Annotated in this window: 107 protein-coding genes (1 of these 107 cut by a window edge); 54 read left to right on the plus strand and 53 right to left on the minus strand. The window is 69.3% G+C overall.

What is annotated here, in order from left to right; all coding sequences use genetic code 11:
* Nucleotides 1-110: 110 nt before the first annotated feature.
* Nucleotides 111-677 carry an NnrU family protein gene (locus D7006_RS06030; protein ID WP_169122636.1) on the minus strand — a complete coding sequence of 189 codons (567 nt, stop codon included), beginning with the start codon at nucleotides 675-677 and terminating at the stop codon, nucleotides 111-113.
* A 187-nt stretch (nucleotides 678-864) separates the two neighbouring features.
* Here D7006_RS06030 and D7006_RS25375 point away from each other — a divergent pair, with 187 nt between their 5' ends.
* Both D7006_RS25375 and guaB read left to right on the plus strand, forming a co-directional pair.
* A complete protein-coding gene (locus D7006_RS25375; RefSeq protein WP_371745045.1) occupies nucleotides 865-1389 on the plus strand; it encodes a L,D-transpeptidase in 525 nt (174 codons plus the stop codon).
* A 215-nt stretch (nucleotides 1390-1604) separates the two neighbouring features.
* Nucleotides 1605-3131: an IMP dehydrogenase gene (gene guaB / locus D7006_RS06040; RefSeq protein WP_169122634.1), complete on the plus strand. Its 1527-nt coding sequence runs from the start codon at nucleotides 1605-1607 to the stop codon at nucleotides 3129-3131.
* 34 nt (nucleotides 3132-3165) lie between these two features.
* On the opposite strand, the gene D7006_RS06045 is transcribed toward guaB, so the two are convergent.
* The gene (locus D7006_RS06045; RefSeq protein WP_237355927.1) at nucleotides 3166-3624 is read right to left on the minus strand and encodes an ion channel; all 459 of its coding nucleotides are present in this window, start codon (nucleotides 3622-3624) and stop codon (nucleotides 3166-3168) included.
* Between the two features lie 282 nt (nucleotides 3625-3906).
* On the opposite strand from D7006_RS06045, the gene D7006_RS06050 reads away from it, so the two are divergent.
* Complete coding sequence (locus D7006_RS06050) at nucleotides 3907-4761, plus strand: sulfotransferase (RefSeq protein ID WP_237355928.1); 855 nt, start codon at nucleotides 3907-3909, stop codon at nucleotides 4759-4761.
* Here the strand turns inward: D7006_RS06050 and D7006_RS06055 are convergent.
* The 8 genes from D7006_RS06055 to D7006_RS06090 all read right to left on the minus strand — a co-directional run bounded on the left by D7006_RS06055 (nucleotide 4692) and on the right by D7006_RS06090 (nucleotide 13081).
* A complete protein-coding gene (locus tag D7006_RS06055) occupies nucleotides 4692-4991 on the minus strand; it encodes a hypothetical protein (protein ID WP_229645750.1) in 300 nt (99 codons plus the stop codon). The two genes, D7006_RS06050 and D7006_RS06055, sit on opposite strands and share 70 nt — an antisense overlap.
* 96 nt (nucleotides 4992-5087) lie before the next feature.
* A complete protein-coding gene (gene ppx / locus D7006_RS06060) occupies nucleotides 5088-6614 on the minus strand; it encodes an exopolyphosphatase (RefSeq protein ID WP_237355929.1) in 1527 nt (508 codons plus the stop codon).
* Nucleotide 6615: 1 nt separating this feature from the next.
* Nucleotides 6616-8802, minus strand: coding sequence for an RNA degradosome polyphosphate kinase (locus D7006_RS06065; protein WP_229645752.1), 2187 nt, complete (start codon nucleotides 8800-8802; stop codon nucleotides 6616-6618).
* A 105-nt stretch (nucleotides 8803-8907) separates the two neighbouring features.
* A complete protein-coding gene (locus D7006_RS06070) occupies nucleotides 8908-9639 on the minus strand; it encodes a chromosomal replication initiator DnaA (protein WP_237355930.1) in 732 nt (243 codons plus the stop codon).
* A 4-nt stretch (nucleotides 9640-9643) separates the two neighbouring features.
* Complete coding sequence (locus D7006_RS06075) at nucleotides 9644-10726, minus strand: AI-2E family transporter (RefSeq protein ID WP_229645753.1); 1083 nt, start codon at nucleotides 10724-10726, stop codon at nucleotides 9644-9646.
* Nucleotides 10727-10912: 186 nt separating this feature from the next.
* Nucleotides 10913-11443: a CDP-alcohol phosphatidyltransferase family protein gene (locus tag D7006_RS06080; RefSeq protein ID WP_169122628.1), complete on the minus strand. Its 531-nt coding sequence runs from the start codon at nucleotides 11441-11443 to the stop codon at nucleotides 10913-10915.
* Between the two features lie 72 nt (nucleotides 11444-11515).
* A complete protein-coding gene (gene murA / locus D7006_RS06085; RefSeq protein WP_237355931.1) occupies nucleotides 11516-12805 on the minus strand; it encodes a UDP-N-acetylglucosamine 1-carboxyvinyltransferase in 1290 nt (429 codons plus the stop codon).
* Nucleotides 12806-12874: 69 nt separating this feature from the next.
* The gene (locus D7006_RS06090) at nucleotides 12875-13081 is read right to left on the minus strand and encodes a hypothetical protein (RefSeq protein WP_237355932.1); all 207 of its coding nucleotides are present in this window, start codon (nucleotides 13079-13081) and stop codon (nucleotides 12875-12877) included.
* 300 nt (nucleotides 13082-13381) lie between these two features.
* On the opposite strand from D7006_RS06090, the gene D7006_RS06095 reads away from it, so the two are divergent.
* From D7006_RS06095 to gmk, 5 genes are all read left to right on the plus strand, one after another.
* Nucleotides 13382-13618: an acyl carrier protein gene (locus D7006_RS06095; RefSeq protein ID WP_012115109.1), complete on the plus strand. Its 237-nt coding sequence runs from the start codon at nucleotides 13382-13384 to the stop codon at nucleotides 13616-13618.
* A 109-nt stretch (nucleotides 13619-13727) separates the two neighbouring features.
* Complete coding sequence (fabF, locus tag D7006_RS06100) at nucleotides 13728-14990, plus strand: beta-ketoacyl-ACP synthase II (RefSeq protein ID WP_169122625.1); 1263 nt, start codon at nucleotides 13728-13730, stop codon at nucleotides 14988-14990.
* Nucleotides 14991-15457: 467 nt separating this feature from the next.
* Nucleotides 15458-16510, plus strand: a complete 1053-nt coding sequence (gene mltG / locus D7006_RS06105) for an endolytic transglycosylase MltG (protein ID WP_237355933.1) — start codon at nucleotides 15458-15460, stop codon at nucleotides 16508-16510.
* Nucleotides 16511-16602: 92 nt separating this feature from the next.
* Nucleotides 16603-17472, plus strand: a complete 870-nt coding sequence (locus D7006_RS06110) for a YicC/YloC family endoribonuclease (RefSeq protein WP_237356862.1) — start codon at nucleotides 16603-16605, stop codon at nucleotides 17470-17472.
* Nucleotides 17473-17483: 11 nt separating this feature from the next.
* On the plus strand, nucleotides 17484-18179 hold the full coding sequence (gene gmk, locus D7006_RS06115; RefSeq protein ID WP_237355934.1) for a guanylate kinase: 696 nt from the start codon (nucleotides 17484-17486) through the stop codon (nucleotides 18177-18179).
* A gap of 21 nt (nucleotides 18180-18200) precedes the next feature.
* Here the strand turns inward: gmk and rnd are convergent, their stop codons facing one another.
* Together rnd and D7006_RS06125 are read right to left on the minus strand one after the other, a co-directional pair.
* A complete protein-coding gene (gene rnd / locus D7006_RS06120; RefSeq protein ID WP_169122623.1) occupies nucleotides 18201-19349 on the minus strand; it encodes a ribonuclease D in 1149 nt (382 codons plus the stop codon).
* Nucleotides 19350-19415: 66 nt separating this feature from the next.
* The gene (locus D7006_RS06125; protein WP_237355935.1) at nucleotides 19416-21719 is read right to left on the minus strand and encodes an EAL domain-containing protein; all 2304 of its coding nucleotides are present in this window, start codon (nucleotides 21717-21719) and stop codon (nucleotides 19416-19418) included.
* Between the two features lie 303 nt (nucleotides 21720-22022).
* Between D7006_RS06125 and aspS the strand changes: the two genes are divergently transcribed.
* Together aspS and D7006_RS06135 are read left to right on the plus strand one after the other, a co-directional pair.
* Nucleotides 22023-23891: an aspartate--tRNA ligase gene (aspS, locus tag D7006_RS06130; RefSeq protein WP_237355936.1), complete on the plus strand. Its 1869-nt coding sequence runs from the start codon at nucleotides 22023-22025 to the stop codon at nucleotides 23889-23891.
* A 104-nt stretch (nucleotides 23892-23995) separates the two neighbouring features.
* Nucleotides 23996-24439 (plus strand): DUF2059 domain-containing protein, encoded by a 444-nt coding sequence (locus D7006_RS06135; RefSeq protein WP_237355937.1) that lies wholly within the window; start codon nucleotides 23996-23998, stop codon nucleotides 24437-24439.
* Nucleotides 24440-24486: 47 nt separating this feature from the next.
* On the opposite strand, the gene D7006_RS06140 is transcribed toward D7006_RS06135, so the two are convergent.
* Entirely contained in the window at nucleotides 24487-26526 is a 2040-nt protein-coding gene (locus D7006_RS06140; RefSeq protein WP_237355938.1) for a hypothetical protein, read from the minus strand.
* Nucleotides 26527-26773: 247 nt separating this feature from the next.
* On the opposite strand from D7006_RS06140, the gene D7006_RS06145 reads away from it, so the two are divergent.
* Entirely contained in the window at nucleotides 26774-29053 is a 2280-nt protein-coding gene (locus D7006_RS06145; RefSeq protein WP_229643216.1) for an NADP-dependent malic enzyme, read from the plus strand.
* A 69-nt stretch (nucleotides 29054-29122) separates the two neighbouring features.
* On the opposite strand, the gene D7006_RS06150 is transcribed toward D7006_RS06145, so the two are convergent.
* Nucleotides 29123-29794, minus strand: coding sequence for a hypothetical protein (locus tag D7006_RS06150; RefSeq protein ID WP_237355939.1), 672 nt, complete (start codon nucleotides 29792-29794; stop codon nucleotides 29123-29125).
* Between the two features lie 172 nt (nucleotides 29795-29966).
* Here D7006_RS06150 and D7006_RS06155 point away from each other — a divergent pair, with 172 nt between their 5' ends.
* The 4 genes from D7006_RS06155 to D7006_RS06170 all read left to right on the plus strand — a co-directional run bounded on the left by D7006_RS06155 (nucleotide 29967) and on the right by D7006_RS06170 (nucleotide 34116).
* Entirely contained in the window at nucleotides 29967-30893 is a 927-nt protein-coding gene (locus D7006_RS06155; RefSeq protein ID WP_237355940.1) for a GGDEF domain-containing protein, read from the plus strand.
* A 124-nt stretch (nucleotides 30894-31017) separates the two neighbouring features.
* Nucleotides 31018-31953, plus strand: a complete 936-nt coding sequence (locus D7006_RS06160; protein ID WP_237355941.1) for a sensor domain-containing diguanylate cyclase — start codon at nucleotides 31018-31020, stop codon at nucleotides 31951-31953.
* A gap of 293 nt (nucleotides 31954-32246) precedes the next feature.
* Nucleotides 32247-32840, plus strand: coding sequence for a hypothetical protein (locus D7006_RS06165; RefSeq protein WP_237355942.1), 594 nt, complete (start codon nucleotides 32247-32249; stop codon nucleotides 32838-32840).
* Nucleotides 32746-34116, plus strand: a complete 1371-nt coding sequence (locus tag D7006_RS06170) for a DNA-packaging protein (RefSeq protein WP_371745046.1) — start codon at nucleotides 32746-32748, stop codon at nucleotides 34114-34116. Before D7006_RS06165 ends, D7006_RS06170 begins: the two co-directional genes overlap by 95 nt.
* Before the next feature lie 3 nt (nucleotides 34117-34119).
* Here D7006_RS06170 and D7006_RS06175 read toward each other — a convergent pair whose 3' ends face one another.
* Nucleotides 34120-34395, minus strand: coding sequence for a hypothetical protein (locus D7006_RS06175; protein ID WP_229643222.1), 276 nt, complete (start codon nucleotides 34393-34395; stop codon nucleotides 34120-34122).
* 297 nt (nucleotides 34396-34692) lie between these two features.
* Here D7006_RS06175 and D7006_RS06180 point away from each other — a divergent pair, with 297 nt between their 5' ends.
* From D7006_RS06180 to D7006_RS06200, 5 genes are all read left to right on the plus strand, one after another.
* Nucleotides 34693-35115: an HPP family protein gene (locus tag D7006_RS06180; protein WP_371745047.1), complete on the plus strand. Its 423-nt coding sequence runs from the start codon at nucleotides 34693-34695 to the stop codon at nucleotides 35113-35115.
* Nucleotides 35116-35349: 234 nt separating this feature from the next.
* A complete protein-coding gene (locus tag D7006_RS06185; protein WP_237355943.1) occupies nucleotides 35350-36513 on the plus strand; it encodes a phage portal protein in 1164 nt (387 codons plus the stop codon).
* A gap of 375 nt (nucleotides 36514-36888) precedes the next feature.
* The gene (locus tag D7006_RS06190) at nucleotides 36889-37077 is read left to right on the plus strand and encodes a hypothetical protein (protein WP_237355944.1); all 189 of its coding nucleotides are present in this window, start codon (nucleotides 36889-36891) and stop codon (nucleotides 37075-37077) included.
* Between the two features lie 236 nt (nucleotides 37078-37313).
* Nucleotides 37314-37811, plus strand: coding sequence for an HK97 family phage prohead protease (locus tag D7006_RS06195; RefSeq protein WP_237355945.1), 498 nt, complete (start codon nucleotides 37314-37316; stop codon nucleotides 37809-37811).
* A 25-nt stretch (nucleotides 37812-37836) separates the two neighbouring features.
* Nucleotides 37837-39123 (plus strand): phage major capsid protein, encoded by a 1287-nt coding sequence (locus D7006_RS06200; protein ID WP_237355946.1) that lies wholly within the window; start codon nucleotides 37837-37839, stop codon nucleotides 39121-39123.
* A 73-nt stretch (nucleotides 39124-39196) separates the two neighbouring features.
* On the opposite strand, the gene D7006_RS06205 is transcribed toward D7006_RS06200, so the two are convergent.
* The 3 genes from D7006_RS06205 to D7006_RS06215 all read right to left on the minus strand — a co-directional run bounded on the left by D7006_RS06205 (nucleotide 39197) and on the right by D7006_RS06215 (nucleotide 41804).
* Nucleotides 39197-40093, minus strand: a complete 897-nt coding sequence (locus tag D7006_RS06205; RefSeq protein ID WP_237355947.1) for a GyrI-like domain-containing protein — start codon at nucleotides 40091-40093, stop codon at nucleotides 39197-39199.
* 78 nt (nucleotides 40094-40171) lie between these two features.
* The gene (locus D7006_RS06210) at nucleotides 40172-41038 is read right to left on the minus strand and encodes a lytic transglycosylase domain-containing protein (protein WP_237355948.1); all 867 of its coding nucleotides are present in this window, start codon (nucleotides 41036-41038) and stop codon (nucleotides 40172-40174) included.
* 1 nt (nucleotide 41039) lies between these two features.
* On the minus strand, nucleotides 41040-41804 hold the full coding sequence (locus D7006_RS06215; RefSeq protein ID WP_237355949.1) for a trypsin-like serine protease: 765 nt from the start codon (nucleotides 41802-41804) through the stop codon (nucleotides 41040-41042).
* Between the two features lie 656 nt (nucleotides 41805-42460).
* Here D7006_RS06215 and D7006_RS06220 point away from each other — a divergent pair.
* The 7 genes from D7006_RS06220 to D7006_RS06255 are packed head-to-tail and all read left to right on the plus strand — an operon-like array spanning nucleotide 42461 to nucleotide 45638.
* Nucleotides 42461-43024, plus strand: coding sequence for a head-tail connector protein (locus tag D7006_RS06220; RefSeq protein WP_237355950.1), 564 nt, complete (start codon nucleotides 42461-42463; stop codon nucleotides 43022-43024).
* A complete protein-coding gene (locus D7006_RS06225) occupies nucleotides 43021-43344 on the plus strand; it encodes a head-tail adaptor protein (protein ID WP_237355951.1) in 324 nt (107 codons plus the stop codon). Before D7006_RS06220 ends, D7006_RS06225 begins: the two co-directional genes overlap by 4 nt.
* Nucleotides 43341-43637: a hypothetical protein gene (locus tag D7006_RS06230; protein WP_237355952.1), complete on the plus strand. Its 297-nt coding sequence runs from the start codon at nucleotides 43341-43343 to the stop codon at nucleotides 43635-43637. Before D7006_RS06225 ends, D7006_RS06230 begins: the two co-directional genes overlap by 4 nt.
* On the plus strand, nucleotides 43634-44053 hold the full coding sequence (locus D7006_RS06235) for a DUF3168 domain-containing protein (protein ID WP_237355953.1): 420 nt from the start codon (nucleotides 43634-43636) through the stop codon (nucleotides 44051-44053). Before D7006_RS06230 ends, D7006_RS06235 begins: the two co-directional genes overlap by 4 nt.
* A gap of 12 nt (nucleotides 44054-44065) precedes the next feature.
* On the plus strand, nucleotides 44066-44473 hold the full coding sequence (locus D7006_RS06240; protein ID WP_024277874.1) for a phage major tail protein, TP901-1 family: 408 nt from the start codon (nucleotides 44066-44068) through the stop codon (nucleotides 44471-44473).
* Between the two features lie 14 nt (nucleotides 44474-44487).
* A complete protein-coding gene (locus D7006_RS06245; RefSeq protein ID WP_237355954.1) occupies nucleotides 44488-44835 on the plus strand; it encodes a gene transfer agent family protein in 348 nt (115 codons plus the stop codon).
* A 23-nt stretch (nucleotides 44836-44858) separates the two neighbouring features.
* On the plus strand, nucleotides 44859-45638 hold the full coding sequence (locus tag D7006_RS06255; protein ID WP_371745049.1) for a phage tail assembly chaperone: 780 nt from the start codon (nucleotides 44859-44861) through the stop codon (nucleotides 45636-45638).
* A 4-nt stretch (nucleotides 45639-45642) separates the two neighbouring features.
* Here the strand turns inward: D7006_RS06255 and D7006_RS06260 are convergent, their stop codons facing one another.
* The gene (locus tag D7006_RS06260) at nucleotides 45643-45957 is read right to left on the minus strand and encodes a porin (RefSeq protein ID WP_237355955.1); all 315 of its coding nucleotides are present in this window, start codon (nucleotides 45955-45957) and stop codon (nucleotides 45643-45645) included.
* A 663-nt stretch (nucleotides 45958-46620) separates the two neighbouring features.
* Complete coding sequence (locus tag D7006_RS06265; protein WP_237355956.1) at nucleotides 46621-47262, minus strand: hypothetical protein; 642 nt, start codon at nucleotides 47260-47262, stop codon at nucleotides 46621-46623.
* 109 nt (nucleotides 47263-47371) lie between these two features.
* On the opposite strand from D7006_RS06265, the gene D7006_RS06270 reads away from it, so the two are divergent.
* The 13 genes from D7006_RS06270 (at nucleotide 47372) to D7006_RS06330 (ending at nucleotide 60550) form a co-directional block, all read left to right on the plus strand.
* Complete coding sequence (locus tag D7006_RS06270) at nucleotides 47372-48013, plus strand: DUF2460 domain-containing protein (RefSeq protein ID WP_237355957.1); 642 nt, start codon at nucleotides 47372-47374, stop codon at nucleotides 48011-48013.
* Between the two features lie 8 nt (nucleotides 48014-48021).
* The gene (locus D7006_RS06275) at nucleotides 48022-48912 is read left to right on the plus strand and encodes a DUF2163 domain-containing protein (protein ID WP_237355958.1); all 891 of its coding nucleotides are present in this window, start codon (nucleotides 48022-48024) and stop codon (nucleotides 48910-48912) included.
* Entirely contained in the window at nucleotides 48909-49349 is a 441-nt protein-coding gene (locus D7006_RS06280) for an NlpC/P60 family protein (RefSeq protein ID WP_237355959.1), read from the plus strand. The genes D7006_RS06275 and D7006_RS06280 overlap by 4 nt, the downstream gene beginning before the upstream one ends.
* A 226-nt stretch (nucleotides 49350-49575) precedes the next feature.
* Nucleotides 49576-53475, plus strand: coding sequence for a glycoside hydrolase/phage tail family protein (locus D7006_RS06285; RefSeq protein WP_237355960.1), 3900 nt, complete (start codon nucleotides 49576-49578; stop codon nucleotides 53473-53475).
* 29 nt (nucleotides 53476-53504) lie between these two features.
* Entirely contained in the window at nucleotides 53505-54206 is a 702-nt protein-coding gene (locus tag D7006_RS06290; protein ID WP_237355961.1) for a DUF2793 domain-containing protein, read from the plus strand.
* 22 nt (nucleotides 54207-54228) lie between these two features.
* Nucleotides 54229-54549 carry a hypothetical protein gene (locus tag D7006_RS06295; protein ID WP_229643241.1) on the plus strand — a complete coding sequence of 107 codons (321 nt, stop codon included), beginning with the start codon at nucleotides 54229-54231 and terminating at the stop codon, nucleotides 54547-54549.
* 14 nt (nucleotides 54550-54563) lie between these two features.
* Nucleotides 54564-54707 carry a hypothetical protein gene (locus D7006_RS06300; RefSeq protein ID WP_169122591.1) on the plus strand — a complete coding sequence of 48 codons (144 nt, stop codon included), beginning with the start codon at nucleotides 54564-54566 and terminating at the stop codon, nucleotides 54705-54707.
* A gap of 116 nt (nucleotides 54708-54823) precedes the next feature.
* Nucleotides 54824-56200 carry an SGNH/GDSL hydrolase family protein gene (locus D7006_RS06305; RefSeq protein WP_237355962.1) on the plus strand — a complete coding sequence of 459 codons (1377 nt, stop codon included), beginning with the start codon at nucleotides 54824-54826 and terminating at the stop codon, nucleotides 56198-56200.
* An 86-nt stretch (nucleotides 56201-56286) separates the two neighbouring features.
* A complete protein-coding gene (locus D7006_RS06310; protein ID WP_237355963.1) occupies nucleotides 56287-57135 on the plus strand; it encodes a glycoside hydrolase family 108 protein in 849 nt (282 codons plus the stop codon).
* Nucleotides 57132-57452, plus strand: coding sequence for a hypothetical protein (locus D7006_RS06315; RefSeq protein ID WP_237355964.1), 321 nt, complete (start codon nucleotides 57132-57134; stop codon nucleotides 57450-57452). The genes D7006_RS06310 and D7006_RS06315 overlap by 4 nt, the downstream gene beginning before the upstream one ends.
* 320 nt (nucleotides 57453-57772) lie before the next feature.
* On the plus strand, nucleotides 57773-58444 hold the full coding sequence (locus tag D7006_RS06320; protein WP_024277889.1) for a response regulator transcription factor: 672 nt from the start codon (nucleotides 57773-57775) through the stop codon (nucleotides 58442-58444).
* A gap of 39 nt (nucleotides 58445-58483) precedes the next feature.
* Nucleotides 58484-59902, plus strand: coding sequence for a sensor histidine kinase (locus tag D7006_RS06325; protein WP_237355965.1), 1419 nt, complete (start codon nucleotides 58484-58486; stop codon nucleotides 59900-59902).
* Between the two features lie 210 nt (nucleotides 59903-60112).
* A complete protein-coding gene (locus D7006_RS06330) occupies nucleotides 60113-60550 on the plus strand; it encodes a hypothetical protein (RefSeq protein WP_169122586.1) in 438 nt (145 codons plus the stop codon).
* 129 nt (nucleotides 60551-60679) lie between these two features.
* Here D7006_RS06330 and D7006_RS06335 read toward each other — a convergent pair whose 3' ends face one another.
* A complete protein-coding gene (locus tag D7006_RS06335; protein ID WP_169122585.1) occupies nucleotides 60680-61519 on the minus strand; it encodes a universal stress protein in 840 nt (279 codons plus the stop codon).
* A gap of 137 nt (nucleotides 61520-61656) precedes the next feature.
* Here D7006_RS06335 and D7006_RS06340 point away from each other — a divergent pair, with 137 nt between their 5' ends.
* On the plus strand, nucleotides 61657-62292 hold the full coding sequence (locus tag D7006_RS06340; RefSeq protein WP_169122584.1) for a MarC family protein: 636 nt from the start codon (nucleotides 61657-61659) through the stop codon (nucleotides 62290-62292).
* Nucleotides 62293-62326: 34 nt separating this feature from the next.
* Here D7006_RS06340 and D7006_RS06345 read toward each other — a convergent pair whose 3' ends face one another.
* The 7 genes from D7006_RS06345 to D7006_RS06375 all read right to left on the minus strand — a co-directional run bounded on the left by D7006_RS06345 (nucleotide 62327) and on the right by D7006_RS06375 (nucleotide 71204).
* The gene (locus tag D7006_RS06345) at nucleotides 62327-63388 is read right to left on the minus strand and encodes a DUF3445 domain-containing protein (RefSeq protein ID WP_237355966.1); all 1062 of its coding nucleotides are present in this window, start codon (nucleotides 63386-63388) and stop codon (nucleotides 62327-62329) included.
* A 16-nt stretch (nucleotides 63389-63404) separates the two neighbouring features.
* A complete protein-coding gene (locus D7006_RS06350) occupies nucleotides 63405-64361 on the minus strand; it encodes a PDR/VanB family oxidoreductase (protein WP_237355967.1) in 957 nt (318 codons plus the stop codon).
* Nucleotides 64358-64945 (minus strand): dimethylamine monooxygenase subunit DmmA family protein, encoded by a 588-nt coding sequence (locus D7006_RS06355; RefSeq protein ID WP_237355968.1) that lies wholly within the window; start codon nucleotides 64943-64945, stop codon nucleotides 64358-64360. The genes D7006_RS06350 and D7006_RS06355 overlap by 4 nt, the downstream gene beginning before the upstream one ends.
* A gap of 11 nt (nucleotides 64946-64956) precedes the next feature.
* Entirely contained in the window at nucleotides 64957-66639 is a 1683-nt protein-coding gene (locus D7006_RS06360) for an APC family permease (RefSeq protein WP_237355969.1), read from the minus strand.
* Nucleotides 66640-66866: 227 nt separating this feature from the next.
* Nucleotides 66867-69161, minus strand: a complete 2295-nt coding sequence (locus tag D7006_RS06365; protein WP_237355970.1) for a DUF1989 domain-containing protein — start codon at nucleotides 69159-69161, stop codon at nucleotides 66867-66869.
* Nucleotides 69162-69674: a flavin reductase family protein gene (locus D7006_RS06370; RefSeq protein ID WP_229643252.1), complete on the minus strand. Its 513-nt coding sequence runs from the start codon at nucleotides 69672-69674 to the stop codon at nucleotides 69162-69164.
* A 126-nt stretch (nucleotides 69675-69800) separates the two neighbouring features.
* The gene (locus D7006_RS06375; RefSeq protein ID WP_237355971.1) at nucleotides 69801-71204 is read right to left on the minus strand and encodes an acyl-CoA dehydrogenase family protein; all 1404 of its coding nucleotides are present in this window, start codon (nucleotides 71202-71204) and stop codon (nucleotides 69801-69803) included.
* 402 nt (nucleotides 71205-71606) lie between these two features.
* On the opposite strand from D7006_RS06375, the gene D7006_RS06380 reads away from it, so the two are divergent.
* Nucleotides 71607-72737 (plus strand): aminomethyltransferase family protein, encoded by a 1131-nt coding sequence (locus tag D7006_RS06380; RefSeq protein ID WP_237355972.1) that lies wholly within the window; start codon nucleotides 71607-71609, stop codon nucleotides 72735-72737.
* Nucleotides 72738-72856: 119 nt separating this feature from the next.
* Here D7006_RS06380 and D7006_RS06385 read toward each other — a convergent pair whose 3' ends face one another.
* The gene (locus tag D7006_RS06385) at nucleotides 72857-73822 is read right to left on the minus strand and encodes a ring-cleaving dioxygenase (RefSeq protein WP_237355973.1); all 966 of its coding nucleotides are present in this window, start codon (nucleotides 73820-73822) and stop codon (nucleotides 72857-72859) included.
* 270 nt (nucleotides 73823-74092) lie between these two features.
* On the opposite strand from D7006_RS06385, the gene D7006_RS06390 reads away from it, so the two are divergent.
* From D7006_RS06390 to queD, 3 genes are all read left to right on the plus strand, one after another.
* Nucleotides 74093-75307, plus strand: a complete 1215-nt coding sequence (locus D7006_RS06390) for an alpha/beta hydrolase (RefSeq protein ID WP_237355974.1) — start codon at nucleotides 74093-74095, stop codon at nucleotides 75305-75307.
* Nucleotides 75308-75383: 76 nt separating this feature from the next.
* Complete coding sequence (gene queE, locus D7006_RS06395; protein WP_237355975.1) at nucleotides 75384-76019, plus strand: 7-carboxy-7-deazaguanine synthase; 636 nt, start codon at nucleotides 75384-75386, stop codon at nucleotides 76017-76019.
* 35 nt (nucleotides 76020-76054) lie between these two features.
* Nucleotides 76055-76411, plus strand: a complete 357-nt coding sequence (gene queD / locus D7006_RS06400; RefSeq protein ID WP_169122752.1) for a 6-carboxytetrahydropterin synthase QueD — start codon at nucleotides 76055-76057, stop codon at nucleotides 76409-76411.
* A gap of 7 nt (nucleotides 76412-76418) precedes the next feature.
* Here the strand turns inward: queD and D7006_RS06405 are convergent, their stop codons facing one another.
* The 6 genes from D7006_RS06405 to D7006_RS06430 all read right to left on the minus strand — a co-directional run bounded on the left by D7006_RS06405 (nucleotide 76419) and on the right by D7006_RS06430 (nucleotide 83392).
* Entirely contained in the window at nucleotides 76419-76979 is a 561-nt protein-coding gene (locus D7006_RS06405) for an NADPH-dependent FMN reductase (RefSeq protein WP_237355976.1), read from the minus strand.
* An 86-nt stretch (nucleotides 76980-77065) separates the two neighbouring features.
* On the minus strand, nucleotides 77066-78211 hold the full coding sequence (locus D7006_RS06410) for a DUF1513 domain-containing protein (RefSeq protein ID WP_237355977.1): 1146 nt from the start codon (nucleotides 78209-78211) through the stop codon (nucleotides 77066-77068).
* A 4-nt stretch (nucleotides 78212-78215) separates the two neighbouring features.
* A complete protein-coding gene (locus D7006_RS06415) occupies nucleotides 78216-79307 on the minus strand; it encodes an imelysin family protein (RefSeq protein ID WP_237355978.1) in 1092 nt (363 codons plus the stop codon).
* 48 nt (nucleotides 79308-79355) lie between these two features.
* A complete protein-coding gene (locus D7006_RS06420) occupies nucleotides 79356-80597 on the minus strand; it encodes a di-heme oxidoredictase family protein (RefSeq protein WP_237355979.1) in 1242 nt (413 codons plus the stop codon).
* 8 nt (nucleotides 80598-80605) lie between these two features.
* Nucleotides 80606-82093 (minus strand): multicopper oxidase family protein, encoded by a 1488-nt coding sequence (locus D7006_RS06425; protein WP_237355980.1) that lies wholly within the window; start codon nucleotides 82091-82093, stop codon nucleotides 80606-80608.
* A gap of 24 nt (nucleotides 82094-82117) precedes the next feature.
* On the minus strand, nucleotides 82118-83392 hold the full coding sequence (locus D7006_RS06430; protein ID WP_237355981.1) for an imelysin family protein: 1275 nt from the start codon (nucleotides 83390-83392) through the stop codon (nucleotides 82118-82120).
* Between the two features lie 549 nt (nucleotides 83393-83941).
* Here D7006_RS06430 and D7006_RS06435 point away from each other — a divergent pair.
* Entirely contained in the window at nucleotides 83942-84808 is an 867-nt protein-coding gene (locus tag D7006_RS06435; RefSeq protein ID WP_237355982.1) for an FTR1 family protein, read from the plus strand.
* A 131-nt stretch (nucleotides 84809-84939) separates the two neighbouring features.
* Nucleotides 84940-85428, plus strand: coding sequence for a winged helix-turn-helix domain-containing protein (locus D7006_RS06440; protein WP_237355983.1), 489 nt, complete (start codon nucleotides 84940-84942; stop codon nucleotides 85426-85428).
* Here the strand turns inward: D7006_RS06440 and modC are convergent.
* From modC to D7006_RS06460, 4 genes are all read right to left on the minus strand, one after another.
* Nucleotides 85322-86536, minus strand: coding sequence for a molybdenum ABC transporter ATP-binding protein (gene modC, locus D7006_RS06445; RefSeq protein WP_237355984.1), 1215 nt, complete (start codon nucleotides 86534-86536; stop codon nucleotides 85322-85324). The genes D7006_RS06440 and modC overlap by 107 nt on opposite strands.
* Nucleotides 86533-87222, minus strand: coding sequence for a molybdate ABC transporter permease subunit (gene modB, locus D7006_RS06450; protein ID WP_169122750.1), 690 nt, complete (start codon nucleotides 87220-87222; stop codon nucleotides 86533-86535). Before modB ends, modC begins: the two co-directional genes overlap by 4 nt.
* A gap of 114 nt (nucleotides 87223-87336) precedes the next feature.
* Nucleotides 87337-88122 (minus strand): molybdate ABC transporter substrate-binding protein, encoded by a 786-nt coding sequence (gene modA, locus D7006_RS06455; protein ID WP_237355985.1) that lies wholly within the window; start codon nucleotides 88120-88122, stop codon nucleotides 87337-87339.
* A 191-nt stretch (nucleotides 88123-88313) separates the two neighbouring features.
* Entirely contained in the window at nucleotides 88314-88838 is a 525-nt protein-coding gene (locus D7006_RS06460; RefSeq protein ID WP_169122563.1) for a DedA family protein, read from the minus strand.
* 452 nt (nucleotides 88839-89290) lie between these two features.
* Between D7006_RS06460 and D7006_RS06465 the strand changes: the two genes are divergently transcribed.
* Complete coding sequence (locus tag D7006_RS06465; protein WP_237355986.1) at nucleotides 89291-90931, plus strand: DEAD/DEAH box helicase; 1641 nt, start codon at nucleotides 89291-89293, stop codon at nucleotides 90929-90931.
* A 148-nt stretch (nucleotides 90932-91079) separates the two neighbouring features.
* Entirely contained in the window at nucleotides 91080-91355 is a 276-nt protein-coding gene (gene infA / locus D7006_RS06470) for a translation initiation factor IF-1 (protein ID WP_012115181.1), read from the plus strand.
* Nucleotides 91356-91608: 253 nt separating this feature from the next.
* Here the strand turns inward: infA and D7006_RS06475 are convergent, their stop codons facing one another.
* From D7006_RS06475 to D7006_RS06510, 8 genes are all read right to left on the minus strand, one after another.
* The gene (locus D7006_RS06475) at nucleotides 91609-93213 is read right to left on the minus strand and encodes a GMC family oxidoreductase (RefSeq protein ID WP_237355987.1); all 1605 of its coding nucleotides are present in this window, start codon (nucleotides 93211-93213) and stop codon (nucleotides 91609-91611) included.
* 19 nt (nucleotides 93214-93232) lie between these two features.
* Nucleotides 93233-95434, minus strand: a complete 2202-nt coding sequence (locus tag D7006_RS06480) for a thiamine pyrophosphate-dependent enzyme (protein ID WP_237355988.1) — start codon at nucleotides 95432-95434, stop codon at nucleotides 93233-93235.
* A gap of 139 nt (nucleotides 95435-95573) precedes the next feature.
* On the minus strand, nucleotides 95574-96326 hold the full coding sequence (locus tag D7006_RS06485; RefSeq protein WP_229645818.1) for an SDR family NAD(P)-dependent oxidoreductase: 753 nt from the start codon (nucleotides 96324-96326) through the stop codon (nucleotides 95574-95576).
* The gene (locus D7006_RS06490) at nucleotides 96323-97162 is read right to left on the minus strand and encodes a shikimate dehydrogenase (RefSeq protein ID WP_237355989.1); all 840 of its coding nucleotides are present in this window, start codon (nucleotides 97160-97162) and stop codon (nucleotides 96323-96325) included. Before D7006_RS06490 ends, D7006_RS06485 begins: the two co-directional genes overlap by 4 nt.
* A gap of 16 nt (nucleotides 97163-97178) precedes the next feature.
* Nucleotides 97179-97883 (minus strand): ABC transporter ATP-binding protein, encoded by a 705-nt coding sequence (locus D7006_RS06495; protein ID WP_169122557.1) that lies wholly within the window; start codon nucleotides 97881-97883, stop codon nucleotides 97179-97181.
* Nucleotides 97867-99711, minus strand: a complete 1845-nt coding sequence (locus D7006_RS06500) for an ATP-binding cassette domain-containing protein (protein WP_237355990.1) — start codon at nucleotides 99709-99711, stop codon at nucleotides 97867-97869. The genes D7006_RS06495 and D7006_RS06500 overlap by 17 nt, the downstream gene beginning before the upstream one ends.
* A gap of 4 nt (nucleotides 99712-99715) precedes the next feature.
* Nucleotides 99716-100588 carry a branched-chain amino acid ABC transporter permease gene (locus tag D7006_RS06505; protein ID WP_169122555.1) on the minus strand — a complete coding sequence of 291 codons (873 nt, stop codon included), beginning with the start codon at nucleotides 100586-100588 and terminating at the stop codon, nucleotides 99716-99718.
* Nucleotides 100589-100782: 194 nt separating this feature from the next.
* Nucleotides 100783-102012, minus strand: a complete 1230-nt coding sequence (locus D7006_RS06510) for an ABC transporter substrate-binding protein (RefSeq protein ID WP_169122554.1) — start codon at nucleotides 102010-102012, stop codon at nucleotides 100783-100785.
* 315 nt (nucleotides 102013-102327) lie between these two features.
* Here D7006_RS06510 and D7006_RS06515 point away from each other — a divergent pair, with 315 nt between their 5' ends.
* From D7006_RS06515 to D7006_RS06530, 4 genes are all read left to right on the plus strand, one after another.
* Entirely contained in the window at nucleotides 102328-103311 is a 984-nt protein-coding gene (locus tag D7006_RS06515; RefSeq protein ID WP_237356865.1) for an NAD(P)H-quinone oxidoreductase, read from the plus strand.
* Complete coding sequence (locus D7006_RS06520; protein WP_169122552.1) at nucleotides 103308-104069, plus strand: SDR family NAD(P)-dependent oxidoreductase; 762 nt, start codon at nucleotides 103308-103310, stop codon at nucleotides 104067-104069. The genes D7006_RS06515 and D7006_RS06520 overlap by 4 nt, the downstream gene beginning before the upstream one ends.
* 8 nt (nucleotides 104070-104077) lie before the next feature.
* Nucleotides 104078-104818: an SDR family NAD(P)-dependent oxidoreductase gene (locus D7006_RS06525; RefSeq protein ID WP_237355991.1), complete on the plus strand. Its 741-nt coding sequence runs from the start codon at nucleotides 104078-104080 to the stop codon at nucleotides 104816-104818.
* Nucleotides 104819-104882: 64 nt separating this feature from the next.
* Entirely contained in the window at nucleotides 104883-105623 is a 741-nt protein-coding gene (locus D7006_RS06530; protein ID WP_237355992.1) for a FadR/GntR family transcriptional regulator, read from the plus strand.
* A gap of 408 nt (nucleotides 105624-106031) precedes the next feature.
* Here D7006_RS06530 and D7006_RS06535 read toward each other — a convergent pair whose 3' ends face one another.
* Nucleotides 106032-107078 (minus strand): hypothetical protein, encoded by a 1047-nt coding sequence (locus tag D7006_RS06535; protein WP_237355993.1) that lies wholly within the window; start codon nucleotides 107076-107078, stop codon nucleotides 106032-106034.
* Nucleotides 107079-107176: 98 nt separating this feature from the next.
* Between D7006_RS06535 and D7006_RS06540 the strand changes: the two genes are divergently transcribed.
* The gene (locus D7006_RS06540; RefSeq protein ID WP_169122549.1) at nucleotides 107177-107875 is read left to right on the plus strand and encodes a TIGR00266 family protein; all 699 of its coding nucleotides are present in this window, start codon (nucleotides 107177-107179) and stop codon (nucleotides 107873-107875) included.
* A gap of 15 nt (nucleotides 107876-107890) precedes the next feature.
* Here the strand turns inward: D7006_RS06540 and phnN are convergent, their stop codons facing one another.
* The 5 genes from phnN to D7006_RS06565 form a co-directional block, all read right to left on the minus strand.
* On the minus strand, nucleotides 107891-108484 hold the full coding sequence (phnN, locus tag D7006_RS06545; protein ID WP_169122548.1) for a phosphonate metabolism protein/1,5-bisphosphokinase (PRPP-forming) PhnN: 594 nt from the start codon (nucleotides 108482-108484) through the stop codon (nucleotides 107891-107893).
* Nucleotides 108481-109617, minus strand: a complete 1137-nt coding sequence (locus D7006_RS06550) for an alpha-D-ribose 1-methylphosphonate 5-triphosphate diphosphatase (protein WP_237355994.1) — start codon at nucleotides 109615-109617, stop codon at nucleotides 108481-108483. The genes phnN and D7006_RS06550 overlap by 4 nt, the downstream gene beginning before the upstream one ends.
* A gap of 90 nt (nucleotides 109618-109707) precedes the next feature.
* Complete coding sequence (gene phnL / locus D7006_RS06555; RefSeq protein WP_237355995.1) at nucleotides 109708-110496, minus strand: phosphonate C-P lyase system protein PhnL; 789 nt, start codon at nucleotides 110494-110496, stop codon at nucleotides 109708-109710.
* Between the two features lie 95 nt (nucleotides 110497-110591).
* Nucleotides 110592-111371, minus strand: coding sequence for a phosphonate C-P lyase system protein PhnK (phnK, locus tag D7006_RS06560; RefSeq protein ID WP_237355996.1), 780 nt, complete (start codon nucleotides 111369-111371; stop codon nucleotides 110592-110594).
* Nucleotides 111368-111917 carry the 3' portion of an alpha-D-ribose 1-methylphosphonate 5-phosphate C-P-lyase PhnJ gene (locus D7006_RS06565; RefSeq protein WP_237356866.1) on the minus strand. The gene runs 473 nt beyond the window's last position, so 550 of the gene's 1023 nt are visible here — the last part of the coding sequence; its start codon lies off the right edge, out of view; its stop codon occupies nucleotides 111368-111370. Before D7006_RS06565 ends, phnK begins: the two co-directional genes overlap by 4 nt.

The following is a 111917-nucleotide window of genomic DNA, read 5'->3' on the forward strand; positions in this document are numbered from 1 at the left end:
TTCCTCTTGGCTTGGCCGCCGTCTGGGCTGCGGCCGGGGTCGTTCGCGGCTCCCGGGGGAGCCGTCCTCACCTGTGCGTTATTCTTGTTCCCCTGCGGCTATGGCCGCTTCTACATCACCGGCACGCCGACGACGTAGGGATGGAATAGGTAGGCGAGGGCGAGATAGAGCACCAGCCCCCCGCCCACCACCAGCGCGTCACCCGCCCAGTTCTTCGGCGCCACCGGGGCCGGCAGGTTGCGCCGCTTCAGCGAGATGCGGTCGAACACCGCCCACGCCAGCACCGCGCCGAACAGCACGATGGAGGCGATGTCGCCGTTGGCGAGGAGGTGTGCCACCGCCCACGTCTTCACACCCACCAGCATGGGGTGCTTGAGCCAGGCCTTCACATGGCTCGGCACATAGGCGGCGACGATGGCGATGGCGGCGAACAGCATGAGGAGCAGCGTGAGGTGCCGCATCCCGACCGGCGGATTCCACACCTGCAGCGGACCGGAGGCGCGCCAAAGCGCATAGCCATAGGCCGTGAGCAGGAGGCCGGACGCCGCCAGCAGGGAATAGAAGCCCTTGTAGGGACCTTCCCCCAATTGGGCGATGAGGCCGGCGCGCAGGCCCCTGACAGTCGTCACCAGATGGATGCCGAGGAAGACCACGAGGCCGAGCAGCATCATCACCATGGGGCAGGTCTCCTAAAGGCGCGGACCCGAAACGTCCGCCGCCGTCGGGCGGACCTTAGTTGGGCTGGAGCCGGATGGAAACGGGCAGCGAGTCCCAGCAGTTGGCGAAGAGCCAATGTCGCTTGGGCGGCATTACCTTGCGTGCAGTCGCAAGCGTGGCACTATGGCTGACGGGAGGGCAACGGGCATGAGTCTACCGTTGGTTGTGCAGCCCTGTGCCGGCCGGGCCGAGGCAAGGCATCTGCCCGCGATGCGCCCGTTGCCGGCTTCCGGCAGATGGCTGGCGGCGCTCCTCCTCGCGGCCTCTCTCGTCTGGGCGCTGGCCTTTGCCACACCGTCCTCCGCCGGCACCGCTACCGTGGTGGCGCGGATCGACCTGTCGCGGCAGACCATGACCGTGAGCGTGAACGGCATGCCGCAATATTCCTGGCCGGTCTCCACTGCCCGCCGCGGCTATGTCACGCCCACCGGCGCCTACCGGCCCCAGCGCATGTACCGCAGCTATTTCTCGCGCAAGTACTACAACTCGCCCATGCCCTACTCGATCTTCTTCAACGGGGGCTATGCCATCCACGGCAGCTACGAGGTGAGCCGCCTCGGTGCGCCGGCCTCGCACGGCTGTGTGCGGCTGCACCCGTCCAATGCCGCGACGCTCTATTCCCTGGTGCAGACCTACGGAGCGGGAAACACGCTGATTCTCGTCACGCGCTGAACGGGCGCCCCGCCGACCCTCGTCCGGCGCATGCGTGCCCTGCGGCGAATCCCTCGCAACAGGTCTTCTATTCGTCGCGCACCCATGGTATCGGCCACTGCCAACTCGTAGCGAGGTTCCAGAGCCCTTCGGCCAGCCCAAGGCTGGTTCGGCTCAGTCCCTCGTTCCGGCCCCGATCCAGCGGTCGCGTTCCGCGCCGCCACCAGGAGTTGGCCATGACGACCCCCAATGGGACTGCGCATTCGTCCGCGATCGACAGCCGCTCGCGCTTCCGCGAGGCGCTGACGTTCGACGACGTGCTGCTGACGCCCGGCGCCTCCGAGGTGATGCCCGGCCAGGTGGAGATCACCACCCAGCTCACCAAGACCATCAGCCTCAACATGCCGATCATTTCCGCGGCCATGGATACGGTGACCGAATCGCGGCTCGCCATCGCCATGGCGCAGGCCGGCGGTATCGGCGTCATCCACCGCAATCTCTCGCCCGAGATGCAGGCCGAGCATGTGCGGCAGGTGAAGAAGTATGAGTCGGGCATGGTGGTGAACCCCGTCACCATTCACCCCGACCAGACGCTCTCCGACGCGCTCGACCTGATGAAGCGCTATTCCATCTCCGGCATTCCGGTGGTGGAGCGGGGCACCGGCGGCATCGCCGGCCGCCTTGTCGGCATCCTGACGAACCGCGACGTGCGTTTCGCCCGTGACCCCGCCCAGCGTGTCGCCGAGCTGATGACCAAGGACCGGCTCGTCACCGTCCGCGAGGGGCAGGTGAACCAGGACGAGGCCAAGCGCCTCCTGCACCAGTACCGCATCGAAAAGCTATTGGTGGTGGATGCGGACGATCGCTGCGTCGGCCTCATCACGGTGAAGGACATCGAAAAGGCGGTAGCCTATCCCAGCGCCGCCAAGGACGAGCAGGGCCGCCTGCGCGTCGCCGCCGCCACCACGGTGGGCGAGGACGGCTTCGAGCGCACCGAGCGTCTGATCGACGCCGGCGTGGACCTTGTGGTGGTGGATACCGCCCACGGCCATTCCCGCAAGGTGCTGGACCAGGTGGAGCGCATCAAGAAGCTCTCCAACCGCACCCAGATCCTCGCCGGCAACATCGCCACCTCGGACGGCGCCAAGGCGCTGATCGATGCCGGCGCGGACGCTGTGAAGGTGGGCATCGGCCCCGGCTCCATCTGCACCACCCGCATCGTCGCGGGCGTTGGCGTGCCCCAGCTCACCGCCGTGATGGATGCGGTGGAGGCGGCGCTTGCTACCGGAACGCCGGTGGTGGCGGACGGAGGCATCAAGTTCTCCGGCGATCTCGCCAAGGCGCTGGCGGCCGGCGCGTCCGCCGCCATGGTGGGCTCGCTGCTCGCCGGCACTGATGAGAGCCCGGGCGAGGTGTTCCTGTTCCAGGGGCGCTCCTACAAGTCGTATCGCGGCATGGGCTCGGTGGGCGCCATGGCCCGCGGCTCGGCCGACCGCTACTTCCAGGCCGAGGTGCGCGATACCCTGAAGCTCGTGCCGGAAGGCATCGAGGGTCAGGTGGCCTACAAGGGCCCGGTGGGTGCCGTGCTCCACCAGCTTGCCGGCGGCCTGCGGGCGGCCATGGGCTATGTGGGCGGCAGCAACCTGAAGGAGTTCCGCGAGCGCGCCCGCTTCGTGCGCATCTCCTCGGCCGGCCTGCGGGAGAGCCACGTTCACGACGTGACCATCACCCGCGAGAGCCCGAACTACCCGACCAGCGTCTGAGGGCGAAAGTCCCCTGCATGAACACCGGCACGGCTCAGCCCGTGCCGGTGTTGCCACCGCGCATCCGGACCACGAATTCCACCAGGAAGGCCGTGGACCAAGCCACCATCATCGGCCCGATCAGCGATTCGAATCCGGCCACCGCCCGGAAGGACTTGGCGATGGTCACACCGTCGGGGCCGAGCGTGGTGTAGGTGGAGAGGGAATAATAGATGGCGTCCCGCGGGTCGCCGATCGCGTCGAGCAGCACATAGGCGGCCGCCCAGATGCAGACTTCGGCGAGATGCACGAGGCTGAGGCTGAGCACCGTCGCGCTGATGATGACGGCTTCGACGAAGACGTGGTCGGCGTAGACCTTCCCGCTGATCCGGTGGGTGAGGCGCCGACGGATGACCGTCAGCGAGATCGCGTGGGTGACGACGGTCAGCATCGCCAGCACGATGCAGGTTGCGATCACCGCCAGAACCGCGCCCGAACCTATATTTCCATCCATGTCCCGAGCCCGATCTCCGTCGCCAAGGGCGTCGCGGCGATCATATCACCGGCGCAATGGCGGACGAGCCGACGCACCGCGAAACTTCGCTTGCGACGAAGCGTGAGCGAGGTGGCACGGCCCTGAAACCTGACGAAACGGAAGCTTACGATCGGTAACTTGTTCCCACTTCCGCAGCGGGATGCCTAAGGTTAACGTCGGGGTAGGGGCGGCAGTTGAGGGGACCGGACTGGCACCGCAAGGGGCGCTGGGCGGGCCCAACTCCCTTGGAGCTGCCGTCTCATGCCCGGACCCATTCCGCGCGTGGAGTTTGCTGTCGTCGGTGTGCAGAAGGCCGGGACGACGGCGCTTTTCCACTTCCTTTCGCAGCATTCGCGTATCTGTGTACCCTCCGCCAAGGAGCTGCATTTCTTCGACGACGACACCCGCTGCTGGAACGGTCCGGACTATCGCGACTATCTCAGCCGTTTTCCGCGACGCCGAGGACGCGTCGCCGGGGAGGCGACCCCCTCGTACATCTGGTGGCCCAATGCGCTGGAGCGTCTTCATGCGCACAATCGCGACGTTAAGGTCATTGCCCTGTTCCGCGATCCGGCCGACCGTGCCCATGCCCATTGGCGGATGAGCCGAGCGCGGGGGCTGGAGACGATGGATTTCTCCAATGCCATCCGCGCCGGTCGCAGCCGGCTCGACGGGCTTGCACCGAACGATGCGCGGCACAGGCATTTTTCGTATGTGGAGCGGGGCTTCTACGGTGCCCAGGCGGAGCGGCTGCTCTCCATCTTTCCGCGGGCGCAGGTTCTGATGCTGCGGCAGGACGACCTCGCCCTGCGCCATCGCAACACACTCGCGCGCGTGTTCGACTTCCTGGAGCTTGAGCAGGAGCCGGTCGAGGCGCGCAGTGTGTTCGTCGGCGACACTGCGGCGCCCATGGACGAGGCGGATGCGGCGTATCTCACTGACACCTATGCGGGTGATCTGCCACGCTTCGCCGGTCTCAGCGGGCTCGATGTCTCGGACTGGCCAACCGCGCGCCGGGCGCCCTGCAAGTCGTCAGGCTCAGGAGGTCACGCGCCGCGGCGGGGGTCCTTGGGCGGGGTCACATCGATCATGCCGCTGTCGTCCGGCGTCCCGTAGGTGCGCGTCTCGCGCAGGTCGATGACGCGGAAGGAAAAGCCGCCGTCGCGCTTCATGCCGGGCGCGCGCCCGGTGACGAGGGCATAGACGCCGCCGCCAATGACCAGGGCGGTGATGACGATGCCCGCCACCAGGATGAGTCCGCCCACGAGCGTGAAGAGGGCGAGGCCGACGAGACCCGCCACCACAAGACCGGCGATGCCGCCGAAGATGTTCACGAGCTGTTTCATGATTGAAAGACTGCCGGCCAATTCAGGCGGAAATCCGAGCGGCGCCGCTGCCGTGCGCGCAACCGCTTCGTGACCGACCGGATGGGGGGCGGCGGATCAGTCCGCCGCGCCCTCCTCGTACTGCTCCAGTGCCGGCTCCCGGCCGATAAGGCGGGCGAGCTGGCGCAGGCGGTTCTGCACCCGCTCGTTGATGAGCGGTACCAGTTGCTTCGGCACGCTCAGGGCGAGCTGGTCGCCGCGCACCTTCAGCGGCATGCGGGGCAGGATGCCGGGCATGGCGGCGGACAGCACATAGGCCACCCGCATGGCCGCGCCGAGGATGCGGGCGCGATCCAGCATCCCGGTGGTGACGAGTTCCAGAATGCGAGTGTCGCTCTCGTCGGCACCCAGGCCCACGTGGCGGAAATAGACCGACAGCGCCACATAGGCGCGGCCGGGATGATCGATGCCGGCGAAGGCGGCATGGGCGATCATGTTGAGGCTCTGCTCGCCGCGATAGTCGGGATGGGCGCGCCAGCCCACGTCCGCCAGCAGGCAGGCGGCGCGGCGCAGGCGGCGCTCTTCCTCCGCTTCTTCCAGCACCGGCGCCGAAGCAAAGAAGCCGTCGGTCCAGGCCACCAGCTCCTCGCCATGCAAGGGCGAGCGGGAGCGCAGGACGTTCATCTCGGCGGCGGCGATGAGCAGCGGGTCACCGGCGCGCTCGGCTTCCGGCAGCAGCGAATAGAGCAGGCCCTCGCGCACGCCGAGCGCCGAGATGACCACCTCGGACGGGCGCCCCTGCCGCACGATGTTCTCCAGCACCAGCGCGCCATAGGCCAGAAGTGGGCGGCGCGCGTCGGAGATCACGTCGATATGGGCCAGCGCCTCGGTGTCGGCGCGATGGACGATGCGGGTGAAGTCCAGTGCCTCGCGGGCCGGTATCACGTAACCGTGCATCACATGCAGGGGATAGCCCTTGGTGAACATGTGCAGGCGCGCGAGCGCCCGCCATGTGCCGCCCACCGCATAGAAGGTGCGGCCGGCGAGGCCTTCCAGAACCTGCGCCTCGGGGATGGTATCGCGGACGATCTTCTCCGCCTTGCGGGTCGAGCGAGAGGACCGGTCCTGCAAGGCGAGGCCGCCCAAAGGCAGGGTCACCCCGGTGCCGACATAGCCCGCCTTCACGTCCACCAGCTCCAGCGAACCGCCGCCGAGATCGCCGACGATGCCGTCCGGCGCATGGACGCCGGCGACGATGCCGCAGGCGGCGAGCTCCGCCTCCCGCTTGCCGGTGAGCAGCTCGATGCGGGTGCCGCAGATGGCCTCGCACTCGGCGATGAAGGCGGGGCCGTTCTGGGCGTCACGCGCGGCGGCGGTGGCGAGGGCATGGACCTCGCCCACCTGCATCGCATCACAGAGCGCACGAAAGCGCTTCAGCGCGGCGAAGGCGCGATCGACCGCATCCTGCGGGAGCCGGCCGGTGGAGAGCACCTCCCGGCCGAGCCCGCACAGGGCCTTCTCGTTGAAGACCGGCGTCAGCGCACGGTTGAGCCCCTCGTACACCACGAGGCGCACCGAGTTTGAACCGATGTCGATGACGGCAACCGGCGCCCCGTGGGACAGCCGGCCGGGTGCATGCGTCAACTCAGCGCCCGCCTCCGCGGCGGACGAAGAGGCTGCGCGGCGAAGAATCCTTGAGAGACTTTCCACGTCCGGACAAGCTCGGATTGGTCATGAAATACTGATGGGCGTTGAACGGTTCCTCGCCCGGCGCCGGGACTATGCGTTCCGACGAGCCATCCGGCAAGACGCGCCAGCTCTGCTGGTTGTCGATCAGGTTGGCAACCATGATCTGGTCCAGCACCTGCTCGTGCACGGTGGGGTTGGTGATGGGGCACAGGGTCTCGACGCGGCGGTCGAGGTTGCGCGGCATCAGGTCGGCCGAGGAAATGTAGACGATGGCGTTCGGGCTCGGCAGGCCGTGGCCGCCGCCGAAGCAGTAGATGCGCGAGTGCTCCAGGAAGCGCCCGACGATGGATTTCACCCGGATGTTCTCGGACAGCCCGGGAATGCCGGGCCGGAGGCAGCAGATGCCGCGGATGACGCAATCCACCTGAACGCCGGCGGCGCTCGCGGCATAGAGCGCGTCGATGATCTCGGGATCCACCAGCGAGTTGCACTTCAGCCAGATGGCCGCCGGACGGCCGGCCCGGGCGAACTCGATCTCGTCCGCGATGTGCTTCATCAGCCGCGGCTTGAGGAAGGACGGAGACACGGCCATGGCGTCGAGCTCGCCGGGCGTCGCATAGCCGGTGATGAAATTGAAGATGCGGGCCACGTCCTGGGCGATCACCGGGTCGGCGGTGAAGAAGGAGAGGTCGGTGTAGATGCGCGCCGTGATGGGGTGGTAGTTGCCGGTGCCCACATGCACGTAGGTGGCAAGCTGGGAGCCTTCCCGGCGTACCGCCATGGAGAGCTTTCCGTGGGTCTTCAGCTCGATGAAGCCGAACACCACCTGCACGCCGGCCCGCTCCAGGTCGCGCGCCCAGCGGATATTGGCTTCCTCGTCGAAGCGCGCCTTCAGCTCCACCAGCGCCGTCACCGACTTGCCGGCTTCGGCCGCCTCGGCGAGCGCCTTCACGATGGGGCTGTCGGAGGAGGTTCGGTAGAGGGTCTGCTTGATGGCGACGACATTGGGGTCGCGGGCGGCCTGGCGCAGAAACTGAACCACCACGTCAAAGGATTCATAAGGGTGATGAACGAGAATGTCCTTCTCGCGAATAGCGAGAAAGCAGTCTCCGCCGTGGTCGCGGATGCGCTCGGGAAATCGGGCGTTGTAGGCTTGGAACTTGAGGTCCGGGCGGTCGACCGAGACGAGCTGGGAAAACTCGTTCAGCGCCAGCACGCCGTCGACCACGAAGATTTCGTCGTCGTTCACGCCGAGTTCGCGGGCGACGAAGGTGCGCAGCTCTTCCGGCATGGCGGCGTCGGCCTCCATGCGGATCACCTCGCCGTAGCGGCGCTGCTTGAGCGCGGTCTCGAACAGGCGGACGAGGTCTTCCGCCTCTTCCTCGATTTCAAGGTCGCTGTCGCGGATGACGCGGAACACACCCTGTCCCTTCACCGCATAGCCGGGGAAGAGCCGCGCGATGAACAGCCCGATCATCTGCTCCAGCGTCATGAAGCGCAGCGTGCCGGTGCCTTGGTCCGGCAGGCGGATGAAGCGGTCGACCTTGGCGGGGATGCGGATGAGCGCGTTCATGCCCCGCCCATCCGACTGGCGGACGAGCTGGAGGGCCAGCGAGAAGCCGAGATTGGGGATGAACGGGAAGGGGTGGGCCGGATCGATGGCCAGCGGGGTCAGGACCGGGAAGACATGATTGAGGAAGTGCCGCTCAAGCACCTCCATGTCCTCGGGCGTCCCGTCCGGCCCATCGATCAGCACGATGCCGGCTCCGGCGAGGTCGCGCCTGAGCTCGCGCCAGCGACCCTGCTGGTCCGAGATCAGCTGGGCGGCGGCGCTGAGGATGGTGGTCAGCTGCTCGGAGGGGGTGAGCCCGTCCGGGCTCGGGGTCTGCACGCCCTCGCGCACCTGCTCCTTCAGGCCGGCGACGCGGACCATGAAGAATTCATCGAGGTTGTTGGCAGAGATGGAGAGGAAGCGCAGCTGCTCCAGCAGGGGATGATTGCGGTTCTCCGCTTCCTCCAGCACGCGGCGGTTGAAGCCGAGCCAGGAAATCTCGCGGTTGATGAACCGCTGCGACGACTGCGCGAGCGGGCTTTCCACTTCGGAGACGACCTCGGTGTCGGAGAGAGCCACAGCCTCGTTCATTCCCATTCGCTCCCGTCGCTCCCTCATGCCGTATTGGCGGAAACCGGCCGGACCATGGCTGGCTTGGATGACCACTCTATGACATTGGCCGGCCGTGCGCGCTCCTCAATCGTCCGCGTCCGGATCGGCCCCGGCGTGGGCCGCGTCCGTCGGGCCGCCGGCCGCCAGCACCTGGGCGGCGAGGGCGCGGGTCACCGGCCGCCGGGCGGCCAGCGCAGCCTGATCGAGCGCCTCGACGATGCGCTGGGCGCCGGCCACCGAGCGCGGGATACGCAGCAGCAGATATTGCACGGTCGCCTCGTCCACTGCGAGCTGGCGGTCGGCGAACAGCTTCACCAGCACGGCCGCGAGCAGGGAATCGTCCGCCGGGGCGATCTCGAACACCGGGATGGCCCGCAGCCGGGAAGCGAGGTCGGCAGTGGCCAGGGTGAAGCCGGAGGGCGGCGTGCGCGCGGTCATCAGCAGGTAGGCCTGCTGCTCGCGGGCGAGATTGAGCAGGTGGAAGAGGGCCGGCTCGCTGAAGGTGGCCGGGTCGAGGTCCTCCAGCACCAGCGCGTCGCGGGCGAGGGCCGCCGGCACCGCCTCGCGCACGAGGTCCGAGGCGGCAAGCGTCAGGGCGCCCGAGCGCTCGGCGAAGATGGCGGCGAGATGGCTCTTGCCCGCGCCTTCCGGGCCGACGAGGCAGGCGACGCGCGACGGCCAGTCGGGGAAGGCGTCGATCAAGGCCAGCGCTGCAGCATTGCTCGGCGCTGCGAGGAAGTCCTCGCGGCGCAGGGCCGGCTGGTTGGGCAGATCGAGGGGAAGCTGTCGCGGCGGCTCGGCCGGGGTGCGGGGCATCGGGTCAGCGCGTCTCGGCCGGCGGATCATCTTCCGCCGCGCCCTGATAGAGCGAGGATTGCATGTAGCGGGCGATGGCGAAGCGTACCAGCACGCCGGCCACTGCCGTGAGCGGAACCGCCAGCAGCAGGCCCACGAAGCCGAAGAGATAGCCGAAGGCGAACAGGGCGAACATCAGCCACACCGGATGCACGCCGATGCTGTCGCCCACCAGTTTCGGCGCGAGCACATAGCCCTCGATGGTCTGGCCGGCCACGAAGATGGCGAGCACCGTGCCGATCATGCTCCAGTCCGGGAAGAACTGGACGATGGCCACGCCCATGGCCAGCACGAAGCCGGTGAGCGACCCCACATAGGGGATGAAGGTGATGACCCCCGACACGATTCCGATCAGCAGGCCGAAATTCAGCCCCACCATGGAGAGGGAGACGGCATAGAAGCCGCCGAGCAGCAGGCAGACCGTCGCCTGGCCGCGCACGAAGCCGGCCACCGCATTGTCCATGGCGCGGGCGAGGCCACGCACCACCGGGCGGTGGGGTACCGGCACCAGCCGGTCCACCAGCCCCACCATCTCGTTCCAGTCGCACAGGATGTAGAACACCACCACCGGTGTCACCACCAGCAGCGCGAACAGCGAGAGGAGCGCCTGCCCGCCGGACCAGACCGACGACAGCAGGCTCAGCACATGGCTCACCCCCTGGGTCATCAGGTCGGAGATGGAGCGCTGCATGTCGGGCAGGCGATCGCCGACGATGCCGCTCAGCCATTCCCGGTTCTCTTCGGTCAGAAGGCCTTGCAGGCGCGTCACATAGGACGGCAGGCGCTGGATGAACTCGAACAGCTGGGACGACAGGATGGGCAGCGCCAGCAGGAAGAACAGCATCACCAGCAGCAGCATGATCCCCACCACCACGAGGGCGGAGAGAGTGCGGGCCACGCCGATGCGCTCGAGGCGCGCGACCACCGGATTGAGGAAGTAGGCGAGCACGATGCCGGCCACGAACGGCAGGAGGATGCCGGAGAGCAGCCACAGGACGATGGCGGTGAGCAGCAGCGCGCCCACCCAGAAACGGGCCTGGATGCGCACGGAGGTTCCCTCCATCCCGGAATGGATCGGCACGGGCATGCGGGGGAGCCGGGCAAACGCGGCACCGCGACGCGCCGGCGACGTGGGGTCGCTGCGGAGTTCCGGCATGCGGGTGCGGTCGCCGTCCATCACCTTGCGCCTTTCAATCGGCCGCCCGAAGAGGCGCCGATCCTGAACCGTTGCCCCTCAGCTTGCCATATGGCGCGTCCATGCGGCGAGATAGGCAGCGGCGGAAAGGCCCGTCAAGAGGCCGACAAGCACCAGCCCCAGATCGTACAGGCCGGGCACGGTCACGCCGAAGCCGGCCGTGGCCAGCACGATCGCCGCGAAGCTGATCTGCGCCGCCGTGTTGACCTTGGAAATCAGCAGCGGACTGATCGTCACCGGCTTTGCCATCACCAGCGACAGCACCACCGCGCCGATGATCATGAAATCCCGCGACACCACGGCGATGGCGACCCACCGCGGGATGAGCCCGACCACCGCCAGCGTCACGTAGATGGAGACGAGGAGTGCCTTGTCGGCCACCGGGTCGAGGTAGGAGCCCAACTCCGTCTGCATATGGAAGCGCTTGGCGATGAAGCCGTCGAGCGCGTCCGAGATGCCGGCGGCCAGGAACAGCCAGAAGGCGAGCAGCGGCTCGCCGGAGGCGATGGCCCACACCACGGCCGGCACCAGGAAGATGCGCAGCAAGGTGATGATGTTGGGGATGCTCACGGCTCTTCCGCCACCCTGATAGCGTTGAAAGGCCAGACAACAAAAGCGGGCGCGGGCGGTTCCGCGCCCCGCTCAGGCGCTGATGCGCTCGATTTCGGCGCCGCAGCGAGACAGCTTCTCTTCCAGCTTCTCGAAGCCGCGGTCGAGGTGGTAGACGCGCTGGACCATGGTCTCGCCCTCGGCGGCGAGGCCGGCGATGACGAGGGAGACCGAGGCGCGCAGGTCGGTGGCCATCACCGGGGCACCGGTCAGGCGCTCGACCCCCTCCACCACGGCGGTGTCGCCGTCGAGGTGGATGCGGGCGCCGAGGCGGGCCAGCTCCTGCACGTGCATGAAGCGGTTCTCGAAGATGGTCTCGGTGATGCGCGAGCGCCCCTTGGCCTTGGTCATCAGGGCCATCAGCTGGGCTTGGAGGTCCGTCGGGAAGCCCGGATAGGGGGCGGTGGAGACCTCCACCGGCAGGATGCCGGCGCCGTTGCGGCGCACGCGGATGCCTTCGTTGGTGGCGTCGATCTCCGCGCCGGCGTGGCGCAGGGTCTCCAGCGCGTCCTCCAAGAGGTCCGGGCGGGCGCCGGCGAGCATCACGTCGCCGCCGGTCATGGCGGTTGCCATGGCATAGGTGCCGGTCTCGATCCGGTCGGGCAGCACCGCGTGGCGGGCGGCCTTGAGGCGTGGCACGCCCTCGATGCGGATGGTGGAGGTGCCGGCCCCCTCGATGCGCGCGCCCATCTTGATGAGGCAGTCGGCCACGTCGACGATCTCGGGTTCGCGCGCGGCGTTCTCGATCACGCTCTCGCCGCGGGCGAGGGCGGCGGCCATCAGCGCGGTATGGGTCGCGCCCACCGACACCTTCGGGAAGACGATGCGGGCGCCGGTGAGCCCGCGCGGCGCCTTGGCCAGCACGTAGCCGGCGTCGATCTCGATGTCCGCGCCGAGGGCGCGCAGGGCGTCGAGGTGGAAATCCACCGGCCGGGTGCCGATGGCGCAGCCGCCGGGCAGGGAGACCTTGGCGACGCCCATGCGGGCGAGCAGCGGTCCCACCACCCAGAAGGAGGCGCGCATCTTCGACACGAGTTCGTAGGGGGCGACGGTGTCCACGATGACGCGGGCGTCGATCTCCAGCGTCTGGCCGGCATAGGGGTCGTCCCCGTTGCGCTTGCCGTTGGTGGTGATATCCACGCCGTGATTGCCGAGGATGCGCTGCAGCAGCGCCACGTCCGCGAGACGCGGCACATTCTCGAGAATCAGCTTCTCCTCGGTCAGGAGGCTGGCAATCATCAGCGGCAGGGCTGCGTTCTTCGCGCCCGAGATCGGGATGGTGCCCTTCAGCTCGTTGCCGCCGACGATGCGAATCTTGTCCATGCCGTCCTGTCCTTGCCTTGCGGGCGGCGCCCCCCTGAGCCGGCCGTAAGCGGGTGTAAGAGAGAAGCTCTAGCCCGCCTCGCCGTCCGGCACAATCGCGGGCTTTCCCTCGGACGGGGCGCTGCTACCACCCGTTGCGGGATTTCCACCGGAAGCCTCGGGCGAGGGATTTTCCTCCTGCGGGGTGCGCCGCGCGCGGGCCTGCGCCTTGCGGCGCTGGAGATTGGCGCGCAATGCGGCGGCGAGGCGGTCCGATCGATCCGTGTCAGAAGCCATGATGTTCCCCTTTCGTGCCATTAAAGGCGCGGGTGAGCCGGCGCAAGGGCACCCTTTCTCCTTACCTTTGCGTGCATTGCTGGCCTTGCCGCAGGGAGTGTGCTAACGAGCCCAATTGCTGGGCCGGGGGCACGCGGGCGTTCACGCGCTCCACCATCCGCGCGCGGCGCGAGGACGGACCGACGGAATCTCGTCTCCTTCGCGACGGAGGGGGGCTGGGCACGGCGGAAAAAAGGCATTATGCCCTCCTCCAGCCGCCGAACGGCAACGGGATTATCCGAACAACCGAGGGTTCGATCTATGAGTGACATCGCCGAGCGGGTGAAGAAGATTGTCGCGGAGCATCTGGGGGTGGAACCCGAGAAGGTCACGGAGAGCGCCTCCTTCATCGACGATCTCGGCGCCGACAGCCTCGACACCGTGGAACTCGTGATGGCCTTCGAGGAGGCTTTCAACTGCGAGATCCCGGACGATGCCGCCGAGACCATCCTGACTGTGGGCGACGCGATCAAGTTCCTGGAAAAGAACGCGGCTTGATCCATTCGCGTGTCCATCTGGCGGTCGCGTGGCGCCTGGCGCCCGCGGCCGTTGTTGCACCGGGCCGCGCGCCAGGCGCGCTGATCGCCCGCCTCCCGGAGTTTTTCCCATGAGACGTGTTGTCGTCACCGGCCTCGGCATGGTGACGCCGCTCGCCTGCGGCGTCGAGCCGACCTGGCGGCGGCTTCTTGCCGGCGAAAGCGGTGTCAAGGCGATCAGCCATTTCGAGGTGTCCGACCTCGCGTGCAAGATCGCGGCGAACATCCCGCGCGGCGACGGGTCCGACGGCACCTACAATCCCGACCAGTGGATGGAGCCGAAGGAACAGCGCAAGGTCGATGAATTCATCGTCTTCGCCATGGCCGCGGCCACCCAGGCCCTGGACGACGCCGGCTGGCATCCCACGGAGTACGAGGACCAGATCGCCTCGGGCGTCCTGATCGGCTCCGGTATCGGCGGCATCGAGGGCATCGCGGATGCGTCTCTGCTGCTGAAGGATCGCGGCCCGCGCCGCATCTCGCCCTTCTTCATCCCCGGCCGGCTCATCAACCTCGCCGGCGGCTACGTCTCCATCCAGCACGGCCTCAAGGGACCGAACCACGCGGTGGTCACGGCCTGCTCCACCGGCGCCCATGCCATCGGCGACGCCGGCCGTCTGATCGCCCTCGGCGATGCCGACGTGATGGTCGCGGGCGGCACCGAATCGCCGGTCAACCGGCTCTCCATCGCCGGCTTCGCTGCGTGCAAGGCGCTCTGCACCGCCTTCAACGACGACCCCATCCACGCCTCGCGCCCCTACGACAAGGACCGCGACGGCTTCGTCATGGGCGAGGGCGCCGGTGTCGTGGTGCTTGAGGAGCTGGAGCACGCCAAGGCCCGCGGTGCCAAGATCTACGCCGAGCTGGTCGGCTACGGCCTTTCGGGCGATGCGTTCCACATCACCGCCCCGTCCATGGACGGCGACGGCGCCTATCGCTGCATGTCGGCGGCGCTGAAGCGCGCGGGGATGACGGCGGATGACATCGACTACATCAACGCCCACGGCACCTCCACCATGGCCGACGAGATCGAGCTGAAGGCGGTGGAGCGGCTGCTCGGCAATGCGGCGGCCAAGACCGCCATGTCGTCGACCAAGTCATCCATCGGCCACCTGCTCGGGGCCGCCGGCTCGGTGGAGGCGATCTTCTCCATCCTCGCCATCCGCGACCAGATCGCCCCGGCGACGCTGAATCTCGACAATCCGTCGGTGGAGACGCCGATCGATCTGGTGCCGCTGACGCCCAAGCCGCGCAAGATCGACGCCGTGCTCTCCAATTCCTTCGGCTTCGGCGGCACCAACGCGTCACTGGTCTTCCGCCGCTACGCCGCCTGATGCGGCCCGACGGCCGGGCTCGTGCCCGGCCGCACGACGCTGGGACAGCCTGCCCCCGTCACGCCCGAATGTCCCTTTAGCAAGCCGCCAAAAGGTGGCTGACTGCCCCGCCGACATGGCGGGAGCCTTCGCCGACGACAAGGGAGCCCGGGATGGCCCAGTCCAACGACGGATCATCGACGCGCGAGGAGCCGGGGGAGGCCGGGGGTGCGGCAGCCCCCACGTCGGCATCTTCCGAGCCTGCCGTGGCGCAATCTCACACCGGCGCTGGTGAGGAATCGCCGCTTCTGCCGAAGGGGCAGGTCCGTCCGCCCGCACCTCCAAGCGGTCCTGGTCCAGGCGATGCCAGCGCGTCCGCTCCTCCGATGCCCACCGGTCCCGCCCGCAGTTCGAAGCAGCGCAAGGCACCGCCGCGCCGTCCTCCGCCCAAGCCGCCGAAGCCCTCGCGCAGCGCGCGGCATCCGGCGGTGACCATCGGCAGCGGCATCTTCACCTTCCTGCTGTTCGTTTTCGTTGGGGTGGGGCTTGCCGGCTGGTACGGCCAGCGCGCCTTCACCGAGCCGGGCCCGCTGACCACCGAGAAGGTGGTGAACATTCCGCGCGGCGCCGGCGTGCGCGACATGGCCGAAATTCTGGAACGCGAGGGCGTGGTCCAGAGCTGGGTGCTGTTCGTTGCCGGGCAGAAGATCGCGCGGCCGGATGCCTCGCTGAAGGCCGGCGAATACGTGTTCAAGCCGGGCCAGTCGGTGGCGAGCGTCATCGACACCATCGCCTCCGGCAAGGTCGTGCTCCACCAGGTGACCATCCCCGAGGGGCTGACCAGCCAGCAGGTGGTCAAGCGGCTCATGGACAATGATCTGCTCACCGGCACGCCCGCCGTGCCACAGGAAGGCACGCTGCTGCCCGAGACCTACCGCATCCATCGCGGCATGACCCGTGACGCGGTGCTGCAGGAGATGGCGGACGCGCAGAAGAAGCTGCTCGCGACCATCTGGGCCAAGCGCGCGCCGGACGTGCCGCTCAAGAGCCCGCAGGAGCTCGTCACCCTCGCCTCCATCGTGGAGAAGGAGACCGGGCAGGCCGACGAGCGGCCCAAGGTCGCCGCCGTATTCGTCAACCGCCTGACGAAGAAGATGCGGCTTCAGTCCGATCCGACCATTATCTACGGCATCGTCGGCGGCAGGGGCTCGCTCGGCCGCCCGATTTCGCGCACCGACATCGCCACGGCGACCGCCTACAACACCTATGCCATCGACGGCCTGCCGCCCGGCCCCATTTGCAACCCGGGCAAGGACGCCCTGATGGCGGCGGCCAACCCGCCGAAGACGAAGGATCTGTTCTTCGTCGCCGACGGCACCGGCGGGCACGCCTTCGCCGAGACCTTGGCCGACCACAACAAGAACGTCGCCCGCTGGCGGGCGATCGAGCAGGGCGCAGCCCCGGCGCAAAGCGGGCAGCCGCTCGCGGCGCCGGCCGCCACACCTCCGGCCGCGACCCCTCCGGCCGCTTCTGGCCGCTGAACAACACGGAGACGGCAATGGCCGCGGGACCGATCATCAAGCGCGCAGCCGTCTCGGCCGGGAAGGTGGAGCCGAGGACGCCGCTCGCCAGCATGACCGGCTTCGCCCGCGTCTCCGGCTCGCACGGGCCGTGGCGCTTCGGCTGGGAAGTGCGGTCGGTGAACGGCAAGGGCCTCGACCTGCGCCTGCGCCTGCCGCCCGGCTTCGAGGCACTGGAATCGGACGTGCGCAGCCGCACCGGGCAGGTGCTCTCCCGTGGCTCCGTCGCCGCCAATCTCACCGCGACCCGCGAGGGCGAGGCCTCCACCGTCCGGGTCAACCAGGGGGCGCTCGAGGCACTCTACCGCGCCATGGCCGAGAGCGCGCGCCGCCTTGGCGCCGCCGCGCCGACCCTTGATTCGCTTGTTGCTGTGAAGGGGATGGTGGAAATCACCGAGGCCGAGGACAGCGAGGAGGAGCGCCGCGCCCTCATGGCCGCCGTGCTGGACGCCTTCGACCGGGCGCTGGCCGAGCTCGGCACCATGCGCGAGCGGGAGGGCAGTGCCCTCAACTCCGTCCTCACCGAGCGGCTCGATTCCATCACAGGCCTCGTCTCCCGCGCCGAGCGCCTGCCCGAGCGCTCGGCCGAGGCGGTGAAGGCGCGCATCGCCGATCAGGTGCGGGTGCTGATGGAGGCTGCCTCCCTCGATCCGGATCGTCTCCACCAGGAGGCGATTCTCGCAGTCACCAAGGCCGACGTGCGCGAGGAACTCGACCGCCTCGTCGCTCACATCGCCGCGGCGCGCGACCTGATGGCCGCGGGTGGCCCGGTCGGGCGGCGGCTGGATTTCCTCGCCCAGGAGTTCAACCGCGAGGCGAACACCCTGTGCTCAAAGTCCAATTCCGTGGCGCTTACGCAGATCGGGCTTGACCTCAAGCTGCTCGTGGATCAGTTCCGCGAGCAGATCCAGAACCTAGAGTGAAGTCCGCCGCGATGCCCAACTCCGCCTCATCTTCCGTGTCGTCGCACTTCGCGCTGCCGGGCTGGAAGCCGGGCTCCGGGGTTCTGGCGCGCCGCGGGTTGATGCTGGTGCTTTCCTCCCCTTCTGGCGCGGGCAAGACCACGCTGTCCCGCCTGCTGCTGAAGAGCGACGACCGCATCACCATGTCGGTCTCGGTGACGACCCGCGCGCCGCGGCCGGGCGAGGAGCACGGCAAGGACTATTTCTTCGTCGATCGCGACACCTTCCATCGGATGCGCGACGAAGGCGAGCTGCTGGAGCACGCCACGGTGTTCGAGAATCTCTACGGCACCCCGCGCGGGGCCGTGGAGCAGGCGCTCTCCGCCGGGCGGGACGTGCTGTTCGACATCGACTGGCAGGGCACCCAGCAATTGGGCGAGAGCGCGCAGCAGGATCTGGTCAAGGTCTTCATCCTGCCGCCGTCCGCCGCCGATCTCGAGCAGCGGCTGAGGTCGCGGGCTCAGGATTCGGAGGAGGTCGTGCACCAGCGCATGGCCAAGGCCTCGGACGAGATCAGCCACTACACCGAATACGACTACATCATCATCAACCACGACGTGGAAGACAGCCTCGCCAAGCTCACCGCCATCCTCCAGGCGGAGCGGCTGAAGCGGCGGCGGCTCACCGGGCTTTCCAGCTTCGTGAAGGGCCTGCGCGACCACCTCTGAGGTCCGCTGGTCCGGTGGCGGCTATTTCTGCACTGCCACCACCTTGCCCTTGTCCACGGCGAGGGCGAGCTGCCCGGCCTTGAGCGCGAGGGCGTGCACGCCGAACAATTCCCGCCGCCAGCCCTTCAGAGCCGGCACGTCGGCCTCGTCGCTCACCGCGATGCGCTCCAGATCCTCGGTTGTCGCGATCACCTTGGCGGCGACGGCGTTCTGCTCCGCCGTCATGCGCAGCAGCACCTTCAGAAGTTCGACGGTGGCGCTGGCGCCGTTGGGCAAAGGCTTGTCGCGCTCGATGCGGGGCAGGGTCTTCGGATCGCGGGCGACACCGCGCTTCACCGCCTCCAGCACCGCCTCGCCATAGCGCGAGCGCTCGAAGCCCTTGGGTAGGGAGCGCAGTTCCGCGAGGCGCTCCGGGGTCTGCGGCTGCTGCACGGCGATCTCGCCGATCACCTCGTCCTTGATGACCCGGCCGCGCGGCAGGTCGCGGGTCTGGGCCTCCCGCTCGCGCCAGGCGGCGACTTCCACCAGCACCGCGAGCTCGCGCGGCTTGCGGACGCGGGACTTGAGCCGTTCCCACGCTTGTTCGGGATGCTGCTCATAGGTGGCGGGGGAGGTGAGGACGTGCATCTCCTCGCCCACCCACTCGCCGCGGCCTCGGGCGTCGAGGTCCGCCGTGAGCTTGATGTAGATGTCCCGTAGGTGCGTGACATCGGCGATGGCGTAGGTGATCTGCGCCTGGCTCAGCGGCCGGCGCGACCAGTCCGTGAAGCGTGAGGACTTGTCGAGGCTGTGGCCGACAGTGCGCTGGACCAACTGGTCGTAGGAGATGCTGTCGCCGTACCCCAGAACCATCGCCGCCACCTGGGTGTCGAACACCGGGTGGGGAATCAGGCGCGCCTGATGCCAGATGATCTCGATGTCCTGCCGTCCGGCATGGAATACCTTCATCACCCGCTCATTGCCCATGAGCCGGTAGAACGGGGCAAGATCCAGCCCCTCCGAGAGCGCATCGATGAGGATGGCCTCTTCAGAAGATGCAACCTGCACCACGCACAACTTCGGCCAGAAGGTGCTTTCCCGCAGGAATTCGGTGTCGACGGTGACGAAGGGGTGTCGCGCAAGACGCTCGCAGGCAGCTGCCAGCGCCTCGGTCGAGGTGATGGGGTCCATCCGTCAAACATACCCACGCCGACGCGTTCGGCAAACGGAATGTGGCATGATGTTGTCGGAAAGGCGTCAGGCGGCCGAAGCGCAGGCGCGGCGGAGGGCTTCCTCCGCGGAGCCCGGACGGCCCAGCAGATAACCCTGAAGATGCGAGCAGCCCTCGGCCGTGAGCAGCCGGCGCTGGCCTTCGGTCTCGACGCCTTCGGCCGTGCAGCGTAGCCCGAGGGTACGGGCGAGGCCGATGATGGCGCGCACGATGGCGAGGCTCTGCGGCGAGGTCTCTACCTGCTCGATGAAGGAGCGATCCACCTTGATGCGGCCGATGCTGAGCGTCCTGAGGTATCCGAGGGAGGAGTAGCCGGTGCCAAAATCATCGAGCGCGACGGTGATTCCCTCCTCGCTGAACTGCTCCAGCGTCGCCCGCACCATCGGCCCCTCGTGCAGCAGGGTGCTTTCGGTGATCTCCACCTCCAGCCGGGAGGGGGCGAGGCCCGAGCTTTCCAGTGCGCTGCGCACCTGCCGGAAGGCCTCCGCCCCCCGGAACTGGATCGGCGAGAGATTGACCGAGACGAACAGGTCGTCGGGCCAGGCGGTTGCGGCCGCGCAGGCCTCGGTGAGAACCCAGGCGCCGAGCGGCAGGATGAGCCCGGTTTCCTCGGCGATGGGGATGAAGCTGGTCGGGTTGACCAGCCCGCGCTCGGGATGCCGCCAGCGCAACAGCGCCTCGAACCCGGCGATGCGGCCTGATTCGGCCTCCACGATGGGCTGGTAGAGCAGGAAGAACTGGCGCTCCCGCCACGCGGTCTGGAGATCCACCTCCATCTCGCGGCGCTCGCGCACCAGGCGTTCCATCTCCTCGACAAAGACTCGGGCGATGCCGCGGCCGTCGGTCTTGGCGCGGTAGAGGGCGAGGTCCGCGTTCTTGAGTAGTTCGGCAACCCCGGCCCCGTCGCGCGGCGACATCACGATGCCGATGCTGCAGCCGCTGATGATCCGGTGGAGCCCGATGTGGACCGGCGTGCCCAGCCCCTCGATCAGGCGCTGGGCGAATTCCGTCGCCTCGGCCTCGTGCGTCACTCCCGCCAGAACGACGGCGAACTCGTCTCCGCCGAGGCGGGCGGAGAAATCGTCCGGGCCGAGCATGGTGCGGATACGTTCGGCGAGCTCGGTCAGCATGGTGTCGCCGGCGTCGTGGCCGAGGGTGTCGTTGACGGCCTTGAAATAATCGAGGTCGAGATAGAGCAGGGCGAAGGGCGTCGCGCCGCCCCGCGCATTCAGCAGCGCGGACAGGCGCTCGGCGAAGGCAAGGCGGTTGGGTAGGCCGGTCAGCATGTCGATCCGCGCCATGGCGTGCTGGGTCACGGCGAAGGCTCGCTCGTCCCGCAGATGCCGGCCGAGGCCCCAGGCGACCAGAACGATGGTGAGGCAGAGCAGCCCGGCGGCGACGATCAACGGCGTCGCGCGCTGCCACATGAGGATATCCAGAGCGGCGACGCTGTCGCTCACCACCACCGCCACCGGCAGATCGCTCACGGGGTGGACGGCAGCGATGCGAGTCTTTTCATCCAGCGTTCCGGCGGGGAGCTGGGTCATCTGGCCGGTCCCGAACACCGCCGCCGCGGTCCGGGCACGAACGGCGGAATCGCGTGGGGGCACGCCGGCGGAGCCGGGATGGCGGGCGAGCAGCGCGCCGTCGGAACGGATCAGCGCGATCATGCCGTCGTGTCCAAGCCGGATGCCGCCGTAGAAGCGCTCGAAATACGATTGCTCCATGGCGCCGAGCACCAGGCCGAGGAAGCGGCCCGAACTGTTCGCGAAGCGCTTGGCGAGATAGATGGTGACGGTGCCGCTCCCCCGGTTCGGGACCGGCTCGCTCAGGAAGATATCCGGTCCCTTCATCCCTTCGAGGGCCAGGAAATAGTCGCGGTCGGACACGTTGACCTTGGGAATGGGCCAATAGCGCGAAAAATTGAGGAGCTGGCCTGTCTGATCGATGACGGTGATGGCATCGATGAAGGGCAGCCCGGAAATCTTCTCCCGCAATTGGGAGTGGACGTCTTCGGTCGACATGGCGTCCGTGAGCTGGGCCCGTGTCTCGATGTCCCTTTCCCGGACATGGGTGATGAGGTCGTCCTGGATGAGGCCGACGCTCTGGAACGCCCGGGCGGTCTGTTCCGACAGCGTCACGGCTAGGTTTTCGAGTTCACGGGCGCGATCGGCGGTCCCATCGTCCCACAGATTCGTCACGAGGAGACTGGTGGCGGCGATGACGCAGCCGATCAGGGCCGCAGCAATCAGGGCCAGCCACAAAGGCCCGTGTAGGGCTGGTCCAGCCACGTCCTGCGGCCCGGTCTCGCGCCCGTTCGGCGTCTCCATCCCGGCCTCGCTCTCCGTCACGCCCGCACCCGCACGACCCATCAATTGAGACACGGCAGCACCGAACGTACATCCTTCGCACATGGCTGAACAAGACTGCGCGCTTGACACGGGCGGGATCGCATGCACCTTCGCCCCGCCTTAGACGCGGACTTTCGAGCCGTGGCGCGCGGTGACGCGGCGCCCGGCGCGCAAGCGGCGCCTCGGGCGTCCGGTGCGCGCCAATGGCCTGCGCGCGGGCGTCCGGGCTGCAGGGCCTTTTCGCCCCGTGTCTTCCCCGTTCAGCCTTGAAAGGGCGACCCCATGCACCGTTACCGCTCACACACCTGCGGCGCGCTTTCGACCGCCGAGGTGGGCCAGATCGTCCGCCTGTCCGGCTGGTGCCACCGCATCCGCGACCATGGCGGCGTGCTGTTCATCGATCTACGCGACCATTACGGCCTCACCCAGGTGGTGGTGGACCCGGACAGCCCCGCCTTCAAGGGCGCCGAGAAGGCGCGTTCCGAGTGGGTGATCCGCATCGACGGCAAGGTGCGTCCGCGCCCCGAGGGTACCGAGAATCCGGACCTGACCACCGGCGCCATTGAGGTCTATGCCCTGGAGCTGGAAGTGCTCGGCCCGGCGGCAGAGCTGCCGCTGCCTGTGTTCGGCGACGTGGAATATCCGGAAGAGACGAGGCTCAAGTACCGCTTCCTCGACCTGCGCCGCGAGAAGCTCCACCGCAACATCATGACCCGCGGCGCGATCATCGACGCCATGCGCCGGCGCATGAAGGATCAGGGCTTCTTCGAATTCCAGACGCCCATCCTCACCGCCTCCTCGCCGGAGGGCGCGCGTGACTTCCTGGTGCCGAGCCGCCTGCACCCCGGCAAGTTCTATGCGCTGCCGCAGGCGCCGCAGCAGTACAAGCAGCTCATCATGATGAGCGGCTTCGACCGCTACTTCCAGATCGCCCCCTGCTTCCGCGACGAGGACCCGCGCGCCGACCGCCTGCCGGGCGAGTTCTACCAGCTCGACCTGGAGATGAGCTTCGTCGAGCAGGAAGACGTGTTCGCCGCCATGGAGCCGGTCATCACCGGCGTGTTCGAGGAGTTCGCCGGGGGCAAGCCGGTGACCAAGAACTGGCCGCGCATTCCCTATGCGGAAGCCCTGCGCAAGTACGGTACCGACAAGCCGGACCTGCGCAACCCGCTGGTCATGCAGAACGTGTCGGAGCATTTCCGCGGCTCGGGCTTCAAGGTGTTCGCCCGCATGCTGGAGGTGGAGAAGAACGAGGTGTGGGCCATCCCCGCCCCCGGCGGCGGCTCGCGCGCCTTTTGCGACCGAATGAATTCGTGGGCGCAGGGCGAGGGCCAGCCGGGGCTGGGCTACATCATGGTTGCCCTAGAGGAACACACCGAGCCTGGGTCTGTTCGGGAGGCCGTTGATAAGGCGTTCGAAAAGGTCGACATTCCTGATGATGGCAACCCTTCGTTTCCTAGGCTGATCGGTCGCGGCCCCATCGCCAACAACCTCGGGCAGGACCGCACGCGCGCTCTAATCGAACAGCTCGGCCTCAAGGCCGGCGACGCCGCCTTCTTCGTGGCGGGCGACCCGGACAAGTTCGTCAAGTTCGCCGGTCTTGCCCGCACCAAGGTGGGCGAGGAGCTGAACCTCGTCGACAAGGACCGCTTCGAGCTGGCCTGGATCGTCGACTTCCCCTTCTACGAATATTCGGAGGAGGAGAAGAAGGTGGACTTCTCCCACAACCCCTTCTCCATGCCGCAGGGCGGGCTTGAGGCGCTGAACACGCAGGACCCGCTGACCATCAAGGCGTTCCAGTACGATATCGCCTGCAATGGCTACGAGATCGCCTCCGGCGGCATCCGCAACCATCGCCCCGAGGCCATGGTGAAGGCGTTCGAGCTGGCCGGCTATGACGAGGCGACTGTGGTAGAGCGCTTCGGCGGCATGTACCGCGCGTTCCAGTATGGCGCCCCGCCCCATGGCGGCATGGCGGCGGGCGTGGACCGCATCGTGATGCTCCTGTGCGGCACCACCAATCTGCGCGAAATCTCCATCTTCCCCATGAACCAGCAGGCGCTCGACCTGCTCATGGGTGCGCCCAACGAGGCGAGCCCGAAGCAGCTGCGCGAGCTCCACATCCGCCCCGCGCCGCAGGCCAAGGGCTGAGGCACCGGGCCAAGGGGCTAGAGGGCGGGCGTCTTCGGTGGCATAGCTGCCCTGTGGGAGGCACCTGCGCGGAGAGCGCAGGGCCTTCCTCGGGAGGAAGCCCCATGAAGACCGTTCGCGCGGTGCTGCTCGTCGCGGCACTGCTGATTCCCGCCGCCGCTCACGCGGACGAGGCATCCGACAAGGCCGCGCTGGCGCGGCAGGTGGTCGATTTTGCCGTCGTTCCCGGCCTTGAGAAGCATTTCGGCCGCATGATCGGCCAGGCGGCGGAGAAGCTTCCCGCCGACAAGCGGGACGCTGCGCGTGCCGCGCTCACGACGGAGTCCGCGAGCATCCGGGAGGACCTCGTGGGGGTCTTCGCCGGCTATTACGCCGATTCCTACAGCCTGTCCGAGCTCAAGGAGCTGGCCGCCTTCTATGGCAGCCCCCTCGGCCGGAAGATGGTGCAGGTGCAGGAAAATCCGCCGGAAGCGGTCAACATGGCCGTTCAGCAGCAGATCCTGAAGCTGGTGGCTTTTCTCAGCGCGACGACCGGCGGCCCCCGCTGAGGGGCGCCGCCTGAAGCCGGTTCATCCCGTCGATCGCCTATGCGCGCTCATGGCGCCGTGGCGGTCGCCTCGAAGGTGAAAGTCTCCAGCAGCACCGTCGGGTCGCCCGAGGAGGCGAGGGCGATCAGGGGCACAAAGCCCTTGGGCTTCGCCGTCACCTTCAGCGTCCCCGGATTGCGCAGGAACGACACCATGGCGGCACCCACCGGCGCCATCTCGGGCATGCCTTCCTCCATCTCGGCGGCGAAGGCCTCCGCGAGGGAGAGGACCTGCTCGCGGTAGTCCGCCTCGCTCATCCCGGCGGCCTTGGCGAACTGGGCGTACATGAGCTTGGCGAGCCCGAGGTCCGTCAACGTCACCGTCACCGGGCCGGCACCGATGGCCGGCAGCTCGTTGACGAAGCTGCCGGCGTCGGAGAAGGCCGACTGCGGCACGTCGGACAGCTTGGTCTCGATGGTGACGCGGAAGGCGTCCTTCACCTCGGTGGTGATGGGGGCCAGCGTCAGGCTGCTCTCGTTGACGTCATAGAAAGCCTTGGCGCCGAGGGAGACCGTGGCCCGCTTCATGCCAGCGTTGATGAGATAGGTGAAGGGCTCGCCATCCTCCGGCCGGATCGGCCCGGAAACATCGGTCAGCGCGAAGTCCACATAGGACGGCAGCACCCCCAGCGACCCGCCCCAGGACAGAGAGAGATTGCCGATCTTCACCGGCTCGTCCTTGGCGTCCCCCTCGCCATAGGGGACCTCCAGATTCTTGATATCGAGCCCCGAAATCACCCGGAACAGCACCAGCGCCGTGGTGGGAGAGGGGCTCTGCGCCTCGGCGGCGAGCGCGGCCAGTTGGTTGAAATCGAGCTGGCGCACGGCGAGGCGGCCGATCTTGCCGGTGCCGCCTTCGGTCGTCTTGCCGTCCGCCCGTTCCAGCACGAACCCGTCGAGCACGCCGTTGGCGAGGCCGTCCATGCGGATCAGGCCCACATGCCCGGTCTCGCCCTTGTCGGTGGTGTAGGCCTCCGTGACCGCGATGGTGGAGAAGGAGAGACCGCCAATGGTGTCGCGCAGCAGCTCGGCGGCGCGGCGGCTGTCCTCGACGGACGGATTGGCCGGCGGCTTCGTCACCAGCGCCTGGAACTTCGCCAGCCGCCCGGCATCGAAGGCCGAGGGGCGGATGGCGAAATTCTCCATCAGCATGGAGGCGCCGCCCTGGGTGGCGCCGCCTTCCTGGGAGATCACGTAGGGGCCGGTGACGACCTTGCCGTAGATGCGCCCATAGGCGTCGGCGGCCTTGCCGGCGGGGCCGCCCGGCTGGGTCATCAGCAGCAGCGGCGCGGTGTCGATCTGCGCGGCGACCAGCCCTTCGATGCGCAGGTTGAACTTCGCCGGCGTGCCCTGGCCGTCGGCGGGCGCCGCGCCGGGCAGCACATAGGCGGCGGTCGAGCGGTCGATGATGAGGCTGCGGATCGCGCCGGCATTGATGCCTTCGGCGGCGAGATTGGTGTAGGTGGCCTCCATGGGCGGCGCGCCGGCCGGCGCCATGCGCACGCGCGCCTCGGGGATCGTCACTTTGGCGGCGGTGGTCGCCGCCAGCTGGCGCAGGGCGACACGCAAGGCGCCATAGGCGCCGCCGCCTTCGCCAGCGGCGATCAGCGTCATGGGACCGTTGTAGCGGTCGATCATCACCTGCGGCAGGCTGTAGCTGACCGTGCCGCCCTGTGCGGCGTCGCCGGTGAGCGTCACTTCCACGCCGTCGAGGTCGAGAGCCTCCAGCGTCACCCGTCGGTCGATGGGCTTCTCGCTGCCCCGCGCCACGAGGCGGGCGATCTTCACGGCGGCGGTGCCGTCCGCCGAGGCGATGGCGATGCCCGAGACCGTCACGGCGCGGTCAGTGGGGTCGAAGCCGGCATCCGTGAAGGAGGCCTTGCTGCCAGCCGCGCGGATGCCGGCAAACGCCTGGTCCACTTCCGCCCGCACCTTGGCCCGCGACCAGGCGGCGAAGCCGAACCAGCCGCCCGCCCCCAGCACGGCGACGATACCGATCGCAACGGCGACCTTCGTCCCGATTCCGCGCCCCGCCTTCCCCTCGGTCATGTCCATTCCTTTCGGGCCAATGCCCGCATTAAACCGCCTGCCGCGCGGCCAAACGGCCGGATTCCGGGCGCTCACGTCGCGGGCAGTCATCAGACCCGCCCAAGATCGCGGCACCTGCGCCCGTCAGACCCGTCATGCGTGCGCAACATAACCTAATTTGTGCGGTCCACCGTGACATAAGCATGCGTGGCAGTTAGGTTGCCGCCCGATTTTCCGCGACGTTCGTTATTCACGAAGGGGGAGGGGCATGGCGTCCAACATTTCCGATGATCTGCGTTCGGGCGCACTTTATTACCATCGCACGCCGCGGCCGGGAAAGCTTGAGATCCAGGCCACCAAGCCCCTCGGGAATCAGCGGGATTTGGCGCTCGCCTATTCGCCCGGCGTCGCCGCCGCGTGCGAGGCCATTGCCGCCGATCCTCTGCAGGCCGCCGAGCTGACCATCCGTTCGAATCTCGTGGGCGTCGTCTCCAACGGCACTGCCGTGCTCGGCCTCGGCAATATCGGCCCGCTCGCCGGCAAGCCGGTGATGGAGGGCAAGGCCGTCCTGTTCAAGAAGTTCGCCGGCATCGACGTGTTCGACATCGAGATCGATGCCCTGACCGTCGAGCGCATGGTGGACGTGGTGAGCGCGCTCGAGCCCACCTTCGGCGGCATCAATCTCGAGGACATCAAGGCGCCCGAGTGCTTCGAGGTGGAAGCCCAGCTGCGCCAGCGCATGAAGATCCCGGTCTTCCACGACGATCAGCACGGCACCGCCATCATCGTCGCGGCTGCGGTGCGCAACGCGCTGGAGATCGGCAATCGCAAGATCGAGGATCTGAAGATCGTCACCTCGGGCGCCGGCGCCGCCGCGCTCGCCTGCCTCGGCCTCCTCGTCACGCTCGGCGCGAAGAAGGAGAACATCTGGGTCACCGACATCGAGGGCGTGGTCTATGACGGCCGCAACACCCTCATGGATCCCTACAAGGAGATCTATGCCCAGAAGACCGACAAGCGCAGCCTCGACGAGGTGATCGAAGGCGCGCACATCTTCCTCGGCCTCTCCGCCGGCGGGGTGCTGAAGCCGGAGATGGTGAAGAAGATGGCGGACAAGCCGCTCATCCTCGCCCTCGCCAATCCCATGCCCGAGATCATGCCCGAGGCCGCCCGCGAGGCGCGCCCGGATGCCATGATCTGCACCGGCCGGTCGGATTTCCCGAACCAGGTCAACAACGTCCTGTGCTTCCCCTACATCTTCCGCGGCGCGCTGGATGTCGGCGCCACCGACATCAATGCCGAGATGAAGATGGCGGCGGTGGAAGCCCTCGCCGCGCTCGCCCGCGAGACTCCGTCGGACGTGGTGGCCCGCGCCTATGGCGGTGAAAGCCGCACCTTCGGCGCCGATTCGCTCATTCCCTCGCCGTTCGATCCGCGCCTCATCCTGCGCATCGCGCCGGCGGTGGCGAAGGCGGCCATGGACACCGGCGTCGCGACGCGTCCCATCGCCGACATGGACGCCTATATCGACCGGCTGGATACCTTCGTGTTCCGCTCCGGCTTCATCATGCGTCCGCTGTTCGCCAAGGCGAAGCAGTCCATCAAGCGCGTGATCTATGCCGAGGGCGAGGACGAGCGCGTGCTGCGCGCCGTGCAGGCGGTGGTCGAGGAAGGCATCGCCCGGCCCATCATCGTCGCCCGCCCGAGCGTGGTGGATACCCGCCTGAAGCGCTTCGGCCTCTCCATCCAGCCCGGCCGGGACTTCGACCTCATCAATCCCGAGGACGATCCGCGCTACCGCGACTACGTGCGCGACTACGTCGAGGTGGCCGGCCGCCGCGGCGTGACGCCGGATGCCGCCCGCACGCTGGTCCGTACCCATCCCACCGTGATCGCGGCGCTGGCTGTCCATCGCGGCGAGGCGGATGCGATGCTCTGCGGCATCGAGGGCCGCTTCGTGCGCCATCTCCGGCAGGTGCGCGACATCATCGGCCTCGCCCCCGGCGTCAAGGAACTGGCGGCGCTTTCGCTGCTCATCACCTCCAAGGGCAACTTCTTCATCTGCGATACGCAGATCCAGACCGAGCCTACCGCCGCCGACCTCGCCGAGATGACGGTGCTGGCCGCCGCCCACGTCCGCCGCTTCGGTCTGGAGCCGCGGGTGGCGCTGCTGTCGCACTCGAATTTCGGCAGCCACGAGACGCTCTCGGCCAAGCGCGTCCGCTCGGCCCTCTCCATCATCCGCGAGCGCGACCCGGACCTTCAGGTCGACGGAGAAATGCAGGCGGATGCAGCACTTGTGGAAGATATCCGCAAGAAGTCCTTCCCCCATTCCGGGCTGACCGGGGTGGCCAACGTGCTGGTGATGCCGGACCTCGACGCGGCCGACATTGCCTTCAACATGATCAAGGTGCTGGGCGATGCCCTGCCGGTCGGACCCATCCTGATGGGCACCGCGAAGCCGGCCCATATCCTTGGCCCGTCGGTGACGACCCGCGGTGTGGTCAACATGACCGCCGTGGCCGTCGCCGAGGCGCAGACGGACTGACAAGCATCTGAAAAGACGGAACTTTCCTCCTCCCCGCGCGGGAGGGGGAAAGGCCCCCGGCGAGGCGCTTCAGCGCGAGGGCGGGGGGCCGAGGATGCCCGCAGTGTAGCGCTCGATCAGGGCGCTGAAGGGGGTGCCGTCGGGCAGGGTCAGCACCGCCCGGTGGCTCAGCACGAAGGCCGGCAGGGGCAGCGCGGCGCCGGGGGCGGGCTTGAAGCCGGTTTCGTCAGCCGGCATCCACAGCACCGTGGAATCGAGGGTTTTGCGCCGGAAATCGAGGGGTCTCACCACCTTGCCGAACGGGGTATCGGTGGTGTCCAGCACTTGGTTCATGTCCGGTGTCAGTTTTTCCGGCAGATAAAAGTTATCCGCCTCCGACAAAACCGTGGGTCCGCACACCAGCCGCACCCGGCGATGCCGCACCGGCGTGTCGGGTCCGGCGCCGAGCAGCGCGCGCACCTCCGGGGGGGCGGCGCCCTCCCGCTCGTAGACCCGCTCGGCCACCACCTTGGACGGATCGGAGATGCCGCGGGTGGCGCACCAGCGCTCCAGGGTGGCGGTGGCGCTCGGATGGGAGAGGAGGTCGGCGTTCAGCGCCTCCACCAGCTCCTGCGCCTGCTGGCGGGCGGAGGCGGTGTCGGGCCACTGGGCCTCGAGCGCGTGGGCCGGCACCATCAGGCAGGCGGCCAGCATCAGCGGCACCAGGAACGGCAGGCCGGACGGAAAGCCGGGCGGAAACATGGGATCGCGCACCCTCCAGAGCGACGCGCCAGCGCGCCACCCCTCTCCATACCGCAGCGCGAAGCCGCTTTCCATGGCGCCGCCCCCGCCCTTTGGCTGAGACAGCAGCACGCAGCGCAACCGGGATCGTTGCGCCCCCAAACGGCCAAGCATCAGGTATAATGCTTGCAGTATGATCCTTGTCCCCGACCAGCTCGCTGCCCTCTACGACGCCACGCAAGTGCTGGTGGCGGCGTACGATTCCTTCGATCGCCTGCGCTATGCCAACGCCGCGTTCCGGGCCGCCTTCTTCCTGGCGCCGGGGGAGGAGGTCACCTGGGCGGAGATCATGCGCCGCAACCATGCCGAGCGGCGGGGCACCATCATCGCCGCACCCGACTTCGACGCCTGGCTGGTCTCCACCTCCTCGCGCCGGGGCAAGGTGCCCTACCGCTCCTTCGAGACCGACCTTTATGACGGCCGCTGGCTGCTGATGACGGAGAGCGTCTCCGCCTCCGGCTGGATGCTCTGCATCGCCAGCGACATCACCACCCTCAAGGCGGACGGGCGGGATGTGCGGCAGGCCCGCGACCGCGCCATCAAGGAGGCGCAGACCGACGACCTCACCGGCATCGCCAACCGCCGCTTCATCACCGCGCGGGTGGACGACATGCTCGCGCCGGGCGCCCTGGGCGGGGCGCTGTGCGTGCTGGATCTCGATAATTTCAAATATATCAATGATCTGGTCGGCCACCTCGCGGGCGATGCGGTGCTGCGCGACTTCGCCGCCCGCATCAACGGCCTCATCCGCCGCAAGGATTGCTTCGGCCGCATTGGCGGCGAGGAATTTGTGCTGGTGCTGCCGCAGACCTCGGCGGAGGAGGCGGTGCTCATCGTGGAGCGGATGCTCTCGCTGGTGCGCCAGTCGCGGCCGCTGCCGCAATGGCCTGATTTCGCCTACACCTTCTCCGCCGGCATCGCCACGGGCGGCCCGGGCACCACCTTCACCGATCTCTATGGCCGCGCCGACCGCGCGCTCTACATGGCCAAGATGGGCGGCCGCAACCGCATCCAGGTGGACGGCGAGGCGCCGCCCGCGGTGATGGCGGCACGGGGCTAGGGCAGGGGCTAAGGCAGGCGCGCGTCTTGGCGCGCTCAAGCTTCCGCTTAACCCGAAAGCAGGCAGCAGGTGTTACAAAACCACTGCCCGTCGCGCCAGCTCTTGCAGTATGCTCCGCCCGGCCATGTTTGACATCCGTGACTTCGGAGATGCGGGCGCCGAAGACGGCGTGCCCGACCTCCTGACCCGCATGCGCGGCCTCTACGAGGCCACGCCGCTGCTCGTCGCCCTTTACGACCCCACCGACCGGCTGCGCTACGCCAACCCGGCCCTGCGGGCCACCTTCGGGATTCCGGAGGGCGATTTCCCCACCTGGGAGGAACTGGTCCGGCGCAGCCATGCGGCGGGCACCGGCATCATCATCAAGGCCGACGATTTCGAGACCTGGCTCGCCTCCGCCAAGTCGCGTCGCGGCAAGATGCGCTTCCGCAGCTTCGAGACCGATCTCAGGGACGGCCGCTGGCTGCTGGTGAACGAGACCATGGATGCGGACGGCTGGATGCTCACCGTGGGGGTGGAGGTCACCTCCTTCCGTGTCGATACGCGCGACATCCGGCAGGCCCGCGACCATGCGCTCCGCGCCGCCCATACGGACGAGCTGACCGGCGTCGCCAACCGCCGCTTCGCCATCCATCGCGCCAACGAGATGATGGCGCCGCACGGCCCCGGCGGCGCGCTCTGCGTCATCGATCTCGACAATTTCAAGCATGTGAACGACCGCTTCGGCCACCAGACCGGCGACGATCTGCTGCGCGCCTACTGCGCCCTGATGGCCGCCGCCATCGGCCGCGCCGACTGCTTCGGCCGGGTGGGGGGCGAGGAATTCATGCTGGTGCTGCCGCAGACCGACCTCGCGGAGGCCGAGCGCCGCGTCTGCGACCTCCTCGCCCGCGTGCGCGCCTCCCGTCCGCTGCCGGCCTTGCCGGACTTCACCTACACCTTCTCCGCCGGCCTCACCTTCACACCCCCCGGCGACACCTTCTCCGAAGCCTACGGCCGCGCCGACCGCGCGCTCTATCTGGCAAAGCTGGCGGGGCGGGACCGGGTGATGCTGGGGTGAGGGGAAGGTTTTGGGATTTTAGTCCTTGACAGCGGTGCGCTGTCTGGGTATCTTTTCCCCATGTTCGAGACGTGTGCCTGACGGCCGAGGCCGGCGGCATGGCCCCAGACAGGCCGTCATGGCCGGGCTTGTCCCGGCCATCCACGTGGTGGGGCCGGGCGCCAGTTCTCGGCCATCTTCCCCATCGGATCGACGTGGATGCCCGGCACGAGGCCGGGCATGACGGCGGTGGGGGCGGACGTCCTGCCGAACAGGCGCACCGCTCATTTCCTCCTCATCTCGAGGGTCCAGCCATGGAGCAGCCTCACGGCAGCGCCGTGCCGTCCGCGCGTCCGGTGCGGGGGGCTCTGGCGCGGCGGCTTTATCTGGAGGGGGCCAGCATGGCGGAGATCCGCCGGCAGACCGGCCTCTCCAGCGCCGGCGTCTATTACTGGATCGACCGCGAGATGGGGCCGGACGGCTCCTTCCTCTTCAATCCCGTGCCGCGCCGCACCGCCCATCCCGTGGGCGGGCAGCCGGCGAAGGCGCGCGCCGCCCAGGCCTCCAACAACCGCTCCTCCAATCCCTCCGGCAAGCCGGACCGGCGCGGCCTGCTCAAGCGGCTGTGGCGGGCGGCGGAGCGGCAGATCAACGAGATCGAGGACCGCCTCGCCCGCGCCGCCGATCCCGGCGCCGCGCCGCGCCCCGAACCCGAGAAGGACGCCCGCGCGCTGGCGGTCCTCGCGCGCACCCTGCGCGAACTCACCGCCCTCGAGGCCGAGGCGAAGAAACGGCGCAAGGCGAAGGACCAAGATGGAACCGTCCGCGACCTCGACACCTTCCGCCGCGAGCTTGCGCGCCGCCTTGATCGCCTGCGCGAGGGCGGGGACGGCACGGGCGTTTCTTGAGGCCCTGCCGGAGGAAGACGCCGGCCGCCTCCTCGCCGACTGGGCCCTGTGGGCGCGGCCGGACCAGCTTCCGCCCCTGGAAGCGCAGGGTGGCGGGCCGTGGTCCACCTGGCTGGTGCTGGGCGGGCGCGGGGCCGGCAAGACGCGGGCCGGGGCCGAATGGGTGCGCGGCCTCGCCTCCGGCACCGCCCCCTTCGCCGCTGCGCCGGTGAGCCCTATCGCGCTCATCGCCGAGACCATGGCCGATGTGCGCGAGGTGATGGTGGAGGGCGTCTCCGGCGTCCTCGCCGTTCATCCGCGCGGCGAGCGTCCGCGCTGGGAGCCGACGCGCCGCCGCCTCGTCTGGCCCAATGGCGCGGTGGCGCAGGGCTTTTCGGCTGAGGATCCCGAGAGCCTGCGCGGCCCGCAATTCGCCGCCGCCTGGCTGGACGAGCTGGCGAAATGGAAGCGCGGCGAGGCCACCTTCGACATGCTGCAATTCGCGCTGCGCCTCGGCGCCCAGCCCCGCCAGATGGTGACCACCACGCCGCGCCCCACCGCGCTGCTGCGCCGCCTCCTCGCCGATCCCGCCACCGCGGTGAGCCGGGCGAAGACGGCGGACAATGCCTTCCACCTCGCCCCCACCTTCCTCGGGCAGGTGATGTCCCGCTATGGCGGCACCCGCCTCGGGCGGCAGGAGCTGGACGGCGAGATCATCGAGGACCGGCCGGACGCGCTGTTCTCCCGCCCCCAATTGGAGGCGCTGCGCGAGGCCGAGGCCCCGCCGCTCGCCCGCATCGTGGTCGCGGTGGACCCGCCCGCCTCCTCCCGCGCCGGCGCCGATTCCTGCGGGCTGGTGGCGGCGGGGGTCGATGGGGCGGGGGTGGTGCATGTGCTGGCCGACGCCACCGAGCAGGGCCTGCGCCCGGCGCAATGGGCGGCGAAGGCGGTGGCGCTGTTCCACCGCTTTTCCGCCGATCGCATCGTCGCCGAGGTGAACCAGGGCGGCGAGATGGTGCGCGCCGTGATCGCCGAGGTGGACCCCGCCGTGCCGGTGGAGCAGGTGCGCGCCACGCGCGGCAAATTCCTGCGCGCCGAGCCGGTGGCCGCGCTCTACGAACAGGCCCGCGTCCGCCACGCCGGCGCCTTTCCGGAGCTGGAGGACGAGATGTGCGACTTCGGCACCGATGGCCTCTCCTCCGGCCGCTCGCCCGACCGGCTGGACGCGCTGGTGTGGGCGGTGACGGCGCTGGCGCTCGGCCCCAGGGCCGGCGCGCCGCGCGTGCGGGGGCTTTAGGCCTCAGCTGCCGACCACGATGCCGCCGACGGGGATTTCCACCTGCACGCACAGGCCGGTGACGCTCTGTCCGGGCGCGAAGTCCGGCCATCGCTCGTTGCGTTTCAGGCTGGCGCCGAGGCAGCCGCGTTCGCTGCGGAAATAGCCGACGATCTGCTGCGAGGTTTCGGTGGTGACGAACCGGGCGCCGGCATAGGGGCCGCCCGCATAGCCCATGGCGGATGTTGCCGCGGGCTGGACCGTGGTGGTGGTGACGATGAGGACCAGGGCATAGAGCATGGCGCCCTCCCGATCTGCTCCCAACCCACGGCCCGCATTCATTCTACGCCTGTGCTGCCCCAGCGCGAACCGGTTTGTTGGCGCCTTTCCGGTGACGACGCTTGCGTGGCATCCAGAATACGTCCATCATGTGCCTACAAATGAGGCTGCATGACAGTGTTGTGTGCAGACATTTGCCTTCCCTTGGCCCTCTCTGCCCCGTCTGGAGCCATGAGACATCATTGGAAAGCATTTTTCGCACGTCATGAGCCCCATTGCGGCTCCGTCCAGGTCGGGCTGAAGTCCGGCGCGGGCGGCATGCTCGGCATGGGCCTTGTCGGTGGCGCCGCGGCCTTCACCAGCCTTCCGTTGCTCATCGCGCCGTTCGGCGCGAGCGCGGTGCTGCTGTTCGGCCATCCCTCTTCGCCGCTGGCGCAGCCGGCCAATGTCATCGGCGGCTATGCCCTGTCGGTCACGGTGGGCATCGTCTTCGCCTTGCTGTTTCCCGGTGCCTGGTGGGCGGCGGCTTTGGGGGTGGGCCTTGCCATCCTCGCCATGCTGCTGCTGCGTGTGTCGCATCCACCCGCCGGCGCCGTGCCGGTGCTGATGGCGGCTTCGCCCATCGATCCGTTCGAATTGTCCGGCATCGTCATTGCCGGCGCCATCTGCCTCGTGGCGGTGGCGAGCCTCTATCACCGGCTGCCGCCGCGCCACCACGATTATCCGCGCCGGGCGGGCTGACGCCCTGTTGCTCCGTCGCGCCGGCTGACCACCTGTTCGCTGCGCCGGCTGATGCCGGTCGCCGCCCCACGACACATCTGACGCCGGCCTTCGTGCCGGCCGATCCTGTGGCCTGCAGCCGGTTCGCCGGTTCGCACCCTCCGGCCGCTCCCTGATCCGCACGTCCCGCAGAAGCCCCGATCTGCGCGAATGAGCGGCCTCGGGGGGCGGCCGTTTCCATTTCGGAGCCCCCTCATGCTCGCAAGCCTCCTCGCCCCCTTCCGCCGCGCGCCCGAGGAGGCCAAGGCGAGCCGCACCGGGCGCCTCATCGCCCTGCTCTCCGCCGGCCGGCCGCGCTGGACGCCCCGCGACTACGCCTCGCTGGCCCGCGAGGGCTATGCCCGCAACGCCATCGCCTATCGCGCCGTGCGGCTCATCGGCGAGGCAGCGGCCACCGTGCCGCTGGTGCTCACGGTGAATGGGCGCGAGCACGACACCCACCCTTTCCTCGATCTCCTCGCCCGGCCCAATCCGCGCCTCACCCGCGCGGCGCTGTTCGAGGCCATCGGCTGCCACCTGCTGGTGGCCGGCAACGCCTATGTGGAGGCGGTGGCCCTCGAAGGCGCGGTGCGCGAGCTGCATCTGCTGCGCCCGGACCGGGTGCGGGTGGTGCCGGGGCCGGACGGCTGGCCCGAGGCGTTCGACTACACGCTGGGCGCCGAGACCGTGCGCATCGCGCAGGACACGCTTGTGCCCGGCGCCGACGTGCCGCCCATCCTGCATCTTTCCGCCTTCAACCCGCTGGACGACCATTACGGCTTCGCCCCGCTGGAGGCGGCGGCGCAGGCGCTCGATCTCCACAATGCGGCGAGCGCCTGGAACAAGGCGCTCATCGACAATGCCGCCCGCCCCTCCGGCGCCCTCGTCTATGGCGGCACGGGCGCGCTCACCGAGGAGCAGTTCGAGCGGCTGAAGGGCGAGCTGGAAGCCTCCTTCCAGGGCGCGGTGAATGCCGGCCGGCCGCTGCTGCTGGAGGGCGGGCTGGACTGGCGCCCGCTCTCCCTCTCGCCCAAGGACATGGACTTCGAGGCCGCCCGCAATTCCGCCGCGCGGGAGATCGCGCTGGCCGTTGGCGTGCCGCCCATGCTGCTCGGCATCCCCGGCGACAACACCTACGCCAATTACGCCGAAGCCAACCGCGCCCTGTGGCGCCAGAGCGTGGTGCCGCTGGTGCGCCGGGTGTGCGACGCCCTCGCTTTGTGGCTCGCCCCGGCCTTCGGCGGCGGCCTGACGCTGGTGCCCGACCTCGACCAGATCGAAGCCCTCGCCGCCGAACGCTCGGAGCTGTGGGCGCGGGTGGGCGCGGCGGACTTTTTGACGGATGCGGAGAAGCGGGCGGCGGTGGGGTATCAGGGGTAGGGTGCCGCTCGAAATTCTGCGCACCGCTTTTATCGCCCCGCTCCCCGCTGATCCGGGCGCGAGCGTGCCGTTCTCCTCTCTCCCCTCGCGGGAGAGGGCCGGGGGTGAGGGGGCTGGCGTCGTAATCCCAACCTTCGGGCAAACGGCGACACACCCCTCACCCCAACCCTCTCTCGCAAGGGGAGAGAGCGTTCAAGCAGCGCCTTCGGCGGTCTTTTGCGCTGGGCCCCGGCTCGCATTCCGCTGACGCTCCATGCGTCCGGGGCGCGAGGGCAGTTCTCTCCTCTTGTCATCGCCCGGCTTGTCCGGGCGATGACGGCTGTGACGACTTCACGCTCCGGCCTCCCTTCGCACTCCCCCTTCGCGAGTCCCCCCATGGACACCCTCATCCGCACCTTCGCCGAGCGGGGCGATCTCGCGCATCTGGCGCTGCTGTTGTGGGCGCTGGCGGCCACCGCCGGGCTGTGGCGGACCCTCAGTGAGCTCGCCCGCGCCAATGCGCGGATGGATGAGCTGGTGCGCGAGCTCGCCCGCTTCAACGCGCGTTTCGACGACCTCTCCTGACCCCCCAACACATCCTCGGAGACACCCATGCGATCGCCGTTCCAGAAGGCGTCCGCGCCGCGCATCCGCGCGCTCACCGGCGGCCCTGCAAACACGCCCACCAAGACCAAGGCCCGGCCGCCTGCGCCCGCCGCCCCGGCCGGCACCGTCTTCCGTGAGTTCGTGGCCACGCTGGAACGGCTGGAGAAGAGCCGCCGCCGCAAGAAGCCCGCCGCGCCCGGCGGGGTGCGTGAGCCATGGCGGCCTCTGATCTTCCGGCCGATGGCTACGCGATCGAGGGCTATGCCTGCCTGTTCGAGGTGCCGGACCTCGGCCGCGACCTGGTGGAGCGCGGCGCCTTCGCGGCGAGCCTCGCCCGCCAGGGCGCGGGCGGCGTGCGCATGCTCTACCAGCACGATCCGGCCGAGCCCATCGGCGTGTGGACCGACCTGATCGAGGACGGACGCGGCCTCTATGCGCGGGGCCGGCTCTCGCCCTTCGTCGCCCGCGCGCGGGAGGTGGCGGCGCTGGTCCGCGACGGCGCGCTCGACGGCCTCTCCATCGGCTTCAAGGCGGTGTCGGCGCGCACCGATCCGCGCACCCGCCTGCGCCGCATCGCCCGCATCGATCTGTGGGAGGTGTCCATCGTCACCTTCCCCATGCAGCCCGACGCCCGCGTCCGGCGCCCGGCTCCTTCGCCGGCCGCGCTGCTCACGGCGGCGGCCGCCCGCCTGCGCGCCACTGCCGGCGCCTGATGCCTCTCAACAGAAGGTTCTTCCCATGTCGCTGAACATTGGCGCCCACGAGGGCTTGCCCGAAACACGAAGCATCCACCCGGGTGCTCCCGAAACGAAGGTGGCGGGCGCGGAGCAGCGCATCGCCGTCGCCGATTTCCTCTCCGCCTTCGAGGCCTACAAGGAGACCAACGACGCGCGCCTCGCGCAGATGGAGCGCCGCGGCACCGACGTGCTCACCACCGAGCAGCTCGCCCGCATCGATGCGGCGCTGGACGCCCACCAGGCGCGGCTCGATGCCCTCGCCACCAAGGCCCGCCGCCCGGCGCTGGGCGCGGCGCCCGAGCGCACGGCCGATGCCTCCCAGCACGGCGCGGCCTTCGACACCTATGCCCGCCACGGCGAGGCCGGCGGCCTGAAGGCGCTGGAGGCGAAGGCGCTGTCCGCCGGCTCCGGTGCGGACGGCGGCTATCTCGTGCCCTACGAGGCGGAGCAGGAGATCGGCCGGCGCCTCTCCGCGCTCTCGCCCATCCGGGCGCTCGCCACGGTGCGGGTGATCGGCGCCGGCACCTATCGCAAGCCCTTCATGACGTCGGGCCCCGCCTCCGGCTGGGCGGCCGAGACCGCCGCGCGCCCGCAGACCGACAGCCCGGTGCTGGCCGAGCTGGCCTTCCCCGCCATGGAACTCTACGCCATGCCGGCGGCGACGCAGGCGCTGCTGGACGATGCGCAGGTGAACATCGAGGAGTGGCTGGCGCAGGAGGTGGACGCCGCCTTCGCCGAGCAGGAGGGCACCGCCTTCGTCACCGGCGATGGCGTCGCCAAGCCCAAGGGCTTCCTCGCCTACACCAAGGTCGCCGACAGCGCATGGGCCTGGGACAAGGTGGGCTATGTGGCGACCGGCGCCGCCGGCGCCTTCCCCTCCGCGACGCCGGCCGATCCGCTCATCGATCTCGTCTATGCGCTGAAGGGCGGCTATCGCCAGAACGCCACCTTCGTCATGAACCGCAAGACCCAAGGCGCCGTGCGCAAGCTGAAGGACGAGAACGGCAACTACCTCTGGGCCCCGCCCGCGGGGGTGGGCCAGCCGGCGAGCCTCCTCGGCTTCCCGGTGGCTGAGAGCGAGGCCATGCCGGACATGGCGGCCGATGCCTTCGCCATCGCCTTCGGCGACTTCCGCCGCTTCTATCTGGTGGTGGACCGCGCGGGCGTGCGGGTGCTGCGCGATCCCTATTCCGCCAAGCCCTATGTACTGTTCTACACCACCAAGCGCGTGGGCGGCGGCGTGCAGAACTTCGAGGCCGCCAAGCTCCTGAAGTTCGCCGCGAGCTGAGGCGAACGCCCGGGAGCTGCCGCCACGGCCGGGAACAAGCCCGGCCGTGGCTGCCCACAGGCAGCCGCGCGCCTCAGCCGGCCGGGTGCGACCTGAGCGGCAGGAACAGGTCGGTGACGGTCTCGTGCTCCGGAACGTCCGGGAAGAAGCTCAGCCTTTGGCAGAACAACGGGAAGTCCCCCGCCTCCTCGCCGCTGTCCGGCAGCCAGTCGCGAAAGAGAAACAGCGCCGCGGGCTCGAGATCCTCGCTGTGGCCGATGACGCGCAGGACCGCGCAGCGGCCGGCGGGGATGAGGCCGGCGGCGACGCCCTGCGCATTGTCCTGAATAGGGCGATCGGTGGCGGCGCACAGGTCGAGGCGGAAGTCCGCCGCCGGCGTCGTGCGCGGGTCGCTGTGGAACACCGTGAAGGTCGCGGCGATGCTGCGCCCGAGCCCCGCCGCACGCCGCCATTCGATGAAGCGCCGGACCGTCTCATAGACGGCGGCCGGATCGCCCCGGTGGCTCATGACGGCGACCGGGGTCGCGGGAAAGTCGTGGATGTCGATATCGCCGGTGCTCCAGGTGGTCATGCGCTTGGTCCTCGCATTGGTCAGCGGCGCGCAGGCCGCGCGCCAGGGTTGCCACTCGGGCGACGTCCGGAATGCCGAAGGAGACTGGTCGAACCGCTGCCGGAAGGCGCGGGCGAAGGCGTCGGGCGCATCGTAGCCGGCATCGAGGGCGACCTCGGTCACGCTGGCCCCGGCCCGGAAGGCCAGTTGATACGAGGCGCGTCTCAGCCGGGCGAGCTGGACGTAGCGGTGCACGGTGACGCCGAACGTCGCCGTGAACTGCCGGTGAAAGTGCGCCTGCGAGAAGGCCGCGACGGCGCTGAGCGCCTCAAGGCCGAGATCCTCATCGAGATGCCGGTCGATGTGGTCCAGCACCCGCTGCATCCTCGCCCGGTAGCGCTCGCGTGCGGCGTTGGTCATTGGCTCCTTCCCTGATGGCCCCGCCAGTGAACCGCGCCGCGGCGGCCCGCGCTCGACCGATCCTGCTGTTCTTCGCCCTCAGTTGGGCAGCACCAGGCAGGCGCCGCCGGCCTTGCGCAGGCGGTCGCACATCTTCATGCCCTCGGCCTTGGACTGGGCCGGCAGGCGCACGCGATAGAAGGTGCGCGGGCCGCGCCCGCCCACCCGCGTGGAAATGATGACCGGCGTGAGGTCCGCGAATACCTGCGGCGCGCGCGCCGCCTCGCGCCGGAAGGAGGCGAGGGCGATGTCGCGCGAGTAATTGCCGGAGATCTGCACGCCCCAGGGCGCGAACAGCGTATTTGCCGGCTGGCCGGCGGCGGGGGCCGGCGCGCCCTTGCGCAGGGACGCGACGGTGGCGAGGCAGGGCTCGGGCGGAAAATCCGCCGGGCCGAAGGCGGCGGTGCCCTGCTTCTTCAGGCCGGCCCAATCTTCCGCCGTGCGGCCGGTGATGATGCGCACATAAGCGCGCGTCTCATTGGGCAGGCCGCCGCCGGACAGGAAGCCGTTCACCCGCCCCGGCCCGGCATTGTAGGCGGCGGCCGCGAGGCCGAGGTTTCCGAACCGCCGGTTGAGATCGGCGATCAAGGCGGCGGACGCCGGGATGGCCGCCTCCGGGTCGAACGGATCGACGAGCCCGCGCTCCTTCGCCGTGCCCGGCATGAACTGCGCGATGCCCTGCGCCCCGGCGCGGCTCACCACATCCGGCCGGAACGAGCTTTCCTGCCAGATGAGGCGGGTGAGGAAGGAGGCGGGCAGCCCCTCCTTCCCCGCCGCCGTATCGATGAGGCGGCAGATGGCGTGATCGACGGTCTCGCCGCCGGGCGACTGGGCGAGGGCGGGCGCCGCGAGCACGAGAAGCATCAGGAGGCCGCGCCAGGCCATGTGCAGCGCGGCCGTGCGCATCTCAGAGCCCGGCAGCGGGGAGGGGACTCCCCAGGGCCTTGGCGGTGCTGGTGATCCAGTCGCGATGCAGCGACACCAAAGTGACGCCGGTGACGCCGCCGCAGCCACGCGTGCCGCCCGGCGCCGTCGCCCATCCCACCACGCCGGCCACCGCGCCGTCGAGGAAGGCCGGCCCGCCGGAATCCCCGGTGCAGGCCCCGGCCGCGCCCTCCGGCGCGGAGAGCCGCACCATGATGCCCCCGGTGGTGCCTATGGAGGGCAGGGCGACGCTGCGCAGCGTGCCCGCGCTCTTCATGGCGCCATCGGCGGTGACGCCATAGCCCGCGAGCAGGAAGGTGGCGCCTTTCTCCGGCAGCCCCGAGGCCGTGCTGAGGCGAGCGACGCGGAACCGCGCCGGCAATGGCTCGGCCAGCTTCACCAAAGCGAGGTCCGGCGTGGGACGACGGGTCTGGAACTGGTCGGCGTCGAAGCGCGGATGCACCATCACCCGCGCCGCCGGCACCAGCTTGGGCTGGCCATCGCCGACAATGGCCACCGCATAGTCGCCGGCCGGTCCCACGCAGTGCGCCGCCGTCAGCACCAGGTCGCGGGCCAGCACCGTGCCGGTGCAGGACGCGCCGCGGGTGGAGACGATGAGCACCGTCTGCGCCGCCACATCTGCCGCCGCCGGCGCGCCGCCGACAATGGCGTGGGCCGGGCCGGGGGAGATGAGCGCAAGCGCGAGCGCCAGAGACTTCGCGGTGGCGAGGAGGCGGAAAGGCTTCATCCCCCGTTTCTGCCGCTCGTGGCCGGAAGCGTCAATGGCGGGCGGCTCTGCGCGCTCCTCACCCTTTGTGGGAGAGGGACGGAAAACCAAACACCGCGTCATCGCCCGGCTTGTCCGGGCGATCCACCCATCCGCTGGGGCGCCGTCCAAGACTGCGTCCCGGCCCAACCATGGATCGCCCGGACAAGCCGGGCGATGACGGCGCGGGGGCGGTCGCAGGAGTGGGCCGAGGGCATTCGCCGTCGTGTGTACCGTTCCTGCCTCTCCCCGTCCCTCTCCCGCAAAGGGAGAGGGAGCGCGGCTACTAAGGCCGGGGAGACCGTCCGCGCAGAACCCGCTCAAGCCCATCCGCCGTCATGCCCGGGCTTGTCCCGGGTATCCACGTCGGGCCGAGGGAGCGACCTTCGAAAGCTGTTCCCAGCCGAGCCACGTGGATGGCCGGGACAAGCCCGGCCATGACGGCGGCGCGAGACGCCCCAAACTGTTCGCGCGTTCCCGCGTCTCCCCTCTCCCCTCGCGGGAGAGGAGCCGGGGGTGAGGGGGCGGCCGCTCCGCACGTCCCGACGCGTGTTCACGCGGCGCCACACCCCTCACCCCAGCCCTCTCTCGCAAGGGGAGAGGGAGCTTCATCTGCCCAGCCCCACCCGGAGCCCCCCATGGCCGAGCTTCTTACCGGCCCCGCCGCCGAGCCGCTGACGCGCGCCGAGGCGAAGGCCTTTCTGCGCGTCGACGGCGACACCGAGGACGCCCTCATCGATGCCCTGATCGCCGCCGCCCGCCGCCATGTGGAGGCGGAGACGGGGCGCATCCTGATGGACCAGACTTGGCGCTTCTCGCTGGATCGCTGGCCCCTGCGGGGCGTGATCCCGGCGCCCGTCGCTCCGGTGCGCACCATCGTCTCCGCCACCGTCGCGGCGGCGGACGGCACGCCGGTGCCTCTGCCCGAGGACGCGCTCACTTTGGTGGGGGACCGCGCCCCGGCGCTGATCCGGGTGGAGCCGGCGCGCGTCTCAGCACCGCTCGTCTCCCACGGCGGCATCGTCATCACGCTTCTCGCCGGCTATGGCGGGGATGCGGGCCATGTGCCGGCGGATCTCGTGCAGGCGGTGCGGCTTATGCTCGCCCATCTCTACGAGCATCGCGACGGGCCGGGGGAGGCCACCGCGCTGCCCGCCGCCGCCCGCGCGCTCATCGCGCCCTATCGCGTGGTGCGGCTGTGAGCGGCATCGGCGCCCTGCGCCATCGCCTCACCCACCAGACGCCGCTGGAGGTGCCCGACGGCGCCGGTGGCGTCGCGCGCAGCTTCATCTCGGTGGATGTGCTGTGGGGCGCGGTGGAGGAGGTCTCCACCGCCTACGGCCTCGGCGAGGATCGGCCCCGCGCCGCGCGCGTGCTGCGCGTGACCGTGCGCGCGCCCAACACCATCGCCGCCGGCGACCGGCTGATCCATGCCGGCCGCGTGCTGGCGGTGGAGTCCATCATCGATGCGGACGGGCGGGGCCGCTTCCATCGCATCCGCTGCAGCGAGGAACAGGCATGAGGACGGAATTCAGCGTCCGCACCCGCGGCCTCGACGGCCTCGCCCGCCGCATCGCCGCCCGCCATTTCCCCGATGCGGAAGCGGCGGCCGCCGCCCGCGCCGCCGCCGACCTCGCGGGGGAGATCGGGGCCGAAGCCGGCGCCGTCGCCACCGTGGCGGGCACGCTTGCGCGGCCGCTGGTGCAGGTCTCCGGCGCCACCTTCCTGGACCGCGTGCGCGGCGCCTTCGACCGGCCCGGAGATCCGGTGCTCGACCGCATCCGCCTGCTCTTTGCGCGACGGAGGCGCTCATGAGCGTGCCCCTCGACAGCCCCGCGCTGGCGCTGCGCGCGGCCATCCATGCGGCGCTTGTCACTGACGCGGCGCTGGTGGCGCTCATCGGTGCGCCGCGCATCCATGACGTGCCGCCGGGCGATGCGGATTTTCCCTTCGTCACCCTCGGCGAGGCGGTGGTGGCCGACTGGTCCACCGCCACCGAGGCGGGCACCGAGCAGGCGCTGACGCTGCACGTCTTCTCCCGCTCCGGCGGGCGGGCGGAAGCCTTCGCCATCGCCGCGCGATTGCAGGCGGTGCTGCACGATGCGGCCCTCGCGCTTGCGGGCCACCGGCTCGCCAATCTGCGCGCCACCACCGCCGAGGTCCGCCGCGAGAGCGACGGGCGCACCTTCCATGCTCTGGTGCGGTTCCGCGCCGTCACCGAGCCCGTTTGACCGGAGACGAAAATGGCCGCGCAGAAGGGCAAGGACCTGCTGCTGAAGGTGCATGACGGCACCTCCTTCATCACCGTGGCGGGGCTGCGCACGCGCACCCTCGCCTTCAACGCGCAGAGCGTGGACGTGACCCATTCCGAAAGCGCCGGCCGCTGGCGCGAGCTGCTGGACGGGGCGGGCGTGAAGCGCGCCTCCGTCTCCGGCTCCGGCGTGTTCAAGGATGCGGCGTCCGATGCCCTCGTCCGCCAGCTCTTCTTCTCCGGCGCGCTGGCGAGCTGCCAGTTGCTGATCCCGGATTTCGGCACGCTCACCGGTCCGTTCCAGGTGACGGCGCTGGAGATCGCGGCCGAGCATGACCGCGAGATCACCTTCGACCTCACCTTGGAGAGCGCGGGCGAGATCGCCTTCGCGGCGCTGTGATGGGCGGCGGCGGCATGCCCAACCGCCGGCGCGGCGAGATTTCGGCGGTGCTCGACGGCGCGCCGCGCGTGCTCGTCCTCACCCTCGGCGCGCTCGCGGAGCTGGAGGCGGCGTTCGGCGCGGACGATCTCATGGCGCTCGCCGAGCGCTTCGGCCGGGGCCGTCTCTCCGCGCGGGATGCGGCGCGCATCATCGCCGCCGGGCTCAATGGCGCGGGGGCGAGCGTCTCCGTGGAGGAGGTGGAGCGGATGCGCGCGGATGGCGGCGCGGCGGGGTTCGCGCGCATCGTCGCCGAACTGCTGGCCGCCACCTTCGGCAGCGCGGAGACGGCTCAATCCCCTCCGTCGCCGCAGCCGGCCTAAGCGCGACGCCTGCGGCGCGCGTCTTGCCTGAGGACAGCGTCGCGCCCCCGGCGCGCGCCTTTCCCTGGGCGCTCGCCATGGGCGCCGGCTTCGGCCTGCTGCGGCTCTCTCCCGACGCCTTCTGGCGGATGACGCCGCGCGAACTCGCGGCCGCGCTCTCCGCGCTTCTGCCCGCCGCGCCGGCCTTGCCGCGCTCATGGCGCGGTTTCCCGATGGCACGAGAGGATGATGCCGTGACCGAGACCGTCGATATCGCCCTCCAGGTGGACACACGCAGCGCCATGGCGGCGCTGGGCGCGGCGGAGGTTTCCGCGCGCGGCTTTTCCTCCGCCCTCGCTTCCGCCTTCACCGGCCTCGCCGTGCAGGGCAAGGATCTCGGCACGGTGCTGGAGCAGCTGGCGACGCGGCTCGCCAATCTCGCCCTCACGGCGGCTTTGAAGCCGCTGGAGAGCTCGCTCACCTCGCTTCTCTCCGGCGCCGGCGGCGGCCTCGGCTTCGCCAAGGGCGGGGTGATCGGGGAGGGGCAGGTCAAGCCCTTCGCGCGTGGCGGGGTGGTGGCGGCGCCGACCTATTTTCCCTTGGGCGCCTCCCTCGGCCTGATGGGGGAGAAGGGGGCGGAAGCCATCCTGCCGCTGGCGCGCGGGGCGGACGGGCGGCTCGGCGTGCGCACCTCCGAAGGCGCGGGGCGCGGGCCGGTGACGGTGAACATCGCCACGCCCGACCTCTCCGGCTTCCGCCGCTCGGACGCCTATGTCTCGGGCCTGGTGGCGCGGGCGGTGGCGCGCGGGCAGCGCGGCGGGTGAACCTTCAGCGCGAGGACTTCCACGGGTCCGTCGCCGGCGCGGCGGTCGAGGGCTGCGAGGACGAGATCGTGTTGTTGAACTGGTTCGGCGCGTTGCTCGGACCGCTGCCGCTATAGGCATCGCTGCGCACGGCGGCGCCGGTCTTCATGCAGGAATCCGTGCCGGGCATCCGCTGGAAGCCGGGGCCGTAGCTGGCGCAGAAGCTGTCGCTCTTACTGCCGGAATTACTGCTTTTACCACTCGCCTGCGCCAAAGCCGGGCCGCTGGCCCCCGCGACGAGAACCGCGCCGAACATCAGCGCACCGGACAGGCGCGCCACGCGACGGGTCGTGCCGGAGCGTGGTGCAGAAGATCTGGGGCGGAGGGCGCGAGCAGTCATGAGCAGAATTGCGGTTCGAACGGGCTCGCCCGATGCGAGCGGCCGAACCATAGCGCCGCCGCGTCCGCCGGGAAATCCCCTGACGGACCGGCAGCTTGACCGTGATGGCGAAAATTCCCGCGTGACCTGAGGTCAATCGGCATCTCGGCCGCTGGCGACGTCATCGTCGCTGAGAGGTAATCCTGCGGAGAGTGATCCTGCTGAGAGGTCATCTTGCGGCGAGGTCGTTCCGTTCGCGGCATTCCGGCCTTGCCCCTCTGGCCGATGTCCGAACGGATACGACGTCCACCTGAAACAGACATCCGCGCATGGATGTCCGAATACGCAAAGGCCCAGGCCTCGAAGTGCCCGGGCGCATGGGAATGCCACTCATGGGGAGCCCGGAGCTGAGTGCCGGGCACCGGTCCTGTCTGCCGCCCTTGGGCGGCATCCTTCGCTCTTTCGCGTTTCGGGCGGCGTTTGTGAATGGCTCGCCGGATCGCGAAATCCGCGCATCGTGCCGCCCGTGGGCGGCAGGTTTCCTCAGATGCCGCCGGGTGGCGGCGCCGCTCCGATGGCGGTGGCGCGGGCCCTGAGCCGCACGCCGCCATCGGGGAGCGAAGATCACTTCTTCGCGGGAGCCTTGGGAGCCTTCGGCGCGGCGGCCTTCTTGGCGGCGGGCTTGGCAGCAGCCTTGGGCGCAGCGGGCTTGGCTTCGGGGGCCGGAGCGGGCGCAGCAGCCGCGGCGGGCTTCGCAGCAGCCTTGGGGGCAGCGGCCTTCTTGGGGGCAGCGGCCTTGGGAGCGGCAGCCTTGGGAGCCGCAGCCTTGGCGGGCGGCTTCGCAGCCTTGGGAGCGGCGGCCTTCTTCTCGGGCGCCGGAGCCTCGGCGGGCTTGGCGGCAGCAGCCTTCTTGGCAGGAGCCTTGGCTTCGGCCTTCGGCGCGGCGGCCTTGGGTGCAGCAGCCTTCGGGGCAGCAGCCTTGGGCGCGGGGGCCTTCTTGGCAGGAGCCTTGGCCTCGGCCTTCGGCGCAGCAGCCTTGGGGGCAGCGGCCTTGGGCGCGGGGGCCTTCTTGGCAGGAGCCTTGGCTTCAGCCTTCGGCGCAGCAGCCTTGGGGGCGGCGGCCTTCGCAGCGGCCTTCGGTGCAGCGGTCTTCGGGGCGGCGGTCTTGGGTGCTGTGGTCTTGGCTGCGGCCTTGGGGGCTGCGGCCTTCTTTTCGGCAGGTTTCTCGGCGGCGGCGGCCGGCTTCTTCGCGGGCTTGGTAGCCATGCTTTCGCTCCATGCTCAACGGGGCATCGGAAAGTCAAGGCGTCACGTTCAACTATGTCAAGGCCATCTCTACTGTTTTCGGCCAAGAATTAGGGGATGGGGGCATCATATGGCCGCCTTTCATGAGATTTTGTTCCCTCTGGAGGTCGCGCTGGGCGCTTCGGGCGGTCCCGAGCGCGTCACGGAGGTGGTCACGACCGCTTCCGGACGCGAGGAGCGCAACACGCGGCAGGCTGATTCGCGACGTCGCTGGGATGCCGGTTACGGGGTGAAGACCTTCGTTGCCCTGGCCGAAATCGTGGCCTTCTTCGAGGAGCGTCGCGGGCGTCTCCACGGCTTCCGCTGGCGCGATCGTCTCGACCATTCCTCGGCCGCTCCGGACGGCGAGGTGAGCGCCCTCGACCAGCTCATCGGCGCGGGCGATGGAGCGCGCGCGACCTTTGCGCTGACGAAGCGCTACGGTGCCCTCCACGCGCCCTATCTGCGCGCCATCACCAAGCCCGTCGCGGGCAGTGTGAAGGTCGCGGTGAACGGCATCGAACACGTTGAGGGCGCTCACTTCTCGCTGGATGCCGCGCGCGGCGAGATCACCTTCGCGGAGGGTGCCATTCCGCCTCCGTCGGCGGTCGTCACGGCGGGCTTCCGCTTCGACGTTCCGGTGCGCTTCGACACCGATTTTCTCGAGGTGGATCTCTCCGCTTTCGCGGCCGGCGCGATCCCCCGCATCCCCATCATCGAAATCCGCGTGTGAGGCTCGCCATGCGCACCATCGATCCCGCCCTCGCCGACCATCTCGCGAGCGGCGTCACCACGCTGTGCCGCGCCTGGCGCGTGACCCGCCGCGACGGCACCGTGCTCGGCTTCACCGACCATGATCGCGACCTCCAAATCGAGGGCGTGACATTCCTCGCCGCCTCCGGCATCGCGGGCTCGGAGAGCACGCAGGCGCAGGGGCTTTCCGTCACCGGCGCGGAGCTCTCCGGCGCGCTCAGCGCCGACGCGCTCCATGCCGCCGACCTCGCCGCCGGCCTCTATGACGGGGCAAGCGTGGACGTCCTTCTCGTCAACTGGCAGACCCCCGCGCAGCATCTTCTGCTGCGGCGGGGAACCATCGGCGAGGTGCGCTGCGAGGACGGCGTGTTCACCGCCGAGATCCGCGCCCTGGCGGATGCCTTCAACCAGACGCGCGGGCGCCTCCTCACCGTCACCTGCGATGCCGATCTCGGCGATGCCCGCTGCGGCGTGGACCTCGGCGCGCCGGGCCACTCCGCAAGCGTTGCGGTGATCGCCGTGGAGGGGGCGCTGCGCCTGCGGGTGAGCGGCCTCGACGGCGTCGCGGCCGGTGTCTTCGCGCGCGGCAGGGCGGTGTTTTCGAGCGGCGCCAATGAGGGCTTCGCGAGCGAGGTGAAAGCGCATCTGGTGGATGCGGAAGGGGTGGTCCTGCGCCTGTGGCAACGCCCGCCGTTCGAGGTGGCGGAGGGCGATGGGATCACCCTCACCGCCGGCTGCGACAAGCGCTTTGCCACCTGCCGCGACCGCTTCTCAAACGCATTCAATTTCCGCGGCTTCCCCCACATGCCGGGCAACGATTTCGTCATCTCCGTCGCCATCCCCGGTGAGGGCGGATACGACGGGAGCCTGCGGGAATGAGCGCGCCACTGGACCGCGCCGCCATCCTCTCGGAAGCCCGCGCCTGGATCGGCACGCCCTATCTCCATCGCGCTTCGCTGAAGGGCCATGGCGCGGACTGTCTCGGCCTCGTGCGCGGCATCTGGCGCGCGGTGGTGGGACCGGAACCGGAGGTGCTTCCCGCCTACGCGCCCGACTGGGCCGAGGCCGGCCGGCGCGAGACCCTCGCCGACACCGCGCGGCGCCATCTCGTCGCCGTTCCGCTGGCCGAGGCGCAGCCCGGCGACGTGCTGCTGTTCCGCTTTCGCGACCATCTCCCTGCGAAGCACGCGGCGCTGCTCTCCGAGGCCGGCCGCATGATCCACGCCTATGACGGCGCGAGCGTGTGCGAGACCGCGCTGACGCCCTGGTGGCGCCGGCGGCTGGCCTATGTCTTCGCCTTTCCCGGGGTGGGGTAGGGGGCAGAAACGGCGGCACCGGCTTATGCCACCGCGACGTCTTCGCCGTCCTCCCCACCGTCATGCCCCGGCTTGTCCCGGGCATCCACCGGGCCGCTTGAGCGCTCGCCGCAAACCCGAACCCGCCCAACCGTGGATCGCCCGGAAACGCCGGGCGATGACGGCGCAATGTCGGGGGTGAGGGGGCAGCGTCTTCCCACATCCCTCCCATCCCGGAGCCTCACCCATGGCGACGCTGCTTCTCGGCGCGGCCGGCGGCCTTATCGGCGGCGCGCTGTTCGGACCCATCGGCGCGGTGGCGGGGCGGGCGCTGGGCGCGCTCGGCGGCTCGGTCATCGACGGCGCGCTGCTCGGCGGCAACCGCTCGCGCCATGCGGAGGGTCCGCGCCTCACCGATCTCGACGTGATGGCCTCCACCGCCGGCGCGCCGCTCCCGCGCATCTATGGCCGCGCGCGGCTCGCCGGGCAGGTCATCTGGGCGACCAAGCTCAAGGAGGTGAAGAAGGAGGAGACGCAGTCCGTCGGCGGCAAGGGCGGCAGCCTCTCCGCCAGCACCACCACCTACACCTATTACGCCAATTTCGCCGTGGCCCTGTGCGAAGGCCCGGTCTCGCGCATCGGCCGCATCTGGGCGGACGGCAAGCTGCTCGACACGCGGCGCCTTCACATCACCACCCATCTCGGCGGGGCGGACGAGGCGCCGGACAGCTGGATCGAGGCGAAGCAGGGTGAGGTGGGCACGCCGGCCTATCGCGGCGTTGCCTATCTGGTCTTCCGCAACCTCGATCTCACCGACTATGGCAATCGCCTGCCGCAGATCACCGTGGAGGTGGAGCGTTCCATCGGCGCGCTGGAGCATCAGGTGCGCGCGGTGACGCTGATCCCCGGTGCCACCGAGTTCGGCTACGACACGCGCAACATCCGTCAGGTCTATGGCGAGGCGAGCTACGGGCCGGAAAACCGACACGTCACCAGCTTCTTCAGCGATTTCGAGGCCTCCCTGGACCAACTCCTCGGCGCCTGCCCGAACCTTGAGCGCGTCTCGCTGGTGGTCTCCTGGTTCGGCGATGATCTGCGCGCCGGCCAATGCGCCGTGCGGCCGAAGTGCGAGCGCGTCAACAAGGCGACCGCCCCGGCGCTGTGGAGCGTGGGCGGGCAGACGCGGCTCACCACTCCCGCCGTCTCCCAGTATGAGGGCCGCGCGGCCTATGGCGGCACGCCCTCCGACGACAGCGTGGTGCGCGCCATCCAGCGCATGGCCGAGGCGGGGCTGAAGGTGACGCTCAACCCCTTCGTCATGATGGACATCCCCGCCGGCAACATGCGCCTCGACCCGTGGACCGGCGCCGCCTCCCAGCCGCCCCATCCCTGGCGCGGGCGCATCGTGTGCGATCCCGCGCCGGGGCGGGTGGGAACGGTCGATGGGACCGCCGCCTGCCGCGCCCAGGTGGCGGCGCTGTTCGGCACGGCTGTGGCGGGGGACTTCACCCGCATCGGCACGAGTGTGATCTATCACGGGCCGGAGGAATGGAGCGTCAGGCGCATGGTGCTGCACTACGCCCATCTCGCCGTCGCGGCGGGCGGGGTGGAGGCGATCCTCATCGGCTCGGAAATGGCCGCGCTCACCCGCCTCACCGACGACACCGGCGCGTTCCCCGCCGCCGCCGCGCTCGCGCAGCTCGCTGCCGAGGTGAAGGCCGTGGTGGGGCCTTCCACCCTCGTCTCCTACGCCGCCGACTGGACCGAATATGGCGCGCAGGTGCTCGCCTCCGGCGACGTGCGCTTTCCCCTCGATGCGGTGTGGGGCGCGGATGCCGTGGACTTCATCGGCATCGACTATTACCCCCCACTCGCCGACTGGCGGGACGGCTCCGCCCATCTCGATGCGGGGCTCGCGCAGTCCATCCACGACCGCTTCTATTTGAAGGCCAACCTGCGCCGCGGCGAGGCCTTCGACTGGTTCTATGCGGATGATGCCGCCCGCGCCGCGCAGGCGCGCAGCCCGATCACGGACGGCGCCTTCGGCGAGCCGTGGGTGTATCGGCAGAAGGACCTCTGGTCCTGGTGGGCGAATGCCCATCACGAGCGCGTCGCCGACGTGCGCAGCGCCGCGCCCACCGCCTTCGTGCCGGGTGCGAAGCCCATCCGCCTGATGGAGGCGGGGTGCCCGGCGGTGGACAAGGGCGCCAACCGGCCGAGCGCCTTCCCGGATGCGAAATCCGCCGAGAACCGCCTGCCGCCCTTCTCCTCCGGTGCGCGGGACGATCTCATCCAGCGCCGCACGCTGGAGGCCATCCTCTCTACCTTCGGTGCGGACTCGCAGGAGGCGGACAACCCCGCCGCGACCCTCTATCCCGGGCGCATGGTGGAGCCCGACGCGCTCTTCCTGTGGAGCTGGGATGCGCGGCCCTATCCCCAGTTCCCCTATGCCACCGATGTGTGGGCGGACGGCGCCAACTGGGCCACCGGCCACTGGCTCACCGGCCGCCTCGGCGCCGCGCCGCTGGATGCGCTGGTGGCGACGCTCGCCGCCGATTTCGGCATTGCCGACGTGGATAGCGCGCGCCTCTCCGGTGCCGTCGAGGGCTATGTGGTGGAGCAGCCCATGACCGCCCGCGCGGCGCTGGAGCCGCTCGCCCGCGCCTTCGCTTTCGAGGCGGGGGAGGAGGATGGCCGCATGGTGTTCCGCCCGCGCGGGCAGGGGGAGGTGGCGGAGATCGCCACCGACGATCTGGTGCAGGTGGAGGGGATGCCCCTCCTCGCCGTCACCCGTGCGCAGGAGACCGAGCTGCCTCTGGAGGTGACGGTGGGCTTCGTCGATGCCCTGCGTGACTACCGCCGCGCCACCGTCTCCTCCCGCCGTCTCGCGGGCCGGAGCCGGCACGTGACGCAGGCGGACCTCGCGGTGGTCGCCTCCGATGCCGTGATGGTGCGCGCTGCCGATGTCTGGCTTCAGGACCTGTGGGCGGGGCGCGAGACGCTCAGCTTCTCCCTGCCGCCCTCCCGCCTCGCGCTCGCTCCCGGCGACCTCGTGCGGCTGACCTTCGATGGCCGCACGCGCCTCGTGGAGATCGTCCGCGTGGAGGAGGCGGAGGCGCTGGCCGTTACTGCCCGCACCATCGAGCCGGAAGTGTTCGACGTGGCGCTGGCGGAGGAGGGGGCGGGCGCCATCGCGCTGCCCGGCGCCTCCGGCCCGCCCGCCGTGCGCGTCATTGATCTGCCGGCCTTGTCGGAGGCGGAACCCGTTCCGCTGCAATGGCTTGCTGCCGCGGCATCGCCCTGGCCGGGAACGCTGGCCATCTGGCGCTCCACCGATGGCGCGAGCTTCGAGACGCTGGCGCCGATCACCGCCTCCGCCACCTTCGGCACGCTCACCGCGCCGCTGGCGCCGGGGCCGCTCTGGCGGTTCGACCGGCACAACGGGATGGAGGTGACGTTGCAGACCTCCCTGCTCGTCTCGGCTGGTGAGGCGGAGGTGCTGGCGGGCGCCAACCTCCTCGTGCTCCTCGCCGAGGGTCGCGCGCCGGAGATCGTCGCCTTCACCGAGGCCGAACTGGTGGATGCGGGCAGCTATCGTCTCTCCGGCCTGCTGCGCGGCCTCGCCGGCACCGAGGTGGCAGGGGCGGAGGCGTGGCCGGCCGGCACCCGCCTCGTGCGCCTCGATGGCACGCTGGTGAGCGTCGCCAGCGGCGTCGCGGCGCTGGGGCGCAGCTTCATCTATCGCGTCGGCTCGGCGCGGGATGACCAGGGCGCGGAGGAGGTGACGGAAGTCGCTGCCACCGTCTCCGGCCGCGCGCTCGCGCCGCTCTCCCCGGTGCATGTGCGGGCGCGCCGCACGGCGGCGGGTGTCGCGCTCTCCTTCATCCGCCGCACGCGCATCGCCGGCGATGGCTGGGAGGCGGTGGAGGTGCCGCTGGGCGAGGCGAGCGAAGCCTACCGGCTCGACATCCTCGATGGCGAGACCGTGCGGCGCAGTCTCTCCCTCACGTCGCCTGAAGCCCTCTATGCGGCCGCCGACGAGATCGCCGATTTCGGCGCCCCGCAGGCGGAACTCACCGTCCGCATCGCCCAGCTCTCGGCCAGCGTCGGCGCAGGCGAGGCGGTGACGGCGAGCGTGCGGCCGTAAGGCTCTTCTCACCCCTTCGAGGTCCAGCCATGTCCGAGCAATCGGCGAACCTGGCGCTGCCGTATATCGCGGCGGCCCAGGCGCAGAAGCATGTCACCCACAACGAGGCCATTCGCCGCCTCGATGCCTTCGTGCAACTGGTGCTGGAGAGCGCCACCGCGCCCGCCCCGCCCACCTCGCCCGCCGAGGGCGCGCGCTGGTTCGTGCCGGCGGGCGCCACCGGCGCCTTTGCGGGCCGGGCGGGGATGATCGCGGCCTATGAGGCGGGGGCATTCGACTTCCTGCCCGTGGCGGCGGGCTTCCTCGCCTTCATCCGCGACGAGGGCCGGCTCGCTCTGTTCGACGGCGGTGCCTGGGTCTCGCCGCTCGCCGCGAGCCTCCATCGGGGCGCGATCTCGGCGCAGGTGCGGGAGGCGGATGTGGTCCTCTCCGGCGCCTTCGTGGACACCGCGCTGGTCATTCCCGACCGGGCCATCGTGTTCGGTGTCTCCACTCGCACGCTCACCGCCGTGACCGGCGCCTCCGCCTATGACTGTGGCATTGCCGGGGATCAGTCGAAGTTTGGCGGCAGCCTCGGCATCGCCGTGGGCGCGACCAACATGGGCGTCATCGGCCCCACCGCCTTCTACGCGCCGACACCCGTCCGCCTCACCGCCATCGGCGGCAGCTTCGGCGGCGGCACGGTGCGCCTCGGCCTGCACCTCCTCCTTCTCGCCATTCCCGGCGCCTGACGCGCGCCTTCGGAGACGTTCCATGGCCTACGATCCCGCCCGAGACCCCATGCGGGGGCTCGCCGCCTCGCTCTCCTCGCCGACGCGGCTGATGAGCCGCGTCACCCCCTCCGACAGCGACGAACTTCCCGCCTACGCCAAGGCCCTGTGGGTGTTCGTGCCCGAGGAGGTTTCCGGCGGTGTCGCCACCGTGCGCATCACCCCCGTGGGTGCGGACGATGCCATCCGCATTGATGTGCGCGCCTTGCCGGGCCTGCAGCCCTTACCGCCCTGCCAGGTGCGCCGGGTGTGGGCGACCGGCACCAGCGCCGGCATCGATATCTACGCTTTGTTCGACCGCTGAGCGGAGTGGCGGCGATGCTGTCCCTCTCGCTCTCCGCGATCGCCGTCCTGCGCGGCCGGCGCGGCCGCCGCCCACCCCGCGGCTTCATCTTCCTGGTGGATACGGATGGCACGCCGCTGACCGACGCGGCCGGCGCGCGCCTCATCGAGCCCATCTGACCGGCCCCCGCGGGGGCCACTCCAGCCCGCGCCCCATCCCCATTCCCCATCCCCGGATCGCCCGTGCCGCTCATCCCGGCGCGGGCGTGTTTTGCCCCTTACTTTGGGAGTCGTTCATGTCGTCTCGAAATTGGAACCAGAGCACCGCCGCTCTCAAGCTCCGCCTCCAGCAGGCGCTCGCCGCCGGCCGTCCCCTCTGGACGCGGCCGTGGATCGGCCCGTCCGCCTGGACCACCGGGGAGGCGGTCAAGCAAGGCGACGTGCGCTCGAATTCCGCGACCCCGACCCAGTGGTATGTCGCGGCGACCGGCGGCACCTGCGGCGCGACCGAGCCCACGCACACCAACGGCTCGGCGACCAGCGATGGTGCGGTGCTGTGGACCCACCTTGGCGGCCCCTCCTGGGATACGGCGGATGACCCGGCGAAGCCCGCCCTGACGTTGACCGGCTCGACCAGTGTCCCTGCCGGCCTGACGGCCCTCGATGTCTGGGCCAACCGCTCGCTTTTCGCCTTCAATGGCAACGCCCCCGGGCAGTATGCGACCAGCCGCGCCAACCTCAACGTGTTCCTCCCCAACGCCTCGGCCGCGGCTTCTCGCGGCGGTTTCGTGTCTTTCACGTCCGATGCGCCCAAGATCGGCTTTGAGGTGCCCAACAACACTTTCGGCATCCGCGTCTTCTGCGACGGGCGCCCGGTGACTGCCGGGCCGATCTATCCGTTCTCGGGCTCGAACTTCTGGGCGACCATCGACTGGGGCACCCGCAAGCCGCGCCTGTGGGAGATCCACTACGGCCAGGCCAACGCGGCCCTGTTCTTGCTCGCGATCACCTCGGCCGACCAGATCTGGCCGGCGCCCAGCCCGAACGGCCTGCGCGCCGGTTTCATCGGCGACAGCTACCTCGCCGGGTCGAGCTATGGTCCCTTCCTGCTCGGCAATACGCTGTCCGAGCATTTCGGCCGGCTGACCGGCATCGACGACATGTGGCGCCTGGGCACCGGGGGCACCGGGCTTCTCAATCCCGGCAGCGGCCCCTACTACACCTATCGCGAGCGGGTGCCGCAGCTTCTGGCCCTCAATCCCAACGCCATCTTCGTCCAGGGCTCCACCAACGACGTGAGCTACTCGCAGTCGGCCCTCACGGCCGAGGCGCTGGCCTTCCTCGACGCGATCCGGGTGGGCAGCACGGCGCCGATCTTCTGGTTCGGCCCCGCGCCCCTGTCGGGCAACTATGCCAGCATCCAGACCGTGGACACGGCGATCTCCGCTGCTGTCGCGGCGCGGCCGAACAGCAACATCATCTACAAGTCCATGCTCACCGCCGTTCCGCCGTGGCTGACCGGCTCGCACAACAACGCGAGCTACAGCTGGACCTCCAACATCAGCCAGTTCATCGGCGGCGACAACGTTCACCCCGTCGACAAGGGGACCATGTACCTCGCCGGTCGCATGGCCTCGGCCTACGCCAACGACATGCTGCCGCTGGTCGCCTGAGGCCGGTTATCGAAGAAGCGGGGGCGCTCCGGCGCCCCCGCTTTTTTCCGTTTTCTGTCGAGAGCTTCTTTCAGGAGAGCCTTGCCATGGCTGCCGAAAGCTTCGCGCCGGCGCTCGCCGCCGTGCTCCGCCACGAGGGCGGCTATTCCAACCATCCCGACGATCCCGGCGGCCCGACCATGAAGGGCATCATCCAGCGCGTGTACGACGCCTGGCGCCGCTCCAAGGGGCTTCCCGAGCGCCCGGTCCGCGAGATCGAGGACACCGAGCTGAAGGAGATCTACCGCCGCCAGTATTGGGACGCCGTGCGGGCCGACGAGCTGCCCGCCGGCATCGACTATGTGGTGTTCGACGGCGCGGTGAATTCCGGCCCCGCCCAATCCGCCAAATGGCTCCAGCGCGCGCTTTCCCTCTCTGCCGACGGGCAGGTGGGGGAGGTGACGCTCGCTGCCGCCCGCGCCGCCGCCGAGCATGCGCCGGGGCGCCTCGTGGACGACATCTGCGACCGTCGCCTCGCCATGCTCCAGGCGCTGCGCACCTGGCCGGTGTTCGGCAAGGGCTGGGGCCGGCGCGTCGCCGACGTGCGCAAGCTCGGCAAATCGTGGGCGACCGGGGGGCGCACCTCCTCCGTCGCCGTGCCCGCCAAGGACGGGGAGGGGGCCAAGGGCACCCTCGCCAGCGCCCGGCCGGCGCCGCGGCCCGAGGCGGGGGCGGGCGCCGTGGCGGGCGGCATCGTCGCCTCCACCGTGGCCGAGGCGGCGCGGCAGATCGAGCCCCATGCCACCGGCTCGCCTTTGCTGGCCAATGTGTTCGCCGCGCTCACCCTCCTCGGTCTCGCCGCCACCCTCGCCGGCCTCGCCTTCGTCTGGTGGAGCGCCCACGCCGGGGCGAAGCGGGCCGAGGTGCTGGACCTCGGAACCGGGGCGAAGCCGTGAGCGGCGCCCTCGACGCGGTGGCCGGCATCCTCGGCTATGGCGTGCCCTGGTGGGCCTGGGGCCTCCCCGGTGCCCTCGCCGTGGCGGTGCTGCTGCGCCTGTTCGGGGTGCGGGCGGCGGGGATCGCCGCCGCCGTCCTCGCTCTCGTGCTCGTCACGCGGCGCGCCGCCCAGCGCGGCTATCAGCGCGCCCTGAAGGAAGGAGAACGCGATGTCTCGGAAAGCCTTTCTGCCGCGCGGTCTGCGCGGGATGCTGCCGCTCGCCGCGACGGCGATGCTCGCAGGCTGCGCGACGACGACGGGTTCCGGCGCGACTAGGGTCTATTGCGGCGCCGCCGCGCCCATCCGCTGGTCGCTCTCCGACACCGACGAGACCATCCGCCAGGCCAAGGCCGCCAATGCGGTGGGGCGGCGGCTGTGCGGCTGGAGGTGAGGGGCGCGCCCGAGCGGCAAGGGTGAGCCTCCGTCAAAAAGTCCGCGCGGAGCTTGAGCGTGGCCCACTCGGCCCGGTCGAACAGACCGAGGCCGATGGCCCAAGTCCGGCCTGCGGCGCCCCGTCATCGCTGACAGGCGCGCAAGGCTCTGTCATTCTTTGTCTCTCTCGCTTAAGGAGGTTGTGGCGAAGGCGGAGGGGCACCGTGCGCTTGTTGGTGATCGAGGACGATCCCGAGCTGAACCGACAGCTCGTCGAGGCGCTCGGCGATGCCGGCTATGCCGTGGATCGCGCCTATGACGGCGTGGAGGGGCAGTTCCTCGGCGAGACCGAGCCCTACGACGCCATCGTGCTCGATATCGGCCTGCCCAAGCTCGACGGCATCTCCGTGCTGGAGAGCTGGCGGCGGGCGGGCAAGACCACCCCCGTCCTCATCCTCACCGCCCGCGACCGCTGGAGCGACAAGGTGCAGGGCTTCGATGCCGGCGCCGACGACTATGTGGCCAAGCCCTTCCACATGGAGGAGGTGCTGGCCCGCCTGCGCGCTTTGCTGCGCCGGGCCACTGGCCACGCCTCCAGCGAAATGTCCTGCGGTCCGGTACGGCTCGACACCCGCTCCGGCCGCGTCACGGTGGACGGCAATCCGGTCAAGCTTACGTCGCACGAATATCGCCTGCTCTCCTACCTCATGCACCATGCGGGGCGGGTGGTGTCGCGCGGGGAGCTGGTGGAGCACCTCTACGACCAGGATTTCGACCGCGATTCCAACACCATCGAGGTGTTCGTCGGCCGCCTGCGCAAGAAGCTCGACTGCGACGTGATCCAGACCGTGCGCGGTCTCGGCTATCTGCTCGCGGCCCCCGAGGAGCCGCGCTGAGATGGCGGCGTCCTGACATGCCGGCCGCCTGACATGGCCATGGATGCTGCGCGCCGCCCGCCGGAATACACGCCGGGCTCCCTCGCCTTCCGCCTCGTGCTCTCCGCCATGGCCATCACGGTGGTGGTGCTGCTGGTGGTGGGCTTCGTGCTCGCCTCCCTCTACCGCAGCTCCGCCGAGCGGGCGTTCGACCGGCAGCTCGACATCTATCTGAAGATCATCGTCGCGGATGTCGCCAATGCGTCCGAGCGGCTGCCCGAGCCGGCGGCGCTGGCCGACCCGCTGTTCGCCTTTCCCAATTCCGGCTGGTACTGGCAGATCGCGCTCAAGTCCGGTGGGCAGCTTGAGCGGCGCACGTCCCGCTCGCTGGTGGGCGCGAGCCTGCCGCTGCTCGCCGAGCAGGGCATCCGCGGCCGCCCCGGCCTCATGCGGCAGGGCTATGCCACCGGGCCGGGCGGTGTCGCCCTGCGCATCGTCGAGCGCGACGTGGATCTCGGGGCGGATGCCCGCTACGTGGTCTCGGTGGCGGCGGTGGCATCCGATCTTGAAGCGGAGATCTCCGCCTTCAACTTCTCGCTCGCTGCAACGCTCGTGGTGCTGGCCTGCGCCTTCCTGCTGGTGGTCATCGTGCAGGTGCGGTTCGGGCTGAAGCCGCTGACGCGCATTTCCGAGGCGCTGTCGGACGTGCGCTCCGGCAAGGCCGAGCGGCTGGAGGGCACCTATCCCATCGAGATCGTGCCGCTGGTGCGCGAGGTGAATGCCCTCATCGACGCCAACCACGAGATCGTGGAGCGCGCCCGCACCCACGTGGGCAACCTCGCCCACGCCCTCAAGACCCCCCTTTCCGTGCTGATGAACGAGGCCGGCACCCGCGACGACCCGCTCGCCGTGCGCGTGCGCGACCAGGCCGGCGTGATGCGGGACCAGGTGGCCCACCATCTGGAGCGCGCCCGCATGGCGGCACGCATCTCCGTGGTGGCGAGCGTGTGCGAGGTGACGCCGGTCATCACCTCCCTCGCCCGCACCATGGAGAAGATCCACCGCACCAAGGATCTCGCCATCGACGTGCGCATCCCGGAGGACGTGCATTTCCGCGGCGAGCAGCAGGATCTCGAGGAGATGTTCGGCAATCTCATCGACAATGCCTGCAAATGGGCCTCCTCCCGCGTGGAGGTGGAGGTGCTGGTGGAGCGGCCACGCTCCCCCGGCGACCGGGTCTATTTCCACGTCAGCATCGATGATGACGGCCCCGGCCTGGATCCCGCCCGGCGGGTGGATGTGGGCCGGCGCGGGCGGCGGCTGGACGAATCCAAGCCCGGCTCCGGCCTCGGCCTGTCCATCGTCCACGAGCTGGCCCTGCTCTATGGCGGGCGATTCGAGCTAAGCTCGGCTCCCATCGGCGGCCTTCGGACCGAACTCGTGCTGCCCGCCGCCGCCGCGCCGCCTCCGCCCACCTGACGTTTCCGGAGGATGCGGGTCGGGGGTGACACCGTGGCGCCACAGGCTGCGGCAAACCGTCTTCACAGTGAGGCTTGCGGCGCCTAAGAGAGGCCGTCAGCCTCTGTGTCGCCCCAATCGGTGATCCGATTTGCTGGCTCGATCGTTGATGACGTGCGCAGGCGCTCTGTCCGCGCCCGTCATGTCCGCCGTTCTGTCTGAGGCCTGTTCATGTTCGTCCGCGTGTTCCGCGTTGCTCCCGCGTCCGCAGCGGTCCTCGCCCTTGCGCTCGGCGGTTGCGCGACCGACACGACCGGCAACAAGGCCACGGCCGCGCTTGCGGCCCTGCCCACGGCGCCGGTGATGTCGGGCACGGTCTCCGGCGGTCTCATCAGCGGCGGCATCGGCAACGGGCTCGACGATGCCGACCGGCAGCGTGCCTATGACGCCGAGATTTCCGCGCTGGAGACGGGTGGCCCCGGCTATCCCATCGGCTGGAAGGGCGACGGCACTGCGCGCGGCACCGTCATCGCCGGACCGCCCTACAATCGCGCCGGCTACCAGAGCTGCCGCGACTATTCCCACACCATCTATATCGACAATCGCCCCCAGATCGCCCGCGGCGCCGCCTGCCGCACCGCCGAGGGCCGCTGGCAGCCGGTGAGCTGATCCTGGCGCCTGCGGGGCCCTCCGCCTGAGGCGGATGGGGCACGAAGCGGGGACGTGACTTCGAAACGTCGTGATCTGGGCAAGGCACGCGAGGCGGCCTGAGGCGCGTCGCGTTCGGTCCGGCGGACCTCAGTAGGACATGAACAGGGGGACCTTGCAGTCCTCCAGCAGCGACTCGGTGACCCCACCCAGCACCCATTCGCGGATGCGCGAGTGGTTGAAGGCGCCCATGACGATGAGATCGGCGCCGATCAGCCCCGCCTGCTCGCGCAGGGTCTCGGCGACGCCGTCCCGGCCCACCACCAGGTTCTTCACGTCCACATGGACGCCGTGGCGGGCGAGATGGGGCGCCAGCTCGGCGCCGGGCACTTCGTGCGCCAGTTCCTTCTCCGAGCCGATGGCGAGCACCTCCACCGCCGAAGCGGACTTCAGGATGCCCATGGCGTCGTTGACGGCCCGGGTCGCCCGTACGCTCGCGTCCCAGGCGATGAGAACGCGGTCGTGCTTGAAGGTGTCCACCCCCGGCGGCACCACGATCACCGGCCGGCCGCTCTCGAACAGCAGCGCCTCGATGAGCCCGCGGTCGGCATTGACGGTCGCGACCTCCGCGTCCAGCACCGAGATGTCGTGCACCCGCGCCTGGGCGACGAACAGCTCCACCAGCTGCCCATAGGCGAGCTGCGGCGTCTCCACCGAGGCGGCGACACCGGCGGCGGCGGCATCGCCCCGCGCCCGCTCCGCCACGTCCTGAGCGAGCTGCTTCAGACGGCGGTTGTGGGCGGCGACGAGGCCGGTGGCGATATTGCTGACGAAGGTGTTTCCCATCACCACCTTCAGCGAAGCCGCCTGGATGGTCGCGTGGGCGCCCGATTGCTGGGCCAGCGACAGGCCGTAGGCCAGCGCCGAGGACGGCTCGTCCACACCCTCTTCGGTCATGCCGATGAGTACGCTTTTTATGTTCTGCACCATTTGGCGTTTCCTCCTGACACAAGATCAAGGTACCTGAAGGCTTCAGCTTGTCGTTGCGTCATGTCAAGGCTCGTGGTTGCCGACTGCCGGTTGCCAGCCCTTTCCCTTGAGGTAATAAGGGGCGCAAGGGAGCGCCCATGATCGATGATCTGAACCTGTTCGCGAGCCAGCTGGTCACGCTCTGGGTCGTGCTGGAGCCGCTGAGCCATCTCAGCATGTTCCTCGCCACCACCTCCCACCTCGACCGGCAGGAGCGCCACAAGGTGGCGGCGATGGGCACCGCCTTCGCCTTCCTCATCCTGGTGGTGTTCACGCTCCTCGGCCGGATGCTGCTGGAGGCGATGGGCATCTCCATCCTCGCCTTCCAGATCTCCGGCGGCATCATCCTGTTCTATTTCTCGATGACCATGATCTTCGGGGCGATGACGCAGCATGCCGTGACGGCCGATCCCGAGCGGCGGCTGGTCCACATCGCGGTCTATCCCATCGCGACGCCCATCGTGGCTGGGCCGGGCGCCATCCTCGCCATGGTGCTGTTCTCCGACAACAACCGTGGCGCCCCGCTCTCCCAGCACCTCATCACGGTGAGCGTGCTGGTGCTGATGTCGGTGGTGCTGTTCGTCATCTTCTGGCTGGGCGACTACATCGCCAAGGTGCTGGGGGAAGGCGGAGCGAGCCTGCTGCGGCGGATCATGGGCATCCTGCTCGCCGCCTTCTCGGTCAATCTGGTGCTCAACGCCTTCCAGAAATGGCTCAACCTGCCGCCGATCTGAGCGGCGGCAGGCTGGCTGTCACGGGGCCTGAGGATCAGGCCTCGATCTTCTCGATGTCCGGGGCAATGCCGGGCGAGGTGGCCGAGCCGTCATCCAGCGGCGCCAGATAGTCCACCACCATCTGCTGATAGCGGGGGATGCCCTTGTAGGTGGCGATGTCCGGATGCAGGTCTCGCAGCACCCGGTGCAGCCGCCGGCGCCACTTCGGCACCTTGGCGATGTCGGCGACGCTGGTGAGATAGCAGCGGATGCCGAACAGGATGGCGTTGGAGCGGGGCAGGCGATAGAGCGTCTGCAGCTCCACGCGCAGGTGCACCTTCTCCGCCACGTTCTCGGGTGTGACCGACGCCTTGTCCGGCCCCCACACCGGGTAGTTCTCCGGCGAGGTGTCGAGGCGCGGGTTCACCGTCATGGTCCAGTTGAGGCGGCGCACCGGCTGGCCGTACTGGAGGCGCAGGAGATACTTCAGGGCGCGGTCGAACACGCCCTTCTCGTGCGCCAGCGGAACGGGGCCGTGCCACTCCTGGAAGCTCATGCCGATGTCGAACTCCAGCGACCAGTCGGCCTGGGTCGTCACCATGCCGCCGTCCACGAAGAGGTTGTCCTCGCGCTGGTCCTGAAGGGTGAAGTCGCCCTGCGCCTGCCGGGTGATGTACTCGAACGGCCCGCAGGGCAGCGTCTCGGCCTTGCCGAAGATGAAGCTCTGCTGGATGCCGAGCGGCCGGTTCACCCAGGTCCAGGCGTCTCCGTCCTTGGACAGGGTGAAGTGCTCGGGATAATCGGCCGCGAGATTCTCCATGATCATCTCGAGGCTGTCCCACTCCGCCGTCAGCATGTGCGGCAGGACCTGGCAGCGCTTGGGGTCCTCGGCGAGCACGCGGGCGCGCTCCTTGCACTCGGCGATGTAGTGCTCGTCGACGTCGAACTGCGCCTGGAAGGCGGCCGTGGGGCCACCGCGCACGTGCGGCTCGATGTTCACCGAATACATGTAGCTGTCTTCGGGGAACGGGAAGGGAAAGCGCAGGAGGTCCTCGGGCGACTTCTTGTAGGTGAAGGTGTCGCGGAAGGTCTCGGCGGGCTTGAACTGAACGGTCATGTGAGGCCTCCCGGGATCACAGGTCGATGACGATGCGTGGGCCGCGGGCGCGCGACACGCAGGTCATGATGAGGGTGCCGGCCGCCTTCTCCTCCGCGGAGAGGAAGTCGTCGCGGTGTTCCGCCTCGCCCTCGACGAGGGGCGTGGCGCACTGGCCGCAGGCCCCGCCGCGGCACAGGCACGGGGCGTCCACGCCGGCCGCCTCGATGGCTTCGAGCAGGCTCTGGCTCTCGCCCACCTCCACCTCGATGCCGGACTTGCGGAGCACGGCGCGGAAGGGCAGGCCGGTGACGTCGCCGCCGAAGCTCTCCTTGTGCACCTTGGTCTTGGGCCAGCCGAGCGCGGCGGCGGTGGAGGCCACCGCATCCATCAGGCTGTGCGGCCCGCAGACATAGACATGGGTGCCCAGCGGCTGGCGCGAAAGCAGGCCGGCGAGATCGAAGGCGGCGCGGCCGCCGCCATGCACGCGGATTTCCTCACCCGCCGCATAGGGCGCGAGCAGGCGCTCGAACACCGGCACTTCCTCCAGCGTGGCGAGCTGGTGCAGCTCGAAGCGGGCCCCGCGCGCCTTCAGCTCCGGCAGGAAGGAGAGCATGGGCGTGATGCCGATGCCGCCGCCAATGAGCAGGTGCTTCTTCGCGGTGGAGATGAGGGAGAACAGGCTCACCGGATTGGCCATCTCCAGCACGTCGCCCGGCGCGACCCGGCGGTGGAGATAGGAGGAGCCGCCGCGCGACTGGGCGACGAGGCGCACGATGATGTCGTAGCGCGCCCGCTCGGACGGCGGGGAGACGAGGGAATAGGCGTTCTTCATCACCCGGGCGCCGTCGCGTAGGGTGAGGAGGACGTGCCCTCCCGCCGGCGGGGTGGGGAACACGCCGCCATGGACGGGCTCGAAGGAGAAGCGCTTGAGGCTCGGCGCGAGCTCGACGATTTCGCGCACGCGCACGCTGAAGGGCTGGGCGGCGGTCATGCGTAGAGCTCCTCGGCGTCAGGCACCTCACCCGGCACCTCGGCGTCCACCTGGACGGCCATGAAGGCGGCGAGCCGCCGTGAGAAATGATCGCGTACGAACAAGGATGCGCCGCAGCCCGGGCAGGTGAAGATGGAGGTGGTGATACCTTCGCTCATCGTTCGGCAGTGGACGCAGTAGACGCGCCGGGCCTTCGGGCCGGCCTCGGCGAAGGCCGTCTCCTGGCGGCTGAGGCCGGCCTTCTGGGCACGCCCCCACACATCCCACAGGAACGGCTCGGCGCCCGCCGCATAGAGGCGGAGCCCCATGGTCTCGCGGGCGAGCCGCTCCTCCAGCGCGGAGAAGAGGTGCGTCACGGACCGGAAGGTGGCGACGCTGCCCGGCGCCTCCTCCATGGCCGGCACGGAGGGCACGGCGCTGCGCCGGGCCACCGTCCAGACCTCGAAGGCGGAGGGGGAAATCCCCTCCGCCAGCGCCTCAGCCGGAACCTCGGCCGCCTCGACCACCAGCAGGTGGTGCCGTCCGGATGGATCCGGGGCCAGCGGGGCGTACGTCGGGCGGCTCTTGATACCCTGGTCGCTCATTTCGTCTCCGTTCAATAGACCGCAATGCTGCGGGCCACGATGATGACAACGGCGCCAAGCACGAGGGCGAGGTAGGGCAGCATCCCCGCTCGCGTGCCGGCCCCGGGTTCGGCCTTGAGGTGCATGTCCTCCATCATCGCCGCCGGGAACTGGCCCTTGTCCGTCACATAGTGCCGGAAGAGGAACACCGGGATGATGGCGGCCGATACGATGAGCCCGGTGACCAGCGTGCCCGCGCCCCAGATGTCGGCACCCATGCCGAGCAGGAACAGGTTCACGTAGGCCAGCACCGTACCCATGCCGATGAGCCACACGGGGGCCTTGAAGGGGCGATCCCAGGCGGGACGGTCGATGCGGTGCATCCAGGCGGAATTCAGGTTCAGGAAGTTGAACAGGATGTAGCAGACGTTGGAGATGGCGAGAATGAACACGTAGTCCGACATCATCAGCAGGATGAGGTTGAAGCCGAGGTCGGTCCACATGGCGCGGGTGGGCGCGCCGTTCTCGTTCACGTGGCTGAGATACTTGGGCAGCCAGCCGTCCACCGACGCCTGATAGAGCGTGCGGGAGGAGCCGGCCATGGAGGTGATGATGGCCAGCATGAGCGCGAGGATCAGCATCACCACGATCACGGTGTGGACGATGGGTCCGCCCTTGATCATGTCCGCCATGGCGCTCGCGACACCCATGCCGGAATAGATGTCAGCAGAGAGGATGCCCGAATAGACCGCCGGCGTCGTCACGGTGCCGGAGGCATCCACCACCGCCGGGGTCACGAGCTGGCCGAGGCCGAGCACACCCTGGAAGGAGATGGGCACGATGGTGAACACGAAGATGCACAGCAGGCCCGAATAGAGGATGGCCTTGAAGGTATCCGTCTTCGGGTCGCGGAACTCACGCGTGTAGCAGACCGCGGTCTCGAAGCCGTAGGTGGACCAGGCGGCGATGAACAGGCCGCCGGCCATCAAGGTGAGGCCCGCCATGTTCCATTCGCCGGCGATTACCTTGCCGGCCTCGTCCTTGGCCAGCGGGGCGAACGGCCCGAGATTGGCGGCGAGCACGTCGCCGGTGAACAGCGGCACGAGGCCGATGAGGATCAGCGGCAGCAGGGCGACCACGCCGAGGATGACCTGCACCTTGGCGGTCTGGCTGATGCCGCGATGCTGGATGGCGAAGGCCACGAGCAGCAGCACCGCGCCGAGGACGAAGGTGGCGTTGATGCGCAGCGCGAGGCCCGCCTTCAGCCAGCCGAGATCCACCAGCGTGAGCTGCCAGGTGTTGATGGCCGCGTCCGGCGCGAACAGGATGGAGAGCACATAGCCCGCCGCGAGGCCCGAGCCGATGGACAGGACTGGCGACCAGGCCAGCCAGTTGCACCACACCGAGAACGGCGCGAGCAGCTTGCCGTAGCGCACCCAGGCAATGGCGCCGTAGACCGAGGCACCGCCCGACTTGTGCGGGAACAGGCCGGCGATCTCGGCATAGGAAAAGGCCTGGATGAAGCCGAAGACGATGGACAGGATCCATACGAACCAGGCCGGCGCGCCCACCGTGGCGCCGATGGCACCGATGGAGAAGAGCACGAGGGCGGGCACGCCGCTCGCGATCCAGAAGGCGCCGGTCCAGCTGATCTTGCGTTGAAGCGAGCCGGCCTCAGGCGCGGCGACCGCCTCGTTGGTTGCTGCGATACTCATGTTTTTCCCCTCGGATTATGAGGGGAGTTTCCGGAGAAGAAACTTTTTTGTCAACGTATAAATTGGCCGGTTGGACGGTGAAAGCGGCTCAATTTGCAATCATCGTCCGCTTAATGCATGGGCATACTGTCGTTAGGGAAACAAATGCCTGCGGCCCCGCGTGGGCAATGCGCGGGGCCGGGCGGGTTCTACAAGGACTCAGGCGTCACCGCGCGGGCGATGACAGGTCAGGATCTCACCCTCGTCTTCTGCGGATCGAAATGGGGGAAGGGCGCGATCTGCGCGCCGATGCGCTTCCTGTGCCCGTCCAGCTTGCCGATCTCGATGGCCGTGCCGGTCGCGGCATGGGCGACATCGATGCGGGCCAGGGCGATCTGGGCCTTGAGGATGGGCGAGCGCGTGGCGCTGGTGACGACGCCCACCTGCGCTCGGCCGATGAAGAGCGGGTCGCCATGGCCTACCGCGTCGTTGCCCTCGATCACGAGCCCCACGAGCTTCCTCGCCGGGTTCGCCTTGCGCCGCGCCAGCGCCGCCTTCCCCACGAAATCCTCGTCCTTTTCGGCGACTGCGAAGCCGATGCCGGCCTCATACGGGTCGGTCTGGTCGCAGAAGTCGTATCCGGCGAAGACCAGCCCCGCCTCGATGCGCAGCATGTCCAGCGCGGAGAGGCCGAGCGGCTTCATGCCCTTCGGCGCGCCGGCAGCCCACACCGCATCGAACAGCGCCTTCCCATCCTTGGGATGGCACCAGATTTCAAAGCCGAGTTCGCCCGTATAGCCCGTGCGCGAGACCACGAGCGCCGGCCCGGTCGGCCCGCCGAGACGGGCGACGGCGAAGCGGAACCACTTCAGCTCGGTGATGGCGGGCTGGGTCGGCCCGGTCCAGATGACCTCGGACAGGATGTCCCGCGACAGCGGCCCCTGCACGGCGATGTTGTGCAACTGGTCCGTGGACGAGCGCACATGGACGTTGAGGCCCCACTCCGCCGCCTTGGTGCGCAGCCAGGCGCCGGTAAATTCCTCGCCGCACACCACCCGGAAATTGGTCGGCGACAGGCGGAAGACGGTGGCGTCGTCGATCATGCCGCCGTGGTCGTAGCAGAGCGCCGTATAGACCACCTGGCCCACGGCCAGCTTGCGCATGTCGCGCGTCACCGTGCGCTGGAGCAGGATCTCGGCGTCCGGCCCCGTCACCTCGAACTTGCGCAGGGGTGAGAGGTCCATCACCGCGGCCTTCTCGCGGCAGGCCCAGTATTCGGCGATCGGCCCCTCGCCGGTGAAGCAGGTGGGCAGCCAGAAGCCGCGATACTCCACGAAGTTGCGCGTATGGGCGGCAAGGCTCTGGTGGAAGGCGCTCTCGCGCGTCAGGCGCGGCTCGGCGTCGGCACTCATGCGGAACGCGATCCCCTTGGAGAAGTTTTCGGCGCCGTCATAGACGCGCACATGGATGTCGGTGGGCTCCCAGCCATTGGCGGGGTCGATGTCGTCGGCGCAGGAGGAAGTGGCGCACACGAGGTCGGTGAGCGCTCGCAGCAGCACATAGTCGCCGGGCCGCGACCATGGCTCGTCCATGGTGATCGCGTTGGTGTGGTCCACGGCGGTATTGTAGAAGAAATTGATGGCTGGCCAGCCGGCCCGCTCGCGGATGCCCAGCGGCGCCAGCACGGCGTTGAAATTGTCCGTGCAGTTGGCGTGGCCGGGATAGCCCATGTCCTCGTAATACTTCGCCGAGCAGGCGAGGGCGAAGGTGTCGTGGCGGCCGACCGTGTCGCGGATCACCTCCACCAGCGGTAGCTGGCGCTCGTCGTAATATTTGGAATAGAGCCCCGGCCCCGGATAGGCGGCGCCCATGAGGGTGCGGGTGGTGGTGGCGTCGAGGCCGAACTCCTCTCCCTTTTCCAGTGCGGCGGCATCGAAGGCGAGGAAGTCGGCGCACTGGCGGCCGTCCACGTCGATGATCTGGATGTAGTCGCCGGCCTTCACCGTGTAGGCCCGGGCTTCGGCAGCCGGCACGCGCACATCGAGCTTCGCCGGCGCGAGCGGGGCGGGGAGGGGCCGGCCGCGGCCCCGGGTACGGGTCACGGTCACGATGAGGTCGGTGGGCGCATCCTGCGCGTCCGGCGACATGGGGCCGCCGGGGGCGGCGACCACTACGAGCACGTCGGCCCGCGCGGCGACGTCCGCCGTCGCGCCCGCGCCGCCATCTCGCGAAAGCAGCGCCCGTCCCGCCAGCGACGCCGGCGCGAAGCCGTTTTCCGCCAGCAGTCGGGCGACCTCCACGCTGCCCTCTCCCCCCTGGTCCGGAAGCGCCGGCAGCGTCTCGACGCCGGCGCCCTCCCAATCCTCCACCGCATCTGTATCGGTGACGAAGAGCAGCGCCGGCTGGAGCCCTTCGGGGTCCAGCACGGTCAGGCGGTCTCCTGCGCCGAGCGTGACGGCGGCCATGCCGCCACCGCGCACCACCACCCGCTCGCGCGGGGGGGCTGTCGGGGAAGGACCGGGCGGAAGCAGGGAGGCGTCCATTCACCCCTCTTGAGCGATGGCCGCGAGCAGCCGGTAGCTGCCGCGGTAATAAAGCAGCGGATCGCCCTCGCCCTCGGCGTGCAGATGCACCACGCGGCCGACGAAGATCACATGGTCGCCGCCGTCATAATGGGCGTAGGGCACGCATTCGAAGATGGCGTGGGCGGGCACGAGGCGCGGCGCGCCGGAAGGGCCGATCTCCCAGGGGGTGGCGGAGAACTTGTCCTCGCCGGCGCGGGCGAAACGGTTTGAAATCTCCTGCTGGTTCTCCAGAAGGATGTTCACCGAATAGGCCTTGGCCTTCTCCAGCCGCGCCAGCGAGTGCAGCGAGCGGGCCATGGAGAAGAGAATCAGCGGCGGGTCCAGCGAGACGGAGGAGAAGGAATTCACCGTCACCCCGATGGGGCCTTCCTCGTCCTGCGCCATCACCACGGCGATCCCGGTGGCGAAGCGGCCGAGGGCGTTGCGCAGTTCGCGCGGATCAAAACGGGCGTCGAGATCAATGGTCGTCATGGCAAGGTACTTCCTGAAATGCGACAGCCCGTCCATGATAATCCCCTTCGATGGCGGGCGCGCGGGCCTTCGCCCCTCTCCTGAGCGACGAAGAGGGACGAAGGCTCCGCGTGGTGGCGTCCCGCTTCACGCCACCTTGGCCGGCTGAAGCTCGGCCAGCAGCTTTTCGGCGAAGGCGCGCTTCTCCGCCTCGTCCATCTTCTTGATCTCGTTGTTGAGCACGCGCTCGTTGATCGACTTGTTCCAGTAGTCCAGCGAGCCGAAGCCGAGCAGCGCGGCCTTGCCGACGAACTGACGCAGCACCTCGTTGGTGGGGCCCATGACCCAGCCGGCCTTGCCGTCGCGCAGATAGCGCTCGATCTGCAGCGCCGGGCGGAAGCCGGTGCCGCCGGTGGCGTGGAGCATCTTGTCCACCACATGGGCGACGTTCTTGGCCGCCTCGAACTTCACCTGCCACAGCCAGTGGAGGAGGGAGGAGCGGGGCAAGGCGTCGATGTCCTTGTGGATCGACCAGTCGCAATTGTTGGTCACCGAATCCAGCGCCTGCGCCATCTGGTAGTCGAAGGCGCGGCAGGAATTGGTGTCCATGATCGCCTCGCCCACATAGTCCTGGATGGTGGGGTAATCGGCGACGCGCATGCCCACGTCATTGTGGGTCTTGCGGGTGGTGTGGCGCTTGGCGATGTCGATGACCGCGAGCGAGATGCCGTTCCAGCAGGCCGACGAGCAGGTGAGGAAGAAGGGGTCCACCACCTCGTCGTTGGACTTGGCGCCGTCGCCGATGGGGCCGACGAGGGCCTCCTTCGGCAGCACCGCATTCTCCACCACGATGGGGCCGGACTGGTTGCCGCGCAGGCCGAGGCCGTCCCACTCGGAAGGGTTGGCCTTCACCTCGTCCTTGGTGACGAGGAAGCAGGAGAGGTCGGAATAATCGCCGGAGAAGCCGGGGCTGGTGGTCTGGACGATGTACCAGTCGGCGAAGCCGCCGGAGGTGGTCCAGGAGGCCTTTTTCGTCACCTTCCAGCCGTCGCCATGGGCCTCGGCCTTGGAGGAGATCGGGTACCAGAAGTGCGAGCCGGTCTCGGGATCAGAATAGGAGAGCGTGCCGATGAGCACGTCCTTGTCCAGCCGCTTCAGGATGTCGGTGAGCAGCGGGTTTTCGTGGTGGCGCAGCAGCGCAGCGGCCACGGCGCCGAGGTGCATGGTGTAGCACATGGCGGTGGAGGGGCAGCCGTAGCGGGCGATGGTCTCAACCACCATGGCGGCGCAGACATGGTTCTGGCCGAGGCCGCCGAGCTCCTTCGGCACGTTCAGCGAGAGCAGGCCGAGGGTGGCCAGGGCCTCGAAATTCTTGCGGGGATAGATGTAGTTGGCGTCGCTCTCCACGGCGTTCGCGCGCAGCGTGGTCTCGCACAAAGCGATGAGCTTCGCCTGCAGGTCCTTCTGCTCGGCGCTCAGCAGCCACTGGGGGTCCCACTCGAAGCCGAGCCCCCAGAACTCTTCCTTGCCCCACATCTTTGTCTCGGACATATCTCAAGCTCCGCCCGGGCCGGCGCGCGGGCAGTCCCCGCGGCCGTCCCTGCCAATTGCGATCACGCTGTGGCGCGCCTGTTCCCCTCAGTGAACTTTTTTGACGCGGTAGAAACGAGAGTGCCACGGGCCATTTTTGGTGCAAGCCCATTAGTTGTGCGGTTTTGGCCCGCTGGGTGATCGCGATCTGGGCGACGCATGGGGTTTCCTCGGTTTTCTTTGCCGCCTTTTGCGCCATGCTACCAAAGAAATTTCTTCTGAGGAAAAGTAATTGACAAGAACGTTGGCCCGCCATCAGGATGCGGTCGTCGCGGCGCGCATGGCTGGCCTTGAGGCCGCCTGAGCCCGCCCGCCTTAACGACGGGCCCGGCATACGGGCCGGCATCCTTCAAGAGAGGGCACATGACCAGCGCGACCATCTGGCGCCAATCGATCCTCAACGACCGCCACCGGGAACTCGGCTCCAAGCTGGAGGAATCCTGGAACGACATGGCGATCCCCCAGCACTACGCGACCGATCCCTATGTGGAGACGGAGGCGGTGCGCACCCGGGCCGGCCTCTTCGATGTGTCGGCGCTGAAAATCATCGACCTCTCGGGGCCGGACTCCCTCGCCTTCCTCAACAAGCTGCTCACCGCCGACATCGCCAAGATCCCGGCCGGCCGCTCCATGATCTCGTCCATCGTCGATGACGAAGGCGGGCTGATCGATGACGTGCTCGTCTATGTGGACGGGGACGGCACGTTCCGCCTCTCCCACGGCGGCGGCGCGCTGGAAGACGCGCTTCCGGTGGTGGCGCAGGGCTTCGACGTCACCTTCTCCCGTGACAACGACGTCCACATCCTCTCGCTGCAGGGCCCGCTCGCCCTCGATATCCTCTCCCCCCACACCCCCATGGTGCTGAAGGACCTGCCCTATTTCGGGCACGGCAAGACCACCCTGTTCGGCATCCCCGTCTCGCTCGCCCGCGGCGGCTACTCGGCCGAGCGCGGCTACGAAGTATTCTGCGCGGCGAAGGATGCGGTCTTCCTCTGGGACAAGATCCTCGAGGTGGGCAAGCCGTTCGGCGCCATGCCTGTGTCGTGGGACTGCTTGGACATCGTGCGGGTGGAAGGCGCGCTGCTTTTCTTCCCCTTCGACATGCCGCACAAGGACACCACGCCCTTCGAAGTGCTGATGGACTGGTCCGTGGACCTCTCCAAGCCGGACTTCCGCGGCAAGGCCGCGCTCCTCGCCCGCAAGGGCACGGAACGGACCCATCAGGCCGGCCTCGAGGTGCTCGCCGGGAAGGCGATCACGCCCGGCGCGAAGATCTTCAAGGATGGCGCCGAGGTGGGCGTGGTGAATTCCACCACCTACAGCCGCCACCTCATGAAATCCCTGGCGCTGGTCTCGCTGCGACCCGACGTCACCGCGCTCGGTACCGCGCTCACCGTGGTGGACGGGGACGAGAGCTTCGAGGCCAACGTGGTGCGCACCCCCTTCTACGACCCCATGCGGCTGCGCACGCATCCGCTGGAAGAGCGGGCCTGACGCCTGCCTGAGGCGCAAACAAAAGGCCGGCCGGACGGGATTTCCCCGTCCGGCCGGCTTTTTTTGCGTTTGGAGCCGCCTTCGCTCAGGCGCCGCGCGGGCTGGCCAGCCCCTTCGCCTCAGAGGGGCTTCAGACCGGCCTCGATGGCGGCGCGGCGGCCTTCCAGGAAGGGCGGCAGGGCGAGGCGTTCGCCGAGGTGAGCTGCGTCTTCGTCGGCAGCAAATCCCGGCCCGTCGGTGGCCAGCTCGAACAGCACGCCGTTGGGCTCGCGGAAATAGAGCGAGCGGAAGTAGAAGCGATCCACCATTCCGCTATTGGGAATGCGCAGCTCCTTCAGCCGCCGCGCCCACTCCTCGTATTGGTCGAAGGTGGTGACGCGGAAGGCCACATGGTGCACCGCGCCGGCGCCCTGTCCGGCGGGCGAAAGGCCCGGCTCCACCTTCACATGCACTTCCGCGGCGGGGCCACCCGCGCCCATCTCGAACACGTGGATGGCGCGTCCATCCTCGGCGGCATAGGTGCGCACCTCCTTCATGCCCATCACGTGGATGAGCACGGCGGCCGTGGGCGCAAGGTCCGGCACCGAGATCAGGATCGGCCCGAGGCCGCGGATCTGGTGCGCTTCCGGCACCGGGCTCTTCGTCCAAGGCACGCCCGGCCCCTTGCCGTCATCGACGATCAAGGCGAGGCGCTGGCCCTCGCGGTCCTCGAACGGAAGCTGGTGGCGGTCGTCGCGGGTCTCGATGCCGGCATGGGAAACGCCGGCGTCCGTGAGGCGCGCGGCCCAGTATTCCAGCGCCGCCTCGTCGCGCACCCGCAGCGAGGTGCGCACGGCGGCATGGGTGCCCCGGTGCTCGCGCGGCACCGGCCAGTCGAAGAAGGTGAGGTCAGTGCCGGGGTTGGCTTCCCCATCGGCATAGAAGAGGTGGTAGGCGGAGACGTCATCCTGATTCACAGTCTTCTTCACGAGGCGCATGCCGAGCGTCTGCGTGTAGAAGCGATGGTTGTAGGGCGCATCCGCCGTGATGGCCGTGACGTGGTGAAGACCGGTCAGCGGCCCGGTGGTCTCAGTGGTGTTCTGCATGGCGTCCTCCTCCGGCGCGCGGAGCCTCGTGTCTGTCTGGTGCCAGAGATAGGCGCGAAGCCGCCGCGGGACGAGAACCACGGGCGCAATCCGGATTTGCCGATTTGCAATCGCGCCCCCCGGAATGCTTCCGCCTTTCGCCTCTTCTGCAATGTTGCCGAATCGTGAGCGTCACCGGATGGCATTCCGCAACCGGTGTTCAGCATTTCCGGCGAACGCCGTTCAAACGCCTCATTGTTTGTGCGATGAAGTCCGCTCTACGAGGGGGACGTGCAATTGCGAGCAGTGGACGAGCGGGGGACCGAGCGGGTCGATCAGCGCCGGGTGGGGTCGCGCTCCATGGCGCTGCGCATCATGGCGGCCGCGACGGCCGTTCTGCTGATGGCCGGCTGCTCCGACCGCCCCGGCATCGATGCACTCGTCCCGGTTTCCGCTCCGCTGGCGGAAGGCGCGCGCGAGCAGGTGATCCTCGTTGCCTCGACCCGCGAGCGCGATCCGCGCCCCGGCGTCTTCTTTAATGGCGAACGCTCCGCCCAGCTCAATTTCGCGAAGATCGACCTGTCCGTCCCGCCGTCCCACCGGCCGGGGGAGATCGAGTGGCCCAAGAACGGCCTCGGCAATCCCGCCACCGACATGGTGGTGCGCGAGGCCATCTACCGCGACACGCAAGGCGAGTTCCTGCGCGACCTGAAGAGCGAACTGGCCCGCCGGCCGGCCGGCAAGCGCAACGTTTTCATCTTCGTGCATGGCTACAACACCATGTTCTCCGAGGCGCTCTATCGCCTTGCGCAGATGGCGACGGATTCCGATGCGCCGGCCGTGCCGGTCCTCTTCACCTGGGCCTCGCGGGCGACCACCGAGGGCTATGTCTACGACAACAACAGTGCCACCGCCGCCCGCGACCAGCTGGAGGAGACCATCCGCCTCGCCTTCAGCAGCGGCGCGGATCAGGTGAGCATCCTCGCCCATTCCATGGGCAACTGGCTGACGGTGGAGGCCCTGCGGCAGATCCGAATCTCCGGCAAGACGCTGCCGGCGAACAAGATCGGCAACATCATCCTCGCCGCGCCCGACATCGACGTGGACGTGTTCAAGACCCAGCTGCGCCGCTTCGGCAAGCCGCCGAAGCCGTTCGTCGTGGTCATCTCGCGGGATGACAAGGCGCTCGGCTTCTCCGACTTCCTCGCCGGCAAGAAGCCGCGGCTTGGCGAATATGCCAATGACACCGAGCTGGTGGAGCTGGGCGCCGTCGTGGTGGACATGACCGACGTGAAGGCCCTCGACAGCTTCAACCACGGCAAGTTCGCGCAACTCGCGGAAATGGCGCCGCAGCTTCAGGGCACCATTGCCCGCGCCGGCGGAACGGCCACCTCCAACACCGTGCAGCTGCAGGGCGTGCGCATCACCGGCCTCGATCAGGCCCGTGCCGCCCAGCCGTCCGGCCCCGTCTTGCCGTCCGCCACCACCTCGGCCCCCGCGCAATAGGACTCGGCATTCGCAGGCGACCTATGCCCGGCCGGCGCTTCCCTCGCGGGCGCGTTCGGTCTAAAGGCGTCGCCCCATGGCCTATTCAGTCAAGGAAATGTTCCTCACCCTTCAGGGGGAGGGGGCGCAGGCGGGGCGTGCTGCCGTCTTCTGCCGGTTCGCGGGGTGCAACCTGTGGTCCGGACGGGAGGAGGATCGCGCCGCCGCCCAATGCCGTTTCTGCGACACCGATTTCGTCGGCATGGATGGCGAGGGCGGCGGCCGCTTCACCGATGCCACCGCCTTGGCCGAGGCCATCGCCGCCGTATGGGGAGAGGCCGGCACCGCGCGCCGCTTTGTCGTCTTCACCGGTGGCGAGCCCTTGCTTCAGCTTGATCCGGCGGCCATCGCGGCGGTGCATGCGCGCGGCTTCGAGATTGCGGTGGAGACCAACGGAACGGTTGCCGCTCCGGACGGGCTCGACTGGATCTGCGTCAGCCCCAAGGCCGGCACCGAGCTGAAGCAGCGCGCCGGCCAGGAGCTGAAGCTCGTCTTCCCGCAGGCCGGCCTCGACCCCGCCAGCGTCGCGGGCCTCGCCTTCACCCATTTCTTCCTGCAGCCCATGGACGGGCCGGATCGCCGCGCGAACACCGAGGCGGCGGTGGCCTATTGCCTCGCCAACCCGCGCTGGCGCCTGTCCGTCCAGACCCACAAGATGATCGGAATTCCATGACCACCCGTGACACCCCGGCGGCGCTGCCCGGCCGCGTGCGGATCACCCAGGGCTTCACGTTCGAGGCCGCGCATTTCCTGCCCAACGTGCCGGAAACCCACCGCTGCCGGCGCATGCACGGCCATTCCTATCGCGTGGACCTCGCGCTGGAGGGCCCGGTGGACCCCGTCACCGGCTTCGTGGTGGACTTCTTCGACGTCGAGAACGCCTTCGGCCCGCTGCTGAAGCAGCTGGACCATTATTGCCTCAACGACATCGCCGGGCTGGAAAACCCCACCGCCGAGATCATCGCGGCGTGGATCTGGACGCGCATGAAGCCGCTCCTGCCCACGCTCGCCTCGGTGCGGGTCTATGAGACGCCCATGTCCTATGCGGAATACAGCGAGGGCTGAGCGGGCCTCAGGCCGCTGCATCCCCTGCCTGCGCCTTCTTCACGAAGGTGGCGAAGGCGGCGAGCTGCTTCTTCACGAAGTCCAGCGTGCCCGGATCGGTGACGATGCCGTCGGCGATCTTGGTGTGGGCCTGGGCGACCATCACCTCCGGCACGTTCATGACGTGGGCGTTGAGCGCCACCAGCACCTGCCGCAGGTGATATTGGGAGCGCCCACCCCCCATGGTGCTGGGCGAGGCGGACATGATGAGGGTGGGCTTGCCGGAGAGCGGCTGCGGCTTCAGGCGCGAGAGCCAGTCGATCGCGTTCTTGAGGCCGCCCGGAACCGAGTAGTTGTATTCCGGTGTTACGATGACGAGCGCATCCGCCGCCGCGACCTTGGCGCCCATGGCCGTCACCGGGGCCGGGAAGCCTTCCGCCTCGATGTCCCCATCATAGATGGGGAATTCGGCGATGGAGGGCAGGATTTCCAGCGTCGTCCCCTCCGGTGCGATGCCCGCCAGCGCGCGGGCCAGCGCGGCATTGAGGGATCCCTTGCGAACGCTGCCGACCAGCACGACCCAGTTCATCGCCATTCTCCGTCAGGCTCCTTCTGCGCGAGCCTAACCGTATTAATGGCGCAGAACCGAAACGGTTGCGTGAGCTTGGCAGAAAATCAGCCGATGCGGACCATGTGGTTGTCGTATCGCGGCCCGCCGGTGCGCCGCGCGGTGATGGCGACGCCCTCGGGCGCGGCCTTGACCACGATCACTTCCCCATAACCCGAGGCGGCGACGAACGTGCCCGCCTCCGCTCCCGCCGCAAGGCCACAGCCATCGGTGAGGGGCACGGCGCCGATATAGCGTCCGTCCGCCTGCCAGACGGCGACCTGGTTGCCGCGCGGGGTGGCGCAGGCGACGAAGCGGCCGGAGGGATCATAGGCCACCGACCCCACATAACCGCGCAGCGCCCGCCAGGCGTCGTCCGGCGCATCGAAGGGGGTGAGCGCGCCATCGGCGGCGATGCGGAAGAGGAGGGGGCGGGCCTCGCCGTCCTTCAAGAGGTCCTGCGCTGCCACCACCGTGCCGCCATGGCCGTCGCGGGCGAGGTGGCGGAGCGACAGGCTGGCGAGGTCCGGAGAAAGCCGCCCCTCGCCGCGCACGGCGCCGGTGGCGGGGTCCACGAGGGTGATGCCGGAGCCCGTCACCTCGGCGTCGCGCGCCTCCGGCGTGTTGGGCTCAATGCCGCCATTGGCGATGACCAGGGCGGCGCCCGAGCGCATCAGATCGTGCGGGCCATCGCCGCCGCTCCCCCATTCGTCACGGATGGCGAAGCCGCCGTCCACCGCCCGCACGGCCACGACGCCCCGGCCCATGACGCGCACGCCATCGGCGGGGCGTTCGATCTCGTTGGTCAGGAACAGCCGGCCGTCCGCGGTGAAGCGGCCATGGCCGGAGAAGACGCGGCCCTCTCCCGGTCCAAAGCTTGCAACCACGCCGCCCTTACGCCGGTCGAACACCAAAGCGATCCGCCCCGGCCGCCGCCCCACCGCCACCGCGAGCGGCCCCACGGGGCTCGCCTCGATGCCGTGCAGGCGGGCCTCGGAGGGGGCCTCCGGTGTGGCCGCGAAGCTGGTGTCGATTCCGACGGCGGCAAACCCTTCGCCCACGCCCGCCGTCGCCAGCCAGCCCTCATCCAGCTCGGCGGCGCGCAGGCCGCCCGGCAAGGCGGCGGCGGCGAGGAGCGCGGCGCCGCCAAGGAGTAGGCCGCGCCGGCCGATGAGCGGAGCGTGGTCGAGGCGCGCGCGCATGTCAGTCGCCATCGCCTCAGTCGCCATCGAGGGCGTTGAAGCCCAGCGAGATGCCGAAATAGGAGGCGATGGGTTTGTAGACAGCGAGTTGTGCCGCCTTGAAGGTCTTGATGGTGGCCTGAATGCCCTGAGCGCCCGACGCGGTGGAGGCCGCCGCGCCGATGTCGGCGGGTAGCTTGTCGGCGGCGGCATCGGCGGCGGTGGCGGCCTTGGTGACCACATATTGCGGCCGGCTCGGCATCTGCGCCCCCACGGCGACGAGGAGCGCGTCGGCGCTGCGGATCATGTTGGCGGCGACGCGGCCGGAGCGGCCGGAGCGCCAGCTGTCGGCGACCATCGGCTTGGCATCGGCGGGGCTGGCGCCGAGCACGGGCAGCAGCTTGGTGTCGGTCACGCGCTGGTAAGCGCCGGAGAGGTCGGTGAGGATCATGCCGGGCAGGGCGCCCACATCCGGGAACAGGGCCGGATCGCCCTTGCCGGAGACGATGGCGCCGAGCACGCCGGAGGACTTGTCGCCCCAGGAGGTGCGGATTTCCCCCGTGATGGTGGCGAGGTTGTTGGCGATGGCGGTGCCGAGTGCGCAGCGCCGCGCGGCCTCGGGGCCGGCGACCAGCGCCTCGGCCGCGCCCTCCTCATAGAGCAGCCGCTCCAGCGCCGGCAGGCCCTGCACCGCCGCGCTCGACTGGGCAAAGCGCTCGGGCGCGAGGCGGGTAGGATCGCTGTCGGCGATGATCTCGGACAGCCCACGGCTGATGCCGTTGCGCCGGTCCGGGAAGAAGGAGATGCGGTCGGCCCGGAGCGATAGGGTGATGGGGCCGAAGGTGACGAACTCCACCGCGTTCCACGCATCCGCGGCCTTGCCGTAGGCCTCCTTGAGCGGCGCGACGCCGGCAGCCGAGGGGGCGGGGCAGAAGGTGGCCCAGGCCTTCGCTTGCGCGGTGGTGGCGGCGGCCAGCGCGTCGTAGCGCGGCAGCAGCCAGCCCTCGATGAGCGGCACGGGATCGAGCTTCGGATCAGCCGCGGCGGCGGGGCCTGTCCCAAAGGCGAGCGCGGCGGCGAGGGCCGCGCCGGCAAGGCGGAAGGAAGAACGGCGCGTGGCTTCGATCATGACGTCGATCCGCAATATCAGGTCCACACCGGCAGGAGCCGGCCAAAATCACAAGGAAGAAACGTACCGCACCAGCGCCGCCCTGTCCTTGGGCGGGAGCGCGCCGAAGCGCCGCTGCGCCGTCGCCGCCTCGCCGCCATGCCAGGCAATCGCCTCCTCCACCGTGCGTGCGCGGCCATCGTGCAGCAGGCCGGTGTTCGCCGCGAGCGCATCGGAGAGGCCGGCAAGCGGCGCGGTGCGCCATTGCGAGGCGCCGACGCCCGGCTCCGGCATGGTATCGCCGAGGTCCGGCCCCATCTCGTGCAGCAGCAAATCGGTATACATGCGCGCCGCTCCGCCGCCCGCGGTGGGCAGAGACGGCCGGTGGCATTGCGCGCAGCCGGTGGAGGTAAACAGCGCCGCTCCGCGCTTGGCCTCGGCCTTGGGCAGGTCTTCCGGCTCGGGCTGGGGCAGGGAGGCCACATAGGCGACCACCCGGTCGAGGACCGCCGAGCCGATTTCCAGTTCGTCGTCCGCATCCCCGGAGGTGGCGTTGGCATTGCCGTGGAGGGCCTGCCGGCAGGCGGTCTGGGTGGGGGTGCAATCGCCCCACGGCTCGGGATGGAAGCGGTTGGAGAGGCCGAGATCGAGGAAGAAGGCTTCCGCCGACTGCCGCGCCAGATCGGGCTGCGACGCCTTCCAGCCGAAGCGGCCGATGGCGGTGCTGCCATCGGCGAGGGTGATGCGCCGCGCCATGCCATTCACGCCGTCGGTGCCCTTCGCCTGCTCCCGCTCCACCGCGAGGATGGCGGCATCGGGCACGGCGGACAGCGCGCCGCGGCCCTTGAGGTCCGGCCCCACGCGCAGGGATAGGCCGCTCGCGGGATCGAGCGGGCCATAGCCCAGCGCCTCCGGGTGCGGCTTGCGGGCGATGCGCCCGTCCGGCAGCGGCGTGTCGGTGACGCCGATCATGCCCTCGCCCGGAATGCCGGGGACCGCATCGATCTGGAAGCGCCGGCCATAGACGGGATCGCCGGTGCCGTCCGGCCGTCCGATCATCAGCACGAAGCCGCGCTCCGCCGTGCCGTTCTCCAGACGCGCCGGGGCGCGGCGGTCGGCGGGATGGCAGGTGGCGCAGGATCTGGCATCGAACAGCGGGCCGAGGCCGTCATCGCCCCGGGTGGAGGCGGGGGCGGGCACCCAGGGGCGCTTGAACAGTGCCTTGCCGATGGCGAGGTCCAGCTTGTCCAGGGTTTCGGCGGCGGCGGGCGCCGCGGAGAGGGCGGCGAGCAGCGCGAGGAGAAGACGCACGCGCACGCTCACACCACCCTGATCCAGCCCATGAGGCCGGAATCCATGTGCTCCAGGATGTGGCAGTGGAACACCCAGTCGCCGCTGGCGGCGCGGAAGGCGATCTCCACCGTCTCGTTGGGCTCGGTCATGACCGTATCGGCGAGATAGGGCGGGATGTCCTTCTTCTTGGAGGAGGACAGCACGCGGAACACATGCCCGTGCAGGTGCATGGGGTGGACGTGCTTGGTGACGTTGGTGATGGAGACGACGTAGCTCGCCCCGTCCTTCAGCGTCGCCAGCGGCGGCGGCAGGCGCAGGTCCGCGCCGGCGCCCCAGGAATTGCGGTTGATGGCCCAGAAGGTCTTGCTGCCGACGCAGGCGGAGGCGATGAGGGCCTTGGCCAGCGGATCCTCAGGCGGCAGAGGGTCGCCGCTCACGATGGGGCCGGCGGCGGTCTGCACGAGATAGTCGATGCGGCTTGCGCGCTTCAGGTCCGGCAGCGGCACCCTGGCGGGGGGCAGCGCCTTGGGGCGGAAGGCGGTCTTCTTGCGGCCCGGCTTGTTCCCAGGAGCGTCGACGCCGACCAGCGTGGTAAGCAGATAGGGCTCTGCGGTGCGGTAATCGTAGACCTTCACCTCTTCGCCGGGGCCGGGCATGCGCACATGCACGTCGATCCGCATGGCCGGACCCATGCGCCAGATCTCGTTCGGCAGCTTGGAGAGCGGCAGCGGTGTCAGGGCCTGCCCGTCGATGGCGATGATAGCCGCGTCTTCCGTCTCGCAGCCGAAATCGATGGTGCGGGTGGAATCGGCGACGATCACCCGCAGCCGCACGTCGCCATAGGCCGGCGCCTCGACGCGGGGCGGCACGATGGAGCCGTTGGTGGCGCGCACCGTGCCGAAGGTGCCGGCGGTGGAGGCGCCCTCATCGGTGAACATCTCCAGCCAGCGGCCGTCCTTCTCGTCGAGCCGCCAGTCCTTCACCACGATGAAGTGCTCGGCGTCGAAGCCCAGCTTCGCCTCGGCGGGATCATCCACCACGAGCAGGCCGACGAGGCCACGGCCCACCTGGCCCGTCTCGTCGCAATGGGGATGGAAGAAATAGAAGCCCGGATCGGGCAAGGGCACGTTGTAGGTGAAGGTGCTGCCCGCCGGGATCGGCGCCTGGGTGAGGGGCGAGACGCCATCCGAGAGATAGGGCACGCGCACGCCGTGCCAGTGGACGGTGGTGAGATCCGGCAGGCGGTTCTCGAAATCCACCATCAGCCGCGTGCCCACCGGCGCGCGCAGGGTGAGGAAGGGCGTGCCATTATAGGCGCAGAAGCCCTTCGTCACCGGCTTGCCCGGCCCGAGCAGCGGCATTTCCATTTCCGCCGCCGAGAGGGCGAGCCGGCGCACCGGCGCGCTCTTGGGCAGGGTGTCCACGGAGGCCGGCACGCGGCCGAGGGCGGAGGGGGCGAACCCCACCGCCCCCGCAGCCGCTGCGCCGGCCAGCAGCGCCCGACGCGAGATCATCGCGTCCGTCCCATCGTCATGGTCTCACTTCTTCTTCACGGTCTTCGGGTCGTCGAGGCTCTTGGAGCCTTCCATCTTGATCTGGAGCTTGAGGGCCGCGACGCCGCGCTCGATGGCGTGGGCCTGGGCCACGAGGGCGTCCACGCCGTCCTGGATCAGCTTGGCGCCCTTGGTGTTCCCCTCTTCCAGCATCTTGTCGTAGGTGATCTCGCCGGAATCCGCCACGTCCTTCAGGGCCTTCAGGGCGGCCAGCGCGGCGTCGGACTTGGCGTCGATCTCGTCGGCGATCTTCGGGTCGACGGCGCGGATGAGGTCGGCGACCGAGGGGCCGGTGATCTTGGAGCCGTCCGGCTTCACGAAGGTGCCGTAATAGACGTCGCGGATGCCCACTTCGTCGTAATAGTGCGCGTTCTGGGTGTTGTTGGAGAAGCAGTCGTGCGCCTCCTCCGGATCATGGAGGATGAGGCCGAGCTTCATGCGCTCGCCGGCAAGCTCGCCGTAGGAGAGGGAGCCGAGGCCGGTGAAGATGGTGGCAAGGCCGGCCTTGTCGTTCTTCTTGATGAGCGCGGCGCGGGCCTTGCCCTTGGCGCCCCACAGGCCGGTCATCTCGTCGAGATCGGCCACCAGCGTCTGGGTAGCGACCTTGAGATATTCGCCGCGGCGGTCGCAATTGCCGTTGGTGCAGTTCTTCAGGTCATAGTCGGTGTAGGGGCGCTGGCCCTGGCTGGGCGTCGCATTGTGGAGGTTCTGGCCCCACAGCAGGAATTCGATGGCGTGCCAGCCGGAGCCCACGTTCGCCTCGACGCCGCCGGCCGAATTCAGCTCGTGCAGCAGCTTGGGGGTGATCTTGGTGACGTCCACCGTCTTCTTGCCGATGCGGATGGACTTCGAGGCGATCACGTTGGCGGTGTAGAGCGGGTTCTCGTCCGACTTCTCGCCGTAGCTCTTCTTGTCCACGTAATCGATGAGGCCTTCGTCGAGCGGCCAGGCGTTCACATTGCCTTCCCACTCGTCGACGATCTTGTTGCCGAAGCGGAAGGCCTCGGTCTGCTGGTAATAGACGCGGGCCGCCTTCCAGGCATCGCGCGCCTTGCCGAGGCTGTCGGCGCTGGGGGCGGCGAGGAAGGCGTCGATGGCCTTCTGCATGTCCTTGGCCGTGGCGGCGGACGTGCCGTACATCACCTCGGCGAGGTCGGCATAGTGGACGATCACATCACGCGGCTTCGGCGCGTCCGCGAGCACGGGGCTCGCGAAGGCTGCGACTGACGCGATGACTGCGCCGAGAAAATGCGCGCGCATCGACCTTCTCTCCTCGAAATTCGCAAATGGAAGCCGGCGCCCGACAGCCGGGGCCGGGACAACCGGAACCGGGGCCTTTGCCCCGTCGCCGCGGAGAGTATGAGGCGGGCTGGTGGCGGGCAAGCGCTTGGGAAAATAATGGAATTGTTCCATGTCCAGACTGCGGGGCCTCGACTTGTCGCCCCCAAGTCAAAGCGACGCACTCCTTAGTAGAAGACGTAACGTCACTTGTATCCGCGGCGCCCCGGGTCTTTTCGTCGCGCGTGGCTGCAAACGCTGAACGTGCGCCGTTTTCGGCCGAGCGCGGGCGCCCTTCAACTATAGTCTGATCGGCTTGGATACGGGCCCTCAGCTTTTCATTTGAACAATTCCAAACCTCTGCCGTTGCGGTGACAGGGCCGGCCCGCGGGTGATAGGGTTTCGTCATATTCAATTGGTTTTCGTCCCTTCGGCGATCATCACGCCACGGGGCGATGGCCCTGAGGGCAGTGTTTGTGCCCGCTCGTGCGTGCCGGCAGCGGCCGTCGGGGACAAGAAGGACAGGTCGCGATGATTGCCGCGCTTCTGATCGTGTTCCGTGAAGTCCTCGAGGCCGGCATCGTCACCGGCGTGGTGCTCGCCGCCTCCGAGGGCATCCGCCATCGCGGCCTGTGGATCAGCCTCGGCATTCTCGGCGGCATCGCCGGCTCGGCCGTCCTCGCGCTCTTCGCCGACACCATCGCCTCCACCTTCGACGGCTCCGGGCAGGACATCCTGAATGCCGCCATCCTTTCCGTGGCCGTGGTCATGCTGGTGTGGACGGTCGTCTGGATGGCGAGCCACGGCAAGCACATGGTCATGGAGATGCGGGAGGTCGGCCGCGACGTGAAGGAAGGCCGCAAGCCGCTCGCCGCGCTCGCCATCGTCGTCGGCATGGCCGTGCTGCGCGAGGGCGTGGAGATCGTGCTCTTCCTCTATGGCATCGCCAGCACCGGCGCGGATACGCCCGCCCAGGTGGCCCTCGGCGGCCTTGCGGGCCTTGCCGGCGGCGCCGCCCTGTCGCTGCTGCTGTATCGCGGTCTCGTGGCCATCCCGCTCAAGCATCTGTTCAAGGTCACGTCCGTCCTCATCACGCTGCTGGCTGCCGGCCTTGCGGCGCAGGTGGTGGGCATCCTGCAGGATGCCGGCTTCATCCAGTCGCTGGCCGACCCGGTGTGGAATTCCAGCTGGCTGCTGGCGGATGATAGTGCGCTGGGCCGTGTGCTGCGCACGTTGATCGGCTACCGCGCCGAGCCCACGGGCATGCAGGTGATCGCCTATGTGGCGACGGTGGTGGTCATCCTCGGCCTCTCCGCCATCGTCAACGGACGGCTTTCCGCCGCCCCGCGCCGTCAGGGCGCCGGTCACTCGGCCGGCGGCCACGTTTCCCGCGCCTGATCTTCCGGGCGCCTCCATTCCGCTGGGGCGTTTCCGCGGCCTGCGGCTTCCGGTATGCTGACGCGCGATGTTCCGGGCTCTGGGACACGCGGCGCAGGAGGCGCGCCGGGCGGCATCCGAGGAGAAGCACCATGGGCGGCGGAACGGGCGGCAGTGGCCGCAGCAAGGAAAGCCGCGGCAAGGAAGGGCAGGGCCGGGACGCAACCCGCCTGTTCCTGCGCGTGGACTTCGCCGACGGCCGGCGCCTCGGACCGGGCAAGATCAAGCTCTTGGAAGCGATCCGCGAACACCGCTCCATCCTCGCCGCCGCCAAGGCCATCGGCATGAGCTATCGCCGCGCCTGGCTGCTGGTGGACGAGCTGGACCGCATGTTCGAGCAGCGCGTGATCGTCACCTTCCCCGGCCGACGCGGCGCGGGCACCGAGGTAACGGCCTTCGGCGAGCGGGTGATCGCGCTCTATCGCGCCATGGAGCGGCAGGCGGCCAAGGCCACCAGCGGGGCACTGGACGAGCTTACGTCTGCCCTTTCGGCGGACTACCACCCGAAATCACACGCAGAGCCGGGGGATCCTGAGGCGGATGCGCCGCTGGCCGGGCCGGTCGCGAAGCAGGCGGGCTGACGAATTCCGCGCCGGGCGAGTGGAAGCCCGCCGGGCGGCTGTCCACAGTCACCGCCTTGATCATCGCCCATACCTGCATGCCGGGTTCGAGGCCGAGGCGCAGCACGCTTTCCTGCGTCACCAGCGAGCTGAGGCGCCCGGCGGAGAGGGCAAGCTCCACCTCCGAGAACGGGCCTTCCGCTCGGGTGATGGCGGAGATGGTGCCGGAAATGCGGTTCGTCACAGACACGTCCATGGGCCGCGACAGGGACAGTGACACGTCGCGCGAGCGGATGCGCGCCCGCGCCGGCGCGCCCACCGGGCGGCCCACGAGCGGCACGCGCAATTCGCCGTCCGCAAACGAAACGGTGGAGAGGCCAAGGTCGGGATCGTGCGCCGTGACCGTGCAATCGAGGATGGTGCCGATGTCGAAGCGGCCGATCACCGGCAGCAGCTCGGGCCGCGACAGCACGTCGGACAGCGGCCCGCAGGCGATGACCTTGCCGTCCGAAAGCGCCGCCACCGCATCCGCGAGGCGCAGCACCTCCTCGATGGAGTGGCTGACATAGAGGATGGGCAGGTTCAGCTCATCCCGCAGCCGTTCCAGATAAGGCAGGATCTCGCCCTTGCGCATCTCGTCCAGGGAGGCGAGGGGCTCGTCCATCAGCAGCAGGCGCGGCTGGGAGAGCAGCGCCCGGCCGATGGCGATGCGCTGCTTCTCGCCGCCGGACAGGGTGTGCGGCCGGCGCTTCAGCAGGTGGCCGACGCCCAGCATCTCCACCACGGCATCGAACTGGATGGTACGCGGCCGCCTGGTGCGGCGCTCGCCGTAGCGCAGGTTGTTCTCGATGGTCATGTGCGGGAACAGCCGCGCGTCCTGGAACACGTAGCCGACCGCGCGCTGCTCCATGGGCAGATTGATGCCCGCCTGCCGGTCGTAGAACACCGTGTCGCCGACGCGGATGTGCCCGCTGTCCGGCGTCAGCGAGCCGGCGACCAGCTGGATCACCGTGGTCTTGCCGCAGCCGGAGCGGCCGAACAGGGCCGTCACGCCCGTCTCGGGCGCCCGGAGATTCGCCTTCAGGTGAAAACCGGTGGACCGGGCGAGGGAAACGTCGATCTCGATCATATCTGGCCCAGAGCCACGCGGATGCGCTTGTCCGCCATTTCCGCCAGCATGAGGGAGCCAAGGGCGAGCACCACCGAGACCACGGTCAGGCGCAGCGCCATGGCGTCGCCGTCGGGCATGTGGGTGGCGCTGTAGATGGCGAGCGGGATGGTCCGCGTCTGGCCTTCGACGTTCGAGACGAAGGTGATGGTGGCGCCGAACTCGCCCAGCGCCGAGGCGAGCGAGATGAGGCAGCCGGAGAGCACCCCGGGCATCATCAGCGGCAGGGTCACGGAGAAGAAGGCGTCGAGCTTGCTGGCGCCCAGCGTGCGCGCCGCCGTCTCGATGCCCTTGTCGATGCCGCCGATGGCGAGGCGGATGGCGTTGACCGTGAGCGGGAAGCTCACCACCGCCGCCGCCACCGTGGCGCCGGCAGTGGAGAAGATCAGCGAGATGCCGAACCACTCGTGGAGATACTGGCCGAGATAGCCCCGGTTGCCGAGGACGATGAGCAGCAGATAGCCCACCACCACCTTGGGCAGAACGAGGGGCAGGTGGACGATGCCGTCGAAGATGCCCTTGCCGGGGAATTCGAACCGGGCGAGCACCCAGCCAATGAGAATGGCCGGCGGCAGGCTCCACAGGGTGGCCCAAAAAGCCACCTGGAGGCTCAGCCGCACGGCCGTCCATTCTTCGGGAGTGAGCAACATCTCGAACAAATCCGCCTGCGAAAAGGCCTCGCCTCGCTCCTGATCAGGCTCGGTCTTTTGCCCCCAATTAGCAATTCCCGTTCGGCTCCCCGCGCCCCGGTGACGGGCGGCTCAGTTCACCGAGAAGCCGTACTTCTTGAAGATGGCCTTGGCCTCGGGGCTCTGGACGAAGGCGAAGAAGGCCTTGGCGGCGGGGGTGTCCTGGCCCTTCACGAGGGCGAAGGGGTAATCCACCGGCGGGTAGCTGTCGGCCGGGAAGGTCGCGACCACTTTCACATTCTTGGCGATGGCGGCATCGGTGGCATAGACGACGCCGTAAGGCACCTCGCCCCGCTCCACCAGCGCCAGCGCCGCGCGGACGCTCTCGGCGCCGACGATGCGGGGGGCGATCTTGTCCCACAGGCCGAGATTGGTGAAGGCCTGCTTCGTGTAGACGCCGACGGGCACGCTGTCGGTGAGGCCGGTGGCGATGCGGCCGTTGGGGCCGAGCAGGGCGTCCACGTCGAGGCTCTTGGAGATGGTCACGGGCTTTGCCTTGTCGGCGGGGGCGACCAGAACCAGCTCGTTGCCGAGCAGCTTCACGCGGGTGGCGGGCAGGGTCAGGCCCTTGCCGTCGGTATAGTCCATCCACTTCAGGTCGGCGGAGGCGAAGATGTTGGCGGGCGCGCCGGCCTCCATCTGCTTGGCTAGCGCCGAGGAGGCGGCAAAGGAGAACTTGATGCTGTCCTTATTCCCCTTGGCCTCATAGGCCTTGGCGATGTCCTGCAATGCGTTGGTGAGGCTCGCGGCGGCGAATACGGTCACGGTCTCCTGCGCGGCCGCGGGGAGCGGCGCGGCGGCAAACGCCGAGAAGACGAGACCGAGGATCAGGCGACGGGAGGCAATAAATCCGGACATGGCAATGGCACCTCGGCAATGGGCCTGTGATATGTCCATCGATATACAGGATGCCCCAGCGAGACAATAGGCTTGCCCCTTCCGGAAGGGCAGCGTCGCGATAGCGTGGCTTCAGGATACCGCCAAAGCTCTGGCGTGCGGCGATCTTTGCTGCGGTGCGGCATGAAGCCGCGGAAAGGCCTTGAAGGCCGTCAGAACCCCATCAGCTTGAGCGCGGCCGCACCGGGCGCGAGCATGGCGAAGGCCCATAGGCCGGCGCTCGCGACGTTGGCCACCTGGAAGTGGGTCTGGCGCATGGCGAGCACGCCGGCGATCAGCGGCACCACGGCGCGCAGCGGGCCGAAGAAGCGGCCGATGGCGACGCCCCACACGCCGAAGCGCTGGAAGAAGTCCTCGGCGCGGGCCACGAGGTCCGGCCGGCGCGACAGCGGCCAGAAGTTCTTCGCGCGCTCCTTGTAGTGGAAGCCGAGCCAGTAGGAGATGGCATCGCCCAGCGCGGCACCGGCGGCGGCGGCGAGCCAGATCGGAAAGAAATGCAGCCCGGCCGCCTCGATCAGCGCGCCGATGGCGAGCAGGAGCACGGTGGCAGGAATGAAGAAGGAGATCAGCGCCAGCGATTCCCCGAAGGCGAGCCCGAACACCACGGCCGGCGCGAGATAGTGGTGCTGCTCGACGAAGGCTGTGGTCGCGGCGACGATGGCGGACAGATCGAACATGTCTTCTCCTGCCGCAAGGATTTGTGTCGCGGCCCCCGGGGCGCAAAGCCCGGCCGCATGATACTTCCGCGGCGACTGCTGCTTCCTTACCTTGTGGACGCACATTCGGGCAAAATGGCGCCGCGCGGTGCATCCGGACGGCGACAAAGCACGGCCTGCCCAACCATTCGCCTTGAAATCGTCACGCGTCTCGTCCATATGCGGTCCATCGCGCAGATGGAGGCAGTTGCTTTCCTCCCCTTGGCGCGCTCGGGCCGCGTAGCGGAGACCGCTGGAGCTTCGATCTGGACGACGCCGTGACTGGGCGTTTCGTCGGAGAGGCATCGCAAGCGGCTTTGCCCGATATCATCTTTTGCCCTGGACACCCCTGGCCACGCGGGATGTCGAAATCCCGCGAGCCGCGCCGCGCCCAAAAGGCTGCGCCGGTGCCGCTCGCATATGAAAGTCAGAGCTTGACCTCTTTTTCGAGCCTCGGCCTTGCCGAGCCCATCGTTCGCGCCCTCACCGAAGCGAATCACGTCACTCCCACCCCCATTCAGGCTGAAGCCATCCCGCAGGTCCTCGCCGGCCGCGACCTCATCGGCATCGCCCAGACCGGCACCGGCAAGACCGCTGCCTTCGCCCTCCCCATCCTCGATCGCCTCGTGCGCCATCCCCGCCGTCCGGACCCCAAGTCCGTCCGCGCTTTGGTGCTGTCGCCCACCCGCGAATTGTCCGGCCAGATCGTGGACAATTTCGAGAAGTTCGGTCGCCATGCCCGCATCTCGGTGACGCTCGCCATTGGCGGCGTGCCGATGGGCCGGCAGATCCGGGCGCTTGCCCGCGGCGTCGACGTGCTCGTCGCCACCCCCGGCCGGCTCATGGACCTCGTGGAAAACCACGCGGTGAAGCTGGACCAGGTCGAGGTCCTCGTCCTGGACGAGGCCGACCAGATGCTGGACATGGGCTTCGTCCACGCCATCCGCGCCATCGTGCGCCGGCTGCCGCACAAGCGGCACTCGCTGTTCTTCTCCGCCACCATGCCGCCGGCCATCGCCGAGCTGGCGGGCGGCATGCTGCATGATCCGGTGCGCGTCGCCGTCACCCCGGTGGCCAAGACCGCCGACCGGGTGGAGCAGCGCGTCATCCACGTGGACAAGCCCAACAAGGGCCAGCTCCTCGCCGAGGTGCTCTCCACCGAGGAGATCGACCGCGCCCTCGTCTTCGCCCGCACCAAGCACGGCGCGGACAAGGTGGTGCGCGTGCTCGCCAAGTGCGGCATTGCCGCCGAGGCGATCCACGGCAACAAGTCGCAGAACCAGCGCGACCGCGTGCTCCTCGCCTTCCGCGAAGGCAAGATCCGCACCCTGATCGCCACCGACATCGCCGCCCGCGGCATCGATGTGACCGGCGTCAGCCACGTCATCAATTACGACCTGCCCAACGTGCCCGAGAGCTACGTGCACCGCATCGGCCGCACCGCGCGCGCCGGCCGCGAGGGCATCGCCATCTCCTTCTGCGATCACGAGGAGAGGGCGTATCTCAAGTCCATCGAGCGGCTCATCAAGCTGCAGATCCCGGCCACCGACCGTCGCGGCGCAGGCATGCGCTTCGCCATCCCGGATGCGCCGCCGATCGAACTCGAGGAGCGTGACGAGACCGCCGAGCGCAACGATTTCATCGGTGGTCGCGGCGGCCGTCCCGGCCAGCGTGGCCCGCAGCGTTCGCGTGGCCCGCGTCCCGAAGGCCGTGAAGGCGGGCGTGGCCAGGGCCAGCGCGCCGAAGGCCGCGAGCAGCGTGAGCCGCGTGGTGAGCGTCCCGCCGGCGAGGGCCGTCCGGCCCGTGCCGCCCAGCCGCGTCCCGAGCGGGCTCCTGAGGGTCATCGCAACGCCCAGGGTGCCGGCAACGGCGCTGGCCGTCGTGACGGCCAGAATCGTAGCGGCGAAGGTCGTGGCGCGCGTCCCCAGGGCGAAGGCCGTGGCGGTGAGCGCGGTGGCGAGCGTGGCGCCCGTCCCGGCAACGATCTCGGCGGCCTCGGCTTCATGAAGGCCGTGTCCAACCGGAGCGAGCGTCCCGCGGGCCGCCCGGCCGGTGCCAAGCGGCCTGTGAATTGAGCCTCCGCTCGCGCGTCACACTGCGTTGAACAGGTCACGCCGGGCCTTTTTCCCGGGCCGGCGTGACCCACCTATGGGAAATCGGGCGATTTTGTGAGATAAGCCCGCCAAATTCGTCCCGCGCAGCGGGACCGCTGGAGACGACTATATGGCGAAGGAAGAACTGCTGGAGTTCGAGGGGACTGTGACCGAAGTGCTCCCGGACGGCAATTTCCGGGTGCGTCTCGACAACGACCACCAGATTCTGGCCTATGCGGCCGGCAAGATGAAGAAGAACCGCATCCGCACCATCGAGGGTGACCGCGTGGTGGTGGAGATGTCCCCCTACGATCTCGATCGCGGCCGGATCAACTTCCGCCACAAGGCCGAGGGCAACGCCCCGCCGCCCGGCGCACGCCGCCAGCAGAATTTCCGCCGCCGCTGATCCTTCGGGATCGCGGACAGGGCGTTCGGCGCCGGCCGGGGAAATCCCCGCGCCGGCTTTTGGCGTTTGGAGATGAGTGAAGAAGCAGCGTTCGAGAAATCACGCCCGTGCCGTTTCCCTTCCGTCATCGCCCGCCTCGTGCGGGCGATCCACCAAGCCGCCGGAGGGGTGCCCGGCGGTCTGGGTGCTGAATGGCCCGCCGGTGGATCCCCCGGACGAGCCGGGGCATGACGCCGCTTTGCAGGCGGTCGCCTCAGCCCCGGGCGTCCGCCCTGATCAGGTCCGCCGCCTTCTCCGCCACCATCATCACCGCCGCCGCCGTGTTGGCGGAGACCAGCGTCGGCATCACCGAAGCGTCCACCACGCGCAGGCCGGAAAGGCCGACGACACGCAGATGCGGGTCCACCACCGCCTGCGGCCCGGTGCCCATGCTGCAGGTGCCAACCGGGTGATAGATGGTCTGCCCCGTGCGGCGGGCGAATTCCACGAAGTCGTCGTCGCTCCGGCAATCCGGCCCGGGGTTCATCTCGAAGGCGCGGTAGGGGTCCATGGCCTTCTGCCCGACGATGTCGCGCGCGATCCGCATGCCGGCGGCGAGGCAGACGCGGTCCTCCTCCACGGCGAGGAAGTTCGGCCGGATGGCCGGCGGGGTCAGCGGGTCGGCGCTCTTCGCATGGATCGAGCCCACCGAGTGGGGCCGCAACTGGGTGACGCCGATGGTCATGCCCGGCAGATGGTCCAGCGACCGGTCGGCGGCGTTGGCGTAGCTCGCGTGCATGAAGAAATACTGCACGTCCGGCCCGGCGAGCCCCGGCCGCGTCTTCACGAAACCATGGGCGAGGCCGGTGCCCAGCGTGAGGATGCCCTTACGGGTGAGGAAATACTGCGCCACCGCCTTCGCCAGCGCGATGCCGCGCGTCTGCTCGTTGAGGGTGATGGGCTCCTTCACCCGCCAGTTCATGCGGGTGGCGAAATGGTCCTGATAATTGTTGCCGACGCCGGGCAGGGCATGAACGACAGGAATGCCCGCGGCCTTCAGCACCTCCGGATGGCCGATGCCGGAGAGTTCCATCAGATGGGGTGACTGAACCGCGCCGGCGGTGAGCAGCACCTCGCCGGAGGCGATGGCGGTCTCTTCCTTCCCATCCCGCCGGAATATCACCCCCGTCACCCGCCGGCCGTCGAGCACGAGGCGCAGCGCCTGCGCGTGGGTCACCACCTTGAGGTTGGGACGCGAGAGGGCAGGGCGCAGATAGCCGTCCACCACGGTCCAGCGCCGGCCGCCGCGCTGGTTCACCTGATAATAGCCGAAGCCCTCCTGGTCCTTGCCGTTGTAGTCGGGATTGCGGCGGAAGCCGGCCTCTTCCGCCGCCGAGAGGAAGGCCTCGGAGAGCACTGGCCGCTCCGCCACGCGCACGATGCTGATGGGCCCATCCGTGCCGCGCACCGAGGGGTCCGCATCCGGCTCGTCGAAGCGCTCGAACTTCTTGAAGTAGGGCAGGACGTCGTCGTAGCCCCAGCCGGTGGCGCCGCGCTGGGCCCAGCCGTCGAAGTCCTGCTTCTGCCCGCGCACGAAGATCATGCCGTTGATGAGCGTCGAGCCGCCGAGGCCCTTGCCGCGCGGCACCACGATGGGGCGGTCGTAGGTGTTGGGCTCGGGCTCGGTGTTGAAGCGCCAGTTGAAGGCGCTGCCCGACAGGAGCTTGGAGAAGCCGGCGGGGATGGGCACCCAGAAGCCCTTGTCCGTGCCGCCCGCCTCCAGCAGCAGCACGCGCCGCCGCGGATCTTCCGAGAGCCGGGCGGCGAGGATGCACCCTGCGGTGCCGCCGCCCACAACGATGTAGTCGAAGCTGTCCATGGTCCTGAACCCGAACGGATTAGCGGGCGGCGCCGGGCAGGCCCGGCAGCGGCATGCCCTTCGCAGCCATGGTGACGGCGAGGCCCGCGATCACCTCCTCCTTGCCGGCGAAGGCGGCGCGCTCCAGCACCTTGGAGATGGTGGGCGAGGCGATCTTGCCGGTCACGCGCTGGATCGGCTGGTCCAGCCAGTCGAGATAGCGGCGCTGGATCTCGTCGGCGAGGAAGCCGCCATAGGAGGTGGAGAGGGAGCCCTGCTCCACGATGAGCACGTTGTTGGTCTTGCGGATGCTCTCACCAATGGTGTCCCAGTCGAGCCCGGCGCGGTCGAGGGACCTGAGGTCGATGATCTCGGCGTCGAGCCCCAGTTCCTCCACCGCCTCGCGGCTGCGATGGACCATGGCGGAATAGGTGAGGATGGTGAGTTCGCCGCCCGGCCGTACCACCTTCGCCTTGCCGAAGGGGATGATGTAGTCGAGGTCGCCCTCGGGGATGGCACCGGAGGTCTGGTAGAGGTCCACATGCTCGATCACGAGCACCGGGTCCTCGCAGGCCAGCGCGGCATTCATCAGGCCGATGTAATCGAACGGGGTGGAGGGCGCGACGATCCGCCAGCCGGGGGAGGTGGCGAACACGCCCGCCGGGTCCAGCGAATGCTGGGAGCCGTAGCCCGTGCCCATAGCGATCTTGGTGCGCAGCACGAGGGGCACTGGCACATCCGCCCCGAACATGTGCCGCGCCTTGCCGATCTGGTTGAACACCGGGTCGGCGGCGACCCACATGAAGTCGGGATACATGAACTCGATGATGGGCCGGTAGCGGCGGTCCATGGCGATGCCGCCGGCGAGTCCCGCGAACGCGCCTTCGGAGATGGGCGTGCCGAGGCACCGGTCCGGGAAGGCGGTGGCGAGGCCGCGCGTGGCGCCGTTGGTGCCGCCCTTCAGCTTGTGGATGTCCTCGCCCATGATGACGAAGCGCTCGTCCGTCTCGAAGCGGCGGTGGAGCACGTCGGCGATGGCGTCCACGAACTTGCGCTCGGAAAGGCCGCCACGATAGGTCGCCTCCTCCTCGGCGCGCTTGTCCGAAAGCTCGGAGAGATCGCCGCGGATGCCCTCGTCCACGAAGGATACGTTGGGCCACATCTCCGGCTTCACCCGGCGCTTGTTGCCCACCGGCTCCACCAGCCGCGCGGCGGCATCCGCCATGGCGGCCTGGGCGCGCTCGGAGAGGGCGTCGAGATCATCCGCGCTGAGGATGCCGCGCGCGACCAGCACCGCGCCCGTGCGCTTGATGGGATCGCGGGCGCGCCAGTGGGCCTCCTCCTCCTTGGTGCGATAGCCGAAGGCGGAACCGGGCAGGGGGCCGTTCTGGTGGAAATATCGGTAGACGTCCGCCTCGATCACCGCCGGGCCGTGACCTGAGCGCATGATCTTCAGCGCCTCCTGCGTGGCGAGATGGACCGCCAATGGGTCCATGCCGTCCACCTTGAAGGAGGGGATGCCGAAGCCGGTGCCGCGGCCGGAGAGGCGCGTCTCGCGGGTCGCCTCCTCCACGGTGGTGGCCACCGCATAGCCGTTGTTCTCGATGAAGAAGAGCAGCGGTAGGTCCCACGCGGCGGCGAGATTCATGGTCTCCAGAACCGCGCCGATATTCACCGCGCCGTCGCCGAAATAGGAGATGGCCACGTCCCCCGTGCCCGCCCGCTTGTGGGCGAAGGCCGCGCCCGCCGCCAGCGGCACGCCGCCGCCGACGATGGCATTGGTGCCGATGGCGCCCGCCTCACCCCAGCGCAGATGCATCGAGCCGCCGCGCCCGTGGCCGAAGCCGGGCTCGAGGCCGAGGATTTCGGCGAGCGAGCGGTGGAGCAGCGCGTGGGTGTCGTCGCTCAGCGGCGCGGTGGGGTCGAGCCCGGGCGCCACATAGGCCAGTGCCTTGGCGAGGAACTGGTGATGGCCGCGATGGGAGCCGTTGACCTGATCGGTGGGGCGCAGGCCCACGATGGAGCCGGCCGCGCCGCCCTCCTGGCCGATGGAGGAATGGGCGGGGCCGTGCACGAGGCCTTCGCCGGCCAGCTCCAGCACCTTCTCCTCGAAGGCGCGGATGAGCGCCATCTGCGCCAGAAGCTCCTTGAGCAAAGCCGGGTCGGCGGCGGCCCAGTCGGCCTCCGTGGACTTCAGTTCGACCCAGGGCGCAGCAGGATGAAGGGCAATGGTCTCGGGCATCTCTTGGATCTCCGTGCCGCGGCGTCCTCCTGCGCTCGGAGTGGCGTCGGGACCGTCAATTAAAACGTTTCGTTCCAGTGCTTCCGGCACCTGCCGGAAGCTGTGTTCAGTCGCCTGCGGCACCCGCCGCAAGCCGTGTTCAGAGGTAGCCGTAGGCGGTCCAGCCGCCATCGACGGCCATGACCTGGCCGGTCACGGCGCTCGCCTGGTCGGAGGCGAGGAAGACCGCCATGCGCGCCACCTCCTCGGTCTCGATCAGCCGGCCCATGGGGGTGCGGGCGCGGAGCCTGTCGAGGTCGAGGCGGCCGCGCTGGGCGAGGTCGTCGAGGAAGGGGGTGCGCACGTAGCCGGGGGCGAGGGCATTCACCCGCACGCCCTCGCGCGCCCATTCGCAGGAGAGCGCCTTCGCCATCATGGCGACGCCGGCCTTGGAGGCGCAGTAGCCGATGCGTTCCGGCGCGGCGACGATGCCGTACATGGAGGCCATGAGCAGCAGGGAGCCGCCGCCCTGGGCGATCATCCGCCGGCCGGCTTCCTGCGCGGTGAGGAACACGCCGGTGAGGTTGATGGAGATGACGCGCTCCCACTCCTCCTCGCTCACGTCGAGGGTGGGGGCGTTCTGCGAGACGCCGGCATTGGCGAGGCAGATGTCCACCGGCCCGAACCGCGCCTCGGCGGCATCGAAGGCGGCCACGATGTCCGCCTTGCGCGTCACCGAGCCCTTGATGGCGAGGGTCTCGCCCAGCTCCTCCGCAATGGACGCGGCGGCGGGATCGAGGTCCAGCAGCACGAGGGAGGCACCCTCCGCCCGGAAGGCCCGCGCCACGGCAAGTCCGATGCCCGAGGCGCCGCCCGTGATGAGGGCGCAGCGGCCCGCCAGCGCGCCGGTCACGAGGCGGCTCCCAGGGAACGCATGCCGAGGAAGTCGGCCATCAGGTCGAGCTGGCACACCAGCATGGGCTTGCCGGGATGGGTGCGGCAGCCCTTCGCCTTGGCGGCGGCGAGGATGGCGGTTTCCTCCGGCTGCATGATGACCTCGGCGACGATCTGGTCGCTCGTCAGCCGTGACGCATCGAGGGGCAGGGCATCGCCCGCCTTCAGTCCCAGCGAGGTGGCGTTGGCGACGATGTCGTGGCCCGAGGGGTCGGCGGTGCCGATCTGAACCGGCGCGCCCGGGAAGGCATCGGCGAGGCGGGCGGCGAGGTCTTCCGCCTTGGCTCGCGTGCGGTTGGCGATGGTGAGGCGCGCGACACCGGCTTCCACGAAGGCGAACGCAATGGCATTGGCCGCGCCGCCCGCGCCCGCGAGATAGACGCTCTTGCCCTTCGGATCGATACCGGCCGCCTTGAGCCCGCCGACGAAGCCCTTGCCGTCCAGCATGTCGCCGATGAGCCGCCCGTCCTCTTCCCGGCGCACCACGTTGCAGGCGCCGATGCGGCGCGCGCTGTCGGACACCTCGTCCAGAAGGTCCACGATGGCGGTCTTGTGCGGCACCGTCACCACGAAACCGCCGAGGCTCTTCATGGCCTTGAGGCCGTCCACGAGGCGCGGCAGCTCTTGCGACGAAACGTGGAAGGGCACCATCACCCCGTCGCGGCCCTCGCGCGCCATGAGCGCGTTGAGCATCTGCGGCGTCTTCACGTGATGGATGGGGTCCGCGAGGATGCCGTAGACCTTCGTGAGGCCGGAAATCTCGCGGGAGGCAGGGGCCGTGGTCGGCGCGGTCATGGGCTTTGGTCCGGTCTCAGATGCCGAGATAGGCGGTCTTGATGTGCGGGTCGGCGAGCAGGCCCGCGCCGGTGTTCTCGATGGCGATGGTGCCGTTCTCGATCACATAGGCGCGGTCGGCGATCTTCAGCGCGTGGAACGCCTTCTGCTCCACGAGAAGAACCGTGGTGCCGCTCTTGCAGATGCGGTCGATGACATCGAACATCTGCCCGACGATGATGGGCGCGAGGCCGAGCGACGGCTCGTCCAGCATCAAGAGCTTCGGCTTCGCCATCAGCCCGCGGGCGATGGCCACCATCTGCTGCTCGCCGCCGGAGAGGGAGCCGGCGAGCTGGGAGAGGCGCTCGCGGACGCGGGGGAAGATGTCCAGCACTTCCTCGAAGCGCTCCATCATCCCGGCGCGGACGCTCGGGTGGTAGCCGCCCATCAGCACGTTGTCGCGCACGGTCATCACCGGGAAGAGCTGGCGCGCCTCCGGGACCATGATGAGGCCGGAGCCGACGATCTCGTCCGGGCTCATGCGGTCGATGCGCTTGCCGTCGAACTCGATGGAACCGGAAGTTGGCTTCACGAGGCCGGAGATGGCGCGCAGGAGCGTCGTCTTGCCGGCGCCGTTGGAGCCGATGATGGTGACGACCTCGCCCCGCCCCACGTTCAGCGAGAGGCCCTGGAGGATGACGGTCCGGCCGTAGCCGGCGGTCACGTCAGAGACCTTGAGCATGGACGAAATCCTCCCCGAGATAGGCCTCGATCACCCGGCGCTCGCGCACGACCGTCTCCGGCGCGCCCTCGGCGATCACCTTGCCGCTGTCGATGACGACGATGCGGTCCGACAGGCTCATGATGGCCTGCATGTTGTGCTCGATGGCGATGACGCTCACGCCGCTGTCGCGGATGGCGCGGACCAGTTCCACCATCTTCAGCGTGTCGGACTGGCTCTGTCCCGCCATCACCTCGTCGAGCAGCAGGATGGTCGGCTCGGTGGCGAGCGTGCGCGCCACTTCCAGCCGCTTCAGGCCGCCGATGGGCAGGGTGCCCGCCTCCACATCCTTCACGTCATAGAGGCCGACCGTGCGGGCGACGCGCAGCGCCACGGCGCGGGCGTCGTCCACCGAGCGGTGGCGCAGGAACGCGCCGATCATGATGTTTTCCAGTACGGAGAGCTTGCCGAACGGCTGGACGATCTGGAACGTGCGGCCGATGCCGAGGCGGGCGAAGGCATCCGGCGTCTTCGGCTGGTGCCATTTGCCGTCCTGTCCCAGCAGTTCCACGGTGCCGTCATTGGGCGCGAGGAAGCCGGAGAGCTGGGCGAAGACGGTGGTCTTGCCGGCGCCGTTGGGGCCGATGACGCCGAGGATCTCGCCGCGCTTCAGGGTGAGGGACACGTTGTCGGTGGCCACCAGACCGCCGAAGCGCTTCACCAGGTTGGTCGCCTTCAGCACCGGCTCGCCGAGCGTGCCGCCGACCAGCTTGGCCGCGGGCGCAACTGTTTCCGGCCGGGTCCGCCCCCCGCCGGGCAGCTTGTCGATGAGGCGGGTGACGAAGGGGCCGAAGGTGCCGACGAGGCCGCCGGGCAGGGTGAGCGTGATGATGACCAGCACGGTGCCGTAGACGAAGCCGTGCAGGCCGTTGGCCGAGGCCCCGAGCCAGCCGCGGGCGAGTTCTGCCAGCGGCACCACCAGCACCGTACCCAGGAGCGGCCCCGCCACCGTCCCGAGGCCGCCGATCAGGGCGAACATGGCGATCTCAATGGCGGTGGCGAGAGAGAACAGCGTCGCCGGCTCCAGGAACGTCATGTACATGGCGTGGAAGGTGCCGACCGTTGCCGTGAGGGCCGCCGATGCGGCGATGGCCCACAGCTTGACGCCGTTGATGTTGATGCCCGCCGCCTGGGCCGCACTGTCACGCTCGCGCACGGCGGTGAGCGCATAGCCGAGCCGCGAGTTGCGGATGGCGTAGCTCACGGCGAGCGACAGCATCAGCAGGCCGAAGGCGATGTAGAGATAGTTGATCTTCTCGCGGAAGATCATCCACGGCCAGCCGAGCTGCAGCGGCACCACGAGGCCGGCCGAGCCGCCGGTGAGGCCGTTGAAGTGGATGGCCAGCAGCCGCACCACCTCGAGGAAGGCGATGGTGGCCAGCGAGAAGAACGGCCCGCGCAGCCGGAAGCAGGGATAGCCGATGCCGATGGACACCAAAGCCGCCAGCGCAGCGCCACCGATCATGCCGATCCACGGCGAGAGGCCGAAATGCTGCAGCAGCAGCGCCGCCGTATAGCCGCCGATGCCGTAGAACACGGTGTGGCCCAGCGAGAGCTGGCCGGCATAGCCGCCGAGGATGTTCCACGCGGTGGAGAGCGCCCCGAACACGCAGATGGTGACGAAGACGTGGATCACGAAGGTCGAGCCCGACCAGGCCGGGATGATGACCAGCAGCGAGAGCGCGAGGAGCGCGCAATAGACCCGCGGATTGGCGAGCCGCGCGAGGAGGGAAGGGCCGCCTGAGGACACCGGGGCGGTGGAGGCGGGCGAGGAGTCTTGAAGGCTCATCGGATCACTCCGTGCCGCGGCCGAGGCCGAACAGGCCGGTGGGCTTGAAGATGAGAATGGCGAGGAAGATCGCGAAGTAGACGACTTCCTTCAGGTCGGGGGCGATGTAGTAGCCGGAGAGGCTGTCCACGAGGCCGATGATCATGGCGCCGAAGAAGGCGCCGTACATGGATCGCATGCCGCCCAGCACCACCACCACGAAGGCGGTGAGGACGAAGTAGGTGCCAATGGTGGGCGTCACCGGATAGAGCGGCATCACCAGCGCCGAGGCGAGACCGACGCAGGCCGCGCCGATGCCGAAGGCGATGACGTAGATCTGGTCCACCTTCACGCCCATGAGCAGCGCCGCAGTGCGGTTCTGCGCGGTGGCGCGGATGGCGCGGCCGAGCGCGGTGGACTGCATGAAGAGGTGCAGCCCGGCGACCAGCGCGAGGGCGCAGACGAACATCACCAGCTGCCCCTTCACCAGGGAGAAGCCGCCCACCATCACCGTGCCCTGCGCGGCGGAGGGGGGGATGGAATAGAGGTCGGCGCCGAACACCAGCAGCGCAAGATTCACGAGCGCGGTGGAGAGGCCGACGGTGGCGAAGATCTGGATGTGCTCCTCGGCGCCCAGCAGCGGCTGGATGAGGAAGCGCTGCACCGCCGCGCCGATGGCGAACAGCAGGATCACGATGGGCACGGCGGCGGCGTAGGGATGCAGGCCGAACTTCGCGGCCAGCAGATAGGCCGCATACATACCCACCATGAGGAACTCGCCGTGGGCGAAGTTCACCACCCGCACGATGCCGAAGATGAGGGTGAGGCCGACGCTGATGATGGCATACATGCTGCCGAGCAATATGCCGTTGAGCACCAGCTGGATAAGAACGTCCATCGCGCTTGGCTCCAGTGCGCAGGTGGGTGAGGCGTGCTGTCGGGCGCATCGGTCCGGCGCCGCGCCGGGGCAGGGGCGCGACTTCGGCCGAAGACGCGGCGGGCTGCGCCGGTCCGGTATCGAGAGGTCCCCGCCCGGAGCCAGACCCGGGCGGGGTGCGGCGGCGCGGGAGGTGCGCCGCCTGAGTCTGAGGCTCAGTTGGCGCCGATGCCGGTCTTCATCTTGGCGACCGCGGCGTCCACCGGGAACACGGTGACGAGGTTGCCGCCCTGCCACTGCATCAGGAAGGGCACGGCGCGGGTGTTCTGGCCCTGCTCGGAGAACTTGGCGCCCCAGCCGGTCGCGGTCTGGCCGACGGGGATGTCCACCGCGAGGACGGCGGCGCGCACCTTGTCGGCGTCCGTGCTCTTGGCGCTGGCGATGGCGTCGAAGAACACCTTGGCGCCCATGTAGTTGGCGAGCGAGTGGCCGGAGCGCGGCTCGATGCCGTACTTGGCCTTGTACTTCGCCGCGAACTCGGTGATGCCCGGCGCCGCCTTGGGGTTGGTGTTGTACTGGGTGAAGTCGACGTCGAGGGCGCCTTCCATGTTTTCCGCGCCCACGGCCTGCATGGTGTCGCGGGTGGAATAGCCGCCGCCGGCGCCCATCACCGCCTTGGGCTTGTAGCCTTGGTCCTTCATCTGGCGGAAGAACAGCACGGTGTCGTTCTGGTAGGAGGTCTGGAGCACCACGTCGGCGCCCGCGGACTTCAGGCGCAGGATGACCGGGGTGAGGTCAACCGACTTCGCCGAATAGGGCAGCACCTCGACCACGTTGAGGCCCTTCTCCTTGGCGCGGCTCTTCTGATAGCCGGAGACGGTCTGCCCGTAGAGGCTGTCCTCGTGGATGATGCCGATCTTGAGATCGCCGGGCTTGGCGTTCAGCGCCGGGGCGATGGCCTCGATGATCGAATCGACCATGCGGTTGGCGAAGTCGCGCGCCGTGGCGTTGGTGCGGAACACATACTTGAAGCCGCGCTCGGTGATCGGATCGGAGATCGCGCCCAGCTCGAAATAGGGGACGTTGGCCAGCTCCGTCACCTGCGTCGCGGCCAGCGACAAAGACGAGGAATAGGTGCCGAAAATGGCCGAGACCTTGTCCACCGAGGTGAGGCGCCGGGCCTCGCCGACCGCCTGGTTGGGATCGACCGCATCGCCCTTGATGAACTCGATCTTCTGGCCGTTGAGGCCGCCGGCCGCGTTGCGCTCTTCCACCGCCAGCTCGAAGCCGCGGAAGCTCTCGTCGCCGAGCAGCGCGAGGGTGCCGGAGAAGGGATAGAGAGCACCGAACTTCACGGTGCCCTGCGCCGCTGCGGGCTGGGCTACGGCCAGCGGAACGGCAGCAAGCATAGCGGCGGCGAGCGCCGCGCGCGCAAACATCTTCATGGTTTCCTCCCTCCGCCGACCCCGGTTCGGGCCGGGCGATTCAAACCGTTGCTCGGGCACGGTTTTCGTGCCCTTCGGCTGCGGTCCGGCATGGCGGCCGGCCCGTCTGGCGAGGCGGATAATGCAGATAACCAAGTTGCCTGACAAGTACGACCTATGTATTTTCCTCGCCGACCAGAACGCGCCGTGATGAGGGCGCCGCCGGTGCCGGGCGCGCCCTCAAGGGACGCCGCCTAAAGGTGCCGGAAAGCCTCGCAGAAGGCGCAAGGGAGGAAGCCGGTGGCAGAGATTTCCAAGACGACTCTTCCGGAGACGATGCGCCAGGTCCGCTTTGCGGGCGCGGGCGGTCCCGAGGTGGTGACGGTCGAGACGGCGGATGTCCCGCGTCCCGGCCCCGGTCAGGTGCTGGTGGAAGTGGTGGCGGCGGGCGTGAACCGGCCGGACTGCCTCCAGCGCGCCGGCAATTATCCCCCGCCTCCCGGCGCCACGGATGTGCCCGGCCTGGAGATCGCCGGCCGCGTGGTCGCGCTGGGCGAGGGCGTCACCTCTCCGAAGATCGGCGACGAGATCTGCGCGCTGGTGATCTCCGGCGGCTATGCGGAATACTGCATCGCCGAGGCGCCGCTCTGCCTGCCCATCCCCAAGCCGCTGTCCCTGCTGGAAGCCGCCGGACTGCCGGAGAACTACTACACGGTCTACGACAACGTCTTCACCCGCGGCGGGCTGAAGGCGGGCGAGACCATCCTCATTCATGGCGGGTCGAGCGGCATCGGCTCCACCGCCATCCAGCTCGCCCACCATGCCGGCGCGCGCGTCATCGCCACGGCGGGCTCGAAGGAAAAGTGCGACTTCTGCCTGTCGCTGGGCGCGGACGCGGCCATCAATTATCGCGACACGGATTTCGTCGCCGAGGTGAAGGCGCTGACCGACGGCAAGGGCGTCGAGGAAATCCTCGACATGGTGGGCGGCCCCTATGTGGCCCGCAACCTCCAGGCCCTCGCGGTGGAGGGGCGCCTCGTGCAGATCGCTTTCCTCCAGCCGAGCGAGGTCACCATCGACCTCATGCCGGTGATGCTGAAGCGCCTGACCTTCACCGGCTCCACGCTCCGCGCCCGCCCGGTACCGCTGAAGAAGGCCATCGCGGACGCCCTCATGCGGGACGTGTGGCCGCTGCTCGACGCCGGCAAGGTGAAGCCCTTCATCCACGCCACCTTCCCGCTGGAACAGGCACGGGAAGCCCATGCGCTGATGGAATCGAGCGCCCATCTCGGCAAGATCATGCTGGAGACCGGCCGGTGAGCGCGCGCGTTGCCTTTGTCACGGGCGCCGGTCGCGGCATCGGCCGCGCCCAGGCGGACGCCCTCGCCGATGCGGGCCTCGCCGTCGCCTATGTGGACCACGACGCGGCCCTTGCCAACGAGGCCGCGGAAGCCGCCATCGCCCGCGGCGTCGCCGCCATCGGCCTCGCCGCCGACGTCTCCGACTATGCCGCCGTGGCGGCCGCAGCACAGGCTGCGGCCGCGGCCCTGGGGCCGGTGGAGGTGCTGGTGAACAATGCCGGCATCTCGCCCAAGAGCGGGGCGGATGGCCGCCGCGCGGAAGCCTGGGAGATGCCGCCGGAGGAATGGCGCCGCGTCATCGACGTGAACCTCACCGGCGCCTTCAACTGCGTGCGGGCGCTCTCGCCCGGCATGAAGGCACAGGGGAAGGGACGCATCGTCAACATCGCCTCGGTGGCGGGGCGCACCTATTGCGACATCGTGGGCGTCCACTATGCCGCTTCCAAGGCCGCGCTCATCGGCTTCACCAAGCATCTGGCCGGCGAGCTCGGCCCCTACGGCATCACGGTGAACGCCATCGCCCCCGGCCGCATCGACACGCCCATGATGCGTGGCACCGCCTCCACCGCCAACGAGGCGGTGCGGCTCTCCACCCCGCTGCGCCGCCTCGGCCAGCCGGAGGAAGTGGCGGCCACCTGCGTGTTCCTCACCTCGGATGCCTCGGCCTTCGTCACTGGACAGGTGGTGGACGTGGCCGGCGGCTGGCTGATGACCTGAGGCGTGCCATGATCGACTTTACGGGCAAGACCCTGCTGATGACCGGCGCGAACGGCGGCATCTCCCGCGCCATCGCGCGGGTGTTCTTCGACCTCGGCGCCAATTGCGTGCTCACCGATCTCGACCTTGAGGGCGTCTCCGCCTTCGCGGCGGAGCTGGACCCCACCGGCGCCCGCGCGCTCCCGCTCCGGCAGGACGCGGCGAAGCCGGATGAGGCCGACGCCGCCCTGAAGGCGCTCGCGGAACGATTCGGCGCGCTGGACGTGCTCGTCACCTCCGCCGGCCTCTATCGCGAGCGGCGCGTGGCGGAGATGAGCGACGACTATTGGCGCACCGGCATCGCGGTGAATCTCGACGGGGTATTCTACACCTGCCGCGCCGCCATCCCGCATTTCGCGGAGGGGGCGTCCATCGTGAACGTCGCCTCCATGGCCGGACATCGCGGCAGCGTCACCCATGCGGACTATGCGGCGGCCAAGGGAGCGGTGCTCACCTTCTCGCGCACGCTCGCCCAGGAGCTGGCGCCGAAGGTGCGGGTGAATGCCGTGTCTCCCGGCCTCATCGACACGCCCATGGTTCGCCCGCTGATGGCGGCCAACGGCGGGGCGCTCCTCGCCAATACGCCGCTGAAGCGGCTCGGCACGGCGGAGGAGGTGGCGCGGGTCGTCGCCTTCCTCGCCTCCGACTGGGCGAGTTTCGTCACCGGCGAGACAGTGCATGTGAATGGTGGTCTCTATATTGCGAGCTGAGCCGAAGGGCGCCGTACCAGCACGGCGCCTTTCGCAAATGGCCGGCGGAGGTGAGGAAACAAGGATGGCGGAACCCCGCGAAACGCCCCGCGCGTTGCCCCGCGATATTCTCGGCCGCGCGCCCTCGCTCGCCGACACGCTGGCCCAGCGCCTGCGCGAGGAAATCGCCTCCGGTCGCCTCCAGCCCGGCGAGAAGCTGCCCACCGAGCACCAGATGTCGGAGACCTACGGCGTCAGCCGCCCCATCGTCCGCGAGGCGGTGGGCCGGCTGAAGCATGATGGCCTCGTGACCAGCCGCCAGGGTGCGGGGGCCTTCGTCGCCGATCCCGGCGCCGCCTCCTCCTTCCGGCTGGAAATCGCCGATCTCAGCGACCGCGCGGAAATGAGCGCCATCGTGGAGCTGCTGATGGCCGTGGAGGCGAACGCCACCGCCCATGCCGCCGTGCGGCGCTCCGCGGACGATCTCGGCCGCATCCATGACCAGCTCGAGGCCATGCAGGCAGCGGTGTTTCGCGGCGAGCCGGGGGTGGACGAGGACATGGCCTTCCACCGCGCCATCGTCGAGGCCACGGGCAATCCCTATTTCCGCGACCTCTCCCAGTTTCTCGACCACCGGGTGCGCCATTTCATCCGCACCGCCCGCGCCAACACCGCCCGCCTCGGCGGCCTCGCCCAGGCGGTGCAGGACGAGCACGTGGCCATCTTCTCCGCCATCGAGCGGCAGGACGCCACCGCCGCCCGCGCCGCCGCCGAGGAGCATCTGCGCAACGCCGCCACGCGGCTCGCGCTCTATCTGAAGCCGTGAGCCTGTCCCGGAACGGGACAGTGGTTTGGGCCGGGCGGGGACGCAGCGGGAACAGGCCGTGACCGAATCAGGCGGCGGCCGGTTTTCGGGATTTGTTCGCACCCCAGCGCTTTTCACGGCACGGCGACTGGTGCTGGTAGAGGTCGCTCTGGCGCCGTACCTCACCGGCGTCATGCCCGGGCTTGTCCCGGACATCCACGTGGAGGGGCTGGGGGATAATCATCGGACGATTGCCCTGTCGGCCCGACGTGGATGGCCGGGACAAGCCCGGCCATGACGGGGGGGATAGGCGGCAGGCGAGCAGTCTTCTGTCCCGAAATGGCACAGGGGCTCGGCCGCCGCGCGCACGCACCGGGAACGGGGCGTGACCGAATCAGGCGGATGCCTGTTTTCGGGCTTTGTTCGCCCCTATCGCCCGCCCACCGCCCGGAACCCGGCCTCCCCGGCATCGGCATCGAAGAGATAGTCGAAGGCGTTCAGCGCCCGCACGGTGGTGTTGACGAAGGGCGGCCGGTCGCCGCGTCCGACCAGGATGACGCGCTGCGGCGTCACCGGATTGCTGCGGTCGCCCACGGTGAAGCCATAGGCCGGCGCCGGCTGGCCCTCGCCCGGCGAGATGGCGAGGCTGGCGCCGTCCGCCACCACGCGCCCGCCGCGCAGGCCGGGCACGGCCAGGCCGTCCGTCTGTGCCGGCGGCAGGGTCAGGTACATGACGGACACGCCGGTATCGAGCAGCAGCGTGCCGCAGGCGGCGGGCGTGCGGGCGTTGAGCGCGAGGCAGACGGGGACGGGTTGCCAGTCGCCGGTGGCGGGGTCGGCTGCGAGCTTCACCTTGCTGAACTTCGCGCCGGTATCCTTCGCCAGCCCCACCTGCACGCCGCGCCGCGTCACCACGTAGCCGCGTCCCAAGGCGGGCGTGCCCATGCCAGCGACGTTGAGGAAGGGATTGCGGCCCGGCCCGGCGCCCGGCTGGCGGTCCTTGGCCCGGGCGAAGCCGATGCCGAGCATGGAGACCCGGCGCGGCGCATCCATGGGGCGGCAGCTGCGGGCATTGCGCAGGCAGTCGATGCGCGTCACCGCCAGCACCGGGATGGGCTGGGTGGTGACGCTGGTGCCATCCGCCCCGGCCACCGTCACCGGCACCATCACGTTCACCCCGCGCATGATGCGGCCGGAGGACGTGTAGGTGAGTTCGCCCGGCCCCAGCGGCGTCAGTTGGTCGAAGCCGGGGATGGCGCTGGCCGAGACGACCACGCCGGTGGAGCCGGTATCCATGATCGCGCGGCGCGCCGGCCCGCCATTGATGGAGAGCGAGAGCGTCGGCGGGCGCAGGATGGGTGCGCCCCCGGCCGGCGCGTTGAGATAGGGCAGGAAGGCCGGCTGCTGCGCGAGAGCGGGGAGCGCCACGAAGGGCGTGGCGAGAAGCGCGAGGAGCGGGAGCGTGGCGGCGCGCATGGGCTTTTCCTCAGCTGTTGCAGGCTTGGCCGGAAGCGGCCGCTTGCGTGCGGTTTTCCTCACCCTAATGTCGGTGCGGCCTTACCGGGAGAGAAAACATGCGCCACGAGATTTCCGGAACGACGCTGCCCGTGCTCACCTTCACGCTGGCGCCGGGCGAGACCGTGCTGGCCGAGACGGACCGCCTCTCCTGGATGACATCCAACGTCGCCATGCGCACCACCACGGCCACCGGCGGCTCGACCGGCTTCTTCGGCGCCATCGGCCGCGCGCTGGGCGGCGGCGGATTGTTCATGACCGAGTTCACCGCCGAGGGCGGGGAGGCGCTGGTGGCGTTCGCCGCCACGGTGCCCGGCAGCATCTTCGAGATGCAGGTGGCGCCGGGGCGCGGCTATCTCATCCACCGCCACGGCTTCCTTGCCGGGGCGCCGACGCTTTCCATCGGCGTCGGGGTGCAGCAATCGCTGGGGGCCGGCGTGTTCGGCGGAGACGGCTTCATCCTGCAGCACCTCACGGGCGAGGGTTCGGCCTTCATCGAGCTGGGCGGCGAGATCGTCAGCTATACGCTGCAGCCGGGGCAGGATCTTCTGGTCCATCCCGGCCATGTGGGCATGTTCGAGGACAGCGTCGCCTTCGAGATCACCACCGTGCGGGGTGTGAAGAACATGCTGTTCGGTGGCGACGGTCTGTTCCTCGCCCGCCTCGCCGGGCCCGGCACGGTGTGGCTCCAGTCGCTCACCCCGTCCAAGCTCGCCCACGCGCTCCAGCCCTATCTGCCGGCCGGCGAGCGGCGGTGAGGAAGTCGGCCGCGGTCAGGCGACCGTGGCCAGTTCCTCCGCGATGAAGGCCACGAGGCGCGTGCCGCCTTCGGTGGGGGTGCCCACATTGTCGATGGTGAGGTCCGGGGCCACGTCCAGCTCCGGCGCACGGGCGAGGCGTTCGGCGATGTCGTCGGCGCTCTCGCGGCCGCGCATGGCGAGGCGGGCGGCGCGCACCGGCACCGGCGCCGTCACATGCACCACCCTGACCCGCGCGAAGCGGCGGCGGGCCTCCGGCAACGTGGCACGGGAGCCGTTGGCCACCACGACGCCGCCCTGGGCGATCACCTCGGCAACCTCCGGTCCAAGGGCGTAGCTGAGCCCATGGGCGCGCCAGGAGAGGGGAAAGCGTCCCTCGGCCAGCAGCGCGTCGAACTCGGCTTCCGACAACGTGCCATGCGCCTCGCCCGTGCCTGAGGGCCGGGTGACGAGGCGGCGGGCGAACAGCACCCGCGCGTCGCCGGCAAAGCGCGCGCGGGCGATGTCGATGAGGGTGTCCTTGCCGGCGCCGGAGGGACCGACCACGAGGAGCAGGGTGCCGGGGCCGAACCTGTCGCCTTCCCTTGCGCCGGCCGCAGTGTTCGTCATGCCACGCGCCGTCCTTCCCGCCACACGCCCTTCGCCACCGGCATATCGCCGGCCAGCGCCACCCGCACGAGGTCCGCGCGGCGGCCGGGCGCGATCTCGCCGCGATCGGCAAGGCCCGCCACCTCGGCCGGGGTCTTGGTGATCATCCGCACCGCTTCGGGCAAGGCGATGGAGGGCACCCGGCGGGTGAGGTCGAACGCCGCCCAGAGCAGGGAGGAGGGCACATAGTCCGACGAGAGGATATCCAGCCTGCCGCCGCGCGCCAGCGATTCCGCGGAGACGTTGCCGGTGTGGGAGCCGCCGCGGACAAGGTTCGGTGCGCCCATCAGCACGCGGATGCCGGCCTCGTGGGAGAGGCGGGCCGCCTCCTCGGTGGTGGGGAATTCGGCGATGGCGACGCCGTCGCCGATGGCCTCGGCCACATGCTCGGGGGTGCCGTCGTCGTGGCTGGCGACCACGCAGCGGTGGGCGTGGGCGAGCGCCACCAGCCCCGCGCGGTTCTCGCGGGCGTAGCGCTCGTGGAAGTCGAGCCGCGAGGTGACGATCACGTCCATCTCCTCGGCGCTGATGCCGCTCTTTTTCATGTAATAGGAGCGGAACTGGTCGATGGTCGCAAACTGCCGCTGGCCGGGCGTGTGGTCCATGAGCGAGATCAGGTGGACTGACGTCTTCTTCAGGATCGCCTCGGCGTCCTGAACCACCGTGTCGGTGGGCACCTCGCACCTGAGGTGGATGAAGTGGTCGGCGCGCAGCGCATCGGCGGCGCGGGCCGCCTCCAGAGCGGCGATGAGGAGCGGCGCGTCGCCGTCCATGCCCACCGCCTTCTTGTCCGGCCACACCCGCAGCGAGTCGAACACGGTGGTGATGCCCGAGGCGGCGATCTGCGCATCGTGGGCCAGCATGGCGGCGAGGGGGTTCCAGCGCACCTTGGGGCGGGGGGCGAGGTGGCCCTCCACATGGTCCGTGTGCAGCTCCACGAGGCCGGGCAGGAGGTAGTCGCCCTCCAGGTCCTCGGCGCCCGCAGGCACCACGCCGGTGCCGATGGCGGAGATGACGCCGTCCGTCACGCTCACATGGCCGGACACGATCTCGTCGGCGAGAACGAGGCGGGCATTGGCGAAAACCTGTCTCATGAAAGGGGCTCCGGGATCAGTCCAGCGGCCCCGGTCTTCGACCGGTGCCGAGGGGGCTCGACCCGCGAGCCGGGCTCGCGGGTGTGGGGATCAGGCTTCGAAACGGGTGACGTCCACCACCCGGTCGGCGACGGCCTCGCGGGTCTCGGCATCGTGGAAGATGCCGAGCAGCCCCGCGCCCGCCGCCTTCTTCTCGCGGATGAGGTCGATGACCACCTGCCGGTTGGCGGCGTCCAGCGAGGCGGTGGGCTCGTCCAGCAGCAGGAGCGGCTGGGAGCCGATGAAGCCGCGCGCCACGTTCACGCGCTGCTGCTCGCCGCCGGAGAAGGTGGCGGGCGGCAGCGACCACAGGCGCTCCGGCAGGTTGAGCCGGGCGAGCAGGGCGCCGGCGCGCGCCTTGGCGGTCTCCTCGTCCACGCCTTCGGCCCGCAGCGGCGCGGCCACCACGTCGAGGGTGGAGACGCGCGGTATCACCCGCAGGAACTGGCTGACATAGCCGACGCGGGTGCGCCGCAGCGCCAGCATCTGACGCGGCTCGGCGCCCGCCACCTCGGCGAACGCTTCGCCATCGGCGATGCGCACGGAGCCGGCGTCGATGCGGTAATTGCCGTAGACCATCTTGAGGATGGAGCTTTTCCCCGCCCCTGATGGCCCGCCCAGCGCCACGCACTCTCCCGCCACCACGTCGAAGGTGACGCCCGACACCACCGGAAGGGTGAGCCCGTCGCGCAGGTGCAGGGTGAAGCTCTTGGCGAGGTTTTCGACTGACAGGAGGAGGTCCTGCGTGTCCCGGACCAGCGACGGCGCAGCCGGAGCGCCGAGCCGGGACCCAGCGCAGGATTCCTGCGCAGCAGGCAAAGCTTGAGCGGTGTTCGGCATGGAAGCGCCTTCGGCGGAATGTTGCGCTGGGTCCCGGCTCGCGTTCCGCGCCACATGTGGCGCTGCACTTGGCCGGGACACGAAAGTCTCGATCATCATGCCGCAAGCACCGAGGAGACGAGGAGCTGGGTGTAGGGCTCGCGCGGGTCGTCGAGCACCTGATCGGTGAGGCCCTGTTCGATCACGCGTCCGGATTTCATCACCATGATGCGGTGGGAGAGCAGCCGCGCCACCGCGAGGTCGTGGGTGACGATGACCACGGCGAGGCCGAACTCCTCCACCAGCTGGCGGATGAGATCGAGCAGGCGCGCCTGCACCGACACGTCGAGGCCCGAGGTCGGCTCGTCCATGAAGACGAGGCGGGGGCGGGTGACGAGGTTGCGGGCGATCTGCAGGCGCTGGCGCATGCCGCCGGAAAAGGTGCGCGGGTCGTCGTCGATCCGCTCGGCGGCGATCTCCACGCGGGAGAGCCAGTCGGTGGCCTCGCTGCGGATGTCGCCATAGTGGCGCCAGCCCACGGCCATGAGCCGCTCGCCCACGTTGCCGCCGGCCGAGACCGCCATGCGCAGGCCCTGCTCGGCATGCTGGCGCACGAAGCCCCAGTCGGTGCGCAGCAGCAGCCGGCGCTCGGCTTCCGAGAGGCTCGCGAGGTCGCGCGTCTCGCCGTCCCGCATGCGGTAGGCGACTCGCCCGGCGGTGGGGGCAAGCTCGGTGGAGAGAAGGCCGAGCAAAGTGGACTTGCCGGAGCCGCTTTCCCCGACGATGGCGAGCACCTCGCCCTCGTGCAGGGTCAGGTCGACGTCGCGGCAGCCGAGGCGGTGGCCGTAATATTTGGCGAGGCCCTGGGCGGTGAGGAGGGGGGTGTCGGTCGTCATCGCGCCTCTCCGCTTTCGCCTGTGGCGAACCCCTCACCCGTCTCGCGGCTGGGCCGCGATCCACCCTCTCCCACAAGGGGAGAGGGAATGCCGGTAGGGTTGCCCCCCTCTCCCCTCGCGGGAGAGGGGCTGGGGGTGAGGGGGCCCGGCTGCGCTGCATAAGGCGCGCTCATGGTGCCCGTATGCCCCTCCGCCTGTCGGGTGGCGCAATGGTCGGTGTCGGAGCAGACGAACATGCGCCCGCCCTTGTCGTCGAGGATCACCTCGTCGAGATAGACGCCGGTCGCTCCGCACAGGGCGCAGGGCTCCTTGAAGGCCTGCACCTTGAAGGGGTGGTCCTCGAAATCCAGCGACACCACCTGCGTGTAGGGCGGGATGGCATAGATGCGCTTCTCGCGTCCGGCGCCGAACAGCTGGAGCGCCGGGCTGTCGTTCATCTTGGGATTGTCGAACTTCGGGATGGGCGAGGGGTCCATCACGTAGCGGTCCTCCACCTTCACCGGATAGGCATAGGTGGTGGCGATGTGGCCGTGGCGGGCGATGTCC

Source organism: Xanthobacter sp. YC-JY1 (assembly GCF_021730305.1).
GTDB lineage: Bacteria > Pseudomonadota > Alphaproteobacteria > Rhizobiales > Xanthobacteraceae > Xanthobacter > Xanthobacter flavus.

What these genes read in the sequence shown, in the direction of transcription:
- D7006_RS06030 (WP_169122636.1), bottom strand. Translation starts at nt 677, where the DNA reads ATGGTGATGATGCTGCTCGGCCTCGTGGTCTTCCTCGGCATCCATCTG.
- D7006_RS25375 (WP_371745045.1), top strand. Translation starts at nt 865, where the DNA reads ATGAGTCTACCGTTGGTTGTGCAGCCCTGTGCCGGCCGGGCCGAGGCA.
- guaB (WP_169122634.1), top strand. Translation starts at nt 1,605, where the DNA reads ATGACGACCCCCAATGGGACTGCGCATTCGTCCGCGATCGACAGCCGC.
- D7006_RS06045 (WP_237355927.1), bottom strand. Translation starts at nt 3,624, where the DNA reads ATGGATGGAAATATAGGTTCGGGCGCGGTTCTGGCGGTGATCGCAACC.
- D7006_RS06050 (WP_237355928.1), top strand. Translation starts at nt 3,907, where the DNA reads ATGCCCGGACCCATTCCGCGCGTGGAGTTTGCTGTCGTCGGTGTGCAG.
- D7006_RS06055 (WP_229645750.1), bottom strand. Translation starts at nt 4,991, where the DNA reads ATGAAACAGCTCGTGAACATCTTCGGCGGCATCGCCGGTCTTGTGGTG.
- D7006_RS06065 (WP_229645752.1), bottom strand. Translation starts at nt 8,802, where the DNA reads ATGAACGAGGCTGTGGCTCTCTCCGACACCGAGGTCGTCTCCGAAGTG.
- D7006_RS06070 (WP_237355930.1), bottom strand. Translation starts at nt 9,639, where the DNA reads ATGCCCCGCACCCCGGCCGAGCCGCCGCGACAGCTTCCCCTCGATCTG.
- murA (WP_237355931.1), bottom strand. Translation starts at nt 12,805, where the DNA reads ATGGACAAGATTCGCATCGTCGGCGGCAACGAGCTGAAGGGCACCATC.
- D7006_RS06090 (WP_237355932.1), bottom strand. Translation starts at nt 13,081, where the DNA reads ATGGCTTCTGACACGGATCGATCGGACCGCCTCGCCGCCGCATTGCGC.
- D7006_RS06095 (WP_012115109.1), top strand. Translation starts at nt 13,382, where the DNA reads ATGAGTGACATCGCCGAGCGGGTGAAGAAGATTGTCGCGGAGCATCTG.
- fabF (WP_169122625.1), top strand. Translation starts at nt 13,728, where the DNA reads ATGAGACGTGTTGTCGTCACCGGCCTCGGCATGGTGACGCCGCTCGCC.
- D7006_RS06110 (WP_237356862.1), top strand. Translation starts at nt 16,603, where the DNA reads ATGACCGGCTTCGCCCGCGTCTCCGGCTCGCACGGGCCGTGGCGCTTC.
- gmk (WP_237355934.1), top strand. Translation starts at nt 17,484, where the DNA reads ATGCCCAACTCCGCCTCATCTTCCGTGTCGTCGCACTTCGCGCTGCCG.
- rnd (WP_169122623.1), bottom strand. Translation starts at nt 19,349, where the DNA reads ATGGACCCCATCACCTCGACCGAGGCGCTGGCAGCTGCCTGCGAGCGT.
- D7006_RS06125 (WP_237355935.1), bottom strand. Translation starts at nt 21,719, where the DNA reads ATGGAGACGCCGAACGGGCGCGAGACCGGGCCGCAGGACGTGGCTGGA.
- aspS (WP_237355936.1), top strand. Translation starts at nt 22,023, where the DNA reads ATGCACCGTTACCGCTCACACACCTGCGGCGCGCTTTCGACCGCCGAG.
- D7006_RS06135 (WP_237355937.1), top strand. Translation starts at nt 23,996, where the DNA reads ATGAAGACCGTTCGCGCGGTGCTGCTCGTCGCGGCACTGCTGATTCCC.
- D7006_RS06140 (WP_237355938.1), bottom strand. Translation starts at nt 26,526, where the DNA reads ATGACCGAGGGGAAGGCGGGGCGCGGAATCGGGACGAAGGTCGCCGTT.
- D7006_RS06145 (WP_229643216.1), top strand. Translation starts at nt 26,774, where the DNA reads ATGGCGTCCAACATTTCCGATGATCTGCGTTCGGGCGCACTTTATTAC.
- D7006_RS06150 (WP_237355939.1), bottom strand. Translation starts at nt 29,794, where the DNA reads ATGTTTCCGCCCGGCTTTCCGTCCGGCCTGCCGTTCCTGGTGCCGCTG.
- D7006_RS06155 (WP_237355940.1), top strand. Translation starts at nt 29,967, where the DNA reads ATGATCCTTGTCCCCGACCAGCTCGCTGCCCTCTACGACGCCACGCAA.
- D7006_RS06160 (WP_237355941.1), top strand. Translation starts at nt 31,018, where the DNA reads ATGTTTGACATCCGTGACTTCGGAGATGCGGGCGCCGAAGACGGCGTG.
- D7006_RS06165 (WP_237355942.1), top strand. Translation starts at nt 32,247, where the DNA reads ATGGAGCAGCCTCACGGCAGCGCCGTGCCGTCCGCGCGTCCGGTGCGG.
- D7006_RS06170 (WP_371745046.1), top strand. Translation starts at nt 32,746, where the DNA reads ATGGAACCGTCCGCGACCTCGACACCTTCCGCCGCGAGCTTGCGCGCC.
- D7006_RS06175 (WP_229643222.1), bottom strand. Translation starts at nt 34,395, where the DNA reads ATGCTCTATGCCCTGGTCCTCATCGTCACCACCACCACGGTCCAGCCC.
- D7006_RS06180 (WP_371745047.1), top strand. Translation starts at nt 34,693, where the DNA reads ATGCTCGGCATGGGCCTTGTCGGTGGCGCCGCGGCCTTCACCAGCCTT.
- D7006_RS06185 (WP_237355943.1), top strand. Translation starts at nt 35,350, where the DNA reads ATGCTCGCAAGCCTCCTCGCCCCCTTCCGCCGCGCGCCCGAGGAGGCC.
- D7006_RS06190 (WP_237355944.1), top strand. Translation starts at nt 36,889, where the DNA reads ATGGACACCCTCATCCGCACCTTCGCCGAGCGGGGCGATCTCGCGCAT.
- D7006_RS06195 (WP_237355945.1), top strand. Translation starts at nt 37,314, where the DNA reads ATGGCGGCCTCTGATCTTCCGGCCGATGGCTACGCGATCGAGGGCTAT.
- D7006_RS06200 (WP_237355946.1), top strand. Translation starts at nt 37,837, where the DNA reads ATGTCGCTGAACATTGGCGCCCACGAGGGCTTGCCCGAAACACGAAGC.
- D7006_RS06205 (WP_237355947.1), bottom strand. Translation starts at nt 40,093, where the DNA reads ATGACCAACGCCGCACGCGAGCGCTACCGGGCGAGGATGCAGCGGGTG.
- D7006_RS06210 (WP_237355948.1), bottom strand. Translation starts at nt 41,038, where the DNA reads ATGCGCACGGCCGCGCTGCACATGGCCTGGCGCGGCCTCCTGATGCTT.
- D7006_RS06215 (WP_237355949.1), bottom strand. Translation starts at nt 41,804, where the DNA reads ATGAAGCCTTTCCGCCTCCTCGCCACCGCGAAGTCTCTGGCGCTCGCG.
- D7006_RS06220 (WP_237355950.1), top strand. Translation starts at nt 42,461, where the DNA reads ATGGCCGAGCTTCTTACCGGCCCCGCCGCCGAGCCGCTGACGCGCGCC.
- D7006_RS06230 (WP_237355952.1), top strand. Translation starts at nt 43,341, where the DNA reads ATGAGGACGGAATTCAGCGTCCGCACCCGCGGCCTCGACGGCCTCGCC.
- D7006_RS06235 (WP_237355953.1), top strand. Translation starts at nt 43,634, where the DNA reads ATGAGCGTGCCCCTCGACAGCCCCGCGCTGGCGCTGCGCGCGGCCATC.
- D7006_RS06240 (WP_024277874.1), top strand. Translation starts at nt 44,066, where the DNA reads ATGGCCGCGCAGAAGGGCAAGGACCTGCTGCTGAAGGTGCATGACGGC.
- D7006_RS06245 (WP_237355954.1), top strand. Translation starts at nt 44,488, where the DNA reads ATGCCCAACCGCCGGCGCGGCGAGATTTCGGCGGTGCTCGACGGCGCG.
- D7006_RS06265 (WP_237355956.1), bottom strand. Translation starts at nt 47,262, where the DNA reads ATGGCTACCAAGCCCGCGAAGAAGCCGGCCGCCGCCGCCGAGAAACCT.
- D7006_RS06270 (WP_237355957.1), top strand. Translation starts at nt 47,372, where the DNA reads ATGGCCGCCTTTCATGAGATTTTGTTCCCTCTGGAGGTCGCGCTGGGC.
- D7006_RS06275 (WP_237355958.1), top strand. Translation starts at nt 48,022, where the DNA reads ATGCGCACCATCGATCCCGCCCTCGCCGACCATCTCGCGAGCGGCGTC.
- D7006_RS06280 (WP_237355959.1), top strand. Translation starts at nt 48,909, where the DNA reads ATGAGCGCGCCACTGGACCGCGCCGCCATCCTCTCGGAAGCCCGCGCC.
- D7006_RS06285 (WP_237355960.1), top strand. Translation starts at nt 49,576, where the DNA reads ATGGCGACGCTGCTTCTCGGCGCGGCCGGCGGCCTTATCGGCGGCGCG.
- D7006_RS06290 (WP_237355961.1), top strand. Translation starts at nt 53,505, where the DNA reads ATGTCCGAGCAATCGGCGAACCTGGCGCTGCCGTATATCGCGGCGGCC.
- D7006_RS06295 (WP_229643241.1), top strand. Translation starts at nt 54,229, where the DNA reads ATGGCCTACGATCCCGCCCGAGACCCCATGCGGGGGCTCGCCGCCTCG.
- D7006_RS06300 (WP_169122591.1), top strand. Translation starts at nt 54,564, where the DNA reads ATGCTGTCCCTCTCGCTCTCCGCGATCGCCGTCCTGCGCGGCCGGCGC.
- D7006_RS06305 (WP_237355962.1), top strand. Translation starts at nt 54,824, where the DNA reads ATGTCGTCTCGAAATTGGAACCAGAGCACCGCCGCTCTCAAGCTCCGC.
- D7006_RS06310 (WP_237355963.1), top strand. Translation starts at nt 56,287, where the DNA reads ATGGCTGCCGAAAGCTTCGCGCCGGCGCTCGCCGCCGTGCTCCGCCAC.
- D7006_RS06325 (WP_237355965.1), top strand. Translation starts at nt 58,484, where the DNA reads ATGGATGCTGCGCGCCGCCCGCCGGAATACACGCCGGGCTCCCTCGCC.
- D7006_RS06330 (WP_169122586.1), top strand. Translation starts at nt 60,113, where the DNA reads ATGTTCGTCCGCGTGTTCCGCGTTGCTCCCGCGTCCGCAGCGGTCCTC.
- D7006_RS06335 (WP_169122585.1), bottom strand. Translation starts at nt 61,519, where the DNA reads ATGGTGCAGAACATAAAAAGCGTACTCATCGGCATGACCGAAGAGGGT.
- D7006_RS06340 (WP_169122584.1), top strand. Translation starts at nt 61,657, where the DNA reads ATGATCGATGATCTGAACCTGTTCGCGAGCCAGCTGGTCACGCTCTGG.
- D7006_RS06345 (WP_237355966.1), bottom strand. Translation starts at nt 63,388, where the DNA reads ATGACCGTTCAGTTCAAGCCCGCCGAGACCTTCCGCGACACCTTCACC.
- D7006_RS06350 (WP_237355967.1), bottom strand. Translation starts at nt 64,361, where the DNA reads ATGACCGCCGCCCAGCCCTTCAGCGTGCGCGTGCGCGAAATCGTCGAG.
- D7006_RS06355 (WP_237355968.1), bottom strand. Translation starts at nt 64,945, where the DNA reads ATGAGCGACCAGGGTATCAAGAGCCGCCCGACGTACGCCCCGCTGGCC.
- D7006_RS06360 (WP_237355969.1), bottom strand. Translation starts at nt 66,639, where the DNA reads ATGAGTATCGCAGCAACCAACGAGGCGGTCGCCGCGCCTGAGGCCGGC.
- D7006_RS06365 (WP_237355970.1), bottom strand. Translation starts at nt 69,161, where the DNA reads ATGGACGCCTCCCTGCTTCCGCCCGGTCCTTCCCCGACAGCCCCCCCG.
- D7006_RS06370 (WP_229643252.1), bottom strand. Translation starts at nt 69,674, where the DNA reads ATGACGACCATTGATCTCGACGCCCGTTTTGATCCGCGCGAACTGCGC.
- D7006_RS06375 (WP_237355971.1), bottom strand. Translation starts at nt 71,204, where the DNA reads ATGTCCGAGACAAAGATGTGGGGCAAGGAAGAGTTCTGGGGGCTCGGC.
- D7006_RS06380 (WP_237355972.1), top strand. Translation starts at nt 71,607, where the DNA reads ATGACCAGCGCGACCATCTGGCGCCAATCGATCCTCAACGACCGCCAC.
- D7006_RS06385 (WP_237355973.1), bottom strand. Translation starts at nt 73,822, where the DNA reads ATGCAGAACACCACTGAGACCACCGGGCCGCTGACCGGTCTTCACCAC.
- queE (WP_237355975.1), top strand. Translation starts at nt 75,384, where the DNA reads ATGGCCTATTCAGTCAAGGAAATGTTCCTCACCCTTCAGGGGGAGGGG.
- D7006_RS06405 (WP_237355976.1), bottom strand. Translation starts at nt 76,979, where the DNA reads ATGAACTGGGTCGTGCTGGTCGGCAGCGTTCGCAAGGGATCCCTCAAT.
- D7006_RS06410 (WP_237355977.1), bottom strand. Translation starts at nt 78,211, where the DNA reads ATGGCGACTGACATGCGCGCGCGCCTCGACCACGCTCCGCTCATCGGC.
- D7006_RS06415 (WP_237355978.1), bottom strand. Translation starts at nt 79,307, where the DNA reads ATGATCGAAGCCACGCGCCGTTCTTCCTTCCGCCTTGCCGGCGCGGCC.
- D7006_RS06425 (WP_237355980.1), bottom strand. Translation starts at nt 82,093, where the DNA reads ATGATCTCGCGTCGGGCGCTGCTGGCCGGCGCAGCGGCTGCGGGGGCG.
- D7006_RS06430 (WP_237355981.1), bottom strand. Translation starts at nt 83,392, where the DNA reads ATGCGCGCGCATTTTCTCGGCGCAGTCATCGCGTCAGTCGCAGCCTTC.
- D7006_RS06435 (WP_237355982.1), top strand. Translation starts at nt 83,942, where the DNA reads ATGATTGCCGCGCTTCTGATCGTGTTCCGTGAAGTCCTCGAGGCCGGC.
- D7006_RS06440 (WP_237355983.1), top strand. Translation starts at nt 84,940, where the DNA reads ATGGGCGGCGGAACGGGCGGCAGTGGCCGCAGCAAGGAAAGCCGCGGC.
- modC (WP_237355984.1), bottom strand. Translation starts at nt 86,536, where the DNA reads ATGATCGAGATCGACGTTTCCCTCGCCCGGTCCACCGGTTTTCACCTG.
- modA (WP_237355985.1), bottom strand. Translation starts at nt 88,122, where the DNA reads ATGTCCGGATTTATTGCCTCCCGTCGCCTGATCCTCGGTCTCGTCTTC.
- D7006_RS06460 (WP_169122563.1), bottom strand. Translation starts at nt 88,838, where the DNA reads ATGTTCGATCTGTCCGCCATCGTCGCCGCGACCACAGCCTTCGTCGAG.
- infA (WP_012115181.1), top strand. Translation starts at nt 91,080, where the DNA reads ATGGCGAAGGAAGAACTGCTGGAGTTCGAGGGGACTGTGACCGAAGTG.
- D7006_RS06475 (WP_237355987.1), bottom strand. Translation starts at nt 93,213, where the DNA reads ATGGACAGCTTCGACTACATCGTTGTGGGCGGCGGCACCGCAGGGTGC.
- D7006_RS06480 (WP_237355988.1), bottom strand. Translation starts at nt 95,434, where the DNA reads ATGCCCGAGACCATTGCCCTTCATCCTGCTGCGCCCTGGGTCGAACTG.
- D7006_RS06490 (WP_237355989.1), bottom strand. Translation starts at nt 97,162, where the DNA reads ATGACCGCGCCGACCACGGCCCCTGCCTCCCGCGAGATTTCCGGCCTC.
- D7006_RS06495 (WP_169122557.1), bottom strand. Translation starts at nt 97,883, where the DNA reads ATGCTCAAGGTCTCTGACGTGACCGCCGGCTACGGCCGGACCGTCATC.
- D7006_RS06500 (WP_237355990.1), bottom strand. Translation starts at nt 99,711, where the DNA reads ATGAGCCTTCAAGACTCCTCGCCCGCCTCCACCGCCCCGGTGTCCTCA.
- D7006_RS06505 (WP_169122555.1), bottom strand. Translation starts at nt 100,588, where the DNA reads ATGGACGTTCTTATCCAGCTGGTGCTCAACGGCATATTGCTCGGCAGC.
- D7006_RS06510 (WP_169122554.1), bottom strand. Translation starts at nt 102,012, where the DNA reads ATGAAGATGTTTGCGCGCGCGGCGCTCGCCGCCGCTATGCTTGCTGCC.
- D7006_RS06515 (WP_237356865.1), top strand. Translation starts at nt 102,328, where the DNA reads ATGCGCCAGGTCCGCTTTGCGGGCGCGGGCGGTCCCGAGGTGGTGACG.
- D7006_RS06525 (WP_237355991.1), top strand. Translation starts at nt 104,078, where the DNA reads ATGATCGACTTTACGGGCAAGACCCTGCTGATGACCGGCGCGAACGGC.
- D7006_RS06530 (WP_237355992.1), top strand. Translation starts at nt 104,883, where the DNA reads ATGGCGGAACCCCGCGAAACGCCCCGCGCGTTGCCCCGCGATATTCTC.
- D7006_RS06535 (WP_237355993.1), bottom strand. Translation starts at nt 107,078, where the DNA reads ATGCGCGCCGCCACGCTCCCGCTCCTCGCGCTTCTCGCCACGCCCTTC.
- D7006_RS06540 (WP_169122549.1), top strand. Translation starts at nt 107,177, where the DNA reads ATGCGCCACGAGATTTCCGGAACGACGCTGCCCGTGCTCACCTTCACG.
- phnN (WP_169122548.1), bottom strand. Translation starts at nt 108,484, where the DNA reads ATGACGAACACTGCGGCCGGCGCAAGGGAAGGCGACAGGTTCGGCCCC.
- D7006_RS06550 (WP_237355994.1), bottom strand. Translation starts at nt 109,617, where the DNA reads ATGAGACAGGTTTTCGCCAATGCCCGCCTCGTTCTCGCCGACGAGATC.
- phnL (WP_237355995.1), bottom strand. Translation starts at nt 110,496, where the DNA reads ATGCCGAACACCGCTCAAGCTTTGCCTGCTGCGCAGGAATCCTGCGCT.
- phnK (WP_237355996.1), bottom strand. Translation starts at nt 111,371, where the DNA reads ATGACGACCGACACCCCCCTCCTCACCGCCCAGGGCCTCGCCAAATAT.